Source organism: Rudaeicoccus suwonensis, assembly GCF_007829035.1.
Classification (GTDB): domain Bacteria; phylum Actinomycetota; class Actinomycetes; order Actinomycetales; family Dermatophilaceae; genus Rudaeicoccus; species Rudaeicoccus suwonensis.
In genome coordinates, this window is sequence record NZ_VIVQ01000001.1 from 2,234,079 (window position 1) to 2,349,421 (window position 115,343).

The 115,343-nt window shown below is 66.5% G+C and carries 104 protein-coding genes and 2 riboswitches (2 of these 106 cut by a window edge); of the genes, 41 read left to right on the plus strand and 63 right to left on the minus strand.

Annotation, left to right across the window (positions count from 1 at the left end; genetic code table 11):
* The 5 genes from BKA23_RS10210 to mraZ all read right to left on the minus strand — a co-directional run.
* Nucleotides 1-364: the start of a UDP-N-acetylmuramoyl-tripeptide--D-alanyl-D-alanine ligase gene (locus BKA23_RS10210; protein ID WP_145227680.1), read on the minus strand. It extends 1,028 nt beyond the left edge of the window; only the first 364 of its 1,392 coding nucleotides appear in the window; the start codon lies at nt 362-364; its stop codon lies beyond the left edge, outside the window.
* Nucleotides 361-2,103, minus strand: a complete 1,743-nt coding sequence (locus tag BKA23_RS10215; protein WP_246104565.1) for a peptidoglycan D,D-transpeptidase FtsI family protein — start codon at nt 2,101-2,103, stop codon at nt 361-363. Before BKA23_RS10215 ends, BKA23_RS10210 begins: the two co-directional genes overlap by 4 nt.
* Nucleotides 2,104-2,226: 123 nt before the next feature.
* Nucleotides 2,227-2,886: a cell division protein FtsL gene (gene ftsL / locus BKA23_RS10220; protein WP_145227682.1), complete on the minus strand. Its 660-nt coding sequence runs from the start codon at nt 2,884-2,886 to the stop codon at nt 2,227-2,229.
* Nucleotides 2,883-3,866 carry a 16S rRNA (cytosine(1402)-N(4))-methyltransferase RsmH gene (gene rsmH, locus BKA23_RS10225; RefSeq protein ID WP_145227684.1) on the minus strand — a complete coding sequence of 328 codons (984 nt, stop codon included), beginning with the start codon at nt 3,864-3,866 and terminating at the stop codon, nt 2,883-2,885. The genes ftsL and rsmH overlap by 4 nt, the downstream gene beginning before the upstream one ends.
* Nucleotides 3,867-4,027: 161 nt before the next feature.
* Entirely contained in the window at nt 4,028-4,462 is a 435-nt protein-coding gene (gene mraZ, locus BKA23_RS10230; RefSeq protein ID WP_145227686.1) for a division/cell wall cluster transcriptional repressor MraZ, read from the minus strand.
* 448 nt (nt 4,463-4,910) lie between these two features.
* Between mraZ and BKA23_RS10235 the strand changes: the two genes are divergently transcribed.
* The 7 genes from BKA23_RS10235 (at nt 4,911) to BKA23_RS10265 (ending at nt 12,284) form a co-directional block, all read left to right on the plus strand.
* Nucleotides 4,911-5,921 (plus strand): AAA family ATPase, encoded by a 1,011-nt coding sequence (locus BKA23_RS10235; protein WP_145227688.1) that lies wholly within the window; start codon nt 4,911-4,913, stop codon nt 5,919-5,921.
* A gap of 61 nt (nt 5,922-5,982) precedes the next feature.
* On the plus strand, nt 5,983-7,191 hold the full coding sequence (locus BKA23_RS10240; protein ID WP_170226456.1) for a DUF58 domain-containing protein: 1,209 nt from the start codon (nt 5,983-5,985) through the stop codon (nt 7,189-7,191).
* A complete protein-coding gene (locus BKA23_RS10245; protein ID WP_145227692.1) occupies nt 7,191-9,485 on the plus strand; it encodes a transglutaminase-like domain-containing protein in 2,295 nt (764 codons plus the stop codon). Before BKA23_RS10240 ends, BKA23_RS10245 begins: the two co-directional genes overlap by 1 nt.
* 465 nt (nt 9,486-9,950) lie before the next feature.
* Nucleotides 9,951-10,421 carry a hypothetical protein gene (locus BKA23_RS10250; RefSeq protein ID WP_145227694.1) on the plus strand — a complete coding sequence of 157 codons (471 nt, stop codon included), beginning with the start codon at nt 9,951-9,953 and terminating at the stop codon, nt 10,419-10,421.
* 67 nt (nt 10,422-10,488) lie between these two features.
* On the plus strand, nt 10,489-10,755 hold the full coding sequence (locus tag BKA23_RS10255; RefSeq protein ID WP_145227696.1) for a hypothetical protein: 267 nt from the start codon (nt 10,489-10,491) through the stop codon (nt 10,753-10,755).
* A 903-nt stretch (nt 10,756-11,658) separates the two neighbouring features.
* Nucleotides 11,659-11,826, plus strand: coding sequence for a DUF4236 domain-containing protein (locus BKA23_RS10260; RefSeq protein WP_145227698.1), 168 nt, complete (start codon nt 11,659-11,661; stop codon nt 11,824-11,826).
* Nucleotides 11,823-12,284 carry a hypothetical protein gene (locus tag BKA23_RS10265; RefSeq protein ID WP_145227700.1) on the plus strand — a complete coding sequence of 154 codons (462 nt, stop codon included), beginning with the start codon at nt 11,823-11,825 and terminating at the stop codon, nt 12,282-12,284. The genes BKA23_RS10260 and BKA23_RS10265 overlap by 4 nt, the downstream gene beginning before the upstream one ends.
* Nucleotides 12,285-12,494: 210 nt before the next feature.
* Here BKA23_RS10265 and BKA23_RS10270 read toward each other — a convergent pair whose 3' ends face one another.
* The 13 genes from BKA23_RS10270 to BKA23_RS10330 all read right to left on the minus strand — a co-directional run bounded on the left by BKA23_RS10270 (nt 12,495) and on the right by BKA23_RS10330 (nt 23,396).
* The gene (locus BKA23_RS10270) at nt 12,495-13,724 is read right to left on the minus strand and encodes a phage major capsid protein (RefSeq protein WP_145227702.1); all 1,230 of its coding nucleotides are present in this window, start codon (nt 13,722-13,724) and stop codon (nt 12,495-12,497) included.
* Nucleotides 13,725-13,866: 142 nt separating this feature from the next.
* The gene (locus tag BKA23_RS10275) at nt 13,867-14,127 is read right to left on the minus strand and encodes a hypothetical protein (RefSeq protein WP_145227704.1); all 261 of its coding nucleotides are present in this window, start codon (nt 14,125-14,127) and stop codon (nt 13,867-13,869) included.
* Between the two features lie 585 nt (nt 14,128-14,712).
* Nucleotides 14,713-14,931, minus strand: a complete 219-nt coding sequence (locus BKA23_RS10280; RefSeq protein WP_145227706.1) for a hypothetical protein — start codon at nt 14,929-14,931, stop codon at nt 14,713-14,715.
* On the minus strand, nt 14,928-15,248 hold the full coding sequence (locus BKA23_RS10285) for a hypothetical protein (protein ID WP_145227708.1): 321 nt from the start codon (nt 15,246-15,248) through the stop codon (nt 14,928-14,930). The genes BKA23_RS10280 and BKA23_RS10285 overlap by 4 nt, the downstream gene beginning before the upstream one ends.
* Nucleotides 15,232-15,591: a hypothetical protein gene (locus BKA23_RS10290; protein WP_145227710.1), complete on the minus strand. Its 360-nt coding sequence runs from the start codon at nt 15,589-15,591 to the stop codon at nt 15,232-15,234. Before BKA23_RS10290 ends, BKA23_RS10285 begins: the two co-directional genes overlap by 17 nt.
* Nucleotides 15,584-15,916: a hypothetical protein gene (locus tag BKA23_RS10295; protein ID WP_145227712.1), complete on the minus strand. Its 333-nt coding sequence runs from the start codon at nt 15,914-15,916 to the stop codon at nt 15,584-15,586. Before BKA23_RS10295 ends, BKA23_RS10290 begins: the two co-directional genes overlap by 8 nt.
* A complete protein-coding gene (locus tag BKA23_RS10300) occupies nt 15,916-16,209 on the minus strand; it encodes a hypothetical protein (RefSeq protein ID WP_246104566.1) in 294 nt (97 codons plus the stop codon). Before BKA23_RS10300 ends, BKA23_RS10295 begins: the two co-directional genes overlap by 1 nt.
* Before the next feature lie 471 nt (nt 16,210-16,680).
* Nucleotides 16,681-17,613: a tyrosine-type recombinase/integrase gene (locus BKA23_RS10305; protein ID WP_145227714.1), complete on the minus strand. Its 933-nt coding sequence runs from the start codon at nt 17,611-17,613 to the stop codon at nt 16,681-16,683.
* Between the two features lie 112 nt (nt 17,614-17,725).
* Nucleotides 17,726-19,288 (minus strand): RNA polymerase sigma factor, encoded by a 1,563-nt coding sequence (locus tag BKA23_RS10310; RefSeq protein ID WP_145227717.1) that lies wholly within the window; start codon nt 19,286-19,288, stop codon nt 17,726-17,728.
* Between the two features lie 288 nt (nt 19,289-19,576).
* The gene (locus tag BKA23_RS10315; RefSeq protein WP_145227720.1) at nt 19,577-19,975 is read right to left on the minus strand and encodes a universal stress protein; all 399 of its coding nucleotides are present in this window, start codon (nt 19,973-19,975) and stop codon (nt 19,577-19,579) included.
* Nucleotides 19,976-20,029: 54 nt separating this feature from the next.
* Nucleotides 20,030-21,193 carry a homoserine O-acetyltransferase MetX gene (gene metX / locus BKA23_RS10320; RefSeq protein WP_145227722.1) on the minus strand — a complete coding sequence of 388 codons (1,164 nt, stop codon included), beginning with the start codon at nt 21,191-21,193 and terminating at the stop codon, nt 20,030-20,032.
* Between the two features lie 28 nt (nt 21,194-21,221).
* A riboswitch (SAM riboswitch) is annotated at nt 21,222-21,356 on the minus strand.
* A gap of 32 nt (nt 21,357-21,388) precedes the next feature.
* Nucleotides 21,389-22,444, minus strand: coding sequence for a DUF4192 domain-containing protein (locus tag BKA23_RS10325; RefSeq protein ID WP_145227724.1), 1,056 nt, complete (start codon nt 22,442-22,444; stop codon nt 21,389-21,391).
* 154 nt (nt 22,445-22,598) lie between these two features.
* The gene (locus BKA23_RS10330) at nt 22,599-23,396 is read right to left on the minus strand and encodes an EcsC family protein (RefSeq protein WP_246104567.1); all 798 of its coding nucleotides are present in this window, start codon (nt 23,394-23,396) and stop codon (nt 22,599-22,601) included.
* Between BKA23_RS10330 and BKA23_RS10335 the strand changes: the two genes are divergently transcribed.
* Genes BKA23_RS10335 through BKA23_RS17650 form a run of 4 tightly spaced genes read left to right on the plus strand, consistent with a single transcriptional unit; the run spans nt 23,395 to nt 28,110 of the window.
* Nucleotides 23,395-24,285 carry a sulfurtransferase gene (locus BKA23_RS10335; protein WP_145227726.1) on the plus strand — a complete coding sequence of 297 codons (891 nt, stop codon included), beginning with the start codon at nt 23,395-23,397 and terminating at the stop codon, nt 24,283-24,285. The two genes, BKA23_RS10330 and BKA23_RS10335, sit on opposite strands and share 2 nt — an antisense overlap.
* Entirely contained in the window at nt 24,285-24,716 is a 432-nt protein-coding gene (locus tag BKA23_RS10340; protein ID WP_145227728.1) for a SufE family protein, read from the plus strand. The genes BKA23_RS10335 and BKA23_RS10340 overlap by 1 nt, the downstream gene beginning before the upstream one ends.
* A gap of 26 nt (nt 24,717-24,742) precedes the next feature.
* Complete coding sequence (locus BKA23_RS10345; RefSeq protein ID WP_145227729.1) at nt 24,743-26,401, plus strand: hypothetical protein; 1,659 nt, start codon at nt 24,743-24,745, stop codon at nt 26,399-26,401.
* Between the two features lie 41 nt (nt 26,402-26,442).
* The gene (locus BKA23_RS17650) at nt 26,443-28,110 is read left to right on the plus strand and encodes a DNA polymerase (protein ID WP_170226457.1); all 1,668 of its coding nucleotides are present in this window, start codon (nt 26,443-26,445) and stop codon (nt 28,108-28,110) included.
* A gap of 36 nt (nt 28,111-28,146) precedes the next feature.
* Here the strand turns inward: BKA23_RS17650 and BKA23_RS10355 are convergent, their stop codons facing one another.
* From BKA23_RS10355 to BKA23_RS10395, 9 genes are all read right to left on the minus strand, one after another.
* The gene (locus BKA23_RS10355; RefSeq protein WP_145227732.1) at nt 28,147-29,100 is read right to left on the minus strand and encodes a PAC2 family protein; all 954 of its coding nucleotides are present in this window, start codon (nt 29,098-29,100) and stop codon (nt 28,147-28,149) included.
* A gap of 114 nt (nt 29,101-29,214) precedes the next feature.
* A complete protein-coding gene (gene hrpA, locus BKA23_RS10360) occupies nt 29,215-33,150 on the minus strand; it encodes an ATP-dependent RNA helicase HrpA (RefSeq protein WP_145227734.1) in 3,936 nt (1,311 codons plus the stop codon).
* Nucleotides 33,151-33,310: 160 nt separating this feature from the next.
* A complete protein-coding gene (locus tag BKA23_RS10365) occupies nt 33,311-34,189 on the minus strand; it encodes a serine protein kinase RIO (RefSeq protein WP_145227736.1) in 879 nt (292 codons plus the stop codon).
* A gap of 249 nt (nt 34,190-34,438) precedes the next feature.
* Complete coding sequence (locus tag BKA23_RS10370) at nt 34,439-35,761, minus strand: bifunctional o-acetylhomoserine/o-acetylserine sulfhydrylase (RefSeq protein WP_145227738.1); 1,323 nt, start codon at nt 35,759-35,761, stop codon at nt 34,439-34,441.
* Between the two features lie 69 nt (nt 35,762-35,830).
* Nucleotides 35,831-35,950, minus strand: a riboswitch (SAM riboswitch).
* Between the two features lie 106 nt (nt 35,951-36,056).
* The gene (locus tag BKA23_RS10375; RefSeq protein ID WP_246104568.1) at nt 36,057-37,319 is read right to left on the minus strand and encodes a DUF445 domain-containing protein; all 1,263 of its coding nucleotides are present in this window, start codon (nt 37,317-37,319) and stop codon (nt 36,057-36,059) included.
* Between the two features lie 10 nt (nt 37,320-37,329).
* On the minus strand, nt 37,330-38,043 hold the full coding sequence (locus tag BKA23_RS10380) for a DUF4352 domain-containing protein (protein ID WP_145227740.1): 714 nt from the start codon (nt 38,041-38,043) through the stop codon (nt 37,330-37,332).
* Between the two features lie 46 nt (nt 38,044-38,089).
* Nucleotides 38,090-38,623, minus strand: a complete 534-nt coding sequence (locus tag BKA23_RS10385) for a hypothetical protein (protein WP_145227742.1) — start codon at nt 38,621-38,623, stop codon at nt 38,090-38,092.
* Nucleotides 38,624-38,689: 66 nt separating this feature from the next.
* Nucleotides 38,690-39,889 carry an McrC family protein gene (locus tag BKA23_RS10390; protein ID WP_170226458.1) on the minus strand — a complete coding sequence of 400 codons (1,200 nt, stop codon included), beginning with the start codon at nt 39,887-39,889 and terminating at the stop codon, nt 38,690-38,692.
* A gap of 14 nt (nt 39,890-39,903) precedes the next feature.
* Nucleotides 39,904-42,987 carry an AAA family ATPase gene (locus BKA23_RS10395; protein WP_145227746.1) on the minus strand — a complete coding sequence of 1,028 codons (3,084 nt, stop codon included), beginning with the start codon at nt 42,985-42,987 and terminating at the stop codon, nt 39,904-39,906.
* Nucleotides 42,988-43,101: 114 nt separating this feature from the next.
* Here BKA23_RS10395 and BKA23_RS10400 point away from each other — a divergent pair, with 114 nt between their 5' ends.
* The 3 genes from BKA23_RS10400 to BKA23_RS10410 all read left to right on the plus strand — a co-directional run bounded on the left by BKA23_RS10400 (nt 43,102) and on the right by BKA23_RS10410 (nt 46,422).
* Complete coding sequence (locus BKA23_RS10400; protein ID WP_145227748.1) at nt 43,102-43,734, plus strand: DUF6891 domain-containing protein; 633 nt, start codon at nt 43,102-43,104, stop codon at nt 43,732-43,734.
* Nucleotides 43,735-43,835: 101 nt separating this feature from the next.
* Nucleotides 43,836-45,260: a cytochrome P450 gene (locus tag BKA23_RS10405; protein WP_145227750.1), complete on the plus strand. Its 1,425-nt coding sequence runs from the start codon at nt 43,836-43,838 to the stop codon at nt 45,258-45,260.
* Between the two features lie 10 nt (nt 45,261-45,270).
* Nucleotides 45,271-46,422: a MalY/PatB family protein gene (locus BKA23_RS10410; protein WP_145227752.1), complete on the plus strand. Its 1,152-nt coding sequence runs from the start codon at nt 45,271-45,273 to the stop codon at nt 46,420-46,422.
* Here BKA23_RS10410 and serA read toward each other — a convergent pair.
* Complete coding sequence (serA, locus tag BKA23_RS10415) at nt 46,412-47,605, minus strand: phosphoglycerate dehydrogenase (RefSeq protein ID WP_145227754.1); 1,194 nt, start codon at nt 47,603-47,605, stop codon at nt 46,412-46,414. The two genes, BKA23_RS10410 and serA, sit on opposite strands and share 11 nt — an antisense overlap.
* A 76-nt stretch (nt 47,606-47,681) precedes the next feature.
* Between serA and BKA23_RS10420 the strand changes: the two genes are divergently transcribed.
* Complete coding sequence (locus tag BKA23_RS10420; RefSeq protein WP_170226459.1) at nt 47,682-48,341, plus strand: histidine phosphatase family protein; 660 nt, start codon at nt 47,682-47,684, stop codon at nt 48,339-48,341.
* 32 nt (nt 48,342-48,373) lie between these two features.
* Nucleotides 48,374-49,474, plus strand: coding sequence for a serine hydrolase (locus BKA23_RS10425; RefSeq protein WP_145227758.1), 1,101 nt, complete (start codon nt 48,374-48,376; stop codon nt 49,472-49,474).
* A 241-nt stretch (nt 49,475-49,715) separates the two neighbouring features.
* On the opposite strand, the gene BKA23_RS10430 is transcribed toward BKA23_RS10425, so the two are convergent.
* The 3 genes from BKA23_RS10430 to BKA23_RS10440 form a co-directional block, all read right to left on the minus strand.
* A complete protein-coding gene (locus BKA23_RS10430) occupies nt 49,716-52,631 on the minus strand; it encodes a vitamin B12-dependent ribonucleotide reductase (RefSeq protein WP_145227760.1) in 2,916 nt (971 codons plus the stop codon).
* Between the two features lie 96 nt (nt 52,632-52,727).
* A complete protein-coding gene (gene nrdR, locus BKA23_RS10435) occupies nt 52,728-53,228 on the minus strand; it encodes a transcriptional regulator NrdR (RefSeq protein ID WP_145228456.1) in 501 nt (166 codons plus the stop codon).
* Nucleotides 53,229-53,792: 564 nt separating this feature from the next.
* Nucleotides 53,793-54,200: a hypothetical protein gene (locus BKA23_RS10440; protein WP_145227762.1), complete on the minus strand. Its 408-nt coding sequence runs from the start codon at nt 54,198-54,200 to the stop codon at nt 53,793-53,795.
* 310 nt (nt 54,201-54,510) lie between these two features.
* Here BKA23_RS10440 and lexA point away from each other — a divergent pair, with 310 nt between their 5' ends.
* Nucleotides 54,511-55,230, plus strand: a complete 720-nt coding sequence (gene lexA, locus BKA23_RS10445; RefSeq protein ID WP_145227764.1) for a transcriptional repressor LexA — start codon at nt 54,511-54,513, stop codon at nt 55,228-55,230.
* A 15-nt stretch (nt 55,231-55,245) separates the two neighbouring features.
* Here lexA and BKA23_RS10450 read toward each other — a convergent pair whose 3' ends face one another.
* Nucleotides 55,246-56,079, minus strand: a complete 834-nt coding sequence (locus BKA23_RS10450; RefSeq protein ID WP_145227766.1) for an NAD-dependent protein deacetylase — start codon at nt 56,077-56,079, stop codon at nt 55,246-55,248.
* 148 nt (nt 56,080-56,227) lie between these two features.
* On the opposite strand from BKA23_RS10450, the gene BKA23_RS10455 reads away from it, so the two are divergent.
* A complete protein-coding gene (locus BKA23_RS10455; protein WP_145227768.1) occupies nt 56,228-57,148 on the plus strand; it encodes a LysR family transcriptional regulator in 921 nt (306 codons plus the stop codon).
* Nucleotides 57,149-57,278: 130 nt separating this feature from the next.
* Here BKA23_RS10455 and BKA23_RS10460 read toward each other — a convergent pair whose 3' ends face one another.
* From BKA23_RS10460 to holA, 6 genes are all read right to left on the minus strand, one after another.
* Entirely contained in the window at nt 57,279-59,762 is a 2,484-nt protein-coding gene (locus BKA23_RS10460) for a DNA internalization-related competence protein ComEC/Rec2 (protein WP_145227770.1), read from the minus strand.
* 29 nt (nt 59,763-59,791) lie between these two features.
* A complete protein-coding gene (locus tag BKA23_RS18000; RefSeq protein WP_145227772.1) occupies nt 59,792-60,832 on the minus strand; it encodes a ComEA family DNA-binding protein in 1,041 nt (346 codons plus the stop codon).
* Between the two features lie 133 nt (nt 60,833-60,965).
* On the minus strand, nt 60,966-61,865 hold the full coding sequence (locus tag BKA23_RS10470) for a DegV family protein (protein ID WP_145227774.1): 900 nt from the start codon (nt 61,863-61,865) through the stop codon (nt 60,966-60,968).
* Between the two features lie 7 nt (nt 61,866-61,872).
* Nucleotides 61,873-64,731, minus strand: coding sequence for a leucine--tRNA ligase (leuS, locus tag BKA23_RS10475; RefSeq protein ID WP_145227776.1), 2,859 nt, complete (start codon nt 64,729-64,731; stop codon nt 61,873-61,875).
* A gap of 232 nt (nt 64,732-64,963) precedes the next feature.
* Nucleotides 64,964-65,230: a 30S ribosomal protein S20 gene (gene rpsT, locus BKA23_RS10480; RefSeq protein WP_145227778.1), complete on the minus strand. Its 267-nt coding sequence runs from the start codon at nt 65,228-65,230 to the stop codon at nt 64,964-64,966.
* 228 nt (nt 65,231-65,458) lie between these two features.
* Nucleotides 65,459-66,415: a DNA polymerase III subunit delta gene (holA, locus tag BKA23_RS10485; RefSeq protein ID WP_145227780.1), complete on the minus strand. Its 957-nt coding sequence runs from the start codon at nt 66,413-66,415 to the stop codon at nt 65,459-65,461.
* A 52-nt stretch (nt 66,416-66,467) separates the two neighbouring features.
* On the opposite strand from holA, the gene purU reads away from it, so the two are divergent.
* Nucleotides 66,468-67,319, plus strand: coding sequence for a formyltetrahydrofolate deformylase (gene purU / locus BKA23_RS10490; RefSeq protein WP_425473773.1), 852 nt, complete (start codon nt 66,468-66,470; stop codon nt 67,317-67,319).
* 12 nt (nt 67,320-67,331) lie between these two features.
* On the opposite strand, the gene BKA23_RS10495 is transcribed toward purU, so the two are convergent.
* The 3 genes from BKA23_RS10495 to hflX all read right to left on the minus strand — a co-directional run bounded on the left by BKA23_RS10495 (nt 67,332) and on the right by hflX (nt 74,086).
* Complete coding sequence (locus tag BKA23_RS10495) at nt 67,332-69,731, minus strand: ATP-dependent DNA helicase (RefSeq protein WP_145227784.1); 2,400 nt, start codon at nt 69,729-69,731, stop codon at nt 67,332-67,334.
* A gap of 66 nt (nt 69,732-69,797) precedes the next feature.
* Entirely contained in the window at nt 69,798-72,482 is a 2,685-nt protein-coding gene (locus BKA23_RS10500; RefSeq protein WP_145227786.1) for an MGH1-like glycoside hydrolase domain-containing protein, read from the minus strand.
* Nucleotides 72,483-72,583: 101 nt separating this feature from the next.
* The gene (gene hflX, locus BKA23_RS10505) at nt 72,584-74,086 is read right to left on the minus strand and encodes a GTPase HflX (protein ID WP_246104570.1); all 1,503 of its coding nucleotides are present in this window, start codon (nt 74,084-74,086) and stop codon (nt 72,584-72,586) included.
* A gap of 266 nt (nt 74,087-74,352) precedes the next feature.
* On the opposite strand from hflX, the gene BKA23_RS10510 reads away from it, so the two are divergent.
* From BKA23_RS10510 to BKA23_RS10520, 3 genes are read left to right on the plus strand one after another with little or no spacing between them, the layout of a single operon-like run.
* A complete protein-coding gene (locus tag BKA23_RS10510; protein WP_145227788.1) occupies nt 74,353-75,330 on the plus strand; it encodes an ATP-binding cassette domain-containing protein in 978 nt (325 codons plus the stop codon).
* A complete protein-coding gene (locus BKA23_RS10515) occupies nt 75,327-76,202 on the plus strand; it encodes an ABC transporter permease (RefSeq protein WP_145227790.1) in 876 nt (291 codons plus the stop codon). The genes BKA23_RS10510 and BKA23_RS10515 overlap by 4 nt, the downstream gene beginning before the upstream one ends.
* Nucleotides 76,203-76,257: 55 nt before the next feature.
* Nucleotides 76,258-76,857: a class I SAM-dependent methyltransferase gene (locus BKA23_RS10520; protein WP_145227792.1), complete on the plus strand. Its 600-nt coding sequence runs from the start codon at nt 76,258-76,260 to the stop codon at nt 76,855-76,857.
* On the opposite strand, the gene dapF is transcribed toward BKA23_RS10520, so the two are convergent.
* Both dapF and miaA read right to left on the minus strand, forming a co-directional pair.
* Nucleotides 76,835-77,704 carry a diaminopimelate epimerase gene (gene dapF / locus BKA23_RS10525; RefSeq protein ID WP_246104571.1) on the minus strand — a complete coding sequence of 290 codons (870 nt, stop codon included), beginning with the start codon at nt 77,702-77,704 and terminating at the stop codon, nt 76,835-76,837. The two genes, BKA23_RS10520 and dapF, sit on opposite strands and share 23 nt — an antisense overlap.
* Nucleotides 77,705-77,708: 4 nt before the next feature.
* Entirely contained in the window at nt 77,709-78,641 is a 933-nt protein-coding gene (gene miaA, locus BKA23_RS10530) for a tRNA (adenosine(37)-N6)-dimethylallyltransferase MiaA (RefSeq protein WP_425473774.1), read from the minus strand.
* A gap of 126 nt (nt 78,642-78,767) precedes the next feature.
* Between miaA and BKA23_RS10535 the strand changes: the two genes are divergently transcribed.
* The 4 genes from BKA23_RS10535 (at nt 78,768) to BKA23_RS10550 (ending at nt 82,201) form a co-directional block, all read left to right on the plus strand.
* Nucleotides 78,768-79,778 (plus strand): DNA polymerase III subunit beta family protein, encoded by a 1,011-nt coding sequence (locus BKA23_RS10535; protein WP_145227796.1) that lies wholly within the window; start codon nt 78,768-78,770, stop codon nt 79,776-79,778.
* Nucleotides 79,775-80,062: a hypothetical protein gene (locus tag BKA23_RS10540; RefSeq protein WP_145227798.1), complete on the plus strand. Its 288-nt coding sequence runs from the start codon at nt 79,775-79,777 to the stop codon at nt 80,060-80,062. Before BKA23_RS10535 ends, BKA23_RS10540 begins: the two co-directional genes overlap by 4 nt.
* Before the next feature lie 74 nt (nt 80,063-80,136).
* Complete coding sequence (locus tag BKA23_RS10545) at nt 80,137-80,955, plus strand: class I SAM-dependent methyltransferase (RefSeq protein WP_145227800.1); 819 nt, start codon at nt 80,137-80,139, stop codon at nt 80,953-80,955.
* Nucleotides 80,956-81,031: 76 nt separating this feature from the next.
* Entirely contained in the window at nt 81,032-82,201 is a 1,170-nt protein-coding gene (locus BKA23_RS10550) for an RtcB family protein (protein ID WP_145227802.1), read from the plus strand.
* 22 nt (nt 82,202-82,223) lie between these two features.
* Here the strand turns inward: BKA23_RS10550 and trpS are convergent, their stop codons facing one another.
* Entirely contained in the window at nt 82,224-83,324 is a 1,101-nt protein-coding gene (gene trpS / locus BKA23_RS10555; protein ID WP_145227804.1) for a tryptophan--tRNA ligase, read from the minus strand.
* Nucleotides 83,325-83,495: 171 nt separating this feature from the next.
* The gene (locus BKA23_RS10560) at nt 83,496-84,728 is read right to left on the minus strand and encodes an MFS transporter (protein ID WP_145227806.1); all 1,233 of its coding nucleotides are present in this window, start codon (nt 84,726-84,728) and stop codon (nt 83,496-83,498) included.
* A gap of 81 nt (nt 84,729-84,809) precedes the next feature.
* Between BKA23_RS10560 and BKA23_RS10565 the strand changes: the two genes are divergently transcribed.
* Nucleotides 84,810-85,697, plus strand: coding sequence for a LysR family transcriptional regulator (locus BKA23_RS10565; protein ID WP_145227808.1), 888 nt, complete (start codon nt 84,810-84,812; stop codon nt 85,695-85,697).
* Nucleotides 85,698-85,838: 141 nt separating this feature from the next.
* Nucleotides 85,839-86,843 carry an enoyl-CoA hydratase/isomerase family protein gene (locus BKA23_RS10570; protein WP_145227810.1) on the plus strand — a complete coding sequence of 335 codons (1,005 nt, stop codon included), beginning with the start codon at nt 85,839-85,841 and terminating at the stop codon, nt 86,841-86,843.
* 94 nt (nt 86,844-86,937) lie between these two features.
* Here the strand turns inward: BKA23_RS10570 and miaB are convergent, their stop codons facing one another.
* The 5 genes from miaB to recA form a co-directional block, all read right to left on the minus strand.
* On the minus strand, nt 86,938-88,479 hold the full coding sequence (gene miaB / locus BKA23_RS10575; RefSeq protein ID WP_145227812.1) for a tRNA (N6-isopentenyl adenosine(37)-C2)-methylthiotransferase MiaB: 1,542 nt from the start codon (nt 88,477-88,479) through the stop codon (nt 86,938-86,940).
* A gap of 176 nt (nt 88,480-88,655) precedes the next feature.
* On the minus strand, nt 88,656-90,017 hold the full coding sequence (locus tag BKA23_RS10580) for an FAD-binding oxidoreductase (protein ID WP_145227814.1): 1,362 nt from the start codon (nt 90,015-90,017) through the stop codon (nt 88,656-88,658).
* Between the two features lie 59 nt (nt 90,018-90,076).
* Nucleotides 90,077-90,712, minus strand: coding sequence for a LysE family translocator (locus BKA23_RS10585; RefSeq protein ID WP_145227816.1), 636 nt, complete (start codon nt 90,710-90,712; stop codon nt 90,077-90,079).
* A gap of 165 nt (nt 90,713-90,877) precedes the next feature.
* Nucleotides 90,878-91,588 carry a regulatory protein RecX gene (locus tag BKA23_RS10590; protein ID WP_145227818.1) on the minus strand — a complete coding sequence of 237 codons (711 nt, stop codon included), beginning with the start codon at nt 91,586-91,588 and terminating at the stop codon, nt 90,878-90,880.
* 83 nt (nt 91,589-91,671) lie between these two features.
* Nucleotides 91,672-92,736 (minus strand): recombinase RecA, encoded by a 1,065-nt coding sequence (gene recA, locus BKA23_RS10595; protein WP_145227820.1) that lies wholly within the window; start codon nt 92,734-92,736, stop codon nt 91,672-91,674.
* 381 nt (nt 92,737-93,117) lie between these two features.
* Between recA and BKA23_RS10600 the strand changes: the two genes are divergently transcribed.
* On the plus strand, nt 93,118-93,669 hold the full coding sequence (locus tag BKA23_RS10600) for a cysteine hydrolase family protein (protein WP_211841646.1): 552 nt from the start codon (nt 93,118-93,120) through the stop codon (nt 93,667-93,669).
* Nucleotides 93,670-93,841: 172 nt separating this feature from the next.
* Nucleotides 93,842-94,123: a hypothetical protein gene (locus tag BKA23_RS10605; protein WP_145227822.1), complete on the plus strand. Its 282-nt coding sequence runs from the start codon at nt 93,842-93,844 to the stop codon at nt 94,121-94,123.
* 118 nt (nt 94,124-94,241) lie between these two features.
* Here the strand turns inward: BKA23_RS10605 and BKA23_RS10610 are convergent, their stop codons facing one another.
* A complete protein-coding gene (locus BKA23_RS10610; protein WP_145227824.1) occupies nt 94,242-94,583 on the minus strand; it encodes a GNAT family N-acetyltransferase in 342 nt (113 codons plus the stop codon).
* Nucleotides 94,584-94,709: 126 nt separating this feature from the next.
* Between BKA23_RS10610 and BKA23_RS10615 the strand changes: the two genes are divergently transcribed.
* On the plus strand, nt 94,710-95,435 hold the full coding sequence (locus BKA23_RS10615) for a class I SAM-dependent methyltransferase (RefSeq protein ID WP_145227826.1): 726 nt from the start codon (nt 94,710-94,712) through the stop codon (nt 95,433-95,435).
* A gap of 24 nt (nt 95,436-95,459) precedes the next feature.
* Here the strand turns inward: BKA23_RS10615 and BKA23_RS10620 are convergent, their stop codons facing one another.
* Nucleotides 95,460-96,158 carry a class I SAM-dependent methyltransferase gene (locus tag BKA23_RS10620; RefSeq protein WP_211841647.1) on the minus strand — a complete coding sequence of 233 codons (699 nt, stop codon included), beginning with the start codon at nt 96,156-96,158 and terminating at the stop codon, nt 95,460-95,462.
* Between the two features lie 114 nt (nt 96,159-96,272).
* Between BKA23_RS10620 and BKA23_RS10625 the strand changes: the two genes are divergently transcribed.
* Nucleotides 96,273-97,040 (plus strand): class I SAM-dependent methyltransferase, encoded by a 768-nt coding sequence (locus BKA23_RS10625; RefSeq protein WP_145227830.1) that lies wholly within the window; start codon nt 96,273-96,275, stop codon nt 97,038-97,040.
* A 50-nt stretch (nt 97,041-97,090) separates the two neighbouring features.
* Here the strand turns inward: BKA23_RS10625 and BKA23_RS10630 are convergent, their stop codons facing one another.
* A complete protein-coding gene (locus BKA23_RS10630; protein WP_145227832.1) occupies nt 97,091-97,633 on the minus strand; it encodes a hypothetical protein in 543 nt (180 codons plus the stop codon).
* Nucleotides 97,634-97,961: 328 nt separating this feature from the next.
* On the opposite strand from BKA23_RS10630, the gene BKA23_RS10635 reads away from it, so the two are divergent.
* From BKA23_RS10635 to BKA23_RS10645, 3 genes are all read left to right on the plus strand, one after another.
* A complete protein-coding gene (locus tag BKA23_RS10635) occupies nt 97,962-98,291 on the plus strand; it encodes a hypothetical protein (RefSeq protein ID WP_211841648.1) in 330 nt (109 codons plus the stop codon).
* Nucleotides 98,292-98,433: 142 nt separating this feature from the next.
* Nucleotides 98,434-98,946 (plus strand): hypothetical protein, encoded by a 513-nt coding sequence (locus tag BKA23_RS10640; RefSeq protein WP_145227834.1) that lies wholly within the window; start codon nt 98,434-98,436, stop codon nt 98,944-98,946.
* A 110-nt stretch (nt 98,947-99,056) separates the two neighbouring features.
* A complete protein-coding gene (locus tag BKA23_RS10645) occupies nt 99,057-99,551 on the plus strand; it encodes a protein-tyrosine phosphatase family protein (RefSeq protein ID WP_145227836.1) in 495 nt (164 codons plus the stop codon).
* A gap of 93 nt (nt 99,552-99,644) precedes the next feature.
* On the opposite strand, the gene BKA23_RS17655 is transcribed toward BKA23_RS10645, so the two are convergent.
* Nucleotides 99,645-100,094 (minus strand): hypothetical protein, encoded by a 450-nt coding sequence (locus BKA23_RS17655; RefSeq protein WP_170226460.1) that lies wholly within the window; start codon nt 100,092-100,094, stop codon nt 99,645-99,647.
* 108 nt (nt 100,095-100,202) lie between these two features.
* Between BKA23_RS17655 and BKA23_RS10655 the strand changes: the two genes are divergently transcribed.
* On the plus strand, nt 100,203-100,667 hold the full coding sequence (locus tag BKA23_RS10655; protein WP_170226461.1) for a DUF4262 domain-containing protein: 465 nt from the start codon (nt 100,203-100,205) through the stop codon (nt 100,665-100,667).
* 187 nt (nt 100,668-100,854) lie between these two features.
* On the opposite strand, the gene BKA23_RS10660 is transcribed toward BKA23_RS10655, so the two are convergent.
* The 4 genes from BKA23_RS10660 to BKA23_RS10675 all read right to left on the minus strand — a co-directional run bounded on the left by BKA23_RS10660 (nt 100,855) and on the right by BKA23_RS10675 (nt 104,295).
* Entirely contained in the window at nt 100,855-101,202 is a 348-nt protein-coding gene (locus BKA23_RS10660; RefSeq protein ID WP_145227842.1) for a hypothetical protein, read from the minus strand.
* A gap of 259 nt (nt 101,203-101,461) precedes the next feature.
* On the minus strand, nt 101,462-102,472 hold the full coding sequence (locus tag BKA23_RS10665; protein ID WP_145227844.1) for a DUF4034 domain-containing protein: 1,011 nt from the start codon (nt 102,470-102,472) through the stop codon (nt 101,462-101,464).
* Between the two features lie 787 nt (nt 102,473-103,259).
* Entirely contained in the window at nt 103,260-104,066 is an 807-nt protein-coding gene (locus BKA23_RS10670) for a transglutaminase-like domain-containing protein (RefSeq protein WP_145227846.1), read from the minus strand.
* A 1-nt stretch (nt 104,067) separates the two neighbouring features.
* The gene (locus BKA23_RS10675; RefSeq protein ID WP_342783611.1) at nt 104,068-104,295 is read right to left on the minus strand and encodes a DUF3046 domain-containing protein; all 228 of its coding nucleotides are present in this window, start codon (nt 104,293-104,295) and stop codon (nt 104,068-104,070) included.
* A gap of 58 nt (nt 104,296-104,353) precedes the next feature.
* Between BKA23_RS10675 and BKA23_RS10680 the strand changes: the two genes are divergently transcribed.
* The 3 genes from BKA23_RS10680 (at nt 104,354) to BKA23_RS10690 (ending at nt 111,041) form a co-directional block, all read left to right on the plus strand.
* Nucleotides 104,354-105,310, plus strand: a complete 957-nt coding sequence (locus tag BKA23_RS10680; protein ID WP_145227851.1) for a nitrilase-related carbon-nitrogen hydrolase — start codon at nt 104,354-104,356, stop codon at nt 105,308-105,310.
* A gap of 100 nt (nt 105,311-105,410) precedes the next feature.
* Nucleotides 105,411-110,177 carry an ATP-dependent helicase gene (locus tag BKA23_RS10685; protein WP_145227853.1) on the plus strand — a complete coding sequence of 1,589 codons (4,767 nt, stop codon included), beginning with the start codon at nt 105,411-105,413 and terminating at the stop codon, nt 110,175-110,177.
* Nucleotides 110,178-110,195: 18 nt separating this feature from the next.
* Entirely contained in the window at nt 110,196-111,041 is an 846-nt protein-coding gene (locus tag BKA23_RS10690; RefSeq protein WP_145227855.1) for an Fpg/Nei family DNA glycosylase, read from the plus strand.
* Nucleotides 111,042-111,080: 39 nt separating this feature from the next.
* Here BKA23_RS10690 and BKA23_RS10695 read toward each other — a convergent pair whose 3' ends face one another.
* A complete protein-coding gene (locus tag BKA23_RS10695) occupies nt 111,081-112,016 on the minus strand; it encodes an aldo/keto reductase (RefSeq protein ID WP_145227857.1) in 936 nt (311 codons plus the stop codon).
* A 97-nt stretch (nt 112,017-112,113) separates the two neighbouring features.
* On the opposite strand from BKA23_RS10695, the gene BKA23_RS10700 reads away from it, so the two are divergent.
* Together BKA23_RS10700 and BKA23_RS10705 are read left to right on the plus strand one after the other, a co-directional pair.
* The gene (locus BKA23_RS10700) at nt 112,114-112,689 is read left to right on the plus strand and encodes a TetR/AcrR family transcriptional regulator (RefSeq protein ID WP_145227859.1); all 576 of its coding nucleotides are present in this window, start codon (nt 112,114-112,116) and stop codon (nt 112,687-112,689) included.
* A gap of 149 nt (nt 112,690-112,838) precedes the next feature.
* On the plus strand, nt 112,839-113,207 hold the full coding sequence (locus tag BKA23_RS10705) for a hypothetical protein (RefSeq protein ID WP_145227861.1): 369 nt from the start codon (nt 112,839-112,841) through the stop codon (nt 113,205-113,207).
* 45 nt (nt 113,208-113,252) lie between these two features.
* Here the strand turns inward: BKA23_RS10705 and BKA23_RS10710 are convergent, their stop codons facing one another.
* From BKA23_RS10710 to pgsA, 4 genes are all read right to left on the minus strand, one after another.
* Complete coding sequence (locus BKA23_RS10710) at nt 113,253-113,816, minus strand: GNAT family N-acetyltransferase (RefSeq protein WP_246104573.1); 564 nt, start codon at nt 113,814-113,816, stop codon at nt 113,253-113,255.
* A 176-nt stretch (nt 113,817-113,992) separates the two neighbouring features.
* Entirely contained in the window at nt 113,993-114,289 is a 297-nt protein-coding gene (locus tag BKA23_RS10715; protein WP_145227865.1) for a helix-turn-helix domain-containing protein, read from the minus strand.
* 140 nt (nt 114,290-114,429) lie between these two features.
* A complete protein-coding gene (locus tag BKA23_RS10720; protein WP_145227867.1) occupies nt 114,430-114,957 on the minus strand; it encodes a CinA family protein in 528 nt (175 codons plus the stop codon).
* 27 nt (nt 114,958-114,984) lie between these two features.
* A protein-coding gene (pgsA, locus tag BKA23_RS10725; RefSeq protein WP_145227869.1) for a CDP-diacylglycerol--glycerol-3-phosphate 3-phosphatidyltransferase crosses the window boundary here: on the minus strand, nt 114,985-115,343 show its 3' portion. It continues 373 nt past the right edge of the window; 359 of the gene's 732 nt are visible here — the last part of the coding sequence; its start codon lies off the right edge, out of view — the gene reads right to left on this strand; it ends in the stop codon at nt 114,985-114,987.

The window sequence follows — 115,343 nt, forward strand, 5'->3', positions numbered from 1 at the left end:
CCTGCGCGAGCAGGTCCTTGGTCGTCGTCTTGCCGGAGCTGCCGGTGATGCCGATGACACGCAGCCGGTCGGCGCGCTCGATCACCTCCCGCGCCAGCTTGGCGAAGGCCTCTTGGACGTCGTCGGCGACGAGCGTGGACATCCCGTCCACCGGCCGCGAACCGAGCGTCGCCACAGCTCCCGCAGCCGCAGCGGCCGGAGCGTAGTCGTGCCCGTCGGCGACCTCGCCGATGCGGGCGACATACAGGCTGCCGGCAGCAGCCTCTCGCGAGTCGGTGACGACAGGGCCGTCGATGAGTTGGTCGGGGCCGTGCAACTGCGCGCCGGTGACGGCGGCGATCTCGGAAAGTCTCAGCGGGATCATTTCTTGCTTGTGATCGAGGGGTCGAAGGTCAGCGGGTAGGGCGCCGCCTGCGAGCCCGTTGGCGGAACCTTTCCCTGTTGCAGCGCGTAGGTCATGATCTGCGAGAACGTCGGCGCGGCAACCGTCCCACCGTAGAAGCTGCCCTTGGTCGGCCGCTGCAGGGTCACCGACACGATGTACTGGGGGTCGTTCGCCGGTGCAAAACCGATGAACGATCCCGTGTAACCGTTGTACCGGCCCAGCTGCTGGTCATACCGGTTGGCGGTTCCGGTCTTGCCGGCGACCGAGAAGCCGGCCACGTCGGCCGCCTCTGCGGTGCCGGTCTTGCTGACGACACCCTCAAGCATCTTGGTGAGCTCGGTCGCGACCGATTGTGAGATGACGCGCTCGCTGCTGCCGGTGGCAGCCGGCTGGAAGCCCTTGGCCGTCTGCACGCCCTTGACCAGCTTGACCGGCTCCTTCACCCCGCCATTGGCGATCGTCGCGAAGATCGAAGCCTCCTGGACCGCCGTGATCGCCAAGCCCTGGCCGAACAACACGGTGTACCGCTGGGTGCCGCTCCAGTCCTGGTATGGGTCGAGTTGACCCGCGGACTCGCCGGGGTATCCGGATGCGGTCGGGGCGCCGAGCCCGAACTTCTTCATATAGCTGTAGATGGTCGAGGCCGGTAGCTTGCCGCCCTCCTCCATGGTGCCGATGTTGGAGGACTGCGCAAGGACCCCGGACAGGGTGAGGTACTCAGTGGGGTGCGGCTCCGCGTCGTGGAAGATGGTGCCCGCGCGGGCCAGCGTGTTGGGCACAACCACCGGTGTCGTCGGAGTTGCAACACCCTGCGACAGCAGCGCGGCCATCGTGATCACCTTGCTGGTCGAGCCGGGCTCGTAGGACTCGGTGAACGGACGCGAGGTGAAGGTCGTGCCGGTCGCCTCGGCCATGTCGTTGTTGTCGAAACTCGGGTAGGACGCGACCGCCAAGAGGTTCTGGTTCTTGTCCATGACCACGACATCTCCCGACAGCGCGCCATACTTGTTGACCGCTGCGGCGAGGGCGTTCTGGGCGTACCACTGGAGATTGTTGTTGATCGTCAGCTCGACGGTGCCGCCGTTGACCGCGGGGGTGTCCTTGTTGTCGCCGGTTGCGATCTGGGCTCCGCTGGGGGATTGCTCGTAGAGGTGCACGCCGGGCTTGCCATTGAGCGCCGCCTGTTCCTGCAGTTCCACGCCGCCGCCGGGCTGGCCGCTGGCGTCGACCCAGCCGAGCAGCGGCGCGAGCGCGGTGCCTTGGGGGTAATCGCGCTGCTGGGTGCTCTGGCTGTAGATGCCCGGTATGCCGAGCGCGTTCACAGCAGCCCATTGCTGCGGTGTGACGTTCTTGGCCAGATAGGTGAAGCGGGACTTCACCGCGTAGGCCGACTGCATGGCCGCCAGAATCGGCGCGGACTGCCCGTTGATCGCGGTGGCGATGTCCTGCGCTGCCCCGGCCAGGCCGACGTTTTGCAACGATCCGTTGACCGTTTTGGTGTAGGTCACGGTGGCCGTCGGATCGTCGGTGATGTCGTATCGGGTGACGCTGCTGGCCAGAACCGTGCCGTCGCTGCTGACGATCTCACCGCGCAGTGCGGGAATCGTCTGCTCGTGCAGCCGGGAGTCGAGGGCCTGCGCGGAGACGCTGGCCGCGTCGAAACCTTGAATGCGCAGCAACTGGGCGGCGAAGAGGCTGAAGACCATGAGCGTGCCCACGAGGAGGACCCGGGCACGTCGTCGTGGGTGCCCCACTTTCGGGTCTGCCCCTACCGGTCGCCCGCGCACAGGCTCATTCTTGGGTCGAGTCGGTCGCGTGCCCGGACGGGACGTGCTCACGTGTCACCTCGTGCTGGTCGTCTTCGGAGTGGGCTTCGCGGAGTGTTTCGGCGACGTCTTCGCGGTGCTTCCCGGCGTGGTTGTCGGGGAGGGCGAGGACTTTGCCGGCGTCTTGGTGGTCGTCTTTGCAGCAGCCTTCGGCGGGTTCGGGGTCACCAGGACTCCGAGGCCACCAGCGAAGACAGCGCCGTTTGCGGTCTGTGACGCCGGTGTCGAAGGCAGCGTGTCCACCGTAAACGGCGAGCCGGTTCCGGCGTTGTTCGCCACGCCGAGCACCTTGCCGGTTGCGCGGTCGACGTAGCGCACCTGCTTGGCCGGGCCGAGCCCCATTGCGGTGGCTCGGCGGGCGAGGTTCTCCGGTGAACCGAGCAGGTCGACGTTGGAGGAGAGTTCCTGCTGGACGTCCGCCAGCGATGCGGACCGGGCCTGCAGGTTGGCGATGACGAACGACTGCTGGGCTCGGTCGGTGTTCAGCACCAGCAGGCTGATCAGGCCGCCGGCGAGCAGCACGACGCACAGCAACACGAAACCCACACCGCGATGCTCCGGCGCTTCCGCCGTCGGCACGGCGTGCAGCCGGGGTCGGGTTGCGGCGACGGGTGCCGGGCGTGCCGGCAGTCGGACCGGGCGGGCGGTGCGCGCGGAGGCCGTCATCTGGCTCATCGGTTCGATCCCTTCGTGGAACGGATACGTTCGGCAACACGCAGCCGCGCTGAGGCTGCGCGCGGATTGGTCTCGATCTCGTCGTCATCGGGTTGTTCGGCGCCGCGGGTGATCAACCGCAGGTATGGCGCGTGCTCCGGCAGTTCCACCGGCAGTCCGGGAGGCGCGGTGCTGGTGGCGCCGGCGTGCAGCGTCTGCTTGGTGATGCGGTCCTCCAGTGAGTGGTACGACAACACCGCAACGCGTCCACCGACCGCGAGCGCGTCGATCGCACGCGGGAGGGCCTCGCGCCATACCTGCAGTTCGGCGTTGACCTCGATCCGCAGGGCCTGGAAGGTGCGCTTGCCCGGGTGGCCGCCGGTGCGTTGTGAGGCCGCTGGAATCGCCTCACGCAGGAGTTCGACCAGCCGCCCGGAGTTGGTGAACGGCTCGGCCCAGCGCTCACTGACGATCGCACCGGCGATCCGCCGGGCGAAGCGCTCCTCACCGAACTCGCGCAGGATGCGTTCGAGCTGGTCCTGCGGATAGGTGTTGAGGACGTCCGCTGCCGTCCGTCCGGCGCTCTGGTCCATGCGCATGTCCAGGGGCGCGTCGACGCTGTAGGCGAAGCCGCGGTCGGTTTCGTCCAGTTGCAGCGAGGAGACACCGAGGTCGAACAACACCCCGTCGACCTGGCCCACCCCGAGTGCGGCCAGGTCGTCGAAGGCTTCGTCATACACGGCGTGCACCGGACGAAACCGGTCGCCGTATGACGACAGCCGCTCCCCCGCCAGCGCCAAGGCTTCGGTGTCGCGGTCGACGCCGTAGACGGTCACGCCGCCGAATGCCGCCAGGATCGCCTCGGTGTGTCCGCCCATGCCGAGGGTTCCGTCGACGAAGACGGCGCCGTCACGCTGGAGCGCGGGAGTGAGAAGTTCGGTGATGCGGTCGCGCAGCACCGGTGCGTGCCGGTCGGCGGCGGCCCCGCGGTCGGGGCTCATCGGCCGGGACGGATCTGCGGGGTGGCCATGGTGGGTCCGGTGATTCCTGGTGGAGTTCTGGTCCTTGGTCCCCAGCCGCTCCGCCCGCCTGAGGAACTCGCTCCGACACCGGGGAAGGTGTGTCGGCGTGAGCTCGCTGGAGAGCGGTTGGAGGCCGAAGATCAGAACAAACCGCCAGGAATCACCTCCTCGCCCTGCTCGGCGAACTCGTCTTCTGTCGCAGCAAGGAAGTCGTTCCATGCCTGGGAGTCCCAGACCTCGACCCGGTTGCCGGTGCCGATGACCGTGCAGTCCTTCTCGAGCCCGGCGTACTCGCGCAGCACCGAGGGGATCGTGACCCGGCCCTGCTTGTCCGGGAAGTCGTCGGTCGCGCCGGACATCATCACGCGCTGAAAGTTGCGCGCAGCCCGGTTGGTGACCGGCGTTTCGTTCATCTGCGCGGTCATCCGCTCGAAGTCGGCCAATGCGAAGACGTACAGGCAGTGCTCCTGCCCACGAGTGATGACCAAGCCGGCGGCGAACTTGTCGCGGAACTTCGCCGGAAGGAAGAGCCGGCCCTTTTCGTCCAGACGCGGGTTGTAGGTACCCAGAAACATGCACGGCACCTCCCTCCTCGCGCTCCGCCGCTCACCAACAGACACCACTTTACTCCACTTTCCCCCACCTGTCTGCATCAGGATCGGTCAAATCCTCCTTTGTTCCGGTGTTTTCGCAGGTCAGAGGCGGTGGGGTGAAGTGGGGTGTTTCGACCGGCCGATCGAGCTGTATGCCGGTGGCCGGATCAGCGCGCGCTTCTCTGAGGGGCCCGCAACCCCCGGATTGCGCGGAATGCCGCTGTCGTGGCCAGGCCCCGCAGGTCGCCGCCCGGATCAGGGGAGCGAAGTGGAGCGTGTGGACGCCGGTGGCGATCGACCGCATCAGGCGTGACCCCGCCCGGTTGATGCGAGCGCCGCTCGGGTGAAGGCGCCATTCCGGCCGTCGTCGTCACCGGGACGAACTAGCCTGCTCAGTGACCACGACGACGTCATCAGGCAGGATCGACCCATGTCTTCCACCCTCGACACCAACTCGGCTCCCGTTCCGGACACCGGCGACGAGACCGGCGGCGACATCGCCGAGGTGCAACGCGTCGGCAGCGCCATCGCCCGTGCCGTGTCCTCGGTCATCGAAGGCAAGGACGACGTCATCCGGACCGCCGTCATCGTGCTGCTGGCACAGGGTCACCTGCTCATCGAAGACGTGCCCGGCGTGGGCAAGACGATGCTGGCCAAGGCTCTCGCCCGGGCCATCGATGCGCCGATGCGCCGCATCCAGTTCACCCCCGACCTGCTGCCGAGTGACATCACCGGCGTGAGCGTGTTCAACCAGGACACCCGCACCTTCGAGTTCCGGCCAGGCGCCATCTTCGCCAACATCGTCGTGGGCGACGAGATCAACCGTGCCTCCCCCAAGACACAGTCGGCGTTGCTGGAGTGCATGGAGGAGGACCAGGTCACCGTCGACGGCAGGACCTACCGGCTGCGCGCTCCGTTCATGGTGATGGCCACGCAGAACCCCATCGAGATGGAGGGCACCTACCCGTTGCCCGAAGCGCAGCGGGATCGTTTCATGGCGCGCATCTCGATGGGTTATCCGACGGCGACCGCCGAATTGCAGATGCTCGAGGTGCACGGCGGAGGCTCGCCGCTCGATGCGATGGCACCGGTGACCGACGAGGCCACTGTCCGACGCTGCGCGGCACGCGTCGGTCAGGTGCACGCCAGCCCTGCGCTGCGTCAGTACATCGTCGACCTGGTCGGCGCGACACGCAACGCGTCCGCCTTCCGGCTCGGTGCGTCACCCCGGGCCTCGCTGCAGTTGCTGCGCGCCGCACGTGCGCTGGCCGCGCTCGCAGGACGCGACCACGTCATACCCGAGGACGTCCAGGCACTCATCGGACCGGTGCTCGCGCACCGCGTGATCCTGTCCAGCGAGAACCAGCACCTGCACAAGGGCGCCGGGCGGCTCCTGCTCGAACTGGCGCAGGGCGTGCCGGTGCCGGCTTCGCGTCGCTGACATGGCACGGCGACGGCATTCCGTACTCACCCCGCGAGGCCGTGGATTCGTCTCCGCCGGCGTGACCTTGATCATCAGCGGTCTCGTGCTCGGCTACGAGGACATCACCCGGGTGGGAGTGCTGCTGGTGTCGCTGACCATTCTGACCTGGGCGATCTCCCGCCGCTCGCAGCCGAGGGTGACAGTGCGCCGCACCACGACGCCGACGACACTGGTGCCTGATCAACGGGCGGAGGTCCTGCTGTCGATCACCAATCTCGACCGACGCGCCTGCCCGCTCTACCTTGCCGAGGAGCAACTCGACTACTCCCTGGGCGACCGGCCGCGATTCGTCCTGCCGCGCCTTGGCACCACGGAGACCCGCCAGGTGACGTATGTCGCCGGCAGCGACCGGCGCGGCCACCACAGACTGGGTCCATTGGCGCTACAGCACCGCGATCCCTTCGGCCTCACCTCCTCCACGAGAGTGATCGACAGCACCGACGAGATCCTGGTCCTGCCGCGCGTCATACCACTCGGTTCGAGTCACCCACCAGGCGCCGGATACGGCAGCGAGGGCGAGACTCCGCAGATGGTCGCGCTGCACGGCGAGGAGGACGTCAGCATCCGCGGCTATCGCGACGGCGACGACCTGCGCAAGGTGCACTGGCCGGCGACCGCCCACCGTGGGGAGCTCATGGTCCGCCAAGAGGATCGGCCCGCACGACGTTCAGCGACGGTGCTGCTCGATTCCCGCGCAGCGGGGCACACCGGCACGGGCGCCCATTCATCGTTCGAATGGGCGGTGAGCGCGGTTGCGTCGATCGTGGTGCGGTTGGACGAACTCGATTACCAGACACACCTGCTCACCCGCGAGACCCGGACGGACGGGTTTTTCGATGATCACGCGGCAGCCACGACCGAGGACATGGTGCGTGCTCTCGCCGACGCCGGCTTCGGAGACGAGCAGGAGTTCGAGCTCCTTGCGTCGGATACCCGTGACCTGACCACGTCCGGTGGCATCGTCGTGGCAGTAGTGACCGACCTCGACGACGGCCGCGCCGACGAACTCGCCGCGCTGCGGCAACCTGGCTCGGCGGCCCTCGGGTTCGTGCTCGACACAACGACGTTCGCGCACCCCGGTGCCGAACCAGGTCAGGACGCCGTCCGGCTGCGCAACAACCTTGCCGGCGCAGGGTGGCGGATCGTCGTCGTGGATGCAGGTATGCCGATCGAACGCGCCTGGGCGATCGTCACCAACAAGGCTCTCGTCCAGGTCGGTGCGCTGTGATGATCCGGGCGCGCATCACCGAGGGGTTGCTGTGCGTGCTCGCGGTCATGGTCGCCAGCTGGCCGCTGACGACCTTGCTGCGGGGCGTGTGGGTCGGCCCGGTCTTCGGCTGTGTGCTCGTGGTCTGCGTCGCCGGGGTCCTGTTGCGGATCGCGCGTCTGCCCGGGGGCGTCGTGATCGCTGGGCAGGTCGTGGCGCTGGCCGTCGTCGTCTCCTTCGCCAATCTGCACGCGCACCTTGACGCGACTTTCGGCGCCTCGGCCGTGGACCTGTTGCGCCAGGCCAATGACACCATTCGCGACTCGCCGGCGCCCGCGCCCGTGACACCTGGCCTGTTGGCCGCGATGGAGCTTCTGCTCGGACTGCTGGCCGTGGCCACCGACTACCTGTTCGCGACCAGCCGGCAGGCGGGGCTGGCGGGCGTGCCCTTGTTCGCCGTCTTCCTGTTGTCGACCTCCAACAACGGCACTGCCCTCAACCCGATCTACTTCTGTTCGCTCGCGGCGGTGTGGCTGGCGATGATCGCGCAGAACGGCAGCACCGTGCTGAAGAGGTGGTCCTCGACACGCGCGACGTCGACCCGCCCGTCCCTGCTGGACGACCAGTACGGCGTCGCCGGATTTGCCTCCGTCGCGCGAACACTCGGCATCGCGACCGTCCTCGCCGCGGTGATCGTGCCGGCCTTCCTGCCACACACCGCTCCCCGGTTTTTCGCCAAGGGATTGGCCGAAGGCGGCTCGGGGGGTGCCGGTCAGGTCAGTCTGAGCAGCACGCTGAATGTGGCTGCAGACCTGTCGAGCCGCAGTCAGTCGGTGGTGCTCACCTTCCACACGTCCGATCCTGATCCGCCGCCCCTGCAAGTGACGGCCGGAGGCACCTACACCAACGGCGAGTGGACCGGCTTCCCGACCGCAACCGACCTGACACCAGGGCGCAACAACACGGCCCTGCCCTCCCCCAGCGGGCGCAACACGACACTGCCGAGTTCGCGCTACACGATGCAGATCACCGACAACACCGTCAACGCACCGCAGCTGGCGGTGCCGTATCCCGCGGTGTCGGCCGACCTGAACTCGACCAAGTGGGGATTCTCCCTCGACACCTCGCAGCTGTATGTCGACCGTGCGCCTGCGTCATACAGCGTGACGTACTCCGTGCTGGCCGCCTCGGACCGGCCGATGCTCGGTGGTGCCGATCCGAACACCTTCCGCTCGGATCTGGTGGTCGACCCGGCATCAGCCGCGCGGGTGGACTCGCTGGACAATCAGGTCGCGATCGGCGACACACCGTTCGACAAGGCGGTCGCCATCCAGGACTATCTGCGCAGTTCGTTGTTCACCTATTCGCTCACGCTCGCGCCGACGCGGAGTGTGAACGGCAAGAAGCTGGACCCGATCTCGAACTTCCTGGTCACCAAGAAGGGCTACTGCGTGCAGTTCGCCACTGCCATGGTGATGATGGCGCGAGCCGAGGGGATCCCGGCACGTTTGGCGCTGGGGTTCCTGCCGGGCAGCGTCAACGCGAGCGGCAACTACACCATCCTGGAATCCAGTGCGCACGCCTGGCCGCAACTGTGGCTGCCGGGTATGGGCTGGACGCGGTTCGAGCCGACGCCCGGATATCGCAGCGGCGACGCCCCGGCATACACCCAACCGACCGCACCCACCACCGGACGGAACCGCGAACCCACACCGACAGCGTCCAGTCGGCCCCGGCCGTCCGTGAGCACGACGCCACACCACGCCGTGCCGGCGCCGACGCAACAGCCCGCCGGCCCCACGAAGGCCACGTCACTGGCCGGTCTGGCCACGTCCGCGTGGATCGCGGCGGTCGTACTCGTCGCCCTTCTTGGCGGCCTCGTGCTGCCGACACTCGCCCGTCGTCGGCGGGTCGCCATCGCCCGGGCCACCGATCACGACGGCGGACCGGTCGAGGGAGAGTGGCGGGTCATGCAGGCCCGCCTGACCGACCTGGGTATCCCTGCACCGGGCGAGCGGTCGCCGCGCGCCGCGGAACGGTACTACCGGAAGAAGACCGTGCTCGACGACGACGGCCGGGCGGCGCTGCATCGTGCCGTCCAGGTCCTCGAGATGACCCGGTATGCCGCAACGCCAGACCCGGCGGGGTCGATCAGACCCGACACCGACCTCGTCGTCGCGGGAGTACGACACTCGCAGTCGCGAACGGCTCGACTGACGGCCGCACTGTTCCCGCGGTCGGGGCGTGAGGTCATAGCTCAGGCATGGCACACGGCGGTGTCCTGGCGACCGTTGCCTCGGCGTCAGCGCAGCTGAGACAGCAGACGCCCCGCGGCACGTATGCCGGGGGCGTCTGCTGTCTGGGCGCTTGCCGAAGGCCGCGCCGCTCGATGTCAGTCCAGATAGTCGCGCACTAGGAACGCCCTAGCGCTGTGCGGACTTCCCGCTGTTGGCGGGGACTCTCGCACTCATTCGGAGCGCTGTAGTGCGAAATATCCTCGACTAGAGGATGACCCCCGCAACGCGCGAACGTTCGGGGGTCTGACGACAGACATGGAGGTCTGGTCGTGGGTTCGATCTTATCCGTGTGGTGCTCGATCGCCACTCATCTTCAAGGGGTGGCTGTGGTCGCGCTGCTGCTGGCCCTGGTCGCTGGCGTGCTCCGACTGCACTGGCTCAGCTGTGCAACGTTGCACACCTCGCAGGCTGTAAAGGGCTTTACACCTGATTCGACTGGCTCGACGCCGATGGAGTCAGCACTACTGACGCCAGGCGGTGACCGTGATGCTGCCTGAGTCGAATAGCTCCGAGCGGGTCTGGCGTGGTTCCTGCACCACGTGCGGATGGTTCGTCGACGGCACATGGAAGACCGCAGGTGACGCCACGCAGGCGCACAGCGACGTGTGCGAGGACGCGGCAACGGAGATGAGGGAAGCGCCGTCGCAGGCCCTGCCAGCGCCCGCGGTCGAGGACTCTGCACCGGCCGTGCCGTGTCCGACGTGGTGTGAGCAGATCCACGTCAACAAGGAGCATTTCCGGTTCCTCGACGAGACGCGCACGCTCGACGACGACCTGCTGAATCCGTGGATTCGCGTCCCGTTCGACGGCAGCGAGGCCCCGCACCTGGTGCTGAACATGTACGGCGAGCACGTCGATCACGACGTCACGCTGACGTTGCCGCAACTGCGGCACTTCATCTCGACGTTGACCAACGCCGCGGACATGCTCGAAAGGACCAACGACGATGCCTGACCAGCCCTGCCCTGAGTGGTGCGCGGACCGTACGTGCGGAGGTGAGCACGGCAGCGATTTATCGAGTGTGGCTGCCACCGGTGGATCCGAGCTACAGCGTGCCGTCGAGGAAAAATGGAACCTCGCGCGTGTCCCGATGGTGTCGGTCCGCACGGTGTTCAGCCAGCACCCGGCAGGCCCCGACGACGCGCCCTCTGTGGCGTTGTTCATCTGCGACAGCACCGGTGAATGCGAGGTGTTGCTACGCGCGCACGAGGCACGTGCACTGATCGACGCGATCGGCGTGCAACTACAGCGCATCTCCTCGATCACTTTGTCGACACCGACAAATTGACCCATGCCAGGGGTACCCGCTTAGTGGGTACCCCGCAGGTGTCGCACGTGCGACACCTGCGCCTAAGGGTCGGATTTCAAATCGGAGCACCGAGGAGGTGTCACCTCCTCGGTGCTGACAAGGTCCGAATCTGACTTTGTCACTCGCTGTCCAGCCTCGGACCTTCCCAGGTCGGATTTCGGATCGGACCTCAGGTCGCGTTTCAAACGCGACATGAGCCAGAGGGTCGGATTTCGGATCCGACCCTTCACTAGGGGTCACGTCTCAAACGCGACCCTTCGCAACCACGGTGCTCAGCACCGCAACTCACAAAGGGTGGGCACGAGACGCACACCCTCGCAGCGCCGATAGGTCACCAGCTGCGACACCAACACGGACGGCCCCGGTCATAGGACCCAGCCCGCCGAACCGGCGACGGGCGCTCACCCTTCAGCAGTGCACGGCCGCGGGTGAGTAGACGATCTAGCTCGCTGTCACAACGACAGCGAGCCATTGGTCGTGCGTGGGCGCGAAAAACGTGGTCCGGCATTTGGGAGGGTTCGCCACCACTATGCCCACCGTGAGGTGGTCCGAGCCTTTGACGTTGCCGCCCGCGCAAGGGTCTAAGGACTGTTGAGACCCCAGCTGTTGCGATGAGCACAACGGCTGGTTCGGGAATGATTCAGATTCGCCGCGGTTTCGGAAAGTCGGAGGGAATGTCGCATTTCACTTCAACCTTCGGATTCGAACAGTCGTAGCGGATGATCGGCGGAACACCGCTACGGGTTGGAGTCTCGATCTTGGTGAGCGTGTGCTCTCCGCAGATCGGGCAAGCTCGTCCTTCCGCTGATACCACGTCGGCCATTTCAAAGTCTCCCGTGTCTCGTGCTGTAGGTGTCACCGGCAAGGCCCATCATGTGCCTCATGGGCTTCTTCTTCCAGCGTCGACGTCGAGTCGCTCGCAACACGCACCTGAACGAATCCAAGTCCGGCGTCAGCGTCTCTCGCAGCGCCGGCAGAGTCACGGTTAACTCGCGAGGACGAGTCACAGTCAACCTCGGCCGCGGGATCAAGTGGCGAGGCAAGCTGTGAACGTCGCCGCGATCATCGCCGCAGTCGTCGCTGTCATCGCAGCGTTTGGCAGCGCGGGCGCCGCACTGCTCTCGTACCGGTCACAGAACGATGCACGTAGATCGGCGGAGAAGGTCAACTCGATCAATCACCAGATAGCGGCACTAGATCGTCGGATCGAAGGATTTCGTAACGACTACCGCGACTATGCACACTCGCTGGCGATCACGAAATTCTCCGATATGGGGAAAGTCATCAGCAGCTGCGAAGTTCTGCGGGCGAACGCTCTGGCAACTACTCACATGTCTGCGGCGCTTGGCACTCTCACGATCGCTGTGACCGATTTCAGCAAACGCCGCAATCCTGATGAGGAACCAGCCTTTGACGGTTACTTGGAGGACATCCGCGAGGAGTATGTCAAAGCCATGACCCGGGCCGAAGCGCGGCGTGAGGAATTGACTCGACAAGTCAGTGCCTAGGGGGTGGTGGGAAATCTCTAGAGCTGACCTACCAATCGACCTCCGGCAGAAGACGAAGTCCCTCCCCCGAGGCGTAGGGGGGTCGCGCACGCGCGCGTGATTATACGTCAAAATGGAACACCCTCCCGGCTTTCCACGGTCCGGGAGGGTGTTTCGTTTGCGGTGACGACCTCGCAATGAGATTCGAAGGAATCCGATTACGAGTATATCTCAGGTCAGGCCAGTGATCGCGACCATCGCGGCAGGTCGCTGCACAGTCACGGTGAATCTTTCCTCGCACCGGAACGTGTGCTGGTTGAATTCGAACCCGTGCTGACCGTAGTCGGTTTCCACGGTAATTCCCTGCCGGATGTAGGCCATTGCTGCGGCCTGACCGTTGAACATCAGGGCTTCACCGACCGGCATCGTGGTGGTGGCGAGCACCTGGATGCCCCACAGCGAATTGAGCGTGTTCAGTGCCGGGTCGGCGTTCAGCAAATACCGGCCCATGGAGTCCTTTTCCCGGCGCGTGCTGCTCCAGGTGTTGGGGTGGACCACGATCGCGGTCGGCTCGGTGTATGCCGGCCCGGTGCGCAGGTCGGCTATCGCCTGCTCGATCGTGTCAATGTTCGTCTCGTCGGTCGCGGCCGCCCGCGTCAGGATCCCCGGCGTGGTCAGCAGACCGGTCAGGTCAGCGTTCTCGCCGTCGCCGTTGAGGACCTGGGAGTTCTCCGCGTCGATCACCATCCGCGACAGCTCCAGGCCGACGTACTGCGAGAACTGCTCGAAATCGAGGATGTCCTCATCGTTCAAGGTGGCGGTCACGGCCAGCTTGGTCATCGTCGCGGTGTTGCGGGTGACATTCAGCGCCACAGACGGCTTCACCGTGCCGGGAGCCACCACACCAGCGGTGCCGGTGGTGGACTGGTGCGTCAGATACTCGATGACAGCGGCGTCCGTCGCGGTCGCCGGGATCAGATCCAGCACACGCGTCGGCTCGTGCAGCATCGGCACCAGGCCGGTGTACTGCGGCGGCAGCATCCCACCCACACCGGGAGCAGACGGGGTCGGGGCCACACCATCCTTGGTCGTGACCGACCCATCGAAGCCGACACCCTTACCGGTGATCCGGAACCGGGTGTGATGCACCATCGCGTCATGCAGTGCCCGCAGCTGCGTCTCATCGAACGCCAGCGGCGACACCGAGGAGATGCCCTTCACACCCGCGGTCGTACCGAACGACGGCCCCGTGGTCTGCTCGAGGCTGCTGAACATGCTGCCGGCCAACTTGCTGGCCGACTTGTACTGCTCGATCGCGTCCTTGGCCTTGGTCATGCTGACCTCAAGCTCGTCGAACTTGGCCTTCTTCTGAGCTTTCGTAAGCTGAGGGTTGTCCATGACGGACTTCACTTCACTGCCGATCCGGCGCAGTGTCGCCTGCGCCTCCACAATGCTTGGCATGGGATTCCTTCTTTCAATGAACGGTTACCACCAGACCCGGTCCATCCGGGTCGGCAAAGTCAGGGATTTCCTCTGCGAGGGTCGTAGTACACCGAGCGAATATTCATTTATCGCGTCAGGTGTACCGCTGTCTGTAATTCTATCAATAGTCGGGTGAAACGATCGCGGCCACGCGAACAACACTCGCCATTCTCCGCAGCGTTTCCCACCGTGCCCGACTATCTGAATCGATCACGTCCTCGGCGGCGTCAGCGAACGCCAGCAACGCTTTCCCGAGCACGGTGATGTGCCGGTCCCGTTCCCGTGCCCGCATCCGATCAACCACCGCTCGAATCGCCGGCCCGTTCTGGTCGTGCCGTAACAAATCCGCGATCAACTCCGCATCAGCCATTGCCGGATTCATCGGGCACCACCCTGGGCGCAGATCAAGACCCCAACGGACAGCCCGACGGGCAGACGCGTACTTGAGCGCATAGAGATAGATAGAGAGGGGCGAACCCGCGACCTGCGCAAACGCGCCAAACGTCCGTACTGAGTACTCACACCCGTCCGTACTGAGTACGGACGTTTTCTCTCAAACGTCCGTATCTGAACATGACGTTTTGCCATTACGCGACCTGCTTCCGGGTCGATTTTGACTCATGCCAGGTGCACACCGCGTTACGAGCCTTCGCCGTCCCCACATCGAATGCCACCGCGTGCGGAGGGACGATTAAGCACCGTGCGCAGGACTGCTGGGCAAGCCACCCGTTATCGACCGCGACACGGATCGCGTCATACACCGTGCGCCTATCCGGCACGATCAATTCGCCCGTGACCGGATCGTGCGTAGCCAGCGCTAACGCAACCAGGCCACGCGGGAACGGCGTGTGCCCATTTGGCTGACAACGCGCATATGCCAGGCACGCAGCACGTAACCAGCGTGGAGCTGACTCATTGGCTGCGTGGCCTTCCCAGACGCCTCGATAATGCTTGTTGAAGAGGTCAGTCATCGAGGATCACCCGCGATCAGCCGCACCTTGTAACCGCTGGTCTCGAGCACACCGAGCAACTCATCCAGCCGCTCTCGACGGACCCAACTGCACTGGTTCGCCCGGTCCCGCATCGCCGGGATCCGCTGCACCGCCAACAACTGACCGACATAGCCACGGACCGCAACGTTCCGAGCATCCTCGCCAGGGTCATAGATCGCCACATGCCCCTTCACAGCGCACCACCGCCCGCCGACGCACGACGGCGCGCATGATCGGCCCGGAACGCCACACGCGCCCGCTCACGACGCTGCAGCGCCCGCTGCGCCAGATCATCGCTGCTGCCGGACATGTCGGTCAGCACTGGCAGCCCCGCCAACTGGCGGACTGTCTCCACCGCGGCACGCTGCAGGGAAGCAACTTCCTCACGCTCAATCAGTCGGCCGGCCTCGATCCCGGCCACGTAGCCGCTGTCATAGCCGGCCGTGAACGTCTCCCACTGCTCCCGCGGCATCGCCGCCAGGTCGATCACGTTGTCACGCAATGTGATCACCGCCGATCGTCGCGGTGGCGTTGTCGTAGGCGTCGGCCAAACCGGCCCGCAGATCAGCGCGCAGATAACCCGCCTCGGTCAATCTGTCGGTGACCTCGAGCACGGGATCCAGCACGCTCGTCACGACCATCCGCAACGCGCTAGCAGCGACGAACCCGAACATCTCCGAACCGACCTGACCAAGCTCGGCAGCAAGTGCGTCGTCGACCTGGTCGTGATCGTTGCTGCAGGTCGCCAACCGGTATGCCAGCAGCGTTGCCCGACGATCAATCTCGGCAACGTCGATCGTGCCCAGCGGTGCGCCCTCATCATCGGTGAGGATCCGAATGTCGTTGTCACGCAACGCAATCACCACCGTCGACCAGCGCCAACAGATCCGCTGTGACGTGGTGCACCGGCACCAACCGCACCAGCGTCAGCGTCGCCTGCAGACCGCGCTCGTGGCACCGCACCTGCTTACGCTCCGCGGCGCTCAGGTCGGCATACATCTGCGAGCACACCCGACCATCAGCACGCTCGAAAACGACCCTGATCGCGTAGTCATGGCGTTTCGCCCGAGCGATCAGATCAGCCTCGGCTATAGTTGAACTGAGCTTGAAATCGCCCGACGAAACGCTCTGCAGTGCCTCGGTTTCCCTGCCGGGGCACTGTTCCCTTTCCCGGCACATCAGGCAGCACCGCCGGCGAGTTCGGACATCTCGGCGTCAGCTGCATCGGCGATCGCTGTGGCTTCCTTCGCACGGCGACGCGACTGCGCAGACTTCAATGCCAACCGCGCGTAGTGCGCTTTGCGCAGGTGCTCGGCGCGAACGGGGTCACCGTCTGCTTGCTCAAGGAACTTGGCCTCAAGCGCACGTCGAGCAGGCGCCGTGCGAGCCGAGCGGTCGTGAGTGTTCGCCCAAGATTCATGGGCGGCAATGGACGAGCGCATCTTGCGCTCAGAAGTAGGTGAATGGGACACGGCAGAGCTCTCCTGTAATCAGGAGGGCTTGCTCAAGGCACTCATCTAGGGCTGCGGCCCCAGTTCCGCGGAGAGCCGCGGAGCACTGTGGTAGTTAGTTAATCACATCGTTGGGATTTTGAGCAGGTCCGCGAATGACTCTCTGCGGATCGACCCAGTCCGCGAGCGTCGCGTCCAGCGTCAAGGTCCTGCCGCCGGACTTCAGCACAACCATTGCCGCGGTGAAGCTCAGCGGGTAGGAGTTCCCACACTGGCAAGTGACGGACCCGCTCCAGCAGTCCTCGTTGACGTACGTCGAACGAACCGAGCGAGCCGGGGGCCGAGCCAGGATGCGACCACTGGGAACGCCGGTATGCACTGTCTCCGTCACATGTAGCTCGTAATGGTCATCGACGACCTCCAGCGTCGCCACTGTGTGCGCTCCCGCGCTGCAGACAACACGAACGCGGACATCGCGTCGACGGTTCTTGCTCATAGCTCCCCCAGCCCTAGTCGTTTGGCTTCCTCAGCGGCGCGTGATGCGGCCTGAGCCTTGGTGTAGCGCATCAGCATGTCGGGGCGGGTCCAGCCGGCGACGGCCATCAGACCGCCCTCTGATCCACCAGCAGCGAGCCAGCGATGGGCGGCGGTATGGCGCATCCGGTGCGGGTGGAATCCGACGATGCCAGCCGCTTCCGCACGAATCCCCAGCGTCTTGTGCAGCGCGTCGTAACTGAATCGCTTGCCACGATCGCCCAGCCATAGATCCGCGCTGGTCGCTGCCAGGAGGTGCCCTCGGCGCGTCCGCAGGTAACGGTCGATCGCCTGCCCGGTGTTCGGCCCGAATGGGACTACGCGCCCCTTGCCGCCCTTGCCTCGACGCACGGTTGCCATACCTGCGGCAAGATCTACGTCGTTAACTTCCAGCGCGACGACCTCCCCGGCTCGCATCCCGGTCTCAAGCATCAACCGCAGGATCGCCTCGTCCCGCTGGTGTCGCAACTTGATCGACCGGTCGGCACCGGGAGGCGACTGGCACGCCTTCAGCAGCGCCTTCAACTGCTCGTCGGTCAGCGGCTCGATCACCTTCGTATCGAGCTTGGGTGCCTTGACGCTGACGAACGGGTCCGGTTGTCCGCCTAGTTCGTCCTCGTCGTCCAGCCACGCCGTGAACCGGCGCACCGCCAATTGCCGAGCACGTGCCGTGGACGCCTCGCGACCCGAGTCGAGGATCGACGTCACGAAACCGCGCAACGTGTCCCTGGCCAGCGGGTCGCGCGAGCCGGCCTCGGCATACGCGAGGTACTGAGTGACGCCCTCGGCGTAGCTCTTGACCGTCTGCGGCGACTTGCGATCCGCCCGCAAGGACAGCTGCCATGACAGCAGCAGCGATCGCAATTCCTCGACCGTGAGAGCATCCGACACGCTCACAGTGTATCGATATCTGGACTAGATACGCTGTGCTCGGCTAGTGTGTCGCATGTCAGGCACGAAACGCCCGGAATGGCGGGGGTTCTTGCCGACAGCGGATCAGTTCTCAGTCCAGATAGTCGCGCAAGACCTGCGAGCGCGAGGGGTGTCGCAGCTTGCTCATGGTCTTGGATTCGATCTGACGGATCCGCTCGCGGGTGACGCCATAGACCTTGCCGATTTCGTCTAAAGTCTTCGGCTGGCCATCGGTCAGGCCGAATCGCATCGACACCACGCCGGCCTCACGCTCGGAGAGGGTGTCCAGCACGGAGTGCAGCTGCTCCTGCAGGAGCGTGAAGCTGACCGCGTCCGCCGGGACGACCGCCTCGGAGTCCTCGATGAGGTCACCGAACTCGCTGTCGCCGTCCTCGCCGAGGGGGGTGTGCAGCGAGATGGGCTCACGGCCGTACTTCTGGACCTCGACGACTTTCTCAGGCGTCATGTCGAGTTCCTTGGCCAGTTCCTCCGGCGTGGGCTCACGACCCAGGTCCTGCAGCATCTGCCGCTGTACGCGGGCGAGCTTGTTGATGACCTCGACCATGTGCACCGGAATGCGGATGGTGCGTGCCTGGTCGGCCATGGCACGGGTGATCGCCTGCCGGATCCACCACGTGGCGTAGGTGGAGAACTTGTAACCCTTGGTGTAGTCGAACTTCTCGACCGCACGGATCAGACCCAGGTTGCCCTCCTGGATCAGGTCCAGGAACAACATCCCGCGACCGGTGTACCTCTTGGCCAGCGACACCACCAGACGCAGGTTGGCCTCCAACAGGTGGTTCTTGGCCTTCTTGCCGTCTTGCGCGATCCACCACAGCTCGCGCTTGAGCTTCATCTCGATCTTGTCGCCGGAGTTGAGTTTCTCCTCGGCGAACAGGCCGGCCTCGATGCGCTTGGCGAGTTCGACCTCCTGCTCGGCGTTCAGCAGCGCGACCTTGCCGATCTGCTTCAGGTAGTCCTTGACCGGGTCCGCAGTAGCACCGGCGGTCACGACCTGCTGAGCAGGCGCGTCGTCCTCGTCGTCCTGACGCAGCACGAAACCACCGGTCTCGGACTCCTCCTCAACAGCAGGACCGCCGGCCGCCTCGTCACCCTTGGCGCCCTCGGCGACGATCGCCTCGTCGGTCAACTCGACGTCGATCTCGACTTCTTCGGTCGACTCGACGGCCTCGTGGGAGTCGGCCTTGGCCGCAACCTTCTTGGCGGCAGACTTCTTCGCCGGTGCAGCCTTGGCGGCCTTCTTCGCTGTCGGAGCAGCGGCTTTCTTGGCCGCCGCAGGCTCAGTGGCCTTCTTGGCCGCAGCCTTCTTGGCGGGAGCGGCCTTGGTGGCCGCTGCCTTTGCGGGGCTGGTCTTGGCGGGTGTCGCCTTCGCCGTCTTGGTGGTGCGGCGGGTCGTGGTCGTCGCGACAGCACGCTGGGCTGTCTCGGCATCCAGCGTCACGGCGATGCCGTGCTCGTCCAGCGCCCGCAGCACTGTCTTCATCCGCTGAGGCGCGATCTGCGCAGCCTCAAGTGCGACCTTCAACTCGGAGCTGCACACCGCACCGTTGGTCTGACCGCTCGCCATGAGCTGTTGCAGAGCCGGGTGAGCGAACTCGGCGGGCAACGCTGGTGCGGAGGGGGTATTCGACACTGGGTCCACCAACTACCTTCCAAAAGCTATCGGGCCGGGGCGCGCAGACACCACGACATTGCCGTCGGGGGCGACGGCGACCGAGGTTGGGGGTTTTACCGCAACACCGCGGCCGGGAGGTCGTCCGCGAAGTGCTTCGACACCATTATAAAACGAGCCAGCCACCAGTTCATTCCATCCGGGGATTCCAGACGGACGCCGATGCGGCCACATCTTCGTCCTGTATGCCGAAATCTGTTGCACCACAATCGCTTTCAATTCATCAGCGATACCCGACAGAGGTACAGATCAGTCGGCATCGGGCTTGACCGCGAGCACCGGACATGCCGCGTCGAGCAGGATCCGCTGCGCGTGCGCTCCCAGTATCAGCTTGCCGACGGCGGTACGGCGACGGAGACCGATCACCAGCAGGTCAGCGGTTTCCTCCTCGGCTATGCGTAGCAGTTCGTCGCTGGACTCGACGCCCGGCGGCACCGACCGCACTTCATAGCTGACGTCGAGCCCACCGAGCGCTTCGAGTTGGGTTCGAGCCTCCCCCGCCGAAGCGCCGTCGGCCGCGGCATCGTCCGCCGGTCGGGTGGAGTCGAGAACGATCAGGGGTGTGCCTCGCACAGAAGCCTCCGTCGCGGCCCGCAGCAACGCGGCCTGGCCCTCTCTGGTGGGCACATAACCCACGACGACCGCCATGGTGTCTTCCCTTTCGCGCCGGAGCCGACGACGTGAGGCCGCCGGCCGCCGACGCTACCCGACGCAACGCGTTCGTGCGGGACGGGTGTCGGCGACCACCTCGCTGACGACTCCGGCGATCTGGTCGGTCTCGATCAGGAAGCCGTCGTGCCCGTGGCGCGACCGGATGACTCGCACCGGGTCGTCGCCGTGCGCCCTGGCCATGAGTTCGGACAGTTCGACCGGGAACAGCCGGTCGGAGTCGACCGCCGCCACCCGCAGGATGCCGCCGAATCCGCCGAGTACGTCGGTCAGGTCTCCGCGGTCGCGGGTGATGTCATGAGTCGCCATCGCCGCAGTGAGGTGCAGGTATGCGCCGGCATCGAACCGGGCGACCAGCTTGTCCGCTTGATGGTCCAGATAGCTCTCGACGGCGAACCGGCCACCGGCGAGCGGATTCTCGGAGTCCTGCGCGGCGCGGCCGAACCGATCCTCGAACTCGTCGGCACTGCGATAGGTGGTGTGGGCGATCTGCCTGGCCAGACCCAGCCCGGCACGGGGCGAACGACCGGTGCCGTAGTAGTCACCACCCTGGAAATCCGGATCGCTCACGATCGCCTGCATCTGCGCGCGCCCCCACGCGATCTGATCGGCGGTGGCCCAGGGAGCGCTCGCGATGACCAGCGCCGATCGAGTTCGATCCGGGTGACCCGCTGCCCACTCCACGGCCCGCATCCCGCCCATGGAGCCCCCGAGGACCAGCCGCCACACGTCCACGCCGAGATGGTCAGCGAGCAGCGCCTCTACACGTACCTGGTCGCGGATCGTCACTCTGGGGAAGCGCGCGCCCCATGGCGCGCCGTCCGGTGCTGCGGAAGCGGGCCCAGTTGTGCCGCGGCATCCGCCCAGCACGTTGGCAGCCACGACATACAACTCGCGGGTGTCCAGTGGTTGGCCCGGCCCGATGAGGTCAGGCCACCACCCCGCGCTGGGTTGTCCCGGACCGGCGGCACCGACGACATGGGAGTCACCGGTCAGCGCATGCTCGACCAGCACCGCGTTGTCACGACGCGCGTTGAGTCGCCCCCATGTCTGGAAGGTCACGACGACCTCGGGCAGACTCGCCCCCACATCCAGCGGCACGTTGGCCAACCGGATGGCGCGGGCTGCCGGATTGCTGCCCTTCGGCGGCGAGCACCACCCATCGAGCGTGTGCGGTCGGTGTTCGGTGACGGTCATCGGCAGCTCCTGGACTCTGGGGCCGTCCGGCCCGCGCTTGTCGGCACCGACGAGCGGGGCCGACCTTGTCCTCACCCGGGGCACCCCACCGCGGAAGGAGGGTTGCCGCTCAGCCAGCCGGGGCTTTGTTCACGCCAAGCGCGAACAGCTGAGACTCGTGACCGTTCGAAAGTACCAGCGCACGCCCCGCACCAGCTAGGCAGATCGGGGTTCCTCTCGCACGGTGGGACGCAGGCCGCGCGCCAGGGCATGCGACATCAGCCCCGCCAGCCGGTTGTCCGGCTCGATCTCAAGCGCGCGTTCCACGGCGACATTGGCCAATGCGCCTCCTCCACCGGCCCACTCGAGCCCGACCAGAAGCAACAGGATCGGCACCGACCGCCCGGCGGGCGCGCACTGCAGCCATTCGATGAGCCGGCCCCGGATGCACGCAGCGCGATCCGCCCGACGAGTCGCTTCGTCGTCGTCGACGCGAGCCAGATCACCCGACCTTGGTGGCGGGCCGAGCACCTCTCTGAGCTGGGGCCACTGGGCCAGCCACTCCGATGGCGGCATGAAGTCCGGCATCAACCAGGACAACAGGTGGTCGCGCACGTCGATGGTGGCGACAGCAGCGGTCACGTCCGCCAGCACCGTGATCGGCAGACGCGCGACCGGCTGCCGGTCGTCCAACAGCACGCGCGCGAATGCCGCGGCCAACTCCACCGGGTCATTGCAACGACGCCCCGATGCAATCGTCGAGGCGATTGCGCCGGCTACGACCGGGCGGTGCACCTGCAGTTGCCGGACCAGATCCGCCCGGCGGCTCGCGGGAGCGACCCCACGCATGACCTGCTCGGCGACAGGGGCAAGTTCGGACGCCTCCGGAATCGGTTGCCAGGAGCGCGAGCAACCGCCACACGAGCAGGCGGTGGCGCGCCACCGACCGTCACGCACCTCAAGGACATGGCTGACCGGCACTCCCGCCTGCGGCAGCAGCACGAGCAACCGGTCGGTCAACGGTTGCGGTGAACAATCGTCGCTGGAGTACCCGATGAGCATCGAGTCGTCCATCGGCCGCTGCCAGAGCGGCTCGACAAGCTGACGGGCGGCGTCCTCGACGTCTTCCGGATCGGGGATGTCAAGTCGTGCGGTGACCTGCACCCGTTTGCTGTGCAGGCCCACAAGGACGACGGACTCGGCCGGGACGAAACCGAAGCTGTACGGCAGGTAGGCGATCGTTTCTCCGACGCCGTGCAAGGTGGATGTCATGCCGGACAGCGTTGTGCGTGCTGACGCTCCGCAGCCGATGTTGTCGCCCTGCCTGTGGACAACGCGATCGACATACGTGCTCTGTGGGCAAGACCCACCGACTGTCCGCCTGGCCCACGGGTGTCCCTTCGGCCCGCGACTCAGGAATGCTGCGTCAACGCGCTGCGCCGATCCGGGTTCCGGCGGCGGGGAATTCGTGCAGGGCCGATGCGGCGATCCGGTTGAGCAGCAGGACGTCCAAGCCCGCTCCGAGCACCCCTCCTGCGAACGGAATCCCCTTGCCGAGCTTGGTGAACACCTTGTCGCCGAGCTGGCTGACCAGCCGGAAACCGACGGCTTTGTTGACGACCATGAGCGCGGGAGCGGGCAGTTGCCGGGTCGCCAGGCCTGCCAGCCGGCCGGAACTCACGACGCCGGCACGTTTCAGCAGATCGTCGGCGTCGGTGCCCACGAGCGTGAGCAGTATGGCGGTGCGCACCCGCTCGTCGCGCACGTCATACCCGCGGACCATCGCGATGGCGGCAACCATCCGTGTCGTCAGGATGTAGAAACCGAGGATGTTGGTCGGCATCGCCACCACCATCGTCACGAAGCCACCCAGACCGGTCACAAATCCTGCTTTGGCGGCCAGCTTGCGATGCTGGCTCACGATGCCCTGAACGGCACGATCCGGATGCCGGTGGTCCCGCAATGCAGCATCCGCGACCTGTTGGGCGCTGTCGAATCCCGCGGCGCCGTCGATGCCGATGGCGAGGACCCGTCGCGACAGTGCCAGTGCGCTGCTCGCCATCGGACCTTGGTCGAGGGCGACGGGTGTCTGTTTCCCGGACTTCCTGGAGCCGAACATGCCCGTCATACTGCCAGCCGGTCGCGGTCCGAACCCACGACCGGACGGGTGAGTCGAACCGGCCACGGCAGCGATCGTCATACGTGCGGCGTAGGTTGAGGTCATGCCTGCACCCGTGGATCCCAGCGCCAAACTCGCGGACTACGCCCACCCCGAGCGCCTCGTGACGACGCAATGGTTGGCCGACCGACTCGACGAATCGAGGGACGATCTCGTCGTTCTGGAGTCCGACGAGGACGTCTTGCTGTACGACACGGGGCACATCCCCGGCAGCTTCAAGCTCGACTGGCACACAGACCTCAACGACCCGGTCAACCGCGACTTCGTGGATGCCGGGCGTTTCGCCGAGTTGATGGCGCAACGCGGCATCAACCGTGACACGACAGTGGTCATCTACGGCGACAAATCCAACTGGTGGGCCGCCTACGCGTTGTGGGTGCTGACCCTGTTCGGACACCCCGACGCGCGCTTGTTGGACGGCGGACGGATGGCATGGGTCTCCGAGGGGCGCCCCATGACCAAGGACGTGCCGCAACCGGCGCCCGCGGACTACCCGGTGGTGGCTCGCGACGACAGCGCCGTCCGCGCCTTCCGGGACGACGTGCTCGCGCATCTGGGCGGACGCATGGTGGACGTTCGATCGCCCGGTGAGTTCTCCGGCGAACTGCTGCACATGCCGGACTACCCCCAGGAGGGTGCGATGCGCGGCGGCCACATCCCGGGGGCATCCTCGGTGCCGTGGGCTCGCGCCACCGCCGAGGACGGCCGATTCAAGTCACACGCGCAGCTTCAGGAGATCTACGCAGGCGAGCAGGGCCTGCGCACCGATGATGACGTCATCGTCTACTGCCGGATCGGTGAGCGTTCCTCGCACACATGGTTCGTGCTGACACATCTGCTCGGATTCGATCATGTGCGTAACTACGACGGGTCGTGGACCGAGTGGGGCAATTCCGTGCGCGTGCCGGTCGAGACGGGCGCGCCCCGGTTGTGATGGACTTGCCCGAGCCGTTGGCCGAGCTGATCACCGATTTCACCACCGTCGGCCCCAAAGATCGCCTGCAACTGCTCCTTGAGTTGAGCGAGGAATTGCCGGAGCTTCCGCCGCGGTATGCCGATCACGCCGATCAACTCGAGCAGGTGCACGAGTGTCAGTCCCCGCTGTTCCTGGCTGCCGAGGTGCAGGACGGCCGGGTTCAGCTGTTCTTCAAGGCGCCGCCCGAAGCGCCGACCACGCGCGGTTTCGCCGGCATCCTGCATGCCGGGCTGAATGGTCAACCCGTCGACCAAGTGCTCGACGTTCCCGACGACATCCCGTTCCGCTTCGCTCTGGCCGAAGCCGTGTCTCCGTTGCGCATGCGAGGAATGGTCGCGATGCTGGCGCGGATCAAACGACAGGTTCGGGCCAAGTCCCTGCCTGAGTGAGCGCTGGACTGCGTATGGTTGCGTCCATGTCGACATCTCCTGCTGGCAAGAAGCTGGTTGCGATCCCTGCGGTCGTGGCGGTCATCGGCCTGATCCTGCTCGTCATCGGCGTCGCCTCAAGCCCGAGCCCCAAGCTCACGCCATTCACCAATGGCAGCACGATCACGTTCAAGGGCGGCTTCTCGGTGTACAGCACCGCCAAGACCGACCGGACGACGACCATCTGCACGGCCTCCGGCACCGTCATGGATCGCCCGACGGCCAACTTCGCCGTCAGCAGCAACGGCAGCAAGTACGAGGTCGCACGTTCCACGAGCGCCATCACAGCCAATTCGGTGCAGGTGCAGTGCACCGGCAACACCGGCACGCTGTATGCCGGTCAGCGCGCCGACAAGATCAGCTCCACAAGCAAGTCGGTCGAGATCATCCTGGGCACCATCCTGCTGCTGCTCGGCATCATCGGTGTCGTCGCGCTGCTGCTCGGTGGGCGTAAGAACTCCGGCAGTGGTCAGCCCTCGGGACTCAACGCACCCGGTCAGCAGCCTGGTCAGGGTGGCTACGGTCAGCCGTACGGCAACCAGCAGGGGTATGCCGGCGGGTATGCCGCGCAGCCCTACGGCCAGCAGCAGGGCCAGGGCGGCTACGGTCAGGGCGGCTACGGTCAGGGTGGACACGGCCAGCCCGGTGCACAGCAGGGTCAAGGCGGCTACGGCCAGCCCGGCGCGCAGCAGGGTCAAGGCGGCTACGGCCAGCCCGGTGCACAGCAGGGTCAGGGCGGCTACGGCCAGCCCGGCGCGCAGCAGGGCCAGGGCGGGTACGGCCAGCCCGGCGCGCAGCAGGGTCAAGGCGGCTACGGCCAGCCCGGCGCGCAGCAGGGCCAGGGCGGCTACGGCCAGGGCAGTTACGGCCAGCCCGGCGCGCAGCAGAGTCAAGGCGGCTACGGCCAGCAGTCCGGTCAGGCCGGCTACGGCCAGCAGTCCGGTGCACAGCAGGGTCAGGGCGGCTACGGCCAGCAGTCCGGTCAGGGCGGCTACGGCCAGCCCGGCGCGCAGCAGGGTCAGGGCGGCTACGGCCAGCCCGGCCCGCAGCAGAGTCAAGGCAGCTACGGTCAGGGCAGTTACGGCCAGCCCGGTGCACAGCAGGGTCAAGGCGGGTACGGCCAGCCCGGCGCGCAGCAGGGTCAAGGCGGCTACGGCCAGCAGTCCGGTCAGGGTGGCTACGGCCAGCAGCCCGGTGCACAGCAGGGTCAAGGCAGCTACGGAGCGACAGCATCACAACCACCACAGGGGTCCGGCACCTATGGCAGCCCCGTTGGACCTGCCGGTGACAACGAGTCCGGTGGACGGCACTCCGCCCCGAGCGGCGACGACTCGGACGCGCCGACGCGACCGGTGTCTGCAGACGACATCAACCGTGCGATGCAGGGGAATTCAGCGCCGCATGCCGGCCCCACCGGCGGCTACGGTGCGTCGGCGGACAGTGCAGAGGCACCGACCCAGGCAATCTCGGGGCTGCCTTTCTCCGCCGGGCAGGGCGCTGCAGGATCCGCCGGGACAGAGCCCGAAAAGCAGGACGATGTGCATGAGCAGGCAACAACGGCGACGCCCGTCGTGAAGCCCGAGCAGCCCGACGACTCCTGGGGCGCATCGCACGACGGCAACAACAACGGCGGCGGCGGCAACTGACGCCTACACCCGTCCCGCAGCGAGCCCCGCACCGCACGACGGTGCGGGGCTCGCTGCATGCTGTCGTCTTCGACCGGTCCGGTCGTACCGGCGCCATCGCAACCGATGGATCGCCGACGCGGACCGGCCCGACATCGTTGATCCTGGATGCCGTTCGGCAGTTGGAAGCGGAGTCGGAGCCTCCGCGCTGGGTCATCTGGAACGGCGCGGCACTCACCACCTTGGTCACAGCCGGCATCCGTCCGCGCCGGGTGTGGGATCTGTCGCAAGCACACCTGTTGTGGGTCGGTGGAAGCACCGCTTCGACGCAGGTCGTCTGGGCGGTCGCTCGCGGTCTCGACACCGCAACGATTCCCGCACCACGACGCGGGGACCTGTTCGACCTGTCTGCGCCGGGCTCCGACGGCGACGACGATCTGCTCGACGCCGCTGGTCACCTGAACCCAGCCGCCATCGACGACGGCTGGCCGACCACCGCACATCTGGGCGGCTTCGCCGAACTGGCAGTTGTCGCGGCCCGCGCGCAGCAAGATCTGCTGGCCGAGCGACCACACGCCGTGTCGACGGCTGCCAGCGAGAGTGGCGCCGCGTTGTTGTGTGCCGAACTCGGCCACGACGGTCTCCCGGTGGACCGAACCGTCATGGAAGGTCTCATCACCGAAGCCGTCGGACCCCGTCCGACGAACGAGGCCGACGCGGCCAGAATGCGCCGCGAACGCGATGCGCAGGTGCTCGACCTGGCGCCGGGTCGGCCCGGGGTCGATCTGCGCAATCCCGCGCACGTGCGCGAGTTCCTGCGATCGCTGGGAGTCCAGGTCGACGACACCCGTGCGTGGAATCTTGAGCCCTATCGGGGCGCCCATCCAGCAGTGGCCGCTCTCCTGGAGTGGCGCAAGGCCGAACGGATCGCCACGACATACGGCTGGAACTGGCTCGACGCGCACGTGGGCAAGGACGGGCGGCTGCGCGGGCCATGGACACCGTGCGACGGCGGCGCCGGCCGGATGACCGCCGGAGCCGGCCTGCACAGTCTGCCGATTGCGTTGCGACCGGGAATCGCCGCCGACACCGGCCACGTGCTGGTGCGCGCCGACCTCGGACAGGTCGAACCTCGAGTGCTCGCAGTCGTTTCCGGCGACAGTGCCCTGGCAGCGGCCACCGCCGCCGACGACCTCTACGCCACGGTCGCCGCTCAGCTGCACGTCGACCGGCAGGCCGCCAAGATCGCAGTGCTGGCGGCGATGTACGGCCAGACATCTGGCACCGCCGCCGATGCACTACGCCGGATGGACCGTGCGTACCCCCAGGCGATGGCCTATCTGCGCGCGGCCGCCGAGCGCGGACAGACCGGTCAGTCCGTCATCACGTATGGCGGGCGGCTGGTGCGGGTGGCGACCGCCGACGACCCGGCGCGGCAACGTGCGCTGGGCAGATTCACCCGTAACGCGGTGGTGCAGGGAGCCGCCGCGGAGTTCTTCAAGGCGTGGGCGCTGACCGTGCGTGATGCACTGCGGCCGTTGGACGCGCACATCGTGCTGTGCCTGCACGACGAACTGCTCGTCCATGCACCCCAGCAGCACGCGGAGGCGACGGCACGTGTGGTGACCGACGCCCTTGCCGCGGCTGCGCATCACTGGTCCGGCGGTGCGCCGGTGCGTTTCGTCGCCGACACTCGCGTCATACATCGCTGGTCAGAGGCGAAGGACTGACGCAGTCGCACAGCAACCGGCATACGAAAATGCCTGTCAGCGAAGGAAGTCCGGCCCCTCGTCGCTGCCCGCTGAATCGGACCCGCCCGGCTCCTCCGACTTGAGGAACTGCTCGAGCTCCGCGCCGATCTCCTCCGCGCTGGGAAGTTGCTCCAGCTCCGTGGCGAGCAAATTTTGCCGCTTCAGACCCTCGGTGAAGGCGTCGTACTGCTGCTCGAGGCCCTCGACGACCTCGCCGACCTCGGAGTTCTCGCTGACCTGACGCTCGACCTCGGCGCGATGCAGCCCGGCGATGGCGGACAGTTCGTTCATCGGGATGTCGAGACCGCCCACCTGCGCCATCGCGCGCATCGCGGCCACAGCCGCATCGCCGAAGTCCATCTGCGTCAGGTAGTGCGGCACGTGCACAGCGAAACCGACGGCGTCGATACCGGATTCGCCGAAGCGCAGGTGCATCAGCGACTCCAGGGAGCCCGGGACCTGCACCGTGCCGAAGACCGGATTGTTCTCGGTGAGCAGCGACCGGTTGGTGGCGTGCCGCGTCATACCAACCGGACGGGTGTGCGGCACGCCCATCGGTATGCCTTGCGCGGAGACCACCAGGCGAATGCCGAGCCGGCGCACCAACTGCCGCACGGCTTCGATCACGCGCTCCCACTGGTAGTCCGGCTCAGGCCCGGCGAGCAGGTAGAACGGCGTACCCTGCGCATCGACCAGGCGGTAGAGCAGCATCGACGGGTCTGCGTAGTCGCTGAAGTGGTCACGGTCGAAGGTCATCGCCGGGCGACGGCCGCGGTAGTCGAGCAGCTGGTCGACGTCGAACGACGCGACCACCGTGTGCTCGAGCGTGCCGAGCAGGTGGGCGGTGAGCAGCTTCTGGGTGTTTCCGGCGTCGATGAGACCGCCCAGCGACACGATCATCGTGTGCGCGCCGAGGTCACTGGCGTGGGTGTCGGTCTCGAGCCGGTAGAGCTCTCGAGGGTCTTGCACTGTTGTCTCCTGCCGTCGAAATCTATTCAGCGCAACGCTGCGCCGTCGGCGGGGATTCCCGGGCACGTATGACGAAGCCTGGTCCGCCGCCCGGGATGTGCGCAGAGTCACGCCTCAGGTCGTGGCGTCCTCCACCGCATCCATCGCCGCGAAGATCCGCTTCGGTGACACCGGGACAGGAGTCCCGAGTCGCTGTGCGAACAGACTGACCCGCAATTCCTCTGTCAGCCAACGCAACTGGACCACGTCGGGGTCGGTGCGTCGCGCGGTGGGCAAGGCCGCCATCAGCTTCTGACGCTCCGCCTCGACGGCGTCGACATCCTGTGCGCGCTGCTGGTCTCGGGCGAGATCCGACGGTGCCTTGTCGATCCGCTCGAGCATGGCGCGCAGATAGCGATCCAGATCGCGCAATCGCCTCGCGCCGGCCGCGGCCACGAAACCGGGGTGCACCAGCCCGGTCAGCTGGGCTTCCAGTTGCGAGCGCAGCTGCGTCAAGGACGGCTGCGCCATGCCGTCGAGCGCGAGACGCACCTGCCGAGCATGGTCGAGAACGGGCGTCAGCGCCTCGACGACCTCGATCACGCGTGGAGTCAGCTGCTGACGCACCACTCGCAGCGCCTCGTCGAAGTCGGCCTCGCTGCGCACGGTGCCGCCCGGCAGGTCGCGCGCGACGATGTCGTCGACCGCTGTTGCAAGCACGTCGTCCATCAGCGCGGTCATCGAGCCGTGCGGGTTGTTGCCGAGCGCGAGCCGCTGAGCGTTGGTGAACAGGGCGAGAATGCGCTTCCACGGCACCGTCACATTGAGCAGGATCAACCGGCGGATGCCGAGGCGGGTGGCGAAGTCGCGCTCGGATGCCGTCGGCAGCACCTCCAGTGCCACGGACTCACCGTGATCGACCAGAGCCGGAAATCCTTGCACGGTGCGGCGCCCGCTGCGCTGCTCGAAGGTGGCAGGCAGGTCCCCGATCTGCCACGATGTCAAGCCTTTTCGCTCGATCGACGAACCGGCGCGCGACATCGCGCCCCGCACCCGGCCGGCCAATTGCTCCTGCAGCACGCTCAGGTCCTTGCCCTCGGCCAGGCGACCACCGCGGGCGTCCTCGACACGGAAGGTCATCCGCAGGTGGTCGGGCACGCGGTCCCAGTCCCACTCCTCCCGCGGGACGCTCACACCGGTGGACTCGCGCAGTGCCGCCGCGAGCGCGTCGGTCAGCGAGCCGCGTTCGGGGGTGATGCGCTCCAACGCACGACGGGCATGGTCGGGCGTCGGCACGAAGTTGCGTCGCGTCGCTTTCGGCAGTGACTTCAGCAGGGCGACGGCTAGTTCCTCCCGCACACCGGGCACCAGCCAGTCGAAGCCGTCGTCGGTCACCTGGTTGAGCTGGTCGACCGGCAGGTGCACGGTGACACCGTCGGCGTCGGCGCCTGGCTCGAACTGGTAGGTCAGCCGCAGCTTGAGGTCGCCCTGCCGCCAGGTCTTGGGATAGTCGCGGGCGTCGACGGCCGTGACGTCCTCGCGCAACAGGATGTCCTCGGTGAGCGCCAGCAGGTCAGGTGTATGCCGGTGGGCGGTCTTCCACCACGAGTCGAAATGCGCTGCGGACACGACGGATTCGGGGATCCGGGCGTCGTAGAAGTCGAACAGTGCCTCGTCGTCGACGAGCAGGTCACGACGTCGCGCGCGGGCCTCGAGGTCGGCGAGCCGGGCCACCAGCTGTCGGTTCTCGCGGTAGAAGTCGTGGCGCGTCTCCCAGTCGCCCTCGACCAACGCATGCCGGATGAACAGCTCCCGGGCGGCTCCGGGATCGACCTTCGCATACGACACCTGCCGGCCGGCGACCAGCGGAACGCCATACAGCGTGACCCGCTCGGCGGCCATCACCGAGCCCGCCTTGCGCGACCAGTGCGGCTCGGCATACTGCCGCTTCACCAGGTGAGCACCGATCGCCTCAGCCCAGGCAGGGTCGATGGCGGCATTGGTGCGCGCCCACAGGCGGGTGGTCTCGACGAGTTCTGCGGACATCACGTAGTCAGGCTGCCGGCGGAACAGCGTCGACCCGGGCTGTAGGCCGAAGCGGGCACCTCGCGCGCCCTGGTAGTCGCGTTTGTCGGCGTCACGCAGACCTATGTGCGACAGCAGACCTGAGAGCATCGCCTGGTGGATCGTGGCTTCAGCGGCGGGATTCTCGCTCATCCGCAGGTCCTGCTGCTTGCACGCCTGCTTCAGTTGGGAGTGCAGATCCTGCCACTCGCGGATCCGCAGATAATGGAGATACTCGCGCTTGCACATGCGCCGGAAAGCGCTGCTGGACAGGGCTTTCCGTTGCTCCCCGAGATAGCGCCAGAGGTTGAGCAGGCTGAGGAAGTCGCTGGTCTCGTGCTTGAACCGGGCGTGGGACTGGTCGGCCTGCGCCTGAGCATCGGCCGGGCGCTCGCGCGGATCCTGAATCGACAGCGCTGCCACGATGACCAGCACCTCGCGCAGCGCCCCGCTCTCGGCCGCGGCGATGAGCATCCTGGCCAGCCGCGGGTCCACCGGCAGCGCCGCGATGGCGCGACCGTATGCCGTCAGCGTGCGACGCTCGCTGGTGCCACGCGCCTCGTGCACGGCGCCGAGTTCTTCGAGCAGACGGACGCCGTCGGTGATCTGACGGGGGTCCGGCGGCTCGACGAACGGGAACCTCGACACGTCGCCCAAGCCGAGTGAGGTCATCTGCAGGATCACCGACGCCAGGTTGGTCCGCAGGATCTCGGGGTCGGTGAACTCCGGGCGCGCGTCGAAGTCGTCCTGCGAGTACAGCCGTATGGCGATCCCGTCGGCCAGGCGGCCGCAGCGGCCCGAGCGCTGCCGGGCGGACGCCTGTGAAATCGGCTCGATGGGAAGCCGTTGGACCTTGGTGCGCTGGCTGTAGCGGGAGATGCGCGCGGTGCCGGTGTCGACGACATACCGGATACCCGGGACGGTGAGCGATGTCTCGGCGACATTGGTCGCGATCACGATGCGGCGCCGGCCGGAGGGCGCAAAGACTCGATGCTGCTCGGCCGCCGACAGCCGGGCGTACAACGGCAGGATGTCGGTGGCGGGAAGGTTCAGACCCGCCAAACCGTCTGCGGCGTCACGGATTTCGCGCTCGCCGGAGCAGAAGACCAGGACGTCCTGCGGACCGCCGTCGGGTCGAGCCTCCGTCCAGAGGTCGGTGACGGCGTCGACGATGCCGGTGACCTGATCGACGTCGACCTCCTGGTCGCCGTCGGTGCGGACCAGCGGCGCGTAGCGCACCTCGACCGGGAAGGTGCGGCCGGACACTTCGATGATCGGCGCCGGAACGCCATCCACTGCGAAGTGATCCGCGAATCGCTCGGGGTCGATCGTGGCCGAGGTGATGATGACCTTCAAATCAGGTCGGCGCGGCAGTAGCTGGCGCAGGTAGCCCAGGATGAAGTCGATGTTGAGCGACCGCTCGTGCGCCTCGTCGATGATCAACGTGTCGTAGCGCCGCAACTCGCGGTCGCGTTGCAACTCGGCAAGCAGGATGCCGTCGGTCATCACCTTGACCAGGCTGTCCTTGCTGGCCTGTTCCATGAAGCGCACCTGGTAACCCACCGCCGCGCCGATCGGCACGTCGAGTTCTTCGGCGATGCGCTCGGCCACCGACCGTGCTGCGATGCGCCGCGGCTGGGTGTGCCCGATCATCCCCTCGATGCCGCGGCCGAGTTCGAGGCAGATCTTGGGCAACTGGGTGGTCTTGCCCGACCCAGTCTCGCCAGCCACGATCACGACTTGGTGGTCGCGAATCGCCGCTACTATCTCGTCGCGAGCGGCGACGACCGGCAGGTCCTTGGGATACGTGATCGGCGGGACGGTGTCGCGCCGACGCTGCAGACGCGCCGCCCGCTGCTGCTCGTTCTCGCGTGGCCGCCCCTGACCGCTGCGGCGGCCACGCGGCTGCTGCCGGGACTTCTCGCCCTGGGATAGTTCCGGCCGGGCGCGGGATCCGCGACGGCGGGGCCGGCGCTGCGGCGGCTCGGTGGCATCAGATGAGGGCATGGTGATCGGCTCCAGTGTCCCAAACCGGGTGTTGGGACGCGAAATCAATTGTCGGGAGCGGGCATCAGAGTGGTCTCCGAACGGCGCCCGGAACCGCGCGGCGCACACACACCGACCGGGGCTTTCGCCATGCCTCGGGCGGCCGCGGCCGGTGAGCATCTCAGAAAGCGGCCGCCACCGCGTGCGCGAACAATTCCTCGGCATCACCGCGGTGGCCGCGGGCGGCGAACCATCCTGCAACATTGCGGCAGTCGCGATGCAGGAACTCCATGCCGCGCGGATTGGCGACCAGGTCGACGGCTTGCGGCAGGTCGATGATGACCAGGCGCTCCCCCGCGACCAGCAGGTTGTATGCCGACAGGTCCCCGTGCGCGTAACCGCATGCCGCCAGCCCGGTGAGCGTGTCGGTCAGCTGCTGCCACAAGGAGTCCAGCAGGTCCGGACCGGGCCTGGTCGCCGACAGGCGCGGCGCCGGCTGCCCGTCGGGGTCGCAGACCAACTCCATCAGGATCTCGGTGCCGTCGATCTGCACCGGATACGGCACTGGCAGACCGGCGCGATGCAGTTGCACCAGTCGCTCCCATTCCGCCCAGGCCCACATGCCCGCGGCAACGGCCCGGCCGTGACTGCTGCCTTTGGCGAGAGCGCGTGCCTCGCGGCCGCCCTTCCTCGGCATTCTGCGCCCCTCGAGGTACGCCGCGTTGTGGTGGAAGGTGCGGTGATCGCTGTCTCGGTAGCGCTTCGCCGCCATACGGGCCGTTCGATCGTCGAACGGCGCCGCGCGCTCGACGATGAAGACATCGGCTTCCTTGCCGGTCTTGAGGACTCCGAGCTCGGTGTCGACGGCGGCGTCGTCGGTGACCACCCAGTCCGGCCACGGCTGCGGTCCACGGCTCAGTGGTTGGCACTGACCCCAGGTGGACCAACGCTGGCCCGCGGCCAGTTCGTCGACGGGGGTGTAGTCGAAAACGTAATGCTGATCGAAGGATTCGGCTTCGCCGCGGTCAGGTGAGGCGGACGCCTCCGGATCGTGCTGCACGCGTGGTGCTCCTGTCGGAAGAAGTGTGATGGGCGCGCAGGGCACCCGGGACGCTCATGTGCATGACACGCTCCTTCCGTTGACATCGCCGCAGGTGAGGGCGGCCGATGCGGCATACGTATGCCGAGGGCCACGATCGCTGATGCGACCGTGGCCCGGCAACTGGTTTTTCTCCTTCGCCGGCTCCCCCGAGACCGGCGATCACGCCGGGCATGCCGGAGGCGTCTGCGGCATACCCGAGGTGAAGCGTCAGACCTTCGCGGCGCGCAAGCCCTGCTCGAGGTCGGCCAGGATGTCGTCGATGTGCTCCAGACCCACCGACAGGCGCACCAGACCTGGGGTCACTCCGGCTGCGAGGCGATCCTCGTCCGGGCCCTGGGAGTGGGTGGTCGAAGCGGGGTGGATCACCAGCGAGCGCACGTCGCCGATGTTGGCCACGTGGGAGTGCAGGGTGAGTGCCTCGACGAACTTCTTGCCCGCTTCGACACCGCCGTCGATCTCGAACGCCAGCACGGCACCGGAGCCCAACGGCGTGTATTTCTGGGCGAGTTCGTAGTCGCTGTTGCCCGGCAGCGATGCCCATCGGACGCCGAGCACCTGCTCCTGCTGGTTCAACCACTCGGCGACCTGACGCGCGTTGGCGATGTGGCGCTCGATGCGCAGGCTCAATGTCTCGATGCCCTGGGCAAGCAGGAAGGCGTTGAACGGGGAGATCGACGAACCGAGGTCACGCAGCAACTGCACGCGAGCCTTGAGGATGAAGGCAAGGTTCGCGCCAAGAGCGCTGCCGACGCCGAGGTCACGTGCGTAGACCAGCCCGTGGTAGGACTCGTCCGGCGTGTTGAAGCCGGGGAACTTCTCCGGGTCCTTGGCGAAGTCGAAGTTGCCGCTGTCGACCAGGACGCCGCCGATCGACGTGCCGTGCCCGCCGAGGTACTTCGTGGCCGAGTGCAGCACGATGTCGGCGCCGTGCTCGATGGGGCGGAGCACGTATGGCGTGGCCACCGTGTTGTCGACGACCAACGGGACGCCGTGGTCGTGGGCGATCTTCGCGACCGCCTCGATGTCGAGGATCTCCTGCTTGGGGTTGGCGATGGTCTCACCGAAGACCAGCTTGGTGTTGGGCTGGAAGGCAGCCTCCCAGCTGGTCAGATCCTTGGTGTCCTCGACGAAGGTCACCGAGATGCCCAGCTTGGGCAGGGTGTGCTTCAGCAGGTTGAAGGTGCCGCCGTACAGACTCGGGCTGGCCACGATGTGATCGCCGGCCTGAGCGATGTTGAGGAACGCCAGCGTCTCCGCCGCCTGCCCCGAGGACACCAGCAGGGCGCCGACGCCACCTTCCAGGCTGGCGATGCGCTGCTCGACCACGTCGGTCGTGGGGTTCATCAGCCGGGTGTAGATGTTGCCGAATTCCTTCAGCCCGAACAGATTCGCCGCGTGGTCGGTGTCGTTGAAGACGTAGGACGTCGTCTGATAGATCGGCAGGGCCCGCGCACCCGTGGTGCTGTCCACGGTCTGACCGGCGTGGATCTGGCGGGTCTCGAAGGACCAGTTGGGGGTGCTGTCGCTCATGGGAGCGCCTCTCGTGCTCGTTCGCCGAGCACTCGCATGAGACGCCCGGCAGCGGACCCACGCTCGTGATGCCCGCGCTTGCGTGGCGATGATCGGCATCACCACGCCTGGTCTTCACCCGGGGCACCCCACCGCGTCAGGAGGGTTGCCGGTCAGCAAGCCGGGGCTTACGCGCTGACACTCATGACCTAGTCAGAGATTAGCGCACGTTATGGGTTGCATACCGCTCCTTTCTCACCATGCGAACCCGCGCGGGCGTCGGCGCGCTCAGGACGGCTGGACGTCTTCGCAGGAGTTAGAGCAGTTGGGCGACGGCGTAGATGAGCAGTCCGACGAGACCACCGACCACAGTGCCGTTGATGCGGATGAACTGCAGGTCACGGCCGACGTGCAACTCGATCCGGCGGGCGGCCTCGTCGCCGTCCCAGCGGTCGATGGTCTGCGAGATGACGGTCGAGATCTCCCGGCCGTATGTCGTCACGACGTGACCGGCCATGTCGCCGAGCCGTCGGTCCAGCGACCCGCGCAACTCGTCATCGGTGGTGATACGACCCCCCAGGTCGCGCAGGGCCTGCGTCATACGTACACGCAGGTGGCCCTGCTCGTCGGCGAGCGCGTCGACGACCGCCTGCTGCAGCGACCCCCAGATCGACAGCATCGAGCGCGACACCGACGGATGCGTCAGGAAGTGCTCTTTCAGCGACTCCGCCTGCGCCATCGTGGCCGGGTCGTGCTGCAGGTCGTTCGCCAGTTGCCGCAACAGATTGTCGACCGCGGCGCGCATCTGGTGGTCGGGGTTGTCGCGTACATCGGCCAGCCAGCGCAGGATCTCGACGTGGATGCGTGCGGTCACCGTGTCGTCCAACCAGCGCGGTGACCACCACGGCGCGCGTTGACCCAGGATCTGTATGACGGTGGCCTCGTTGTCACGGACCCAGTCGTGCAACTCGCGCACGACCAGATCGACCAGCGGCCGGTGCGACTGATCGCGAATGACGTTGTCCAGCAAGGATCCCAGCAATTCGGCCACGGGCTCTTTGGTGAACCTGGGCAGCACCACCCCGTCCAGAAAGCGCGCGACCTCCTCGTCGCTCACCGATTGCAGGGCACGCGCGAGCGCCGGAGCGGACTCACGCACGACCCGGTCGGCATTGCCCTCCTGCTGCAGCCACCGACCAACGCGCATCGGCACCTGCGCAGATGCCAACCGCTGCTGCACATTGTCGGCGGTCAGGAAGTTGTCGGTGACGAAGTCCTCCAGGCTGCGGCCGATGGAGTCCTTGCGCTCGGGAATGATCGCGGTGTGCGGCACCTTCAGGCCCAACGGATGCCGGAAGAGCGCGGTCACCGCGAACCAGTCGGCGACCGCACCCACCATCGCGGCTTCGGAGGCGGCGTTGACGTATCCCCACACCCCGTGACGGCCATGTGTGACGACGAAGATGACAGCGGCCAGCACCAGCAACGACAGCGCGATCAACCGCATTTGGCGCAGGCCACGACGTCGCTGCTCGTCAGCCTCGCCGAGCACAGGTCCGCTCAGCGGGCTCTCGGTCATAGCCGGACGGTCAGTTCGTCCAGGCGATCTGGGCTTGGGCGCTGGAGCTCATGTCATCGAGGTACAGCAGCGTGTACTTGGAGTAGTCCTGGCCGATCGGCACGTCGAACACGAGCGTGCCGGTGTAGGTCCTCGACGAACTGTCGAGGTTTGCGATGTCGAACTGCTGCTGCGACGGAACTGCGCTGCTGAACGAGTCCGACGAGCAGACGTTGTTGCTCGTGTCGCGGAGGGTGAAATCGGTCGAGCCCACCACGACGCTGTAGCCCGACTTGTACGTGATCGTGACCTTGACCAAGAGGTACTGCTGGCCGGCCGGCGGCCCGAGGAGGTCGCTGGAGGACGCCTTCTTGGCCACCGGCAACGACGGGGTGACAGAGGCCGTGCCGCCATACGTCTGCGACAAGGTCAACGGCTTGCCCCAGGCAGCCTTCTTGGTGCTGGGCGCAAGCACTCCCGGCGTGATGATGGAGCTTCCGTCGTCGGTCGTGCACGTGGCTCCGGCGTTGGCACTCGAGGTAGTGGGAGCAGACGACACGGTCGGCACACCGGTCGAGGTGGACGGTGCCGCGGCGGGCGACGTCCCTGTCGCGGCCGGAGTCGCCCCGGACGGCGGAGCAGCGGATGGAGCGCTCGCACCGCAGCCCGCCAGCGCAACAGCGACCGCAGCGAGCGGGACGACGACGCGCGCCTTGGTCATGAACCGGCTGGATGCGCTTCTCATCTGACTATTTCTCCTCAGGATGGTGACACTGATGTGACATCGCGGGTCAGGCTACTTGCACTGTCCAGACTTCGGGGTCGTTGCCGGCGGCGGGATCGCGCACGAAATGCCGCGCTCCCTCCCCCACCGGAATGCCTTGGTGGCCAGCGGCAGTGGTGATCGCCGTGGCGATGCGGTCCCAGACCGCGGCACCCTGCGGGAAACCCATCTCCCAGGTCATCGCCTCGATGCCGATCACCGTGCGATCGGCCAGCAGGTGCGCCCGTGCTCGTGGGTAGGAACCATCGATGGTGATGACCACGGTCCCGGCATCGGCCCGCACATCGGTGACGCGGGCATCAGCCGTCGCCACATGGGTGACGAGTTCACCGGCGCGCTGCGGATCGGCTCCAAGGGTCAGTGTGCGCCCCATCATCGCCAGGTGCTTGGTGGCAGGGCCGGCGGTGAGCGCCCGGCCGATGTTGCCCTCGATCGCCCGATCACGCACCTGGCCGTGCACACGGCTCACCTTGGACTTGGCGAAATACCAGACGAACGACGCCAGCACGATCAGCACCAGCACGATCACCAGTTTGCCCACGGGTGAGCCCCCTCCCTTGCGTCTGAACCTCAAGTATGACGGTGCTCGGCGTCTTCCGGTTGCACCTCAGTTGCGAACCGACGCACGTCGCGGGTACGACACCACGCGTACCAGCTCGGCGAGGGTGTCCAACGACCCGGCCAGCCGCGCCGCCGGCACGTTGAGCCGCAGCGGCACACACAGCAGTCGGGTGCCGATATTACGGACGACGACCTCGGGCGCCGGCGGCTCTTCCGCCTGCGCATAGATCAGCAGACCGGCCTCCAGGCCCAGCGCCGAGGCGTACGCCAACAACGGGTAGAAGTCGGAGCCACCGTGGCCCACGGTGTCGAGGCAGTAGCTGACGTCACCGACCAGCACCGGGTCACGGTCACGGCGCAGCAGCAGGTCGGGCGTGAAGTGCAACTGCTCCTGCACGTCGAGCGCATGCTGCGGACGCTCGTCGAGACTGATCTGCGGCCAGAGCCGGTTGCTCAGCTCGACCGTGATCCACCGCCGGAACAGGTCGTCCATGTCGACCATGAACGAGTGGGCGGTGTGTTCGCCGTCGAGGTGACGAATCGTGATGCCTTCCAGGGCCTTTCGTGCCAGGTCGAGGGCAGGCGCATAGTGCTCGTTGAGCCGCGTGATCGGTATGTCGACCGGCAGAGCCGACGGGTCGACCTGGCTGACTCCCTCGAATCGCTGCACCAGCCGCAGGCCGTCGCGGCGCACGAGCGGCGGCAGGTCCGGCCAGGTGAGGACCTGCCGCACTGCACACAGCAACAGCTGGTTTGCGGCGATGTCCGCAGTGAACTCGTCGTACCGGCACGGCGGGGAGGCCGCCGACCACGGCCTGGTCGCGAGCTGCTCGACCAGCAGCCGGCCGCGCAGCACGCTGAGATCCTCCTCGATCGTCACGTAGCCATGCAGCAGCCCACGCCGTGTTGCTGCGTCGATCGAGCGCAACAGGAAGGCGGCAACGCCGTCGACGACTTCGGTGTCCGCTGCCCAACCGACCGAGGCACTGGACCAGTCGTCGCCAGCGAGACCGGCGGAGAACATCGTGAAGAGGTTCTCCATCGGCGCACGCGGCTGCACCCGGATGGTCAGTCCCGGAACGGTGACCGCGCCGACCCAGGCACCGGTCCGCAACGTGACCCGCTCGGGGTCGGCTGTCGCCTGGATGGCGATCTTGCCGCCGGCGGTCGCCAGCAGTGCCTCCCGGGCAGCCCGGTCCAAGCGCACCGGTGCGCTGTCGCTGTGTTCGACCAGGCGCAACTCCACGAAGCGGCCCGGTCTCAGTTCGATGCCGGCGGCGGCAGCTCACCGGCCGCCGCGCGAGCCCGAGGACCGTGCCGCTCGACGACGCTGTGCCAGGTGAAGGTGCGCAGCACGTCCTCGCGGCCGTAGAACTGATCCTCGATGAACGGGTAGATGCTGTAGGTCCAGATGCGTTGCAGCGCAGCGTCATCCAGCCCTTCGACCATGAAGTGGCTGTGCCCGATCTGCAGATGCGGACCGCGCAGCGCACGCCGCAACTCGTCGTTGACCAAGTCGACCACGCCGGCGACCCAGACGGGGCCCTCGTGGGTGATCAGCCAGCGTCGCAGCAAGCCCTCCATCGGACCTTCGTGCGGCATGAACGGCACGAAGTGGAACCGGCGGCGCAGGGCGGCGTCGACCAGGGCGATCGAGCGGTCGGCGGTGTTCATGGTGCCGATGAAGTACAGATTCGGCGGGAGTTCGAAGCCCTCGTCCGGGCGGTATGACGTCATCACCGACTGCGAGCGGTACTCGAGCAGATACAGCAGTTCACCGAAGACACGCGGCAGGTTCGCCCGGTTGATCTCGTCGATCAGCATGATGTGCGGGGTGGTCGGGTCGGCCTCGGCGGCCTCGGCCAGCATGGCAAGCGGCCCGCGCCGCAGCTCGTAGACCATCTGCCCGTCGGCATCCAGCCGCGGGCGGAAGCCCTCGAAGAAGTCCTCGTACGAGGTCGAGGGGTGGAACTGCACGACCTGGCGTTTGCTGGAGTCCGGCTGCAAGGCGGCCGCGAGGCGCTGCGCCAGATAGGTCTTGCCGGTGCCGGGCGGGCCGTAGAAGATGACCTGCTTCTTGTCCTCCAGCAGACCGTGCACCTCGCGCAGGAAGTCTTCGTCGACGAGTAGTTCGCCGGCTGCCTCGGCGATGAGGTCGCGCTCCGGGTCGGCGACCGACTCACCCTTGCGCAGCAGCCACAGGGCGAACTGCACCTGTCCCCACGGGTCCGCGGGCAGCAGCGGCTCCAGGCGAGCGCGCAGCCGGTCGTTGGCGACCACGTGCAAGCGCGCGCGGTTGGGGTTGTCGATCGGGGGCAGCTCGACGCCGATGGCGCGCGCGACTGCGACCTTGCCGTCGGCACCGCCGAGGGAGTAGAGCGGCAGATACCGCCCGGGGTGCGCGATGGCCATGAGCTTCATGACGACCGCCTCACCAAGGCCTGCAGCCGGGGAGCCGTCACCGAGGATGTGCTCGATGCGGGCGACGTCGTCGCCCTCGCCCCACAACAACTGCTTCAGCGAGCGCGCGAAGGCGTCGAGGCCTGCGGCATCCATGCTGGCCAGGCTCGCCTGCAGCACCGAGTGTGTGCCGGGGTGTCCGTAGGACCGGCCACCGAGGACGCGCCGGAAGGCGGCCAGGTCGAAGGCGTCGAGGCCCGCGGGTTCCAAACTCTGGGCGAGCGCACGGCGCTGCTCCAGATGCCAGCGGTCGCGGTCGTTGGGGTACGGCCGCTCGGCCACGAATCGCTCGAGTTGCGAGAGCAATTCGACGTCGACCGGGCCGGTCGGGGTGGGCTCCTTGCCGGCCATCACCTCAACCAGCGGCGACAGCGCGCGGACGGTCTCGATGACGTCGGCGGCGAAATCCGCCCGTCCCAGCGCCTGCGGATGCGGCCACCACCGACCGACATACACCTCGCCGCCGGGGAACTCGCGACCGACCGGCTCGACGCGGTCGGCGCTTTCGAGCGCACGCAGGTGGAAGAAGCGCAAATCCTCGGGCAGGGTCTGCTCGACGGCACGGCCGATCTGCTCGTGCCGCTCCCCCGACCCCGGACCGTCCCAGCCGGAGTGCAGGCCGACGGCGACACCCGTGCGGGTCACCCACAGCCGGAATCCGGGGGCACCGATGCCGCCGGGCAGGGTCCACGTGGCATGGGCGTCCACCCGGTATGGCGCATCCTTGGACTGGCCTACGCGGGTCTGCAGGTTGGTCTCGTGCAGCCGCAGGCCGGTAGCGTGCTGCAGCGGTGCGTGCAGCGAGCGGACGGTCAAGGTCGCGACACCGCGCAACTGCAGCGCCAGCGCGGCTGCCAGCGCCTCGGCCTCGGCGTCGGTGTAACCGGAGGCGGGACGGTAGCCCTCGATGAGTTCGGCGGCCTCCTCGCAGACGTCCGGCAGCGCAGTGCCGAGCCCCACGAAGCTGCCCTTGCTGCCGAGATAGCCCACTGTTCGTTCGGCGGTGCGCGGGTCGTCCGGCTCGAAGCTGCGGCACAGCTCCGCGAACGCCAGATAGCGCTCGGCATGGCCCAGGTGACGGCCCATCCAGCCGAGCTGCTGGAACGGATCGGATCCGGCGGGCCACAGGGTCGGCCAGTCGCCACGCTCGTCGGTCGACCAGAAAAGCGACAGCAGCGTCACCACGCGGGAAGCGTCGAGATCACGGCCGACGAACTCCTCGAGCGCCCGGATGCGGCCGGCAGCCTCGTCGTCGTTGTTGGGGGTGCGGGTCGTCTCGACCAGCAGGTCGGCGGCGTCACGCTCATAGCCTCCGGCGTTGCCGCGCAACTGACCCAGCCAGGTCGGCAGCGACACAGCCTGCGCCGCGAACGGGCCGGGGCGCCGGGACCACACGGCGAAGGCCTCGACAAATGCCTGCAGGTCGCGCCCGAGCGCCAGGTCGCCCAGCAACTCACGCGCCTCGGCGACGCGATCGGCGCGCAGCGAGTCGACCTGGGCCCAGATGCCCTGGGTCGCCGGGTCATTGTTGGCGGCGACCTTGATGAGCTCGTATGTCGACCGCCACCGGCGCAGATCGCGCTGGCGGCTGGGGCTGGGCGGCTGGACCCGGTGCGCACGTTTGGTGTCGAAACCCAGATCCGCCAGATGCGCGGTCACCTCGTCTGGCGACGGGAGTGAGACCGGCGTCAGAGCTCCGAACTCGGGCCGGGCGAAGCCGTGGGCGGCCGCCGCGAGGGCTGCGGCGTCATACAGCTCACCCTCGTGCAGGAGCACGTGTTCGGGGTCGGCCTGGAAGCCGTAGGACGACAGGAACGAGTCGCGCCCTTGGGCCTTCCACTCGCTGACCGCGGCTAGGACGTCATCGCGGGTTATGTCGGACAAGGCCACAGTGCAACAGCTCCGAGGGGTCGGGGATTTGCGCAAAAGGTTACGGCACCACTCGGAGGCAGCCGGACGCCGATCACCCCATCGGGTGGCTTTGACACGATGGGGTGCGTGACGGTGAGCGGCGGCGGCAGGAGACGCAACTTCATCGGTGCCTTCAAACCCGATCCAGGCACCGCGGTGGGTCGGGTCATGACGCGGGTCTGCATCGGCACCGACAGTCGGCAGCAGCTCATCGACCTGCTGCGATGGGAGATCTCCCAGGACACCGCGCTGCAGGATGCCGGGATGCGCCCGGATCTTGCGGCGGGCGTGGTCGCGAAGCTGATCGAACACCACAACGAGGCAGTCCCCGACGCCTCACCGATGGCGTACGGCCTGATCACCGCACTGGAGGAACTGGCCGCCGACGGCATCGTGTTCGGATTCGGCGAGGGCATCGGGGTGCACGACTCGCTCGACGGTGTCGTGCGGGCGGCTGAGATCACGCTGAATGAGGGCGGCCGGGTCGACGGCTACTGCTTCAGCACGGTCGCGGACGTGGAGCGGATGATCTTCGAGGACCGGCTGTTCATCGGCTTCGGGGTCTTCAACGAGGACGGCAGCGGGTCGCTCGAGATCGGCGAGCGCGTCGCCAGGGCACTGCGGCAGCGGCAGGTCGCCGTCGAATGGCCCGGGGATGTCGACCACCGCATCCAGGTCGTCGGGCAGTACGAGATTCCGTACGTGGATCTGCCCGACTGACGGAAACGGCGGTTACTACAGGTGTCGTGAAGATTTACTACAGCTGTTGTGATCTGGACTACAGTGAGGTCCGTCCGACCCCGATGTGATGTGGAGATCTGATGCCCACCGCGACCCGTCGCCCACCGGCCAACTGGCCGCATCACGACTTCCCCCATCCGAAGGGGCGCCGGCCGTTCGTCAACGATGCTCCGACGATGCTGCGTGGCAACGACCGCCGCCCCCTTCAACGGGCGGTTGCCGTCACCGCGGGCCTCGGCCCGATCTTCGAGATCAAGCTTTTCGGGCAGAAGCTCGTCTTCGTGCGGGACGCCGCGCTGGCGGCTGAACTCTGCGACGAGTCGCGATTCGAGAAGAAGCTCGCGCCGGGAGTCGCGGCGCTGCGGGAGGTCGCCGGCGACGGACTGTTCACCGCGTATTCGGACGAGCCCAACTGGCAGCTGGCGCACGACCTGCTGCGCCCGGCCTTCACCAGAGCGGCGATGCAGGGCTATCACTCCACGATGTTGCAGGTGGCTGGCGAACTCATCGACCATCTCGACCGGGCGACGGAGCCGGTCGACGTCTCCCCGGCACTGACGAAACTGACTCTGGAGACCATCGGCCGCACGTCGTTCAGCAAGGACTTCGGATCCTTCACCAAGACAGAACTCGATCCGTTCGTCGCGGCCATGGTGCGCTCGCTCAAACGCGGTCAGCAACGCGGGGCGTTGGCCGCGCTGCCGTTCGCCTCGCTGTTGCTGCGTCGCGGGAAGGAGGAGTATGCCGCAGGACGCGCGTACATCGACTCCATGATCGACGACATCATCGATCAGCGATTGGCGGGCAACGACGCCGGTGGTCAGGACCTGCTGGGCCTGATGCTGCACTCCGCCGACGAGGCCAGTGGCGCCAAACTGGACCGGCTGAACATCCGCTACCAGATCCTGACCTTCCTGGTGGCTGGCCACGAAACCACTTCTGGCGCCTTGTCATTCGCGATGTACTATCTCGCGACGCAGCCGGCTGTGCGGGCTGCTGCTGCGGCCGAGACCGACGCCATACTCGGCGACGATCCGGATGCCGAGCCCAGCTTCGAGCAGGTCGCCAAGTTCCGCTACCTGCGCAGAGTGCTGGACGAATCTCTGCGACTGTGGCCGACCGCTCCGGGGTTCGCTCGCGGCCCTCGGCAGGAGACGGTCATCGGCGGGAAGTACCGCATGACACCGTCCGACTGGTGTATCGTGATGGCCTCGGAGGTGCATCGCGACCCGAAGGTGTGGGGTGACGACGCGCTCGAGTTCGATCCCGACCGGTTCCTGCCGGCTGCCATCAAGGCGCGACCGGCACACACCTATCTGCCCTTCGGCACCGGCGAACGTGCTTGCATCGGAAGGCAATTCGCCCTGCACGAGGCGGTGCTGGTGTTGGCGCGGCTGTGTCATCGGTACGACTTCGAGGCTGATCCGGACTACGAGCTGACGATCTCGGAGCGGCTGACCCTGATGCCGGAAGGTTTCCGGCTCTCGTTCACCCCGCGCCGGTAACCTGTCGAGGGTGGATTTCGTTGCAGCTCTGCAGGATCTGACCACCGACCGACTCCGCGAACGCGGCTCGCTGAAATGGACCGTGCCAGGTCCGGACCAGTTGGGTGCCTTCGTGGCGGAGTCCGACCTGCCGATGGCTCCCGTCATCCGTGCAGCACTCGACGATGCACTGGATCGCGGGCTGACCGGGTATCTGCCACCAGCCACGTCGGAAGTGGCCGAGGCAGCGTGCGCCGATTTCCAGAGGTCGCGGTTCGGTTGGCAGGTCGGGGCTGAGCAGGTGCACCTGTTGCCGGATGTGCTTGCGGCACTGAGCTTTTCGGCGTCGTTCATCTTCGACACGCGATTGCCGATCGTGCTGCCGACGCCGGCGTACATGCCGTTCCTGGATCTGCCGGGTGTGCTCGGCCGACCACTGCGAACAGTGCCCATGGAGCGGGTGTCCGGGCGGTATTCGCTGGACCCGGAGCGACTCGGACAGGCTCTCGCAGGCGGCGGACTGCTCGTGTTGGTGAACCCGCACAACCCGACCGGCCAGGTCGCGACCCGTGCCGAGTTGCTACAGATCGCCGACGTCGTCGAACGGACCGGCTCGGTCGTCTTCTGCGACGAAATCCACTCTCCCCTGGTGTATTACGGCTCGCGGCACATCCCGTATGCCTCGCTGGACGATCGCACCGCGGCGCACAGCGTGACTGCGGTGTCGGCGTCGAAGGGCTGGAATCTGCCGGGGTTGGCGTGCGCGCAGCTGATCCTGGGCAGCCGTGAACAGCGGCGCCGGTGGGACGAAGCACCGATGGTGGCTCGGCACGGCACTTCTCCGCTGGGAGCCGTGGCGGCAGCTGCGGCATACAGCCCGTCAGGGGTCGATCACCTGGATCAGGCGATCGCGTATCTGCAAAGTGGGCGCGACCTGTTCGCGCAGGCCGTGGCGACCCGGATGCCGCACGTGGGCTACACGCCACCGGCGGCGACCTACATCCACTGGCTCGATCTGGGCGGCACCGACATGTCGGCTGCGGAGTTGACCGAGCGCAGCGGCGTGCTCGGCACCGACGGAACCGACTGTGGCGCCACGGGATTCATGCGTCTGACGCTTGCCACGACGCACGCTGTGATCGCCGACGCTGCGGACCGGTTGGCGGTCGCGCTCAGTCGATGACGCGCAGCCGAATCGTCTCGGGCATCGACTTCAACTGCGCCAGCGCCTCGTGCGGCAGATCCGCCACATCTGTCACCACGTAGCCGACCTCGCCCTTGGTGTTGAGCAACTGGCCTTCGATGTTGACGCCGTGATCGGCGAGGATGCCGTTGACCTTGGCCAGCACGCCGGGGGTGTTGAGGTGCAGGTGGGAGATCCGACGACCACCGGGACGAGCCTCCATCGTCAACGACGGCAGGTTCACGCTGAGGGTGGTCGTGCCGCGGTGCACGAAGTCACGCAGCTTCGTGGCGACGAACCGGCCGATGTCCTCCTGGGCTTCCTCGGTCGATCCGCCGATGTGTGGGGTGAGGATCACGTTGGGGATGCCCTGCAAGGGTGACTCGAAGGCGTCACCGCGACGCTTCGGCTCGGTCGGGAAGACGTCGACCGATGCGCCCGCGATGTGCCCTGATTCGAGGTTCTCGCGCAGCGAGTCATAGTCGACGACGAAGCCGCGGGAGAGGTTCAGGAACAGCGAGCGCGGCCGCATCATCGCGAACTGCTCGGCTCCGAAGAATCCGGCGTTGCCCGAGCGGCCGTCGACGTGCAGCGTGATGACCTCGGCGGTCTGCAGCAACTCCTCCAACGAGTCGCAGCGGTGCGCATTGCCCAGCGCCAGCTTGTCGTCGGTGTCGTAGAAGAAGACCTGCAGGCCGAGCATCTCGGCGACCACCGACAGTTGTGAGCCAATGTTGCCGTAGCCGACGATGCCGAGCTTGCGACCGCGGATCTCGTGCGCGCCGGTGGCGTTCTTGTCCCAGACACCCTGGTGCAGGGCGCCGTCCTTTTCGGTCAGGCGACGCGCCATGACGATGATCTCGGCGATCACCAACTCGACCACGCTGCGGGTGTTCGAGAAGGGCGCGTTGAACGCGACGATGCCCTTGGCCGCCGCGTCGGACAACGCGATCTGGTTGGTGCCGATGCAGAAGGCGCCGATCGCCTGCACGGACGGCGCTTGGGCCAACACCTCTGCGGTGATCTCGGTCTTGGACCGGATGCCGACCAGGTCGACGCCCTGCAGAGCGTCGACCAACTCGGCCTCGTCGAGCGCGCCGGAGCGCGTCTCGACCTCGATACCCGCCTCGCGCAGGATCGACTCGGCCAGCGGATGGATGTTCTCAAGGAGCAGCGCCTTCACGCGGTGATCCTCCCATCGCGAGCGCCACGATCGGTCGGTGCGTCCGCTATCCGGCCGTCGCCACCAGCTACCGTGCGTGTCTGTGGGGTTGATCTATCTGGTGCGACACGGTCAGGCGTCCTTCGGCGCCGACGACTACGACGTGCTCTCGCCGCTCGGGCACGAGCAGGCGCGCGTGACCGGAGCGGCGTTGGCGGCGCGCGGCATACAGCCCGATCGGGTCGTGAGCGGAAGCCTGCGCCGCCAGCAGGCGAGCCTCGCCGCGCTGGCCGATGCGGCCGGCTGGTCGCCGGACACAGTCATCGACTCCGACTGGAACGAGTTCGACCATCGCGCGGTCGTCGCGAGCCATCTGAGGGGCGGCAAGATTTCCGTCACCGAGTCGGTGACGCCGCGGGAGTATCAACAGACCTTCGTGCGCGCCGTCGACGCTTGGACGGCCGGTGAGCTGATCGATGTCGAGCCGTTCTCGGTGTTTGCAGACCGTTGCCGTCAGGCGTTGCTGCGCGTGGCGGACGACGACGGCACGACCGTGGTCGTGACGTCGGGTGGGGTGATCGGCGTGCTGGCCGCGCGCTCGCTCGCCGGCGACGTGACACGCTGGTCGCAGCTGAACGGCGTCGTGATCAACGCCGCCGTCAGCAAGCTGCTGGTCAGCCCGCGCGGCTGCACGATGCTCTCGTTCAACGAACAAGGCCACCTGGAGCATGATCGCCGGCTGGTGACCTACCGGTGAAAAGGCGTCCACCGCAACGAATCCCGTGCCGTATGACGGCCGCCGTCGTCGTGCTGAGCTGTGGCGTTCTGACCGGTTGTGGTGGCCGCAGTTCCGCAGAACCGCCGAGCAGCCCGGTCAGTTTGCTGCCCTCCGCCAGCGCGTCGAGGTCGTCCAGTTCGGCGGCAACAGGCGGCCCGGTGGCGGTGTTGCCGGCGACCGGTGCCACGCCGGCGGCGTGGTCGCGGGTCGACCGGCAGGCATCGTCGGTGGCGCCGCACGTGGCAGTGGTGGCGGCGAAGATGACGGCGAGTGGTCAGTTGCAGATCGTGCACCAGTCCGGTCCGACGGACGCGCGGCCGCTGGCGTCGATGGTGAAGCTCTATGTGCTCATCGCGGTGGCTCAGGCAGTGCAGTCAGGGACACTACGGTGGGATCAGCGGCTCACGCTGCAGAGCACCGACAAGGCAGCCGGCAGCGGAGCGCTGATCGGAGCGGCGAGCGGCTCGACGGTGACCGTGCAGCAAGCGGCGACGCTGATGATCCAGATCTCCGACAACACCGCCACTGATCTGCTGATCCGTGCTGTCGGTCAGAGCGCCTTGGCGAAGGCCGTCGCGAGCACCGGCTCGTCCAACGCGGCGAAGCTGGTGCCGTTCACGACGATCCGGCAGGACATCTGGCTGGAGTGGTCGACGTCTGCGGCTGCGGTTCAGGCACGTGCCCGATGGGCGGGTGCCTCGACACAGACGCGCATGAGTCTGATGGCCCCGGCGACGGCACCGGGCTCACCAGTGCCCGATGCGACCGGCGCCGGAACGACCGCGCGATGGCAGGACGGCCTGGGGTACTTCGCGTCAGCGCTGGATATCGCGAAAGCGCAGGTGGTGCTGGCGCGGTTGGTGCGACAGAAGGGTCTGGAGCCGTTGCAGTCGATTCTCGACGTCACTCGGACCGGGATAACGACTCCGACGTCGTGGCGGCAGGTGTCGTTCAAGGGCGGCACAGTGATGGGTGTGCAGACCGGGTCCTGGTATGCGCGGACGACCTCAGGTGACGAGGTGCTGGTGGTGATGGCGTCTTCGCCGGGCGGCGTCAACACCGCATCGTTCAACGCACTGGCCAGCAAAGCGGCCGCTGCTCTGGCCGGCTGAACCGCCCGCGGATCAGCCCCCTCCGCTCGTCCCCCGCTCGCCCGAACTTGCGCTCCTCTCGTTGACCTGGCACCAGCTGTTGTTATCCAGTCCTCGCAACGACACCTACTGCCACCTCAACCCCTGGCTCCTCGCGTCACCGACACCGAGCGCAAACGGCCCCACACGACTTGTCGTGTGGGGCCGTTCGGCTGTCGGAGGGCTCAGCCGCTGACAGTGATGGCGGTGGTCGCCGCTGAGATCAGCTGCAACCGGAGGTGCTGCCGCATCCTTCGCAGACGTAGCACGAACCGGCGGGGCGCATCTTGGTGCCGCAGGTCATGCACATCGGGGCGTCGGCGGCCTTGCCCTGGAACTTCTCCAGCAGTTCGGCCGACGAGTGGACCTCGCTGGACACCGTGCGCGCGCTGGCTGCGCCGGAGCCGGATTCGACGTCGGCGCCTGCTGCAGTGGACGCTTCGGCCGCCACTGGGCTCGCCTGCGACGTGGCCTCGTCGGTCACGACCGCGTCGGTGGGTGTGCCCAACTCGGAGCCATCCGGCTCGGATGCTGCTGCGTCGTCGGTGGCTTCGGCATACGACCCGGTCTCGAGCTGACGAGCCCGCTCGGCCGAGGTGTGGATGCCCATGAACGAGCGCGTCTCGAAGTCCAGGTGGTCCAGCGCCAGACGACGGAAGACGTAGTCCATGATCGACTGCGCCATTCGCACGTCCGGGTCGTCGGTCATGCCGGCCGGCTCGAAGCGCATGTTCGTGAACTTCTCGACGTAGGTCTCCAACGGGACGCCGTATTGCAGGGCCACCGAGATCGACAGGGCGAAGGCCTCCATCATGCCGCCGAGCGTCGACCCCTGCTTGCCCAGTCGCAGGAAGATCTCGCCGAGCTGACCATCGTCATACGTGCCGGCGGTGAGATATCCCTCGGCGCCGCCGACGGCGAACGACGTGGTCTGCGAGGTGCGGCGCTTGGGCAGGCGACGACGCACCGGGCGGTACTCGACGACCTTTTCCACGACCTTCTCGGCAGCTTCTGCTTTGTCCTTGGCAGTGGACCCACCGTCGGACAACGGCTGACCCACCTTGCAGTTGTCGCGATAGACCGCGAGCGCCTTCAGGCCCAGCTTCCAGCCCTCGAGGTGCACCTCGGCGATCTCCTCGACCGTCGCCGACTCCGGCAGGTTGACCGTCTTGGAGATGGCACCCGACAGGAACGGCTGCGTCGCGGCCATCATCCGCACATGGCCCATGGGGGCAATCGCCCGCTGGCCCATCGCGCAGTCGAAGACCTCGTAGTGCTCGGGCTTCAAGCCGGGCGCATCGATGACGTGGCCCTTGTCGGCGATGTGCTCGACGATGGCCTCGATCTGCTCACCCTGGTAGCCGAGCTTCTTCAACGCCCGCGGGATCGTCTGGTTGACGATCTGCATCGAACCGCCACCGACAAGCTTCTTGAACTTCACCAGCGAGAAGTCGGGCTCGATGCCGGTGGTGTCGCAGTCCATCATGAAGCCGATGGTGCCGGTCGGTGCGAGCACCGACGCCTGCGCGTTACGGAAGCCGTTCTTGGCGCCGAGTTCGACGACGTCGGCCCACGCCTTGGTGGCGTAGCGGTGGATTTCGGAATCCATCGCGTCCAGCGTCCGGACCTGGTCGTTGGCAGCCTGGTGCTTGCGCATGACCCGCTGGTGCGGCTCGGCGTTGCGGGCGTAGCCGGCATACGGGCCGACGACCGCGGCAAGCTCGGCGGACCGCTTGTATGCCGCACCGGTCAGCAGCGAGGTGATCGCCGCAGCCAGCGAACGACCACCCTCGGAGTCGTAACCGTGGCCGGTCGCCATCAGCAGCGCGCCCAGGTTGGCGTAACCGATGCCCAGCTGACGGTAGTCGCGTGTGGTCACACCGATCGACTCGGTCGGGAAGTCGGCGAAGCAGATCGAGATGTCCATCGCCGTGATGACCAGCTCGACGACCTTCTGGAAGGCCGCGACGTCGAAGGTGTCGTCATCGCGCAGGAACTTCAACAGGTTCAGTGACGCCAGGTTGCAGGAGCTGTTGTCCAGCGACATGTACTCCGAGCACGGATTCGAGGCGGTGATGCGGCCGGTTTCGGGGTTGGTGTGCCAGGCGTTGATCGTGTCGTCGTACTGGATGCCGGGGTCGGCACACTCCCACGCGGCCTTGTTGATCTTGTCGAAGAGGCCACGGGCGTCGACGTGTTCGATGACCTCACCGGTGCCGCGGGCGCGCAGACCGAAGGAGGTGCCCTCCTCCACCGCGCGCATGAACTCGTCACTGACACGGACGGAGTTGTTGGCGTTCTGATACTGCACCGAGGTGATGTCTCGGCCGCCGAGATCCATGTCGAAACCGGCGTCGCGCAGCGCGCGAATCTTGTCTTCCTCACGCGCCTTGGTCTCGATGAACTCCTCGATGTCGGGGTGGTCGACGTCGAGGACAACCATCTTGGCCGCACGACGGGTGGCACCACCGGACTTGATGGTGCCCGCAGACGCGTCGGCACCACGCATGAACGACACCGGACCGCTGGCGGTGCCGCCGGAGGACAGCAGCTCCTTGGACGAGCGGATGCGTGACAGGTTGAGGCCGGCGCCGGAGCCGCCCTTGAAGATGAAGCCCTCTTCCTTGTACCAGTTGAGGATCGAGTCCATCGAGTCCTCGACGCTGAGGATGAAGCACGCCGACACCTGCTGCGGGGACTTGGTGCCCACGTTGAACCACACCGGCGAGTTAAAACTGAACACCTGGTGCAGCAGTGACCAGGTCAGCTCGTGCTCGAAGATCTCGGCATCGTCGTCGGAGGCGAAATAACCGTTGTCCTTGCCGGCCTTGACGTAGGTCAGCACGACGCGGTCGATCAGCTGCTTGAGGCTGGTCTCACGAGCGGGTGTGCCGAGCGCGCCACGGAAGTACTTCGTCGTGACGATGGTCGAGGCGTTCAATGACCACGTCTCGGGGAACTCCACACCGCGCTGTTCGAAGATGGTCTCGCCGGTCTTCCAGTTCTGCTGCACGACATCGCGCGACTCCCAGGTGACCTCGTCATACGGATGCACACCAGGGGTGGTGAAGATGCGTTCGACGTGCACGCCCGCACCTGCGCGGCGAGTCTTCGGACGGGTGTCGGCCGTGTCTGTCATGCGTGTCCTCCAAGAGATGTATGGCGATGTGGTGCGGATGACGAAGGTGGAACTGCAGGTATGTCGGGCGGTGCTGAGATCGGGTGCTGTCGTCTGTCAATCAGTGTCGCTGGGACCACCGACAGCGGTGGCGGGCTCGACACCGCTCGCTGCGCGTTCGGCGCGCAACAGCGTGATCGCGGCCTCGAAGTCCTCCAGGTTGTCGAATGCCTGGTAGACGCTGGCGAACCGCAGATAGGCGACCTCGTCCAGGCTGCGCAGCGGTGCAAGCACTGCCAGACCCACGTCGTGGGCGTCGATCTCGGCGGCGCCTAGCATGCGGATCGACTCCTCGACCTGCTGGGCGAGCAGGGCCAGGTCGTCCTCGCTGACCGGGCGCCCCTGGCAGGCTTTGCGGACGCCGACCAGCACCTTGCCGCGACTGAACGGCTCGCTGGCACCGGATCGCTTCACGACAGTGAGGCTGGCAGTTTCGAGCGTGGAAAAGCGTTTGCCGCACGTCGGGCACTGGCGGCGCCGCTTGATGCATGTGCCGTCGTCACTGGTGCGGCTGTCGACGACGCGGCTGTCGTCGTGGCGGCAGAACGGGCAGTGCATCGCGGCTCCCTCCGAGTCGATGACCTGTGACCTATGACGGTCGGGCTGTATGACGGCAACAGCACTCCCGCACCCATGCCCGACCGCCTCACCGGTGCGGGAGAAAGCGGGCATGACAGAACCACCGCACTCGGGCTCTGTGGATGCCGTTGTGGGTAACCGGTGGATATATTGGGGACTACATGTGGACGACTTACATCCATGTAACTACTAGATGTAGGGATATTAGGCCGAGTCCACACAAGTCGCAAGACCCCTGGCGCGCCGCTCACAAAAGCGCAGGTCATGGCGTCGGAAACGACTGCGTAACGGCGTGTCGCCACCCCCGTGCGGCTCCCGACAGTGTCCCGCTACGCGCACAGACCGTGCCCTCCATGCGCTACGCACAGTGAGCCCCGTGCGGAATGTCCGACCGCACGGGGGCCATAGGAGCCCCACCGTCGAACATCGACGCTGGCACGCCTCACCTCTCACCCGGCGTGTGACGCCGGGGCCGCAGTTGCCGCCCCGGCGTCACATGGTGCGTGGTAGGCCGACATGGCGCTCTCCCCCAACACGCGACATTCAGCGCGTGATGATCAGGCGCTCGCCCGCGCCCACTTGACTGGAGTTCAGTTGGTTGACGATCTGCATACGCGCCACCGCGTCGTCGATCGAGAGCTTCGGATACGCCTCGTGCGCGATCTGCGACAACGTCTGGCCCGGCTGCACCGTGACCGTCTGCTGCGGCGCCGGCACTCCGGGCGATGCCAACGAGGCCCAGGAGCCGCCGACGACCGTGCACACCACAGCAGCACCGACGACGCCGAGCAGCAGGCGAGCGCGCCGCGTGAGGCGGATCGGCCTGGCGGTCGTCGCCGGCCGAGCGACGGAACTGCGACCGGCTGCAGCAGGACCGGTCGGGACCGACTGCAGATGACGGCGTCGCGCCGGCTCGGTGGTCGGGCAAGCCCACTGGGTGACTGCGCTCATGTCTTCCTCCCATGAATCTGCGTGCGGTGACGCGACGTCTGCGGATGACACCCGACTCACCGTGAGCCGGTGCGTCGATGTGTCGGTCGAACACCCGTGCGATCGCACGTCTGTACGATTTATAGCACGCTTGTTCGGATTCGTGGAGACACGCGTCGTACAAATGTTTGGCACTTGTGTCCGAACCGCATACGCTTGTCTCACGTGAAGAACTCAACCAGCGACCACCGACAGCCCCTCGGTGCAACCTGGAAAATGTGCGACATTGCAGGCATTTCATCGATCAGGGGCGGGATGAGGAGACGCGTCGATGGCTGAAGTTCACCGGCTGCCCGATCGGTCAGGCGAACGCCTGACGACCCGACAGACGAAGGTGCTGCAGGTGATCCGCAATTCGGTCGATCGACGTGGCTACCCGCCGAGTTTGCGTGAGATCGGCGACGCAGTCGGGCTCACCAGCCCCAGTTCGGTGGCACATCAATTGACCATGCTGGAACGCAAGGGGTACCTGCGACGCGATCCCAATCGCCCACGCGCCATCGAGGTCATCGATCCCGAGGCGACCAAGGACACCCGCGGTTACCGCGGCGGGTCGAGCGTCACGACGGTCGACGAATCCAGCTTCGACGAGACCGACCTCGGCAACCAGCAGCCGGCAGCGGCATACATCCCGGTGGTCGGTCGTATCGCCGCGGGCGGGCCCATCCTTGCCGACGAAGTCGTCGAGGACGTCTTCCCGCTGCCCAAGCAGATCGTCGGCGAAGGCGACCTGTTCCTGCTCAAGGTTGTCGGCAACTCCATGATCGACGCTGCGATCTGCGACGGCGACTGGGTCGTCGTGCGGCAGCAGCCGACGGCCACCAACGGAGACATCGTCGCGGCGATGATCGATGGCGAGGCCACGGTCAAGACCTTCCGCCGGACCGACGGAAAGGTGTGGCTCATCCCGCACAACGACGCGTTCGAGCCCATCGACGGCGACGAGGCGACTGTCCTGGGCAAGGTGACAGCCGTCCTGCGCAGTATCTGAGAAGGACCTGACGGGTCAGGACGTCTGAAGTTCCTCCACCAGACGGGTCAGGCTGGCGCCCAACGGCGCATCGATGTGCACCGACAACTCATCCTCGCGCGCCCGCGTCCAGCCATGCGTGATCAGGAGCACCGGGAGACCGGATCGGGCCGCCCGTCGCACGAACCGGTAGCCCGACATGACCGCAAGAGATGATCCGAGCACCAGCAATCCGCTCGCGGCGTCAACCGCGTCGAAACACGATTGAACAACGTCCTTGGGTACCGACTCGCCGAACATCACGACATCCGGTTTCAACAGGTCAGATCCACACACCAGACAGTGACCCACTCGGAACCCCGCGATCGCCGTCTCCGCCAACGCGACGTCGCCATCCGGGCGTAGGGGCCCGTCGAAGGACCGATCGAAATCCGGGTTGGCCTCGGTGAGCCATTGGTCGACGATGGCGCGGGCGTAACGCTCCCCGCAGTTCATGCACACCACCTGCGCCAGGCTGCCGTGCAGTTCGACCACGTCGTGCGCACCGGCTCGTTGGTGCAGCCCGTCGACGTTCTGGGTGATGATCGACCCGACGTATGCCGCGGACTGTAGCGCCGCCACGGCCCGATGGCCCGCATTGGGCGTGGCTGCGGCAAAGCGGGGCCACCCGACATACGAACGCGCCCAGTAGCGTTGCCGCGCAACGGGACTCGCCAAAAGCTCCTGCGCGGTCATCGGCTGGATCCGGCGCTCACCATCGGCGCCGCGGTAGTCGGGGATGCCTGATTCGGTGGACAGGCCGGCGCCGGTGAGCGCGACGAGCCCGCCGGCAGCAACCAACTCGCGCAGGCGTTGCCAGTCGTTCGTCACATCGCCAACCTCTCACACCGGGATCTGTGGTTCGGGGTGGTGGGCCAGGAAGGACCACTGGCTGCGGCACACCTGCTGACGTCGGACCGTCGATCACCCGAGCATCGACATCTCCCGATTCCGATAACAACGGGTTATTCTCGATTGCATGATCGATGCAGCGGGGCTTCGGGTGATCAAAGCCATCAGCGATGAGGGCAGTTTCACCGCCGCAGCGGCCTCCCTGGGATACTCCCAGCCGGCGATCTCGCAGATGGTGCGGCGATTGGAGGAACGCACCGGCACTGTGCTGGTCGAGCGCCTCGGGCGAAACGTCCGGTTGACCGAAGCGGGACTGGTGCTCGCTCGTCACGCGGTCGCTGTGCTGGCGGCACTTCAGGCAGCAGAGTCCGAGGTCGCCGCCATCGCAGGTTTGCGTGCGGGGCGTGTTCGCCTGATGGCTTTCCCATCATCGTCGTCCACGCTGGTTCCCAGAGCGCTCGCCTTGGTCAAGCAACGATTCCCTGACGTTCAGGTCAGCTTCACCGAGGCCGAACCGCCGGAGTCGTTGGCAGCGCTGCGGTCGGGTGAGTGCGATGTGGCCGTCGCCTTCGCCTACGAAGGCACGGACCTGGCGCGTGGCGAAGAGGATCTGGACGCGTTCGTCACCCGCAAACTGCTGGACGACGAGGTGCGCCTGGCCGTGCCGACGGATCATCCGCTGGCCGCCACCGAGCGGGTCAATCTTGCCGCGCTGGCCACCGAGCCGTGGATTGCTGGATGCCCCCGCTGTCGCGGACACCTGTTGTCGCTGGCGTCCCGCGCCGGTTTCACGCCCGACGTCGCGTTCGAGACCGAGGATTACGTTGCGGTGATGGGTTTGGTCGCCGAGGGGCTGGGCGTGGCACTCATCCCGGATCTCATCCGCCGGTCCGCCAGCCACCCCGGGATTGTCACCCTGCCGATCGAGCCGGCGTCCCGACGCGCCGTGTATGCCGTGACCACTCCTGATCTGCAACGGGTGCCCGCCGTCGCGGCGACGCTGGACGCGCTGTGCGAGGCGGCGCAGGTCAAGAGCCTGTGTCACTGACGCCGCAGAAAGCGCTGACGCGGGACCGTGCTGACGACGATCGCGGCCGCCCTACAGAAACAAGCACATCGGCCAGCTGAGCTGACCCGCCGGATCAGATCCGGGGGCTGTGCGGGTTGTTGCTGTCGGTTCACGGTCGCGCGATCAGGGCGTGGCCGTCGCGCGAGACCACCGCGATGTCGCCGCCACGATCGGTCCGGACGACCGCGGTGCCGCTGTCGCGCAAGAGATCCAGTGTCTTGGCGGTGGGGTGCCCGTAGTCGTTGTCGGCGCCGACACTGATCACTCCTATGGTCGCCTGCAACTCGTGTTCGAAGTCGGGATCCTGGTTGGCGGAACCGTGATGCGGCACCTTCAGCACGTCGACGTGAGTGCCATCGGGTGCCTTGCGAAGCTCGCGCAACGCTGCGGCGGCGGCCTCCTTCTCGATGTCGCCGGTCAGCACGATCCGTAGGCCGCGGGAGTGCACGTCGAGCACGATGCTGGCGTTGTTTTGTTCTGATCCGGCGTGCAGCACGCGGCTTGGCCAGACCACCGTGGCCTGCAGACCGGTGAACGTCAGTGTGTCGCCTGTCTTCAACGGCTGCGGGGTGAGCCGATGCGCGGCAGATACCTGATGCACCAGCGGCTCGTCGCTGGGCTCATCCCCGCCGGATTGCTGTCCGCCCGGCTCCACGGGGGTCACATACACCGCGCGAACCGTGCGTCCGGCGAAGACGCCGTCGATGCCGCCCACGTGGTCGGCGTGGAAGTGGGTGAGCACCAGCGCGTCGACGACCTGTATGCCGAGCCGGTCGAGGCAGGCAGCCATCGGACCTGGCTCAGGCCCCGCGTCGACGACCACTGCATGACCCGACGACGTCGCAAGTGCACCGCCGTCGCCCTGACCCACGTCGCAGGCGACATACACCCATCCAGGCGGCGGCCAGCCGAGGCTGGGCATCGGAGTCCACACGGCTGCGATGACGAGCGCGAGTCCCCCTGCCAGCCAAGGTCGTCGCAGAGCAGCACGGGCAAGCCACGGGCCACTCAGCAACAGCAGCAACACCAAGGCTGCCAACAGCAACGCACCCACGGTGCCGGGCACCCACGGCAGGCTGCCCATCGGCACCCTCGCGGCTGCGTGCGCCACCCACGCGATGCCCCACGCGGGCAAGCCCGCCAACCAGGCCGGCACCGCCGCCACAGACGTGCTGAAGCCCGCGACCACGACCGTGATGACACCGGCGAGAGTCGCCGGAGCAACCAGCGGCGCGGCGAGCACGTTCGCAGGCAGCCCGATCAGGCTGACCGATCCCTGCAGCAGCACGATCACCGGAGCGCAGAACGCCTGCGCCGCCACCGGGATCGCGACGGCATCTGCTAACCGGCGAAGTCGGGAGGGCAGGAACCGGGCGAACCAGTCGGCCCAGGGCCGGGCGAAGAACAACAGCCCAGCCGTGGCGAGCGTCGACAGGGCAAAACCGTATGACGCAGCCAGCCACGGGTCGTAGATCAGCAGGACCACCACCGCGGCGGCGAGCGCCGGCGGGCCCGCCGCCCGCCTGGCAACCGAGACTCCCAGCAGACCGACTGCTCCCATCGCAGCAGCCCGTATGACGCTCGGCTGCGGGCGACACAGCAACACGAACAGCACCAGCGCTGCGCCGGCGAAGATCAACCGCCAGCGCCCGCGGATTCGCAGCCACCCGGACAGCCAGATCACCGACATGAGCACGAGCGTGACGTTCGAGCCGGAGACAGCATTCAGGTGCGACATCCCGGTGGCTCGCATGTCGTCGTTGAGCTCCTGGGGCATGGCCGAGGTGTCACCGATGACCAGTGCAGGCACGAGGCCCCGTGGATCGGCAGGCAGCGAGGATGTCGCCTGGCGTGTGTCAGCCCTCAGACCCTCGATGGCGCCGAGCAACGGGCCGGCACCGGCGAGGACCGTCGGCGCACCGCGCGCGGTCAATATGGCCGCCACGTCGTCACCTGCCTCCGCCGGCTTCAGCCGTCCTGTGAACGAAATGCGTTGGTGCCAATGGACTTCAAGCCATCGCTCATCACCGAGCACGAGCACGGGAGTGGTCGTCGTGCTCACAGCTCCTCGTGCCACCACCTGACGGACCGACACCGTTGTGATCACCAGTCGCTGCGCCCCGCCCACGCCGGCAGCCACCGCTCGGGGATCCGAGGTGACCACAGCCTCGACCCGCACGATGGCCGACGTCTGCGAGAGTTCGCCGATAGGCCCGGCTGAGCGGACAGCAAGGTGTCCTGCGGTGGCACACAGACATAGCGCGGACACCGCTCCCCCAAGCGCTCCGACGGCGACCAACCGTGGGTAGATCGCGTCGCGCCGGTAGGTGCGCGTACGCCAAGTCCACTTCAACGGTCGTGGTGTCGCAGTGAAGTGGTCGAAACCCGTTGCCAGTGACCGTCTCTCACCCCAGACACAGATGCCGGTGACGCACAGGCAGCCGACCGCCATCACGGCCACCCACAGCGCAGGCATCCGCAAACCGGCGAGCACAAGGCCCCACGCAACTCCCGCAGCGACCAGCAGCCGCAGATCGAGCCGGCGTGGCTCATCGTCCTCCGGTTCATCCTTCGAAAGCAGACGATCAAGCACGGCGTCGGTCACCTGCCGGCGCCACACGATCAGCCCACCCGCACCAACGGGCGCAGCCGCTCGAGCATCTTCTCGCCGATGCCACTGACCTCCCCGAGATCGTCGACGGAGGTGAATCGCCCGTTCTCCTGGCGCCACTGGATGATGCGCTCTGCCAGCACCGGGCCCACTCCCGGCAAGCTGTCGAGACCTGCGGCATCGGCGGTGTTGATGTCGACGACTGCGCCGGCCGCTCCCGACCCGGTGGCGGATCCACCTCCCGCACCACCCGAGCCGGTGGCACCGGCCGGCGGCGCGATCGACTCACCCGGCTTCGGCACCTGGATCTGTTCACCGTCGGTGACGACACGAGCCAAGTTGACTGCAGCGAGATCGGCAGTCGGAAGTGCGCCACCGGCAGCCTCGACCGCATCGCGCACGCGCGACCCGGTACGGATCTCGACCACACCGGGCTTGCGCACCTGACCCACGACCTGCACCACGACGATCGACTGTCCGGACGACGACGGGGATCCCGACGCCACCTGATCCGCATCTGCGCCGGAGCCGAATCCCGAGCGGGACGAAGGCGATCCGCTGGACGACGCGCTCGCCAACGCGCTGGCTGCGGCCAGCGGACGAGGAGTCGAGCTGGCGCGTGCGAGCACCGCACGACCACCGAAGACCACCGCTGCCACAAGCACGAGCACCACCGCCCCGATCACCGCCAGCCGACTCGGCGCGAGCAGCGGATCACGCAGAGACGACGGCGTACGCACAAGTGGCTCGTGCGGCCGCACGATCTCGGAGTCCCCGGTAGCGCGGTGACGCGCGGCTCGCCCACCGAGGTCGCGCCGCGTTCGAGACGATGTGTCCAGCTCTTCGGTCTCGCCATCGCCGAGCTCGTCTGCGGCGCCACGCCCGCCGAACTCAGCGATCCTTCGAGGCAACTCACTCAGAGTCGAGCGTGGCTGATCCAGCAGCGTCTGCGAAGTGGGCACCCAGCCAGGCGCACGTCGGACAGCCTCGAGTTCCTCCAGCACCGCCGCAAGGCGGTCCGGCACCGGCGCATCAGAACGTGAACGTGGCATGCCGAAAAGCTAGGCGCCACAGCCCAAACCGTCGCCCACAGACTCCCCACCTTGTGGACAACAGCCACGGCACACCTTCGCTGTGGACGCACGGCCCCACCATGCCGCACACCTCCCGCGATGTACCGCCGGCTCAGCTGAGGTCGTCGCTGATGCTGCTCCTGTGCGCGCTCGGACGTGGCGCCACGACCACGGCGAGGGTGCCCGGCCCGACGTGCGCACCCACGACAGCGCCCACCTCGACCATGAGCACGCGCCCGACCTCCGGAATCTCTCGCGCCAGCCGCTCCGCCAGCACTTCCGCACGATCGCGCGAATCCAGTTGGTGCACAGCAACATCCACGCCGTCGACGTCATCACGCCGCCCCAGCTCAGTGGCCGCGGCCTGCGCATGCGCCTCGAGCCGCGCCAACGCCTTGCTGGCCGTTCTGACCCGCTCCAACGGCTCGATGTGGCCGTCGCGCACGGTGAGCAGTGGCTTGATCGCGAGGGCCGAGCCCACCATGGCCGATGCGCGTCCGATGCGTCCTCCCCGTCTCAGGTGCTCGAGTGTGTCGACGTAGAACACGGTGGTCGATGCTTGCGCATGCCGGCGCGCCGCCTCCGCGACGGCCCCCGCATCTCCTCCGGCCGCCGCCAGATCGGCAGCAGCGAGAACAGCGAAACCCATCGCCATACCTATGGTTTCGCTGTCGACGACGGTCACCGGCACAGGTGCACTTGCCGACGCAAGTTCGGCCGCTGACAGCGTCGCGGACATCTGCGCGGACAGGTGGATCGAGACGATCGCCTCGGCGCCGGCATCAGACAGCTCGGCGTACATTCGGGAGAACGCCGCCGGCGCCGGCCGCGACGTCGACACCGGCACGAACTCCCGCAGCGCGGTCGCGATCTGCTCGGAGGTGACATCGCGCCCCTCCTCGTGGGAGACACCACCGACGGCGACCTGCAGCGGTATGACGTGGATGCCGTGGCGAGCGGCGAGATCGACCGGCAGGTATGCCGTCGAGTCCGTCACCACCGCCACGGTCATCGCAACGTCATCCCGCCACGATGTTGACCAGCTTGGGCGCGCGCACGATCACCTTGCGAATCTGCTTGCCGTCCAACGCTGCCTGGACCTTGGCGCTCTCGCGGGCCAACGACTCGAGGTCGGCTTCGCTGATGTCGGCAGGGACCTCGAGGCGGTCACGCACCTTGCCCTGCACCTGCACCACGCAGGTGACGGTGTCGTCGACCAGCAGCGCCGGGTCGGCCACCGGGAACGGCTCGTAGCTGAGCGTCTGTTCGTGCCCGAGGCGATGCCACAGCTCCTCGGCGATGTGCGGCGCAACAGGTGCGGTCATCAGGATCAGCGGCTCGACGACGGAGCGTGGCGCGGCGCCGGCCTTGGTGACGGCGTTGTTCAGCTCGATCAGTTTGGCGATCGCGGTGTTGAACTGCAACGCCTCGTAGTCGCGTGCTACACCGTCAATCGTCTTGTGCAGCAACCGATTCAGCTGATCCGAGGGAGCATGGTCGGACACGCACAGCTCGCCGGACTCCTCGTCCACGACGACGCGCCACAGCCGCTGCAGGAAGCGCTGCGAACCGACGACTGCGCGGGTCTCCCACGGGCGCGACTGGTCCAGCGGTCCCATCGACATCTCGTAGAGGCGGAAGGTGTCAGCGCCATACTGCTCGCACATCTCGTCCGGGGTCACGACGTTCTTGAGCGACTTGCCCATCTTGCCGTACTCGCGGGTGACGGCCTGCCCATTCCAGGTGTACGTCGTGGCGTCACCTTCGCCGTGCTCCTCCACCTCGGCGGCCGGCACCGGCGCAAGGCGGTGATCGCGATACGTGTACGCCTGCACATAGCCCTGGTTGAACAGCCGACGGAAGGGCTCCCGCGAGCTGACCTCGCCCAGGTCGAAGAGCACTTTGTGCCAGAAGCGCGAGTAAAGCAGGTGCAGGACAGCGTGCTCGACACCGCCGACATACAGATCGACACCGCCAGGGTCACCCGCGACACCGGCACCGGACCCACGGCCCGGGCCCATCCAGTACTCCTCGCAGCCGCGGTCGACGAATCGGTCGGCGTTGTCCGGATCGGTGTAACGCATTTCGTACCAACAGGATCCAGCCCACTGCGGCATCACGTTGGTCTCGCGCGTGTAGGTCTGCACGCCGTCACCCAGGTCGAGTTCGACCTCGACCCAGTCGGTCGCGCGGGACAACGGCGACTCGGGCATCGACTCGGCGTCGTCCGGCTCGTAGGTCTTGGGTGAGTAGTCGGCCACCTCGGGCAGTTGCACCGGCAGCATCGACTCCGGCAGCGCGTGCGCGACGCCATCCTTGTCGTAGACGATCGGGAACGGCTCTCCCCAGTACCGCTGGCGGCTGAACAACCAGTCACGCAGCTTGTAGGTGATGGTGCCGTGACCGGCGCCGACCGACTCCAGGTGCGCGATCACTGCGGCCTTCGCCTCGGCGATTCCCTTGCCGTTCAACGAGATCGATTCGGACTCGGAGTTGATGGCCGGGCCCTCGCCCAGGAACGGCTCGTCGTCGGGGTGACCCTCGCTCGGCTGCACGGTGCGCACGATCGGCAGGTCGTACTTTTTCGCGAAGGCCCAGTCACGTGCGTCCTGCGCCGGCACCGCCATGATCGCGCCGGTGCCGTAACCCATCAGCACGTAGTCGGCGATGAAGACCGGAACCTGTTCTCCCGAAACCGGATTCGTCGCGAAGGCGCCGGTGAAGACACCGGTCTTGGCTTTGTCTTCGTCAGCCTGACGATCCAGATCCGACTTGCGCGAGGTGCTCAACCGGTATGCCGCAACCGCCTCCTTCGGCGTCGCTGCTCCTTCGGTCCACGCCTGCCGGGTCTGCGCAGGCCATGCCACCGGGACGAGTTCGTCGACCAGTGGGTGCTCCGGCGCCAGCACCATGAAGGTCGCACCGAAAATCGTGTCCGGTCGTGTTGTGAAGACCTCGATCGTCGCGTCGCCGGCGGTGAACTCGATCGCGGCGCCGTGCGAGCGGCCGATCCAGTTGCGCTGCATCGCCTTGATCGACTCGGGCCAGTCCAGCAGGTCCAGGTCGTCGATCAGCCGATCGGCATACGCGGTGATCCGCATCATCCACTGCGGCAGGTTGCGCCGGAAGACAGGGAAGTCGCCGACCTCAGTGAGGCCTTCGCCGGTGACCTCCTCGTTCGCGACGACGGTGCCCAGGCCCGGGGCCCAGTTGACCGCTGCGGACGACTTGTAGGCCAGCCGGCGACCGTCGACCTCGGCACGCTGCTCCACCGCGGACAACTGCGCCCACTCGCGGCCGTCGGCGGTCGGGAGTGCTCCGGCCTCGAAGGCGGACACCAGTTCCTCGATCGGGCGTGCCTTGCCGACGCGCTCGTCATACCAGGCGTTGTAGATCCGGGTGAAGATCCACTGCGTCCACTTGTAGAAGCCGGGGTCGATGGTTTGTATGGCGCGGCGGGTGTCATGGGACAGGCCCAACTGGCGCAGCTGCCGGATGTAGTTGGCGATGTTGTCGTCGGTCGTCTTGCGCGGGTGCTGACCGGTGCGGACGGCATACTGCTCGGCCGGCAGCCCGAAGGCGTCGAACCCCATCGTGTAGAGCACATTGCGGCCCATGGCGCGCTGGTGACGGGCGATGACGTCGGTGCCGATGAAGCCCAGCGGGTGTCCGACGTGCAGCCCGACGCCGGAGGGGTAGGGAAACATGTCCTGAACCATGAATTTCGGCTTGTCACCGATCGCCTGAGGATCGGCCCAGGGGCCGCTGGGGTTGGGCGCGTTGAAGGTGCCCTCCTCCTCCCAACGGTCCTGCCATCGGCGCTCGATCTGGTTGGCCAGGGCGGGGGTGTAACGGTGGGCTGGCTGCTGATCGTTCATCGCAAAACTTTCGTCGTCACTGGTGGCTGGCGAAGCGTCGGACCCGCTACATGAAGAAACCCCTCCACGCATGGAAGGGTCAGCCGCGTCGAAGTCCGCTTGGCGTCAACGCGGCCAGCTAAGAAGAAGCAACCGCCGCACGATGCCAGGCTATCGCACGGCCCCTGGGGTATGACGAAGGTCCGGCCCCCAGCCGGGGAACCGGACCTTGCGTGCGTGGTGAGCGCCAGGCTCAGGCGTCGATCGAGTTGACCGACTTCGCCAGTGCCGACTTCTTGTTGGCTGCCTGGTTCTTGTGGATGACGCCCTTGGAGACGGCCTTGTCGAGCTTCTTGGATGCCGTCGCCAGCACCTCGGACGCCTTGGCCTTGTCGCCGGACTCCACAGCCTCGCGGGTCTTGCGGATCCAGGTCCGCAGCTCCGACTTGTAAGCCTTGTTGCGCTCAGTGCGGATCTGGTTGGTCTTGATCCGCTTCATCTGCGACTTGATGTTTGCCACGTAAGAACTTCCTTGGTCGAGAAATGGTGAAGAACTCTGTCATTGAGGGTGACAGACGCGGCAACGGATGGGGCGTGGGGACACCCGGGCGATGCTGCCGCGCTGATTGGTGCTGTCGTGCGCGCACGACCAGAGCGCGCACGCAAGGCACAAAGCTACCAAAAGCGCGCCATCCCGCCCAAATCGAGGCGTGCCCGGCAGGGATCCGATGACGCCGGACTTCGGCGGTCAGCCCTGGCGCTCCCCTGCGATCGTCAGGATGGCGCGCTCCACTGCATACACCGGGTCGCGGCCGCCACCCTTGACGTCGAAGTCGGCAGCAGCGACGGCCTGTATGGCGCGGCCGAGCCGGTCGCCGTCCCAGCCCTGCGCATCGCGCCGCGCGCGGTCGACCTGCCAGGGTGCCATCCCGAGCTCCTTGGCCAGTGCCGCCGACGAACCGCGACCCGCCGTCGCCACCCGCGCGACCTGCCGCAACTGACTGGCCAGCACCGCCACGATCGGCACCGGGTCCACCCCTGACGCGAGCGCGTGGCGGAGCAGTCGCAAAGCCTCAGGAGCATTGCCACCCACCGCGGCGTCGGCGACGCGGAAGCCGGTCGCGTCGACCTTGCCACCGTGATAACGCTCGACATACTCGGCGGTGACAGTGCCTGTGGTGTCGTCGATGAGTTGCTGGCAGGCCGAGGCGAGCTCGCGCAGATCCTTGCCGACCGCCTCGAGCAACGCGCGCACGGCATCGGGCGCCACCGATCGCCCCTGCCGCCGGAACTCGTTGGTGACGAAGGCGGATTTGTCGCGGTCGGACTTGAGCGCGGGAGCATCGATGACGCGCGCGCCCGCCTTCTTCAGCGCATCGAGCGCCTTCTTGCCGCGAACACCACCCTTGTGCTGCACGATGAGCGTGCCGCCGTCGAGACCACCGGACACAACCGTCACGACGTCACTGACGAGATCCTCGCGGGCTTCGTCCAGGTCACGCACGAGCAGCACTTTGGTGCCGCCGAACAGGCTGGGGCTGGCGTGCAGTTGCAGCTCCCCCGACTCGTAGGTCGCTGCGTCGATCCGCACCACCTCGGCACCGGGATCGCCCGCGAGCAACATGTCGATCGTGCTGGCTGCCGCCCGCTCCGCCAGCAGTTGTTCGGGTCCGGCGATGAGCACCAGAGGCGGCAGGTCCGTCATACTCACACTCTGCCATTCGGCACCGACACCGCAGCCACCAACCGAAGGACCGCTGTTGAGCGACCCGTCATACGTCATCACCGCGCAGTGCGAGGACCGCCCGGGCATCGTGCACGCCCTCAGCAGCGTGCTGGTCGACCGCGACATGAACATCGACGAATGCCAGCAGTTCGGCGACCCGCTCACCGGGCGGTTCTTCATTCGCGCCCGCGTGCACGGACCCGCCGACCAGGACGCGCTCAGCGAATGCCTCGAGCCGGTCGCCGAGCGGTTCGGTATGACGTGGGGTCTGTGGCCGGCTGCTCAGCCGATGCGCGCACTGGTCATGGTGTCCGGTCTCGGCCACTGCCTCAGCGACCTGCTCTACCGTCAACAGGCCGGCTCACTGCCAATCGACATCGTCGGCGTCGGCTCGAACCACCTGACCTTCGCCGCGATGGCCGCCGCGCACGACGTGCCGTTCCACCACATCCCGGTCACGGTCGAGACCAAGGCCAGCGCCGAAGCCAGGCTGCTCGAACTCGTCGACGAGTATGACGTCGAACTCGTCGTGCTCGCGCGCTACATGCAGGTGCTGTCGGACGATCTGTGCCGGGCGCTCGCCGGGCGCGCCATCAACATCCACCACTCGTTCCTGCCCAGTTTCAAGGGCGCCCGGCCCTATCACCAGGCGCACGCGCGTGGCGTGAAGCTCATCGGCGCGACCGCGCACTACGTCACGCCGGATCTGGACGAAGGCCCGATCATCGAGCAGGACACCGCACGCATCGACCACGGCTATCGCGCCGAAGCGATGGTCGTGGCGGGCCGCGACGTCGAGACGCAGGTGCTTGCCCGGGCGATCACCTGGCACGCCGAGCACCGCGTGTTCATCAACGGCAGCAGCACCGTCGTACTGCGCTGAGCGCCGCCCTGATCAGGCGATGTCGAGACCGAGGGCCTCCGCGCGGGCCGCGACCGCGTCCACCGGCCGATCGAGATGGTCGGCGAGTTCGGCGAGCCCGAGCCCGAGGTCGGCGCCGTCGCGCAGCTCCTCGTCGTCCTCTGCGCTCCACCCGTCGGCGGGCACGTATGCCGCAGGCGCCTGCGGCACCTCGGATTCGTCCACAGGTGCAGCGACCTGCGGCTCACTGACCCGGGCGGTCTCGGGGTCGGGTGCTTCGGGCGTGATCGCCGCTGGCTCCTCCGCCACAGGACCGGCGCCGTCGGTCATCAGCAGCGTGTCACCCAGAGCGTCGTAGGCGGCGGACTGCTCCAAGCGGTCCGCAGCGGCGGCCGAGCCGAGTGCCGACTCCGCTGTCGCAGATGTATTCCGTTGCCTTGCAGCAGTTTTGGGCTTCACCGACTGATGCAGTCGCGCCGGTTCGTGAACCGGCAGCACGGGCGCGGCGACCTCGTCGAGGCGCTTGAGCGCCTTCAGCACCAGAGCGCGGTCGCTGGTCGGCCAGAACGGTGGCAGCGACTTCTGCAGGAATCCGGCATACCGGGCGGTGACCATCCGGGTGTCCAGGAAGGCGACGACGCCGCGATCGTCGCCGCGACGGATCAACCGGCCCGCACCCTGCGCCAGTCGCAGGGCGGCGTGTGTCGCCGAAACGGCCATGAAGCCGTTGCCGCCACGGCGGGCGATCTCTTGCGAGCGCGCAGACGCCAGCGGGTCGTCGGGGCGCGGGAACGGGATGCGGTCGATGATCACCAACTGGCAGGCTGATCCAGGCACATCGACGCCCTGCCACAGCGTCATGGTGCCGAACAGGCAGGTGCGCCCGTCAGCCGCGAATTGCCGCACCAGCGTGGTGATCTGGTCGTCGCCCTGGCACAGCACTGGGATGTCGTCGCCGAGGCGGGTGCGCATCTCCTCCGCTGCCGCCTTGGCGGCGCGCGTCGAGGAGAACAACCCGAGAGTGCGGCCGCCGGCAGCGCGGACCAGCACCTCGATCTCGTCCAGCGCCGCCGGCGAGAGCCCGTCACGACCGGGAGCGGGCAACTGGGAGGCGACATACGCAATGGCCTGTCGCGGGTAGTCGAACGGCGAACCGACGTCGAGACCGGTCCACTGCGGGCCACCCTCACCGCGCAGGCCGAGCGTGCCCGCCACCGAGTCGAAGGTGCCGCCGAGCTCGAGTGTGGCGGAGGTCATCACGACCGTCCGATCGCCAAAAACCTTGTCGCGCAACAACATTGCGACACTCATGGGTGCGACGCGCAGCACCGCTCCACGCCGCGGGTCCTGGGAGATCCAAACGACGTCGAGTTCACGTCCCTCCAACACGCGGTCGGCGTTGTCGAAGATCTCGTCGACGGCGGCTCGTGCCACCTGTCGCGCGCCGTCGTTGTCGGCCGGCGTCGCGGGCTTCAACTCCGACTGCACCGACCGCGCGGCGTCGCGGACCCGCGCGAGCGCCAATGCCAGCGAGTCGGGCACACCCATGAGTCGGCCTTCGGGAAATCCGCCGAGTAACTCCTGCAGAAGTTCGCCGGCCTCTCGCATCGCCGAGGCATCCGCCATACGACCGCAGCGTCGGGCAGCAGTGGCCACCATCGGACCGGTGAGTTCGTCGGTGATCGTCGAGGTGACCCGGTCGACGAGTTCGTGTGCCTCGTCGACGACGAGCACGTCGTGTTCGGGCAGCATCTGACGCCCTTCGAAGGCGTCGATGGCCATGAAGCTGTGGTTGGTGACGATGACGTCGACGTTCTTGGCGCGTGCTCGCGAGCGTTCGACGAAGCACTCCTGCACCATCGGACACTTCGAGCCGAGGCACTCCTCCGCCGACACCGACACCTGCCGCCAGGCACGCTCACTGACGCCCGGGACGAGTTCGTCGCGCTCACCGGTCTCGGTCTCCTGCGCCCACTCGCGCAGTCGCACGACCTCCTCGCCGATGCGACCCGCGGCGCGATCGACCTCGCCCACCTCGAACAGGCCCTCCTCGTCCTCGGGGTAGCCGCCTTCGATCTTGTGCAGACACAGGTAGTTTCGTCGTCCCTTGACCAAGCCGTAAGTCGGCCGGCGGCCCAGCTCCGGCGCGAGCGCGTCGGCGATGCGCGGCAGATCACGGTCGACGATCTGGGCCTGCAGCGCGAGGGTGGCCGTCGCAACGACGGCAGGCTGCCCGGCGGCCACCGCGTGCTTGATGGCCGGCACGAGATATGCCAGTGACTTGCCGGTGCCGGTGCCTGCCTGCACGAGCAGGTGCGAGCCGCTGGCGATCGCCTGATCGACCGCGCGGGCCATCTTGGCCTGACCGGGCCGGTCGGAGCCGCCCACTCCCCCGATTGCGGCGTGCATGAGCGAATCAAGATCGGCGGGCATCGCACCAGGGTATGCCGTGCCGACGTCACCGCCGGGCGACCATCCACAGAGCCGTGGCGCCTGGTGTCAGCGGCCCGGCATACCGCCCGGAGCGACGATGAGGTGTGCCACCAGCGCGGTCCAGCCGGTCTGGTGGGTGGCACCGAGCCCCGCACCGGTGTCACCGTCGAAATATTCGCTGAAGGTCACGTGCTCATCCCACAGCGGCCCGCTCGGATACCAGCGCGGCGTGCCCGGGCGACGACCGTTCGCGCCGACGCGGAACAGGCTGACCAGGCGCTCGGACAGATCCGCCGCCGCTGCACCGATGGAGCGTTTGTCACCCGACCCGGAGGGATCCTCGACCAGTTCGTCCGGGTAGGCCGCCGCATACGACCACATCGCGTCGAGCAGCAGATAGTTCACCGGAAACCACACCGGGCCACGCCAATTGGAGTTGCCACCGAACAGGCCCGTGTCGGACTCGGCCGGGTTGTAGCGGATGGAGAAGTCGCCACCGTCGATGTCCATGCTGAACTGCTCACGGTACTGCGCCGACAGAGATCTGATGCCGTGCGGCGACAGGAACTCCGACTCGTCGAACATCCGCTTCACCAAGCGGACCCGGCGACTCCGCCCGACCAGTGTCAGCGTCATACGTGCGTCGTCGTGCAGCTCGTGGTGGATCAGCACGTCGGCCAGTCCGGGGTCGCGCCGTTCGACCCAGTCGACCTCCTTGATCAGCGAGGGCAACTCGACCATCAGCGCCGGGTGCACCGACTCGACAGCGATCAGCGGCAGCAGGCCGACCAGCGAGCGCACCGGCAGCTGTTCGGAGGATCCATCGGTATGCACGATCGAGTCGTAGAAGAAGCCGTCGTCCTCGTTCCACAGCGAGATGCCACGGCTGCCGAAGTTCTCCAGTGCACCGGTCAGCCGCAGGAAATACTCGAAGAAGGTGCGCGTGGTGGAGTCCCATCCGTCGGTGTGACGGGTCAGCTCCACCGCGATGCGCAGCATGGACAGGGCGTAGAACGCCATCCAGCTCGTGGCATCCGACTGCTCCAACCGCATCCCGTCCGGCAGCGGCTGCGAGCGGTCGAACAGGCCAACGTTGTCCATGCCGAGGAAGCCGCCCTCGAACAGGTAAGTCCCTTCAGAATCCTTGCGATTGACCCACCAGGAGAAGTTGAAGAGCAGCTTGGTGAACACTCGCACCAGGAAGCCGCGGTCGGTGCCGCCATCGACGGTGAACACCTGCCACGCAGCCCAGGCGTGCACCGGTGGGTTGACGTCGTTGAAGTTCCACTCATATGCCGGCAGCTGACCGTTCGGGTGCTGTGCCCACTCGCGCACCATGAGTTCGACCTGCGACTTGGCGAAGTCAGGGTCGATCTGTGCGAGGGGAACCGTGTGGAAGGCGAGATCCCACGAGGCGAACCACGGGTACTCCCACTCGTCGGGCATCGAGATGACGTCGGCGAGGTCGAAATGGGTCCAACTGCTGTTACGACCTGTCTTGGGGTCGCGGCGGGCAGCCGGAGGCGTCGGCTGCGCCGGGTCACCCTCCAGCCACTCGTGCACCGAATACCTGAAAAGCTGCTTCCCCCAGAGCAATCCGGCGAAAGCGCGACGTGCGATATGAGCATCCTCGGCCGTCGTCGTCGCTGGAATCACCGCAGCGTAGAACTCATCTGCCTCGGCGCGACGTTCGGCGATCACCTCGTCGAAACCGGCTCCGAAAGCAGTGCCGACCGCGGGCGCCTCGAAGGGCGCACTGTCGGCCTCGCTTCCTGCTGCGACCGCGCGCATCCGCAGCCGGACGGTCTGACTGGCGCCGGGCGCAATGGCGTCGAAGTGCCACCAGAAGCCGACCTTGGTGCCGTGGTCGTCGCGGGTACGTGATGGATCGCCGTGCACGATCGCAGTGTCGATGCCATTCTTCGGACAGTCGCTGGCGTTAGCCGAACCCCACAGCGACTCAGCATCGGTCTCGTTGTCACAGAAGAGAATTCGCGGGTCGCCATCTGCTTCGATCTCGTAGGTGCCGAGCCAGGCATGCTCGGCTCGGACCACCGGCCCGTCGAGAGCCAGGGAGGGCGCGCGATCGTCGCGGCCCCAGGCCCACGTGTTGCGGAACCACGCCTGGGGTACGACGTCGACCGGTGCTGCGTCAGGCCCATGGTTGGTGACCGTGACCTCCATCAGCACATCGGTCGGACTCGCCTTTGCATAGGTGACGGTCACGTCGAAAAACCTGTTGTCGGCGAGGACCCCGGTGTCGGTGAGCTCGTACTCCGGGTCGAGCTTGCCACGAGAAGCGTTGCCGGCCAACAGATCCGCATAGGGGAAGGCGGCTTGCGGGTAGCGGTAGAGCCAGGACGCGAACGAGTGCGTCGGCGTCGCATCGGTCGGCCACCAGATCTCTTTGACGTCTTCGCCGTGGTTGCCCTGGGCGTTGGTCAGCCCGAAGTAGCGCTCCTTGAGCCGGTCGTCGTGGCCGTTCCACAGCGCGATACCGAGGTTGAGGAATCCGAAGCGGTCACAGAGCCCCGCCATACCGTCCTCGCCCCATCGATAGGCGCGTCGGTGCGCATGGTCGAACGGCAAGTAGTCCCAGGCGTTTCCGTCCTCCGAGTAGTCCTCACGGACGGTGCCCCACTGGCGACCGGACACGTAGGGCCCCCACAGACGCCACGCTGCGTCGGGTCCGGAGGATGCCGCGAGTCGGTCGTGCTCGGCGGAGGTCGCGGGTGCGGGTGTGGTCGTCACGGAATCGAGACTGCCACGGTCACACCCACCGTGGCCGTCCGGCACCTGCGAATCCGTCGAGAAGGCTCGCGGTCGTCAGGACGTGGGAGTCGCCGACCCGGTCAGAGCACGTATGCCGCAAGCTCGGCCTGCAGGGTCGGCGTCACTTTGGCGTGCACATGGGTGCCCTCGGCCGTGTGCTCGGTGTCGAGCACCTCACCTTCCTCGTGCAGGCTGCTCAGCAGGTCGCCGCGGTCGTAGGGCAGCAGCACCTCGATGCGGATCTGCGGTCGCGGAAGTTCGGCCGCGATCAACTCGAGAAGTTCGGCGAATCCACTTCCGGTGCGGGCAGATACAGCGATCGCATGCTTCTCGCCACGCAACAGCCGGTCGAGCACCTCGGGGTCGGCGACGTCGGCCTTGTTGACGACGATGACCTCTTTCACGTCGTGTGCACCGACGTCGGCGAGCACTTCGCGCACCGCGCTGATCTGTGACTCGGGGTCGGGGTGCGAGCCGTCGACCACGTGCAGCAGCAGGTCGGAGTCGGCGACTTCCTCCAGCGTCGAACGGAAGGCCTCGACGAGTTGATGTGGCAATTCGCGGACGAAGCCCACTGTGTCGGCGAGGGTGTAATGCCGCCCGTCGGCGGTCTCGGCCCGTCGCACGGTCGGATCGAGGGTGGCGAACAGCTGGTTCTGCACGAGCACGCCGGCACCGGTGAGTCTGTTGAGGATCGAGGACTTGCCGGCGTTGGTGTAGCCGGCGATCGCGACCGACGGCACGGAGTTCGCGCGACGCGAGTGGCGCTTGGTGTCGCGCATGGTCTTCATCCCGGTCAGCTCGTGCTTGAGCTTGCTGATGCGGGTGTTGATGCGTCGCCGGTCGAGCTCGATCTTGGTCTCACCGGGGCCACGGGAGCCCATGCCCTGGCCACCAGCGGCCTGGCCACCGGCCTGCCGGGACATCGACTCACCCCAGCCGCGTAGGCGCGGGAGCAGGTACTGCAGTTGCGCGAGTTCGACCTGTGCCTTGCCCTCTTTGGACTTGGCATGCTGGGCGAAGATGTCGAGGATCAGCGCGGTGCGGTCGATGACCTTGACCTTGACGACGTCCTCCAGGCCGCGCCGCTGGCTCGGTGTGAGTTCGGCGTCGGCGACGACGGTGTCGGCGCCCTCGGCGATGACGATGTCGCGCAACTCCTGCGCCTTGCCCGAGCCCATCCAGGTGCCCGGGTCCGGCTTCTGCCGCCGCTGCAGCACCCCGGCCAGCACGGTGGACCCGGCTGTCTCGGCGAGCGCGGACAGTTCACGCAGTGAGTTCTCGGCGTCGAGCGCCGTGCCGTCGCCCCACACGCCGGCCAGCACGACCCGCTCAAGACGCAGCTGGCGGTACTCGACCTCGGTGACGTCCTGCAGTTCGGTGGACAGTCCCGCGACACGTCGCAGGGCGGCGCGCTCCTGACGGTCGAACTGGTCTCCATCGGCGCCGGAGTCCTCGATCAGAAAACCGTCGGAGTCGTAGCGGGGGTCGTGGTCGGCCTCGGCAGCCAGAGCGGCGGCGCGACCATCGAGCAGATCGGGGCGGGCGGCCATCGCGCCTCCAGGGGTGTGTGTTTCGGTCATGTTCTCCTCAGGTTCGCAAAGGTGAACGCCATACGCGAATTCTTTATGCCGATCAGCGGGCGCGTCGAACCATTCGTGCCGCACCGCACTGCTCGTACCCGCTCGGACCCGCACGCACCCGCGCGTGTCGCGTCATGCGGACTCGCACCGCTCACGAGATGTCGCTGCTGGTCGTCACCGGTGCAGAGAACCGGCACATGCCGACATCTCGCGACCACAAATCTGGCAGGAGCGCGCCAGACTGCGCCCCTACACTCGGCGTCCTGATGACAGACGACAACGGCCAGGATGCGCGGGCGGCATACACGATCCACACGCAGGGCCTCGCCAAAACCTATCCGGGCTCGGACACCCCGGCCGTCGCGGGGATCGACCTCGACGTGCGCAGCGGGGAGATCTTCGGCCTGCTCGGCCCCAACGGAGCCGGGAAGACGACCACTGCGGGGATGCTGACCACCCGCGTCGTGCCGACCGCCGGCCATGCCTATGTCGGCGGTGTCGACGTCGCCCGGCATCCGTCGCTGGTCAAGCAGATCACCGGCATCGTGTCCCAGCAGAACACCCTCGACCGGCAGCTGACCGTGCGCGAGAACCTCTACTTCCACGGCCGGCTGTTCGGCATCTCCGCAAAGCAGTCACGCGCCACCGCCGACGAATTGCTCGAGCAGTTCCACCTGGCCAAGTGGGCGGACCGTTCGGTCTTCACCCTGTCGGGCGGTATGGCGCAGCGCCTCATGGTCGCGCGGGCGATCTTCCACCGACCGGCCGTGCTGTTCCTGGACGAGCCCACCGCCGGCCTGGATCCGCAGAGCAGGCTGGCACTGTGGGAGAAGCTGCAGGAGCTCAACGCCGCCGGCCAGACCATCCTGCTGACGACGCACTACATGGAGGAAGCCGACCAGTTGTGCGACCGGGTGGCGATCATGGATCACGGCAGCATCCTGGCACTGGGCACACCCGCCGAACTCAAGCAGCGCGTCGCCGCGGACACCGTCGTGACGATTCGTTCCGACGCCGATCCACAGACCTTGCAGCAACTGCTCACCGACGAGTTGCCCGAGCTGTCCGCGGCGCGAGTGCGTGAGGATGCGCTTGAGTTGCACGTGCGCAACACCGAACGACTGGTCCCGCGCATCGTGCTGGCAGCGGAGGCAGTCGGCGTCGGCATACAGGATCTGTCGGTCGCCGAACCGAGCCTGGAGACGGTGTTCATCGACCTGACCGGAAAGGACCTGCGCGAATGAGCTCACCCGCCACCTCCTCCGCGGCCATCACCGACCGGCCCACCCGATCGGTGACGCGTTCGAGCTGGACAGCTCTCGGTGCACTCATGCTGCGCGATGTCGTCGTCTTGCGAAAACACTGGTGGGAGTTCGTGATTCGCACACTCATCCAGCCGTTCCTGCTGTGCTTCGTGTTCCTCTATGTCTTCCCCAAGATCGGCCAGGGCGTCGGCGGAGGCCATGGCGCGAAGGCCGAATCCGGCTTCGCGACCGTGCTCGTTCCCGGCGTCGTCGGCATCTCGATCATGTTTCAGGGTGTCCAGTCGATCGCGCTGGCGATGGCGCAGGAGTTCGGCTACACACGCGAGATCGAGGACCGTGTCCAGGCGCCCTGCCCGATCTGGCTGGTCGCGATCGCGAAGGTGCTCTCGGGTGCGGTGCAGGGGCTGATCTCGGCGATCATCGTGCTGCCCATCGCCTCGGTGGTGCACGCACCCGGCGTCCGCGCCAACCTCGATCTGCACTGGCTGGTGATCCTGACCCTGGTGCCGCTGTGCTGCGTGGCGATGTCCGGTCTCGGACTCCTGCTCGGCACCACCTTCGAACCACGCAACATCGGTCTGATGTTCGGCTTCATCATCCTGCCGATCACCTTCCTCGGCGGCACGTACTACTCGTGGACAAAGCTATCACCGGTGACGATCGGCGGCTTTCACTGGCTGCAGACGCTCGTGCTGATCAACCCGCTGATCTACGTCAACGAGGGCATGCGCGCGGCCTTCACCGCAGGCCCGCACATGCATCTGTGGGCGGTCTATCCGGTGATCGTCGCGTTCGGGGCCGGCTTCCTGACGTTGGGGCTGCGCAACTTCCGGCGCCGGGTGCTGTCCTGAACAATCACCGCGCACGTATGACGATCCGCGTCCCGCCGGTAGCCTCATCGACGCCATGAGCGACCACTACTTCTCCGCCCAACCGGCCAGTCCCGACGAACGCCGCACGATCAACGTGCCGCTCGCCGGTCGAACCCGCGCGGTGCAGGTGGCGCCGGGCGTCTTCTCCGCCGAGCGTATCGACCAGGGCACCTCGGTGCTGCTGCAGCATGCGCCGTTGCCGCCCAGCGACGGGACCTTCCTGGACATCGGGTGCGGCTGGGGACCGATCGCGCTGTCGCTGGCGCTGCACTCCCCCGATGCGGCTGTGTGGGCGGTCGACGTCAACGAGCGCGCCCGCGATCTCACGCACATGAACGCCATCTCGTTGGGCTGCAACCATATTCACGTTGCTGCACCGGACGACGTGCCCGGCGACGTCCGGTTCGACGTGATCTGGTCGAACCCGCCGATCCGCGTCGGCAAGGACGTGCTGCACGACCTGATGTCGACCTGGCTGCCGCGTCTGGCCCGGGGCGGCAGCGCGTATCTCGTGGTGCAGCGCAACCTCGGTTCCGACTCGCTGCAGCGGTGGCTGGTCGACCAGGGTCATGCCACCGAGCGATTCACCAGTGTGCGCGGCTTCCGGATCCTCAGGGTCGCGGCGGCAGCGTGACAGTGCCTTCGGCGACCAGCGCCGCCGGGCCCGACAGCCAGACGCGATCGCCGTCGATGCGCACCCCGAGACGTCCGCCCGGCACATCGACATTCCACGCGAGCTGATCCAGCGGCTGCCCCGCCCACCACCAGGTCGCGATGGCCGCGGCTGCAGCGCCGGTGCCGCAACTGCGGGTCTCGCCCGCGCCGCGCTCGTGCACACGCATGCTCACCTGGCCCGGCTCGACCGCTCGCACGAACTCCACATTCGAGCCGTGCTCGGGATGCGGGTCGATGTGGGGCGCAGCGCTCAGATCCAGACCACCGAGGTCGACGTCCTGCGGCAACGCCACGACGGTGTGCGGGTTGCCGAGGTCGAGGCTCAACGCGGGCAAGGGCACCGGCGCGCCGACGACTTGCACGACACTGTCCATGCCCCGCTCGGCGGCCTCGGCCGGACGCGTCAGCCGCCACGGCCCCAGGTCGGTGCTGAACCCGTCACCCACCGTCAGCACCCGCTTGACCCCGGCACGGGTGGCGATGTCGAACTCGCTGCCGCTGACCAGATGGTGATCGACCAGGTATTTGGCGAAGACCCGCGTGCCGTTGCCGCACATCTCGGCGATCGAACCGTCGTGATTGCGGTAGTCCATGAACCACTGCGCCTCGCCGGAGTCATCGCGAATCTCCTCTGGCGCCAACGCAATCGGCACGACGCGGATGAGTCCGTCCGCGCCGATTCCGCTACGCCTGTCGCACAGGAAGGTCACCTCCCGCGCGTCAAGATCGGGGGCGTCGTCATCGGGGGGCAGCAGCACGAAGTCGTTGAGAGTGCCGTGGCCTTTGGCGAATCGCAGCGTCGTCACCACGTCATTGTGTCCGACCGCCACTGTCGACGATGTCGAGAGCCCGTTGCAGCAGATGCGGATCGTCATACGGCAGCCAGTTGATGCGTGGATCGGCACCGAACCACGAGTCCTGACGCTTGGCGAACTTCCTTGTCAATGCTGCTGTTTCGGCCTGTGCTTCATCTTGGTTCAGCCGACCGTCGAGCTGGGCCAGTGCTTGCGCATAGCCGATGGCGCGGCTTGCGGTGCGTCCCTCACGTATGCCGGCGGTGTCGAGACCGCGCACCTCCTCGAGGAGGCCATCGGCCCACATGCGGGCCACCCGTCGCTCGATGCGGTCGTGCAACGTGGGTCGGTCGATCCGCAGGCCGATCATCACCGCGGGCCGCAGGAACTGCCGCCGCGGCATGGTCGCGCTGAAGCGCCGGCCGGTGAGTTGGATGACCTCGAGGGCACGCACGATGCGACGACCGTTCGTGGGCAGGATCTGGGCTGCGGCCTGCGGATCCCGTTGCGCAAGTTCGGCATACAGCTCGGCGACGCCACGGGCGGCAAGCGCGGCCTCCCACGCGGCGCGCACCTGCGGTTCCGTCGGTGGGATCTGCAGGTCGTCGAGGGCGGCGCGACCGTAAAGACCCGAGCCTCCCACCAGCACCGGACGACGGCCACGGCTCTCGATCTGCTGCATCACCGACCGCGAATCACGTTGGTATGCCGCAACACTCGCCTCATCGCGCACGTCGAGGACGTCTAGCAGATGGTGCGGCACGCCACCACGCTGCGCGATCGGTAGCTTGGCCGTGCCGATGTCCATGCCGCGGTAGAACTGCGAGGCGTCGGCGTTGACCACCTCACCCCGGAGGGCCTGCGCCAACGCGACTCCCAGGTCGGACTTACCCGTTGCTGTCGCACCGACGACGGCGACGATGGGGGCTGGAGCACTCACGCCTGCCAGTGTGGCAAACCGCGCGCCGACCGAACCGCACCGCGCCGCATCGGCGACCGCTCGCGCCTTTGCGAACATCAGCCGGAGCCGCGCGAGGTTGACCCTGCACCTGGTCGAGAGTGTTGGATCTGGCACATGGACGACCTGCTCTCGATCGGAGAATTCGCGCGGCGCAGCGGCCTCAGCGTGAGCGCGTTGCGCTTCTACGACCGTGAGCGCGTGCTGGTGCCGACGGTCGTCGACCCGGCAACGGGCTACCGCCGGTACACCATTGACCAGGTCCGGACCGGGGTGGTGATCGCTTCGCTGCGGAGGGTGCAGATGTCGGTGGATGACATCCGCACGATCGTGGAACTCGGCGACGACACGGGCAGCGTCGTCGATCTGCTCGACCTGCATCTGGGCCGGCTCGAGGACGGCTTTGCGCAGGCACGACGTGAGATCGCCGCGGTCAAGGCACGGCTTGCAGACGATGCGGCTGCGATCGAGGTGGTCGTCAGTGCACCCGGTCTGCTGCGGGCGCTGGATGCGGTGCGTTTCGCGGCCGGCGACGACCCCGCCTATTCGATGCTGCACGCCATCCAGTTGCGTCTGACCCCGCAGGAGTGCCGCGTTGTCGCCACGGATCGTTACCGCCTCGCCATGCATCGCACCGCATGTCTGACCGCGAATGTGCCGGAGGCGGGCGCTGCGTCATACGTGCGCGATCTGGTCGTGCCCCTCGCGTGGATTGACGAGGTGATGGAAGTGCTTGAAACACAGGATGATTCGCGTGTCACGCTTCACGCGAGCGGTGGTCGGGTGCGCGTGGATTGCGGGCCGGTCGGCCTCGAAACCCGCACGCTCGACGTCGTCTTCCCGGACGTCGACACCGTGCTGGGCGCCGCTCCGACCGGCACCGCCACCACCATCGACCTCGGTCAGCTGCGGAAGACCGAAGATGCGCGGACCCTGCTCGTCGATGACGACACCCACGTCAACCGGGCGTTCCTGCTCGAGGCTGTGACCGCCGCCGGAGGGCAGGCGACGCTGCGACTCGACGGACCGATCGCACCGTTGGCGATCCACGGGATCGACGGGGCGATGTCGCTGCTGATGCCGATCCGCCCCGAGGACGAGGACGCGAACGAGGTCGGTCGAGCGTGAGCGTGCTGGTGCACCTGTGTCGTGGGTGCGGTCACCATGGCGACTGGCATCTGCCGCGCAACGCGGGATACACCGGATGCCAGTGCTGCCGAGCCGGCGCCGTCGAGCTCGATCCAATGCCCGTGCTGCAGGAGACGTTCGCGATGCCTGGGTGGAGTCCTGAACCGCTGTGGGCGCCCGGCACTGCGCGCAACCCCGGCACCATGCATGCCAGCACGACCTGCTCCTGCGATGCATGCACGGCCGCCTTCGAGGCACTGACCGGACGCGCCGAGGCCGGCTGACTGTCCACTACTGAGACGGCAACCAGCGCTAAATCCGTTGCGCCACAGTCGGTTTCTGGACGACGATGGCCTGCATGACCGACTACCTGTCGCTGAACCGCGCCAACTGGGACGACCGCGCCGCAGCACACGCTGCGAGCGTGGACTATGACGTTGCCCGCTTGGTGTCCGGCGAGCGCCGGCTCAGCGACGTCGTCGAATTCGACGTGCCGCGCCTGGGTGACATCGACGGGCTGGACGTCGTCCACCTGCAGTGCCACATCGGCACCGACACGCTCTCACTCGCCCGACTGGGCGCGACCGTCGTCGGTCTCGACCTGTCGCCAGAGTCGCTCGCGCAGGCTCGCCGCATCGCCGACGAGGCGGGGCTGACCGTCGACTTCGTCGAATCCGAGGTGTATGCCGCGCCGACGGCTCTTGGCGGACGCACCTTCGATCTGGTCTACACCGGCATCGGCGCGCTCTGCTGGTTGCCTTCGATCGAGCGGTGGGCCGCAACGGTTGCGGCTCTGCTGCGTCCAGGCGGGCGGCTGTTCATCCGTGAAGGGCACCCGATGCTGTGGTCGATGGGCGAATCCGAAACCGCCGTCCAGGTCGAATACCCCTACTTCGAGCAATCCGAACCGCTCGTCTTCACCGACGGCGGCACCTATGTCGAGACCGACCACCAGTTCACCGCCAACACCACGGTGGAGTGGAATCACGGCCTCGGTGAGATCGTCACGGCTCTGCTCGACCACGGATTTGCCATCACCGCGCTCGTCGAGCACGACAGCGCGCCGTGGTGCGCCCTGCCCGGCCAGATGGTCGCGGACGACCGCGGCGAATGGCGCCTGAGCGATCGACCGCAACGTCTCGCCGCCACCTACACCCTGCAGGCTCGCAAAACCTGACCCGATCTTGTTCTTCGATCGGGCACCCAGCCATCGGCTGGGTGCCCGATCGCGTTGCACGAAAAGGAGATGCACCATGCAAGAGCTGACGCCGAAGCTGCTCAGCTGGGCTTCGATCATCGAGGATTCCACGCGCGACCAGGCGGTGACGACAGCGAGTATGCCGTTCATCCATCCTCACGTCGCGCTGATGCCGGACGCACACCTCGGACTCGGGGCGACCGTGGGCTCGGTCATCCCGACGCTGGGAGCGGTGATGCCGGCAGCCGTCGGAGTCGACATCGGCTGCGGCATGATCGCCGTGCGCACCCAGTTCACCGCATCCGACCTGCCGCAGGATCGGGCAGTGATCCGTCACTCGATCGAGCGGTCCATTCCGCTGAGCGCAGGCGGTTTCAACCGGACGATTCGGCAGGAGCACACGCAGCGTCGGATCGAAGAGCTGACCATGCTCGCCTCCGACGCGGGTGTCGAGCCCGACTCGCACGCGTCCAAGTGGCGGATGCAGTTGGGCACGCTGGGTTCGGGCAACCACTTCATCGAGGTGAGCCTGGACGAGACAGACCAGGTGTGGTTGTTCCTGCACTCGGGATCGCGCGGTGTCGGCAACCGGATCGCCCAGCACCACATCAAGATCGCACAGAAGCTGTGCGATCAGTGGTGGATCCCGTTGCCGCACAAGGATCTTGCGTACCTCGTCGAGGGCACGGCCGAGTTCGACGCGTACATCCGTGACCTTCGCTGGGCGCAGCACTTCGCGCTGCTCAACCGCGAGGAGATGATGGACCGGGTGATCCACGACGTGGGGCACTGGGTCGGCGAGCCGGTCCGCGAGAGCGAGCGCATCAACTGCCATCACAACTACACCGAGCAGGCCAAGCACTTCGGCCGCACGGTATGGCTGTCGCGCAAGGGAGCGATCGACGCGTCCACCGGTCGCGCCGGATTGATCCCGGGCTCGATGGGCACTGCGTCATACGTCGTGGCCGGCAAGGGCAACCCGCTGTCGCTCAACTCGGCCCCGCACGGTGCCGGACGCACGTACTCCCGCTCGCGCGCCCGGCGCACCTTCACCCAGGAGCAGCTCCGGACGGCGATGCAGGGCATCGAGTACCGCGATACCGACGCCTTCATCGACGAGATCCCGCAGGCCTACAAGGACATCGACGTGGTGATGCAGGACGCGACCGACCTGGTCGAGGTGCGGCACACCCTGCGGCAGATCGTCAACGTCAAGGGCGACTGATCGGCAGACCGGTCGCTCGCTCTCAGTAGGTCATGCCCATCGCCTCGCGGACGTCACGCAATGTGGCGTCCGCGATGGCGTTGGCGCGCGAGTTTCCGTCTTGCAGAACGGATCGCAGGTGACCGGGCTCGGCGATGAGGGCTGCGCGACGACGCCGGTGAGCGGCGAGACCATCGTTGACCACATCGGTCAGCAGTCGCTTCAACGAGGCGGCGCCACCGTCACCGATCTCGTCGGCGATCTGCCCGGGCTCGCGATCGGTGAACAGGCCGATCATGGTCAGCATGCTCGCGATCTCCGGTCGGCCGACCGGATCGAAGGTGATGCGTCGTTGCGCATCGGTGCGTGCGCGTCGGATCCGGGCGGCCGTCTCGTCGGCGGTCATCGACAAGGCGATTCCGTTGCCGCGGCTGGTCGACATCTTGGTGCCGTCGAGTCCCGGCAGCATTGCCGCGTCGGTCATCAGCGCGTCGGGCTCGGTGAAGACCTCGGCATACCTGGCGTTGAACCGGCGAGCGATGACGCGTGTCTGCTCGATGTGCGGCAGTTGGTCGCGGCCCACGGGCACGATGGTGCCGTGGCAGAACAGGATGTCGGCCGCCTGGTGTACCGGATAGGTCAGCAGCAGTCCGCTGAGCGCGCGGTCACCGGTGGCGGCGAGTTCGGCCTTCACCGTCGGATTGCGGTGCAGCTCGGCCTCGGTCACCAGCGACAGGAAGGGCAGCATCAGCTGGTTGAGGGCGGGCACGGCGGAGTGCGCGAAGATCGTCGAGCGCTGCGGGTCGATGCCGGTGGCGAGGTAGTCCGCGACCTGCCCCAGGACATGGTCCTCGATGTCGCCGACATCGTCGCGGTCGGTGATCACCTGATAGTCGGCAACGAGCACGAAGGTGTCGATGCCCTTGTCCTGGAACGCAACCCGCGACTTCAGCGTCGCGAACAGATGGCCGATGTGCAGCGGGCCGGTCGGACGATCGCCGGTCAGCACCCGCAGTCGGTCACGGCCGGGCGCGGCCGGATCGTCGATCATCGCCTGCAGCCGGGCGCTCCTGGCTCGTGCCGTGCTGTATGACGCATCAGCGCCGGCGTCGTGCAGCTCGTCCTGCTCGTGAATGGTGGTCATGGTGATTCCTCCGCATGGTCTTGCCCACGCGTGGAGTCATCGTCATACGACAAACGCCGCCCGTGGGCGGCGTTGATGGATAACAGAATTCGTCAGCGGCCGCCGGTCAGGGCAGCCACCAGTTGGTGCGCGTGACGAGATCCATGCCTCGAAGTGTATGCCGCAGAACGGTCATGCCGTGACCGCGGTCGCGCGTCGAGTCAGCGACGGGATCGCCACTCCGATCGCCAGCGCGCAGACGACAAGCGCTGCGACATACCCGGTCGTGCCGTTCCAGTGCGCCGCGCTGTAGGCGACACCCACCACGGCGCCGAGCACGGAACTGCCGACGTAGTAGGCGAACAGGTAGAGCGAACTCGCCTCGGCGCGGTGCTCGACCGCGATCAGCCCGACCCAGCCGCTGGCGATGGCATGCGCGGCGAAGAAGCCCGCGGTGAACAGCAGCATCCCGAGCAGCACCCACACCAGTTGTCCCGGCAGGGTCAGCAGGAGCCCTGCGAGGGTCATTGCTTCGGCGGCGAGCAGCGTACGCTGGCGGCCCCAGCGGTCGGCGACACGACCAGCGACCGACGACGACACCGTGCCCGACAAATACATCAGGAAGACCAGCCCGACGATCGACTCCGGAAGACTGAACGGCGCTGCCAGCAAACGGTATCCGAGCATGTTGTAGACCGAGACGAAACCACCCATGAGCAGGAATCCGGTCGCGAACAGCGCCACCAGCGCGGGGTTTCGCAGATGTCCCAGCACCGCGCGCGAGGTGTCGCGCAGACCCACCGGCTGCGGCCGGAAGTACACCGATGACGGTGCCAACCGGATGAAGACCGCAGTGAACGCCAGCGCGACCAGTGCTGCGGCGGCCATCGCCCACCGCCAGTTGGAGACATCGAGGGTGAACGATGCGATCAGCCGGCCGGCGAGACCACCGACCGTCGTTCCGGCGATATACCGCCCCATCGCCGCGCCCAAGTGATCTCGATGCACCTCCTCGGCCAGGTAGGCCATCGCCGTGGCGGGAACACCTGCCAGCGCCACGCCCTGGATTCCCCGAAGCACCACCAGCACCGACATCGAGGGAGCCAGCGGCGCGATGAGACCGATGATGGCCGATGCAATTGCCGAACCGGCCATGATGCGGGTGCGCCCGAAACGTTCTGACAACGCGCTCACCGGGATGATCGCCAGCGCCAACAGCCCCGTGGTTGCGGACACCGACAGCGCGGCGCCTGCCGGTGACACGTGAAAGGACGTCGACAACGCGGGCAGCACCGCTTGAGCGCAGTACATCGCCACAAAGGTGGTCATGCCTGCGGCAAAGAGCGCGATCGTGATGCGCCGGTAGCCCGCTTCGCCTCGCCGGTATCCGGCCGGGTCGAGTGCTGCCATCGGTGTCGTCGCCATACGTCGATTGTGTGACGTCTTCACTTCATCCGGAAATGAGTTAACAACTGATCTTTCATGCGTTTTTGACATAATAGGCGTATGCGAGATCTGGTGCACTGGTTTGTCGTGCTGGCCGAGGAGGAGAACGTCACGGCCGCCGCGGCACGCCTGCAGGTGCCGCAACCGACCCTGTCCCGTCGGCTGGCCGGCCTCGAACACCGCTTGGGCACAACGTTGTTCGACCGGGTCGGGCGGCGGTTACGGCTCAACGAGGCCGGGCGGGTGTATGCCGAGCACGTCCGCCGCGCCGACGATCAGCTGGCCGCCGGGGAACTCGCGATCCAAGACCTCCGCAGCGGCGAGTCACTGATGATCCGGCTCGGTTTCCTGCACTCCTTCGGCAGCTGGCTGGTGCCTGAGGTGATCCTGCGCAGCCGCACGACCTTGCCCGGCATCCGGTTCGAACTGACGCAGGGCGCGGCTGATGTCATCACCACAGCAGTCGCTGACAGTGAGATCGACCTCGGCATCGTGTCACCGCGACCGACCGACTCACGGGTGCAGTGGCGTCGCCTGGTCACCCAGGGGGTGCTGCTTGCCCTGCCGGCCGGGCATCGGCTCGCCGGGCGGTCCAGCGTCGACTTTGCCGAACTGGCAGACGACGAATTCGTTGCCATGGAACCAGGATTCGGCATGCGGCAGGTTCTCGACGAGATGTGCGAGCAGGCCGGATTCAGCCCTGACATCAGCGTCGAGTGCCAGGAATTGGACACCGTCTCCGGCCTCGTGTCGGCGGGTATCGGTGTGGCATTGCTGCCCTCGGAAAGGGTCCGGCGGGTGTCGCCCGGCGTGGTCCTCATCGAGGTCACCGGCGCGGACGCGGCCCGCGAGATCGGCCTGATCTGGCCGCGCGGATCGGCCCTGTCCACGCAGTCACGCGCGGTGCGGGCGGCTGCGGTCGAGGCCGTGCGCGCCAAGCCGGCCTGAGATGGCACCGCGGTCCGACTTGTATGCCGCAGCCGGCGCGCCGCCACCTCCGTGATCCACTGGACGCCGATGGCGCCACAGCTTCACGCTGGCGACCGTGACCTGTCACCGAACACGTCCTGGAAGGATCCCGACAATCCAATGAACGACTTCGTCCGTGCCACAGTGACCGGCCGCACCGGTCACCTCAGTCTCGACCGGCCGAAGGCGATGAACGCCCTTGTGCCGCAGATGATCTCGGCTATGGCTGAGTCATTGACGTCGTGGGCTGACGACGACTCCGTCGACCGGGTGGTGATCTCGTCGACCTCGCCTCGCGCGTTCTGTGCCGGCGCGGACATCCGTGCCATTCGCGCGGGTGTGCTGGCACACGAACCTTGGGTGTCGTCCTTCTTCGAGGACGAATACGCCCTCAACCTTCAACTCGCGCACTACCCGAAGCCGCTCATCTCGCTGATGGACGGCGTTGCGATGGGCGGCGGGCTGGGCATCTCCGTGCACGGCTCCCACCGCATCGTCACCGAACGCTCCGTGCTCGCCATGCCGGAGACGGCGATCGGCTTCATCCCCGATGTCGGCGCGTCTCACTTCCTGCCACGGCTGCCGCGACACGTCGGTCGCTACCTCGGACTGACCTCAGCTCGCATCGGCGGACCGGATGCCGTCGCCCTCGGGCTGGCCACCCACCTGTGCCCTGCTGACCGGCTCCCCGAACTGCAGGATGCCTTGCTCACCGGCGTCGACCTTGACTCTGCATTGGCTGCGGTATGCGTCCCGGTCGCGGACGACGACGTCTCGCTGCCGCTGACGCAGATCGAGGCGACGTTCGGTATGCCGAGCGTGGACGACATCGTGACGGCCTTGCGTCGCGGCGACTCGGAGTGGTGCCGCAGCACGCTCGCTGCCATCGAATCGGTCTGTCCCACAACGGTGTACGTCACCGATGCACTGCTGCAGAGCGGCGCACGCAGCACGCTGAGCGAGTGCTTGAAGCGCGAGGCAGCAGTCGGTGCCCGCGTGATTGCACGCGGTGACTTCGCCGAGGGCGTCCGCGCCCAGCTCGTAGACAAGGATCACCGCCCACAGTTTGAGCCCGCGACACTTGCGGAGGTTGATTCGGCCGACGTGCAGAGCCTGCTGAGCTAGCGCCCGGCACGGCCGCACCACAGTCGTCGACGAAACGCTGTGCTACGCCTAGCGGGGTGGTGCCACGCCGAAAGTCGTTACTGCTGAGAGCGATTCAGTCCTGGCAGCAGGCGCCCGCACTCGACGGCATCGCGACGGGCGCGCCCACCGACGGCATACCGAGCGAGACCGCGGGCTTGCGCCCGGCACCCTCGGGCGTGCCCGAATTCTCGCCCTGCAGAGCCGCCCACGCGTCACCGCCGGCAGTGCGGCGCACCGACCACGTGCCACCATCGCGACCAGAGTCGGCGACGAGGTGGTGCGGAGCGCCATACGTGACGTCGACCGTCACCAGGTCACCAGGACGCGGGCGCTCGACACCCTCCGGCACCGCGAAGTGCACGAGACGGTTGTCGCGAGCGCGCCCCGACATACGGTGCGTCTGTGCGTCCTTGCGGCCCTCACCCGGTGCGACCAGCACCTCGACGGTGCGGCCTTCGATGGCACGGTTACCCGCCCACGAGACTTCTTCCTGCACCGCGATGAGCCGGTCGAAGCGTTGCTGCACAACAGCTTTCGGCAACTGGTCGGGCAACTCGGCTGCAGGTGTGCCGGGCCGGATGGAGTACTGGAAAGTGAAGGCCGAGGAAAATCGAGCCTCGCGCACCACGCGCAGCGTCTCCTCGAAATCGGCCTCGGTCTCACCGGGAAATCCCACGATGATGTCGGTGGTGATCGCCGCATCCGGCATACGTTCGCGGACCCGGTCGATGATGCCGAGGAACTTCGCCGACCGGTAGGAGCGCCGCATGTCGCGCAGCACCTTGTCCGAGCCGGATTGCAGCGGCATGTGCAGCGACGGCATGACGTTGGGCGTCTCGGCCATCGCATCGATCACGTCGTCGGTGAAGGCGGCCGGGTGCGGAGAGGTGAAGCGCACGCGCTCCAGGCCCTCGATCTCTCCGCAGGCGCGCAGCAGCTTGCCGAACGCCAACCGGTCGCCGAACTCGACGCCGTAGGTGTTGACGTTCTGTCCCAGCAGGGTCACCTCGACGACGCCCTGCTCGACGAGCGCGCGCACCTCGGCGAGCACTTCGCCCGGACGGCGGTCCTTCTCCTTGCCGCGCAGCGACGGCACGATGCAGAAGGTGCAGGTGTTGTTGCAGCCGACCGAGATCGAGACCCAGCCGCTGTATGCCGAGTCACGCCGCGTCGGCAGCGTGGACGGAAAGGTCTCCAGCGATTCGAGGATCTCGACCTGCGCCTCGCGGTTGTGGCGGGCGCGTTCGAGCAGCACCGGCAGCGAGCCGACGTTGTGGGTTCCGAAGACGACATCGACCCACGGCGCCCGCGAGACGATGTCGCCCTGGTCCTTTTGCGCCAGGCAGCCGCCGACGGCGATCTGCATGTCCGGATGAGCGCTCTTGGCCGGGCGCAACTGACCGAGTTGGCCGTAGAGCTTGCCGGCGGCGTTCTCGCGCACCGCGCAGGTGTTGAAGACGACGACATCCGGGTTGTCCGGGCGTTGCGAGGTCGCCAGCCCGGCGACATCGACATACCCGGCGGTCTCCAGCAGACCCGCGATCCGCTCGGAGTCGTGGACATTCATCTGGCACCCGTGGGTGCGCACCTCGTAGGTCCTGATCGCCTCGCTCATAACCGGTCCAGGGTACGGCCCGGGCGCCACCGGCCACGAATCGCGCAGCCGCAGTGCGCAGCTGGTTTGTGCTGCAGTGGCCAGCGGTCACTGCGCCCGGGCGAGCGTTCGCACCTTGGCGTCCGATCGGCGGAACCTCGCTCAGCTCGAGGACGAATCCGCGGAGCGGCCGTGACTCAGAAGACCTTGCCGGGGTTGAGGATTCCGTGCGGATCGAGTGCCGCTTTGACCGCGCGCTGCATGGCGAGCACCTCGGGACCGAGTTCCTTGGCGACGCCGGGCATTTTCAGCAGGCCGACTCCGTGCTCGCCGGTGACGGTGCCGCCGAGGTCGAGGCACTCGTCGACGATGCGGTGAAAGGCGCGTTGTGCTCGCTCGCGCGCCGCGTCGTCGCCACGCTCGGTGATCATCAAGGGGTGCAGGTTGCCGTCGCCGGCATGCGCGACGCTGGCGATGGTGGTGTCGGTCTCGGCGGCGATGACGTCGATGCGCCGCAGCATCTCCGGCACGTGCTCCTTGGGTACGCAGACATCCTCGGTCAGCAGGTCACCGAGCCGCTCCAGCGCGGGGTACGCCAGCCGTCGGGCGGCCATCATCGCGTCGGCTTCCTCCGGGTCGTCGGTCTCGGCGACATAGGTCGCACCACCGACGGTGAACGCCTCCTGCAGTTGCCGCGCAGCCGCAGCGCCCGCCTCCCCCGCTTCGTCGACCACACCGAGCAGCACGACATTCGCTTCCGCGGACAGGCCCATGTGGGTCAGATCGTCGACGGCCTTGAGGCAGGTCTGGTCGACGAGTTCGAGCGCCGACGGCGTCAGCCCGCGACGGGCGACCTCGCGGACCGCGACTCCGCCGTCGACCATGGAGTCGAAGTATCCGATGACGGTGCGGCCGCGATCCGGCAGTGGCCGCAGCTTGACGGTGATCTCGGTGACGATGCCGAGCGTCCCCTCCGACCCGACGAACAGGCCCACCAGGTCGAGCCCGGCGACTCCCTTGGCGGTGCGGCGGCCGAGGCGCACGATCTCACCGGTGCCGGTCACGACCTCAAGAGCGATGACGTAGTCACGCGTCACGCCATACTTCACGCAGCACACGCCGCCGGCGTTCGTGCCGACATTGCCGCCGATGGTCGACCACGGCGAACTGGCCGGGTCGGGCGGATACCAGAGTCCCTCGGTCGCGACGGCAGCACGCAGGTCGTCGTTGACGACGCCTGGTTCGACGACGGCGATGCGTTCCAACGGGTTGATCTCGCGGATTGCGTTCATCTTTGCCAGGGAGATGACGATGCAGCCGTCAAGTGCGTTCGCCCCACCGGACAGTCCTGTGCCCGCTCCGCGCGCGACCACCGGCACGTCGTGCTTGATCGCCCACCGCACGGTCGCCTGCACGTCGGCAGCATTCCTCGCGCGCACCACTGCCCGGGCCGTGCCGTATGGCGCCCACTCGGCCTCGTCGTGCAGGTACGACTTCGTCACATCCGGATCGGTCAGCACCTGTGCAGGCCCGAGTTGGGTGACCAGTTCGTCGATCATGACGCTCCTTGTCGGTCGGCAGTCTCCTGCCACCGTATGCCGCACCTCGGGCGCGCGACTCAGCGCGGCAGCAGGGTCAAGCCGATGGCGGCAAAGAGACCACCAGCCACTCGGTCGATCGTGCGCTGCAAGCGGTTGTATGCCGACACCACTGGTCGCGAAGCGGCGCACACGGTGACAACGGCGAACCAGGTCAGCGCCATGGTCAGCATCACCACGAGGAGCCCGAGGCGACCGGCGACGCCGAGGCCGTGGGGCAGCAACGCTGCGAAAAGGGCGCCGAAGAAGATCAACGCCTTGGGGTTGGCCAGATTGGTGAACAGGCCGAGTCGCCAGTGCTGCACCGTGCGCATTCCTCGCGGCCGCGATTCTGCTTCGGTGTCGCGAATCTCGTCGCCGGCCCGGCGGCGGGTCGACCACAACACGCGGAGGCCGTATGCAACGAGCAGCACTGCGCCGACCGTACGGATCACGAGATACAGGTGTTCGTATCGCGCGAGCAGCGTGCTCAGACCCACCAGGGCGAGCGTCGCCCAGCAGGCGATGCCGCTGACGACGCCTGCGCCGACCTGCAGACCGGCTCGGCGGCCGTGTGCAGCGGAGGTCCGCAAGACAGCGAGGAAGTCCGGGCCGGGCGCGATGACGGCGATCACCCAGGCGCCGAGCAGCGGCAGCAGCGACACCATGACGCTCATCCAAGCACCGCCGTGCCGACATGCGCTCGGATTCAACCGATCAGAGGTTCAGGTCTCATCGTCCGGATAGCCAGGCTGAGCAACCCGGATCGCTCAACACATTCACTCGTTCGTGCCGGAGGCTTTGCTGTTCCGTTCGCAGGCTCGATCGACTCACGCCCCGCACTAGTCGCGTTGGTGTTCGGGCGCATCGGCGATGGCCTCACGGATCACCGACCATGACACTGACGACGAATAGCCTTTACGGGCAAGCATTCCCGCCAATCGCCGGGTTTGCACAGTCGCGTCGAGACCGTGCATCGAGCGCAACTTCTTGGCAACCAGGGCGGCGGCGCGTTCGCGTTCGCCGTCCTCGTTGATCGTGTCCAACTGCTCGCGTGCGATGTCGTCGCTGATGCCCTTGCGCCGTAACTCCTGCGCCAGCGCTCGACGTGCCAGACCGCGCTTCATCTGCTCGGAGCGGACGAGCGTCCCGGCATACGCCTCGTCATCGATGAGGCCGACGTCTTCCATGCGATCGAGCACCACCTGTGCGACGTCGTCGTCGCAGCCGCGCTCTCGGAGCTTGTCGGCCAACTGTTTGCGACTGCGCGGAGCTGCGGCGAGTTGGCGCAGGACGATGCCGCGGGCGACCTCATGCGGGTCCGCATCATTGTCGGTCCGGTCCAGTGGCGGCTCGCGACGATGGCGTGGCGTGCGGTCCGGTTGCACCGGGCGGCGGCTACTCCGCGCCCGCGCCGGACGACTCCCGGCATCGTTGATGGCGATGTCGTCGGTGTCGCCACCAGCGCCTGAACCTGCCCAGGGACCGATGACCACTTCTGCTGGATCGATGAAATCCGGCAGCGAATCTGTTTGTCTGTCAAAGGGATTCATGATGGTGCGATGACACCGCCTTATCCATCGGGAACCACAAGCTCGACCGTCGGACGCGAGCGACCGACGGTCGAGCTTGTTGATCAGAAGTCGACTGCGGCGTCGGCGACGGCCTCAAGTGCGGGCTTGTCCGCCTGCGGGCCGATGCCGAGCTTTTCCTTGATCTTCTTCTCCAGCTCATCGGCCAGGTCGGGGTTGTCGCGCAGGAAGTTACGCGCGTTCTCCTTGCCCTGACCCAGCTGGTCGCCCTCGTAGGTGTACCAGGCGCCGGACTTGCGCACGAAGCCCTGCTCCACACCCATGTCGATCAGGCCGCCCTCGCGGGAGATGCCCTGGCCGTAGAGGATGTCGAACTCGGCCTGCTTGAACGGCGGGGAGACCTTGTTCTTGACGACCTTGACGCGGGTGCGGTTGCCGACCGCATCGGTGCCGTCCTTCAGCGTCTCGATCCGTCGCACGTCCAGGCGGACCGACGCGTAGAACTTCAGCGCCTTACCACCGGTGGTCGTCTCGGGCGAGCCGAACATGACACCGATCTTCTCGCGGAGCTGGTTGATGAAGATCGCCGTCGTGCCAGTGTTGTTGAGGGCACCGGTGATCTTGCGCAACGCCTGCGACATCAACCGGGCCTGCAGACCGACGTGACTGTCACCCATCTCGCCCTCGATTTCAGCGCGCGGCACGAGTGCGGCGACCGAGTCGATCACGATGATGTCCAGTGAGCCGGAGCGGATCAGCATGTCGGCAATCTCGAGTGCCTGCTCACCGGTGTCGGGCTGGCTGACCAGCAGCGAGTCGGTGTCGACGCCGAGCTTCTTGGCGTATTCGGGGTCGAGCGCGTGCTCGGCGTCGATGAACGCCGCGATACCGCCAGCCCGCTGGGCGTTGGCGACCGCGTGCAGCGCGACCGTGGTCTTACCGGAGGACTCGGGACCGTAGACCTCGACCACGCGACCGCGCGGCAGGCCGCCGATGCCGAGTGCGACGTCGAGTGCGATCGCACCAGTCGGAATAACGTCGATCGGCGGACGGACGTCATCGCCAAGACGCATGATGGCGCCCTTACCGTGCTGCTTTTCGATCTGTGCCATCACGGTGTCGAGCGACTTCAGTTTGTCGTTGCCACCGGATTTGGGTGCTGCTGCCATCGGAAGGCTCCTTGCGTGTCTCGTGGGTTGGGTCGCGTCTACCTGCGACCGTCCGCCGCCCCACGTGCAAGCCGGGCTTTGGAACGAGTCAGACGCTAGGTGCCAGCACCGACATACCACCGGGGTCGATCCAGCACGTGTGGATAAGTGGCAGGTCTCACGAGCACCTGTGCATGAGCGTAGACCACGAACCCGAACACCCGTACGAAGACGCGCCGGTGGCGTGTCGCGTTGTAAGGACGGCGCCTGGGCATCTCGGTGAGCGCTCTGCACTAGGACATCGGCGACGGAATTACTGCGCTTACTGAGGATCCCAATTGCAACAGCGAGAGAACACGGCGGCGCATCTGTGGTAGTTCTCTGAATGTGGCTCAACCCGTTGTGACTGCGCTGATCGTGGTCGATATGCAGGTGGCATTCGTTCAGGGCGAGGGCGCTTCCCCGCAGATGCCCACTGTGCTTCCGGCCGTGGAGACGCAGCTTCGATCCGCTCGAGCCGCCGGCGCCTTGGTCGTGTTCTTGCAGAACGATGGATCCCGTGGCGCGGACGACGAGCCACACACGCCGGGTTGGCGACTGGCACTGGAGCCATCGAAGGGCGAAGTAGTGATCCGCAAACCGGAAGACAGTGGCTTCGTCGGCACCGACCTCTCACCTTTGTTGGCACGTCACCAAGTCAACGCCGTGTCCGTCTGCGGGGTCATGTCCGAGATGTGCGTCGCCGCTACCGTCCGCGACGCGGAACGCGAGGGTCTAACCGTGGTTCTTGCGCATGACAGTCATGGCACACACCCGGTGCCCGCCTACGCCGACGGCGACATTGAAGTCACTGCTGAGCAGGCAGCACGGGCTGCGGAATGGTCTCTCGGTGACTCGATCTGGATCCCCCCGACAGGCGCTGAAATCGCGTTCGCTCGACCTTCATCCCAGTAGCAGATCCACCGCTCGTCGGATCTTGCGCCGGTGGATCTGATGCGCCTGCAATGATCCATGCATGGATGTTGCTGACGAGGTCTGGAACCGAGCGACTTTGGCTGGCGGCAGCGCATCTCAACGCCCAGGCGATTTGGCTTTGACATCGGTGTTCGGCGTTCACAACCTCGCAATGAGCGGTGGCCTCTTGGACGCAGTAGAGCGAGCGGCTCCGATTCAGCTGGATGCCGCTGAGGCGGGCTACCGCTGGCTCGGACTCGATGCCGCTGCAGATGTCATAGCGATGCTGCGACGCGAGATCGAGAATGCCACTCTCGACGATGACCACCTCGCGAACGCCTTGGAGTTGCGCGCAGACGAGGAGTACAACCGTGCCGTGCCCACGGATCAGACGATCTTCAGCGCCTTTCACGCCAAGTTTGTCGCTGACCCTGGGGCCTTCGCGCCTGTGTGAGCAGTTCGCGCACGCATCACCGGTGTGCCTGTCGGCGATCGCCAAAAGAGACGCAGCATCAGCGCAGATGGATGAGGCCCGCCCGGGTGGGCGCAAATCCACAGGCGTCTTCGTAGAACTAGGCCAGATCAGCGACGTAGTCGACGAAGAGCCACTCGCATCCCGCAGAACGCGTTTCGGAGATCGCAAGCTTGACAACCGTGGTTCCGAGGCCCTGATGCTGATGACTGGGGTGAGTCTTCGTGTCGATCAGGAAGGCATGATCGCAACCATCCCAGGCGACATTGACGAATCCGACAAGCTTGTCGTCGGACGTTCTCGCAGCGACCCAACCGAGAGAGTGCGGTCGGATTCGATCCCACCATCCGGGTTCGGCGACTCCGCCACGTGCAATCGTGAGGTCGACAAGCTCCGCGTCCTCGACCGGTGTCCGCCAACCGAGTGTCACGTTGTGCATCATGCACTCAAGTGTGGAGCAGACGCGCAGCTATCGCGGTAGTTGCAGTAGCGGTCCCGTATGACGATTCTCTATCGGGCCCTCAAGAAGTCACCTGCCCGAACGACTCAGAACATCTAGCGTGTATCCATGGCGGAGCAGATGTCGCAATCGTTCGGAGCTGAGGTCGACGCGTATGACCGCGCCCGTCCCGACTACCCGCGCGATGCGGTGCACTGGCTGCTCGGCGACGCGCACCGTGTAGCCGATGTCGGCGCCGGAACGGGAAAGTTGAGCGCAGTCATCGCAGAACTTGGCCGCGAGGTGATCGCGATTGAGCCTGACGACGCCATGCGATCGATGTGCCGGCGTCGGCTGCCTGATATCGAAGTATTCGACGGTTCTGGTGAGCACCTTCCACTACCCGACAGCTCAGTCGACGCCGTGACGTTTGGGCAGGCGTGGCACTGGGTCGACCCACAACTGGCCTGTGCTGAGGCTGCGCGCGTTCTGCGCCCCGACGGGGTGCTCGCCCTGATGTGGAACGTGCGCGATCAAACAGTGGATTGGGTTGATCAGCTCACGACCGTCGCGAACGCACAGAACGGTGAAGGATTGGCTTTAGTCAATCCTCCGGCGTTTACGGCACCTTTTCAGCGAGCGGAGAACCAGCGCTGGTCCTGGACCCGGGACATAACGCCGCAGGAACTCGTCGATCTGATGGTGTCCCGCACTTCCGTGATCACCGCCGACAGCCAAACACGCGCCGAGATCATCAACGGTGTACGACACCTTCTAGCAACGCACCCCGGCACTGCCGATCGCCAGGTGCTTCAGCTCCCCTACGTCACCACTGCGTGGAAGCTCCAACCATGAACGATCACAGGCACTGATCGCCAGTTAAACGGCCTCTAGCACGAAGAAGAGGAAGCACAGGAATGACTTGCCTTCAGCTAGGCCATCGGGAAGAAGTTCGCTGGGAGTCTCGGGGGCCGGCGGCGGCTCGCTGACGGTGATGATGCGGAATCCTGCGGACGTGAAGGAGTCCGTCATAGTGTGCAGTGGGCGGTGGAAGAAGGTCAGCCACACCGTGTGGCCGGAGAAATCGTAGTCCTCGGTGTACTTCGTCACGGCGAAATAGTCGGCGTCGGGGTAGACCACCGGGAAGATGACCGGGTGGTTCACTGAGACCAACAGCCGCCCGCCCACTTTGAGCACACGTCGGATCTCGGCGAGCGGTTCAGACCAGTCCTCCAGGTAATGCAATACAAGCGACGCGACGACATCATCGAATTCTGCATCGCCATACGGCAACGGGTCCTGAAGGTCGGCTACACGCAGATCGACATCTTCTCCGAGGCGTTCACGGGCTAGGTCGACCATCGCGAGACTCCGGTCGAAGCCGACAACCTCGGCGCCGGCCTCACGAAGCTTCGCGGTCGTCGGCCCTGACCCACAGCCCACATCGAGGATGCGCCGCCCAGACACGTCCCCGGCAAGTCGCAGCATCGCAGGCTGCTCGTAGTAGGCGTTGAACAGACCCGTCTCGTTCTGTTTCGCGTAGGCCGCCGCGAAACAGTCGTAGTCACTCTCGGTCACACGTCGCTCCTCGAGCAGGGATGGCTCGCCGAGGCTACTCGCGCCTGCAGCTTCAGCGGCCCGCACACGCCGCAACCCAAAAACAGTGCGCTGTTCGTATGGCAGCATCGGCGCATGGCGACGCGAAATTCCGAGGCAGGAGACGACGCAAATCGTTCGTGGCAATCGTTGTCGGCGGGTTTCGAGCAGGCCCGGGCGCGTGAGGATTCTCTCGACCGACTGGTTGAGTGGCCGGCCGAGCGCGCGCTATTGGGTGACGTGGCTGGGCTTGCGGTACTTGATGCTGGGTGCGGGAACGGTTCCAAGGTTGCGCAACTGGCTGAGGAAGGCGCCGCCCAGGCGGTTGGTGTCGATATCAGCGGCAACTTCATCGACCGGCCGGGGATCGAGTTCATTCAAGCGGACCTGTCCGATCTATCCCGCGCCCCTGGCCTGACCGGCCGCCGATTCGACCGCATCCTGTTCTTGCAGTCTTTCGGCTACGCCAAGGACGGTGTACGAGCGTTGCAGGTCGCGCGAAGCATGCTCACCGAGGATGGATTCATCCTGCTCACCCGCACTCAGCCGATCCGTTATGCCCTTCAACGGGCCGAGCAGAATGGCACGAGCATCGGCGAGGAGTATTTCTCGACCACACAGTTCTCCTACCAGCACCGCAACTGGCACGAACACGTCACGCTCACGAAACGCCCCTACACCATGTCGGATTTACTGAACACGTTCAGCGCCGCGGGCCTTTGGGTCCAAGAGGCCGTCGAACCACACATGTCAGCAGAGGCAGCCGCCCGATTCCCAGAGAAATTTGCCGCAGCCAGCGAGGGCTTCGTCGGCATCATCATGTTCAAGCTCAGACCCCTGCGATTCCAGAGGATCGAGTCTTAGAAGCGAGGACCAGGCGCGCCCAACTCACGTGACATTCTGATAGCCGATCCTTAAATGGCACGCCAGTTGTGGGTGGTATCGCGCACTGGTCGTTGGGTTGTCATTCCGTTCTCGTCCAGTGCGTTGAAGACGTGTAGGTCACCGCGATCTGTTGCCAGCCACACACCGCCGGTCAACCATCTTCCTCGTTTATTATTCGGAACGCTGAGGCTCCCCGTTTCGAACAAGAAAGACGTCGCGTTGATCTTCGCAACTCTCCCGCCGAGGATCGGCCAGAGATTTGGATCGGCGGCTCGTTGCCATTGGAGCGGCCATGTCACCCACGCTTGCGGGACGATGCCGACGTCGATGGTGTCCCATGTGATTGAGAGGTCATCGAACTTTTCCCAGCAGATCTCCAACTGTGGACCGCTATCAAAGCGGAGCACAACCGGCAGATCTCCAAACCACTCCCCGCCCTCAACGACGACGGTCCAGATCTCGGTCAATCGCCTGCCCACCACTCCGCGCAACGCCACCGCGGCGCGCTCCAGCTGTGCATCGGCAGCGGCGAAATCGGGTAGCCAACCTGATATTTCTGGATCTGGTTTCACGCCGTAACGCTTGCACATCTGTGCACCGCTCGACACTTGGTTTTGCTCGACATGATCCCTCGGTCACAGCGACGCTTGTGGCGTCCCACACCAGACCGGCAATCACGTCGGAACCGACAACACGCGACGGCCGCATGAAAAATCGAGGCTTAGAAGCGCTCCTGATGTGCTGCTAACAAGGCGACGGCGCTCTTGGATGCCGTTGAAGCGGCCGGGACCGCCATACGGAACAACCACACCCTGACAGTTCACGTCGGCACGACGCCAACCTGACGTTCGTCTCGACGACCGGATAGATCGCGTTTGCCATCTGCGCAAGACTGGGAACGTGGAAAACGACCACGATGTGGCCCGAGACCGCGAAGTTATGGAGTCGATCACCGGCCTGTCCTTCGAGATGATGCGGTGGCCATCGGGAGCGATGCAACCTGGCACACGAGTTCGGGTTGTTCAGGATCGGTCATGGGATGGGCGGTGGGCGAGCGAATTCGATGGCACCATCGACGCGACAATCGTTCCGCTCCTGGTGCGGAACCCCTTGGCCCAGCCCGATGAACGGGAGTACTCAGTGGTCTTCGACACCCCGCAACGGGATGCAGGCGGACACGGGCCGTACCGCAAGGCCGTGATCTGGGAACGTTACTTGGAAGAATTCTGAACACGCCGAGTGTCTTACTGCTGCATTGAGCATTCTTGCCATGCATCGGCGACTGGCGGTGGCCGGCACATCACGTATCAGTTGCTACCGACCACGAACTGCCCGGTCCCGGCGGTCTATTCAATCGCGCTAACCTCCGAAGGTGAATGAGGCGGAACGAGCCAGAATGTCGTTCGCAGATTTCCTTGCTGTCTACGATCTAAGCTTTCACGGTGCGCAAGTCCTGGTATCCGCCGCGACGGATCTGCTCGTCCTGGGAATCGATTGCCCTGTCGTGGTGGCGGTAGCAAGCGCGATCATTACCCCCGAGACGAACCGCTTCGTGATAGACGATCTTGTCCGTGATGCCAGGGCAGAGTTGGGTCTCGCTCAACTCGACGATGATGCGCTCATCATCCGGGTCGCTCAGTCTCAGCTTCGCCGGTGGGCTGCGGGTGTAATGTCCGATCGTGAGCTTGCGGCGTGGGCGCACAAGGTGATTGGTCACGACGGTCCGTTCGTTCTACAGGCGCTTGTGAACGCGGACGATGAATTTGATGACGTCGATAACAGCTGGACTACCCTCGCCGACGCGTACGTGCATTCAGGCCTGCTCGACACAGCGAGCAACATCTTCGCGCTCGCCGATCCATGGGAAATGAACCGTGTGAGGTAAACCGGCAACGACACGAATCGGGGAGCTTCCGTCTCGCAAGCAATCGTTGCACGCATCGTGGCGGACAAAGCCCTAAACTCTAAGGTTGCGACGAACCCGAAGGACATTAATTGATTCCGACGATTTTCAGGATCCCGATATCAACGCCAGGAACTTTGTCAATCATTTCACGTCCACGAGGCGGAGACTGGCTCGCGGATGAAATCCATGGGCTCAAACTCCTTGGAATCCATGTAGTCGTCAGCCTGCTGACCGTTGAAGAGGAGATCGAACTCGATCTTCGTGACGAGAAACGCGTTGTCGAGGCCGCCGGGATCCTGTTTCGACGACTACGCACTCCAGACCGCGGCATTCCAGACCGTCACCGAACTCAAGATCTTGCCGATCAGCTCGGGGCTCAGCTTGCCGCGGGATCCAACATTGCCATTCATTGCCGATACAGCATTGGCAGAGCATCCCTGTTTTCTGCGGCGGTGATGGTTCGGGCTGGAACGCGGGCCGCGACCGCCTGGTCGTGCATCGAGCACGCTCGCGGTCTGTCCGTGCCAGACACCGACGAGCAGCGACAATTCATCGATTCTCTTGGTCGGGCCAGAAGACCGTGAGCTCATTTCCAGTGGAACGAAGAAGCTCAATACTCCTAGCCAGCTTCGAGGGGCGCCCTTCTCCTGTCCATTTAATAGCAGATGGTCGGCTTATCAGTGCGAGATGAGAACCTCGCGCAGGGATCCGGCATACACCGGATTGTCGATGCCGCGGTCGAGCTTCGGGATGAAGATGAGGAGTCGAGCGTCGGTGCGGGGATGGTCAGGAAGCACGAACCGCCACCACGCTTGCCATGGTGGATCGATCCCGGCGATCTGAGCAACATTCTCCTTCAGGATGGGCAGTTGCTTGTCGTCCACCACGACGCTCGGAACGAGTGGAAAGAGAACGCGGTCCCCGGGATGTTCTGGGAACTCGGTGAAGTTACCGGGACCTAGTGCTTTGGCAAGAGCGTGCGAGGATTCGACCGCCGTATGCCAAGCTGCACCTTGTTCAGCGACCAACGGTCCATCGGCCACCATGACCACGTTCATGGCGTCCTCGGCGACCGATACGCCACGGAGATGGATAGGGATATCTTCGACCGAGCCCACACGGATCATTCGCCGAGACTACAAACGACCAAGACCGAGCGTCGCTGCATTCCCGGTGCAGCGCCCAAACGAGGCAGTTTGGTGCCAACTTCGCTGTTGAGGCGCCATACTCGCGATATGCCCGATCATCCCAACCGATTGCTCCGAGACCTACTTGACCTCATCGATCGGTATGGCTGGGCGGTGCGACACGTCGCCGCCGGTGATGGCCGACCGCCGTTCTCGTACACAATCGGACTCACCGCACTGGATCACCCTGAGATGGTCATGGTCGGGATGCCGCGCGAGCCCGCCCATGCCTTCCTGAATCTCGCCGGCGACGCAATTAAGGCTGGTCGTACATTCCAGCACGGTGAAATTACTGACGCGCTAACAGATGGTGCCGGAATCGGCATCATCACCGTTGTCGCCGCCGAAGAGCTAACCGCCGTTGCCCAGGTTTACGGAGTGCCTGTCCAGGCACTACAGCTCATCTGGCCCGATTCGAAGGGCTGGCTTCCCTGGGAACCTGGATACAACAACGCTGCCGAAACTCAGCCCTTTCTTGGGCCTCTGCCGACAGCTTGGCGTCGGACTCACTGATGGGTCGGGCACTCCGCTAACCGATCACTCACCCGGGATGCGTTGGATCATCTCGGTGATGGCGAATCGACGGACTCAACGGTGAGCTGCCGGGGTCAGCGCGCGGGATCGGCGCCGGTGGTCCATTCCTGCAGTGCGGTGCGCGTCGTGGTTTCCAGGGTCAGTGGGAGCTGCAGGAGGGCCGTTGCTACAGCTGGGAAGAAGGGCGATTTTGTTGCCCATTGGGCACCCGTCTTGGCATCAAAGATTTTTCGGTCCCCGACATTACTCGTAGGTAAGGCAGGTTTCGTCCGATGGTGACGACCGACACATTGGTGATGTCAGACAAAGCGACCCATTGTCCTGGGCGATATACCGTGCGGCGCACGTAGATCCAGTCGGTGCCGATCGCCCAGAACATCCGTCGCATAGCGAGCGCCGTTGGGTAGATAAACACAGCAACGGCTATCGCGACGCTGACAACGCCGAAGGGAACCGTGACCACTAATGCGCTACCCAAGGCCACTGTTGTGACCAGCGCAATGGCGAGATACACGACAGACTCCGTCGTGCTTGCTTCCACACTGCCACGACGGGTCCCAGGCCGGGAGCGGGCGGCATGCTAGGCGCGGACGCGAGAAGGCGAAAGATCACACCCGAAGACTAGGGGTCGCTGCACCATCCGCGAGTCCTCTCGCTCACTCACCGCTGCTGGCGACAAGCGCTGCTGCTACGACGCCGGGACTTCCACCCCAAGGCCCGCACTTCTGGGCTGCGTCGACCGTCGACGGTTACGTAGACGCTGCTTGCTGAGTTCAGGGGTGGGGATCACTCGTCGTCGGCTCGTCTGTAGTGCCGGCGGCCGTGCAGCAGATTCTTCGGATACGAGCGAACTGCTCGCCACCTTTTCGCCCGTACCTGTTTGCCCAAGGCTGATCGGGAATGCCGACACGTTCGAGCTCGAGAAACAATCCTGCGGCGCGAACACGCTCAGCGCGAACACCGTCGCCGACCATGGCGAGAGCGTAAGCAAACCAACTCTGCGCAAGTGGAGTGGATCCGCCAGGCTCGTGATGTGCGGAGAACACGCTCGCGGAAGCCGCTGCACCGATCTCCGCTGCAACTTCAGGTTTGCGGAAATGTGCTTTCGCCGCAACTGGGTCGTTGTCCCAGTGTGCTAGGTACATACGAAACTCTTCGTGTGCTCGGACGAGCCCGACCCGGCCGAGATTGCCGTCAGGCAACGTTCGGTCCCCTTCGCGCGCAACATCGAACATCAATGTGTGGCTTCCTGACCATTTCTGCGCCACGGCGGATGTGATCGCAAGCCATCCCGGAACGAAACCATCGTCACGCCGTCGCATCGATTCGAAGCGTCCTAGGACGTCGTCCTTTGGAATTTGGAGGCCGGTGCCCGTCCAGATCAGCTGTGACCACGGGTACGGGTCACGCGGTTCAAGGTCAACAGCCTTACCGAACGATTCCTCAGCGGCTCGCAACAGACTGAAGAAGTCGCCCCAGGCACTCCGGTCGACCGTGTTTGCTTTGCCGTTGCCGCGAACATCCCACGCAAGCCGGCACAGCTGCGAACCACGCACCGCGTGCGCTAAGCCGCTGCGAGGGCAACTGAGCACCCAATCATCGATTGGATCCAGCCGTCTCAAGGCTGCCGCAACACTGCCTCGCGTGTCCCAGTCCTCGCTGTTGCCGTGAGCATCCTCGACCGAACGCCAGTCGCCCTTTTCGAGTGCCGTCATTGACAACTTCGCAGCCGGCACACCGCCAGCGGGATCAAAGACGACCGACGGTAACGGCGACGGGCTCACAGGTTCATTTTTCTGACGCCTAAAGAAAGGTGGCACCCGCCGAACATAGTTGAAAGCGCAGCATCCGTGTTGTGCGCACGTTCCGACTTTTCGCGAGAGGATGCACTCGTGCACATTGTCATGAACGAGTCGATGCGAGTTATCTACGCGTCGGCGGTCGCAGGAGCCGAACCATTCGACCTTCCAGCTCACCTTCGCGCGATAGCTGAGGCAGGCGTCATCCTCGCCAACGATCGTCTCCAGCTCGCGAGTCGCGAGTGCATCTCACCACCGCCGACCAGTTTTGATGATTGGGATGCCGAACGGTGGACAAACAAGGTTCATCTGGACACACCAAGGTCAGTCGGTGATTCACGATGGCGAGGGGAACTTCTTCGAAACGGGCTTGAGTTGGCGCAACGGCTCCTAGCCATGGCTCTCGAGCTACCCACGTTGCCCACGCTGCCCGTTCAGGCAGTGATCAGCCTTCAGTCCGCGGAAGGTGAAGTCGACTCGGAAGTAGACCTTGCCACTGGAGTTCTTCACCTGTATCTGGTTCGCGCACCAGATGAGGACCTTTCGCTCACGGTGCACAAGTTCGCACAGCCTGTCGCCGTACTGACCGCCAATGCATCGGCCACGAACTCCCCCACCGAGGGTCACTGAGAGCTTGTGAAGCCCTCATCTGTTACGCCGCCGACCGCCGCGAGGCACATCACCCGCATCTGTTCCAGAAGAGTCGCCTCGACGACCGCGTCAATGCGCCGATGCTGTCGGACCTGACAGCGGCGCGTCATACAGCTCGTCGTCAGCGACCGAGCAGCACCAGACCGGTGTGGTTGTCGCCGGGCAGGGCGGCGTCCGACAGCACCGCCGAGACGGAGATGCCGGTGAGCGTCACCGCTGCGCCATAGGACGACAGGAACGACGTGTCTGCGGCATCCCGGCCGGTTGCGATCCGCAGCAACGACTGCCGAGGCGCCAAGCCGGTCGCGTCCAGCGCCTGCCACGCGCCGTCGACATACGCCTCAACGACGGCGTGGAAGTCCATCGGATCGAGGCCGGGCGCATACGCCGAGACCAGTCGCGCCGGCACGTCGCGGGCGCGCAGCAATGCGATGACCAGGTGCGTGAAGTCGCGGCATACACCTTGACCCTCCAGCAGCGTGTCGAGCGCGCCGTCGGTGGGCTTGGACGCCCCCGGCACATAGGCCGTGCGCTCGTGCACGAAGTCGCGCACCGCCAGCACCAACTCGGCACCGGTCAACCCGTCGAAGCGCTCCGCCGCGATGCCGGCGAGGCGATCGGACTCGGCGTAGCGGCTCGGCACCAGGTTGCTCAACTGTTCGCGCACCGGCTCGTCGAGCGTTTCCTCGTAGCCGGAAACCGTTGCGGCGTAATCGATCTCGACATCACCCGCGGTGACGTCGACGACATGGAAGACGGCATGACGCTCCGCGGTCACGACCTCCGGACTTAACTCGACCCCGCCGGCGACGATCGTCAGCCGGTCGTCCACGGTCAGACCGGGGCACCGCGCCGCGGCAACGGAGATCACCAGGCGAGCGTCCCCCGCCACCTGCAACTGCATGTTCGATGTCACCGAACGTTTCATCTCAGTCCTTTCCCGTATCGCGCACGGGCACGTCGCGGCCGAGGCGACGTTCCGGCGGAATCTGCAGGTCCTCGCACAGCGCGAACCACACTTCGCGCGGCTTCATTCCCGCTTCGAGCGCGTCGTCGGGGGTCCGGTTCGCGAGCGCCTCCAACACGTGACTGCTGGTGAGCATGCGCCCGTATGCCGAGCCGAACTCGTCGTCCACCAACTGCCAGAACTGAGACATCTTCACGATCAGCAAGGGTAGGCGCGTCTGACGGCCTCGGGTGTGTCAGGCTTCGCTCATGGAGTTGATCGTCGCCCCGGAAGTCCCCACGTCATACGCCCGCGTCCGCGAGCCGCAGCAGCCGCCCATCCGCGTGGGTGTCGTTCAGCACCAATGGGATTCGGACGCTGATGCGTTGCAGGAGTCGCTGCGAGACGGCATCCGCCAGGCCGCTGAGGCGGGTGCGCAGATCGTCTTCCTGCCCGAGCTGACCCTGTCGCGATATCCCGCGGACACGCTACCGACGGGTACCGCCAGCGACATCGCCGAGAGCCTGGATGACGGCCCGACGGTCACCTTCGCCCGCGCGGCCGCTCGCGACTTCGGCGTCCACGTGCACGCCTCGCTCTACGAGCGCAATGACGCCGGCGACGGTCTCGGCCTCAACACCGCGATTCTCGTGTCGCCGACCGGCGAGTTGGTCGGACGCACCCGCAAGACGCACATCCCGGTGACGGCCGGTTACTACGAGGACAAATACTTCCGGCCCGGCCCGTCGGACAACGCCTACCCGATCGTCGAACTCGCCGAGCCCGCAGTGAAACTCGGCCTGCCGACGTGCTGGGACGAGTGGTTCCCCGAGGTCGCCCGCTCGTACGCCCTCGGCGGCGCCGACCTGCTGGCCTATCCGACGGCCATCGGCTCCGAGCCCGACCACCCCGACTTCGACACCGAGCCGCTGTGGCAGGCCACGATCACCGGGCACGCCATCGCCAACGGCCTGTTCATCGTGGTGCCCAACCGCTTCGGCAGCGAAGGCCTGATCACGTTCTACGGATCCAGCTTCATCGTCGACCCATACGGCCGGGTGCTCGTGCAGGCGCCCCGCGACCGGGCCGCGGTGCTCGTGGCCGATCTCGACCTGGCCCAGCGCGGTGACTGGCTCGATCTGTTCCCGTTCCTCGCGACCCGCCGCCCCGACACGTATGCCGGACTCGCTGCGCCTGTGCAGCCGCAGCATCGCCGCGACGTCTGACCGGGCAGACCTCACCGAGCACGTATGCCGCACAGCTCTCGTCGCCCACGCCCCTGCGAGCGATAGCCGCTGTCGGTGCCGGATGGCAGGCTGACCCCTGATGGCCGATCCGGTGCTCGAGCGCTTCTCCCCCGCCACTCGCGCGTGGTTCGAGGGATCCTTCAGCGAGCCCACCGCTGCCCAGTCCGGTGCATGGTCGGCGATCAGCTCCGGCGACCACACGCTGGTCGTCGCACCGACCGGCTCGGGCAAGACGTTGTCCGCCTTTCTGTGGGCGATCGACGCAATGGCCCGCGAACCGGTGCCGGACGATCCCCTCGCCCGCTGCCGCGTCGTCTACATCTCGCCGATGAAGGCGCTGGCCGTCGACGTCGAACGCAACCTGCGATCTCCGCTGATCGGCATCGGCCACGCCGCCACCCGGCTCGGGGCTCCGGGCCCAGATGTCACCGTCTCGGTGCGCTCAGGCGACACATCAGCGGCCGAGCGGCGCACATTCGCGCGCCGGCCGTCCGACGTGCTGATCACGACCCCCGAGTCGTTATTCCTCATGCTCACCTCGGCTGCCCGCGAATCACTGGTCGGGGTGCAGACCGTCATCATCGACGAGGTCCACGCGGTCGCGGGCACCAAGCGTGGCGCCCACCTCGCGGTGTCCCTCGACCGTCTCGACGCGCTCCTGCCCACGCCCGCCCAGCGCATCGGTCTGTCCGCGACCGTGCGGCCGGTCGACGAGGTCGCCCGCTTTGTCGCCGGCGGCCGACCGGTCACGGTCGTGCAACCGCCCGCGCACAAGTCCTGGGAGCTCGACGTCGTCGTGCCGGTCCCCGACATGGCCGACCTCGGCCAGCAAACCGACGACCTGACCGGCCCCGCGGCCGGACCGGTCGAGCGCACCTCCATCTGGCCGCATGTCGAAGAACGCGTGGTCGACCTGATTGCCTCGCACACGTCCACGATCGTGTTCGCCAACTCGCGCCGACTGGCCGAGCGCCTCACGACGCGCCTCAACGAGATCTGGCAGGACCGGCAGGCCGAGACCGACGAGAGCGATGTGACCGGGGCCGACACCGGCGACGGCGGCAGCACGCGCGACGGCGCGGCGCACGACACGCACCGGCATACAGCCGCTCAGGTCATGGCACAGGCCGGCACGACACGCGGTGCCCCTGCGGTCCTGGCGCGGGCGCACCACGGCTCGGTGAGCAAAGAACAACGCGCCGAGATCGAGACCGCCCTCAAGACCGGCGCCCTGCCAGCGGTGGTCGCCACGAGCTCGCTCGAGCTGGGCATCGACATGGGCGCGGTCGACCTGGTGATCCAGATCGAGTCGCCACCGAGCGTGGCGAGCGGTCTGCAGCGCGTCGGGCGCGCGGGCCATCAGGTCGGTGCGGTGTCCAAGGGCGTGCTCTTCCCCAAGTATCGCGGCGACCTGGTGCAGACCGCCGTCGTCGTCGAGCAGATGCGCGCCGGTGGTATCGAATCCCTTGCGGTTCCATCGAATCCGGTCGATGTGCTGGCTCAGCACGTCGTGGCGATGTGCTCGATGGACGACTGGAAGGTCGAGGATCTCGAGCAGTTGGTGCGCCGCTCGGCGCCTTTCGCGAGCCTGCCGCGCAGCATCACCGAGTCGGTGCTGGACATGCTGTCCGGACGCTATCCCTCCGACGAGTTCGCCGAGCTGCGGCCGCGTATCGTGTGGGACCGCGTCACCGGCACCCTCACGGGTCGGCGCGGTTCGCAACGCCTCGCCGTCACCAGCGGCGGGACGATCCCCGACCGCGGGCTGTATGGCGTCTTCCTCGCCGGCGGCGATGGTCCTGGGCGCCGCGTCGGCGAGCTGGACGAGGAGATGGTCTACGAGTCGCGCGTCGGTGACGTTTTCACCCTCGGCACCTCCAGCTGGCGTATCGAGGACATCACCCGCGATCAGGTGCTGGTCACTCCGGCTCCTGGTGAGCCCGGCAAGCTGCCGTTCTGGAAGGGCGACACCCTCGGCCGACCCGCCGAATTAGGCCGCGCCGTAGGCAGATTCGTGCGCGAGGTCGCAGCGCTGGATGCCGATGCCGCCCGCGACCGGGTGCGCGCGTCCGGGCTCGACGACTGGGCGACCGACAATCTGCTGGCCTACCTGCGCGAGCAACGCGAGGCGACCGGCCAGCTGCCGCACGACCGGTTGATCCTGATCGAACGCTTCCGCGACGAGCTCGGCGACTGGCGCATCGTGGTGCATTCGCCGTTCGGCGCCCAGGTGCACGCGCCGTGGGCGTTGGCGATCTCGGCTCGCATGCGCGAGCGCTTCGGCGTCGAGGTGCAGGCGATGCACGGCAACGACGGCATCGTGCTGCGCCTGCTCGACTTCGACGGCACCACCGACGAGCGCTCGATCTCGCAGCAGGTGACCGAGCTGATCACCGTCGACGCCGACGAGGTCGCCGATCTGGTGACCGCTGAGATCGGCGGATCCGCTTTGTTTGCAGCGCGATTCCGTGAGTGTGCGGCACGGGCGCTGCTGTTGCCCAGGCGTAATCCGGGGCGTCGGCAGGCCCTGTGGCAGCAGCGCCAGCGCTCTGCCCAGCTGCTCGAAGTGGCCTCCCGCTATCCGTCGTTCCCGATCGTGCTTGAGGCCGTGCGCGAGTGTGTGCAGGATGTCTTCGACGTGCCGAGCCTGACCACGCTGATGCGCGACATCGCCGCCCGATCGATCCGTGTCGTCGAGGTCGAGACCAGGACTCCGTCGCCGTTCGCAGCGAGTCTGCTGTTCGGCTACGTCGCCCAGTTCCTGTATGACGGTGACTCCCCCCTCGCCGAGCGTCGCGCCGCCGCGCTGGCCCTCGATCCGTCACTGTTGGCCGATCTGCTCGGCACCGGCGAGGGCGCTGCACTGCGCGATCTGCTTGACGCTCAAGTGGTTTCGGACACCGAGGCACAACTGCAACGCCTCACCCCCGAGCGCCAGGCCCGCGATGCCGAAGACGTCGCCGACCTGGTCCGCGTGCTGGGAGCGCTCACCCCCGAGCAGGTCGCTGCACGCACCCGCGAGGACGTCCGCGACGAGGTGCCCGCCTGGCTTGTCGCGCTGACCGACGCCCGGCGCCTGATCGAGGTGCGCTGGTCCGGCGAGGTCAGGTATGCCGCCGTCGAAGACTCCTCGCGACTGCGCGACGCACTCGGCGTCGCGATCCCGCCCGGCGTCGCTGCGACCTTCACCGAGCCGGTCACCGATCCCCTCGGCGACCTGGTCGCGAGATACGCCCGCACCCACGGGCCGTTCACCGATGTCGCCTGCGCCACCGCCCTCGGTCTGGGCCGCGCCGTGGTGCACGACGCGCTGCGCCGGTTGGTCGGCTCAGGTCGCATCGTCGAGGGCGAGTTGCTGCCGACCGAGCTCGGCGGCGGCCAGCACGGCGCTGATTTCTGCGACGCAGAGGTGTTGCGCACCATCAAGCGACGTTCCCTCGCAGCGTTGCGCGCCGAGGTCGAGCCGGTCCCCGTCACCGATCTGGCCAGATTCCTGCCTGCATGGCAGAACGTCGGTGGCTCGTTGCGCGGCATCGACGGACTGCTGCGCGTCATCGAGCAGTTGTCCGGCGCGCGGGTCCCCGCCAGCTCGTTGGAGACATTGGTGCTGCCAGGACGCCTTGCGTCATACAGCCCGGGGATGCTCGACGAACTCACGGCGGCGGGTGAGGTGAGCTGGCAGGGGCACGCGGCGCTGCCGGGAGACGACGGATGGGTCTCGCTGCATGTCGCGAGCAGTGCCGGTCTGACCCTCGCGCCGCCGGACGAGACCTTCGAACTGACCGAGGTGCATCGGGCGCTGCTCGCGGCGCTGGACGGCGGGGGTGCGTTCTTCTTCCGGACCCTGCTGGACGCCACCGTCGCGCAGTTGCGCGCCAGCGGCTCCGACACCACCGTCGGTGACGCCGAAATGACCTCTGCTCTCTGGGATCTCGTGTGGTCCGGCCGAGTGAGTGGTGACACGTTGGCTCCGTTGCGGGCGCTGCTCGCGGGCGGCCGCACCGCGCACAAGGCACGCAGCACCGGGCCTCGGCAGTCCCGCTATGGGCGACCCGGTGCCGGGCTGGGCGGCCTCGGCCGGCCGTCGCGGGCATCGCTGCCGTCGCGCACCGGCCCCGCGACTGCTGCGGGCCGGTGGGCGCTGCTGCCGCCCGCTGACACCGACGTGACCGCGCGGGCACTGGCCACCGCCGAGGTGCTGCTCGACCGGCACGGTGTCGTGACGCGTGGCGCGGTGCAGGCCGAGGGTGTGTCGGGTGGTTTCGCTGGTGTCTACCGCGTGCTCGCCGCCGCCGAAGAAGCCGGCCGCGTGCGCCGGGGTTACTTCGTGGAGAGCCTGGGCGCAGCGCAGTTCGGCACGACCGGAGCGGTCGACAGACTTCGTGCGAGCGCGAAACCTGTGACCGCACAACGCAATCCGTGGGACACACCACCGCCCGAGACCACAAGTGCGATCGTGCTGGCTGCAGCAGACCCGGCGAATCCGTTCGGCGCGGCGCTGCCCTGGCCGACGCGGGTGCAGGACGACGAGGCGGGTGCGAAAGGCACGGGCAGTGGACATCGACCTGGGCGCAAAGCGGGCTCGATGGTCGTGCTCGTCGAAGGGCACCTCGTGCTGTATGTCGAGCGCGGTGGCAAGACGCTGCTGTCGTTCGGTGACGACGAGACGGCCTTCAAGGCGGCGGCCGGCGCACTCGCTGCCAGTGTCACCGGAGGCAGGCTGCGCGGCCTGACGATCGAAAGCATCGACGGATCGTCGATCCTCGGAAGCGTCCATCCGGTGGCAACAGCATTGTCCGACAACGGTTTTCACACCACACCGCGCGGACTGCGGCTACGCCGTTGATAGCCCCTGGAGTCACCGATGCCTGAAGGTGACGTTGTCCGCAAGACGGCGCAACGACTGGACCAAGCGCTTGCGGGCCGGCCACTCGTGGGCGCCGAGCTGCGGTGGCCGAGCCTGGGCGACCGGAGCCTGCACGGGATGACCACGACCGAGGTGGTCAGCCGAGGCAAGCACCTGCTGCACCGGCTCGACAGCGGTCTGACCCTGCACTCGCATCTGCGCATGGAGGGGTCGTGGCGGGTCCGCCCGACGTCGGCGGTGACACCAAAGGTGGCGGCACGCAGCGACATACGTGCGCTCTTGGCCACCGACACCTGGGCTGCGATCGGCTACCGGTTGGGGCTGCTGGAGTTGTTCGCGACGCGTGAAGAGGACCGCGTCGTCGGCCACCTCGGCCCCGACATCCTCTCGCCCGAGTGGGACGCCGACGAGGCCGTTCGACGTTTGCGGAGGCAGCCGGCGGAGACGATCGGTGCGGCGCTGCTGGATCAACGCAACCTGGCCGGCATCGGCACGATGTTCGCCGCGGAGGCACTGTTCGAGCAGCAGGTCCCGCCCTGGCAACCGGTCGCCCAGACCACCGACGAGCAGGTGCACGGCACGCTCGCCGCAGCGCATCGGCTGATGACCCGCTCGATGGACCAACCGCTGCGCATCGTCACCGAGCGCACGTCCACCACCGAGGACACCCGGGTCCACGCCCGCAGCGGCCGGCCATGCCTGCGCTGCGGCGGCACCGTGCGCGTGGCGATGATCGGCACAGCGCCGCAGGAGCGGACGATGTTCTATTGCCCGACCTGCCAGGGCGGCCTCGGCCCGACCGACGACGGCCGCACGCAACGCCCGCTCAACAGCCAGCGCTGACACCGCGACTTTGTGGGCGAGGGGCCGCTGGCCGATGTCTCAGGCTCGGCTACCAACGCCGCCAGCAGGCGCGATCGCGGCGATGGCCGCCAGATCCGCGACAGTGAGAGTGATGTCGACGGCGGCGATGTTCTCCGCAACCCGACCGGCGTTGCGTGAGCCGGGGATCGGCACGATGTAGTCGCGTTGGGCCAGGAGCCACGCGATTGCCAACTGGGACAGGCTCGCGCCCTTCCTGCTGGCGAACTGGGTCAGCTGGCCGACGATCTCGACGTTTTCGTCGTAGTTCTCTGGTTCCCACCACCCGATGCGCTGGCGGAAGTCGTCGGCGGCATAGGCGCTGCGCGGCTGTACTGCCCCGGACAGGAAGCCTCGCGCCAGCGGCGAGTAGGCGACCATGCCGATGCCGAGTTCTTCGATGACGGGCAACAGTGACTCGGACTCGCGGGCGAAGATCGAGTACTCGCTTTGCAGCACCGAGATCGGATGGACAGCGTGCGCCTTGCGGATGCTCTCGGCGTTCGTGTTGGACAGCCCGAGGTACTTCACCTTGCCGGCCTCGACGTACTGCTTCATCACTCCGACGACTTCCTCGACGGGAACGGCCGGGTCGTGGACGTGCTGGTAGAGCAGATCGATCGAGTCGACCCGCAGGTTCTGCAGGCTGGCGTCGACAACCGTGCGGATGTGCTCGGGGCGCGAGTTGGGTGCGAACGACGGGGTGAAGCCGAACTTCGTGGCGATCGTGACCTGGTCACGGATAGGTGCCAACGCCGTACCGAGCAGCTTCTCGCCAACGCCCCACCCATACATCTCGGCGGTGTCGAAGTGAGTCACGCCGAGTTCGTGTGCCCGACGGATCGCGCTGATCGACCCGGCGTCATCCGTGGGACCGTAGCCGATCGCGGTGCCCATCGCGCCGTATCCGATGGCGCTGACGGTTAGACCCTGCTGCCCGAGGTTGCGCTGCTGCATGTTCATCTCCTCAAAATCCAAACCGAACGGTTCGGTTTGAGGATACGCTCTCGGACCAGATTTCCAAACCAGACGGTTTGGTTCGTATCCTTCAGTCATGTCAGGAGCAGATTCGACCCGTGACCGGATCGTCGCGGCCGCGACGGCCGAGTTCGCGCAGCACGGCATTGCTGGAGCCAGGGTCGAACGGATCGCCAAGGCAGCTCGCACCAGCAAGGAGCGCGTCTATGCGCACTTCGGTAGCAAGGACAAGCTCTACCGGTTCATCGCCGGGCGGGAGCTCATTGCCATGTCCGAGGCCGTGCCGCTGGACCCAGCAGACCTGCCGGGCTACGCCGTCCGCGTCCACGATCACATCACAGAACACCCAGAACGACTTCGGCTGATGAAGTGGGGTCAGCTGGAACTTCCCTCAGGCCCTGCCAGCGTCGATGACGCCGTCGACGTTGTCGTTGTCAACAAGATCGAGCAACTACGCCGGGCCCAGACCGATGGCGTCCTTGATGCCAGTTGGGATCCGATCGACATCCTCGTCTTCGTCAGTCAGCTCGCGACGTCGCCCATCGACCCCGGCAGTTCGATCAACGATCAGCAGCGCACCGCGTTCAGGGCTGCGCGTCGCGACGCGATCAAGAAAGCTGTTCAGCGGCTCTTCCCGGCGATCAACGCCTGAGATCGGAGAAGCGATCGCCGCACCGGTCACGTGGCGAAGAACCACAAATCGATCACGATCGTGTCGCCTCTGACGCACGCGACCGCGCAGCCCGTTTGGATGCAGGCATGGGGCGGAGGAAACGGACAGCAATCGCAACGGCCGTCATCGTGGCCGCTTGCTACGTCTTCTGGTGCTTCCAGGGCGGCCGCCTCCAAGCCGGGCCAGAAGGGCTGCTTCATCCCGTGGGGGCGTACTGGGTCACGAAGACACTCCAGTTGAGATGCATCGACGCCCAGACATCCGCGAGTGCGCTGAGTATTCAGGCGTATATCGGAGACGACGACAGAAATCCGCAGATCGCGGTGACGCTGGCCGATCGATCTCGCATCGTCCTCAAGGGAAAGCTGCAGGAGAACATCGCCTACGGCGCCATGCCGACGCAACTTGATACCACCACGATTCTCGTTCCCTTGACGATTTCTTACACGGGACAAAACATCTACAGCGGAAGGAAATTGCTGCAGTATTGCCCGTGATTCAGCAACCACGTTGCAGCTGATGACACCGAAGAAACGGATGTCTCAACAGTCGGCGATGAAGCGGGTGCGGTCGCTGGCGATCAGTCCGTAGATCCAGGAGTCCGACACGTCTCCGTCGACGATGCAGTCCTGCCGCAGACGACCTTCTCGGACAAAACCTGACTTTTCGAGGACCCGGGCGCACGCGAGGTTGCGGGTGTCGAGCTCGGCTTGAACTCTGTTGAGGTCGAGGGCGTCGAAGGCCCAGTCCAGCATCGCCAGAACGACCTCCGTCGCGTATCCGTGGCCCCACGACGGCTTCGCGAAGCAGAAACCGACGGCAGCGCTGCGGAAGTCGGGATTCCAGCGACTCACACTGCACCACCCGAGAAAGGCACCGTCATCGAGTCGCTCGACGACCACCCGAACGCCGACGTCGTCGGCGCTCATCGCATGGCACTTGTCGATGAAACGCGTAGCCCGCTCCTGATTGCTCCACGCCGGCTCGTCCCAGTACCGCAAGACATCACGGTCGGTCATCAACGAGAACAGCTCTTCTCCGTCGGATTCGCGGAAGGGCCGAAGATGCAGTCGTTCGGTGCGAAGGTCGGGCGTTTTCAAACTCACGGACGTGATCATGCCAGCGCTACTCGCCAGGTTCACGGGCTTTTACGATTCGCCAGGTCCATGGAACCTAGGACGTTCGCGTGGCCTGCAACGGGCGACACAGTCTCATCGCGCAGCCGAAATCACCTGATAGATATCAGGATTCGCGACGCCTCGGCACATTGCCGAGAATGAACTCAGGCTGCGGAAACGACCGGCGCAACGGGACCGACAGGCAGCGGCACGGGTGCGGTGACCGCCTCGGCCACGGCGATCCGCTCGGACACCTGCAGCATGGTCTCCGACAGCGGCAACCCGAGCGCGCTGCACACCGAGGCGAGCAACTCCGAGGAGGCTTCCTTCTCACCGCGCTCGATCTCGGACAAGTAGCCCAACGACACCTGGGCGCTGGACGCGACATCGCGCAGCGTCCGACCCTGCACCTGGCGCGCCTCGCGCAGCACGTCGCCCAACTCACGGCGGAGCAGGATCATGGGCGCCTCCTTGTGCTGAGCTGGCGGACAGGTCTTCGATCTGGTGGGCACCACCTTAGCCGGATGCCCTGACGCAGCCCGGGCGGGCGACGCCGATGCACCATCGACAACTCGCGCGAGGCGTCCGTTAATCCCAGCGCTCATCGGCGTTCGACGCACTGTCTGAGCAGTTCGAGCACCGCCCGCACCGTGGCTGCGCGAATCTGATCGCGGTCGCCGCTCAAAGAGAGGATGCGCACCTCGTCGACCGGTACGCCTGGCGCGTCATCCCACCCGGTCGCGATGAAGACCCGTCCCACCGGCGCGCCGTCCTGCTCGGCCGGTCCGGCCACACCCGTCGTCGCGATTCCATGCGTCGCACCCATCAGCCGGCGCACGCCGTGCGCCATCTGCCGGGCCACCTCCGCCTGCACCGGTCCCCCACTGCGCAACAGCAGATCATCCACACCCAGCACCCTCGCCTTGGTGTCCGTCGCGTATGTCGCAACGCCCCCACGCACCACCGCGCTCGCGCCGGGGACAGCGGTCAGGGCAGCGGTCACCAGACCGCCGGTCAGCGACTCGGCGGCAGCGATCGTGCACCCGTGCCGCGCCAGCAGTGCGATGAGTTCGCGGTCGTCGTCGTGTGCAACGGGGGCGGTGGTGTCGTGATCCGGTCGCTGCGTCATACCGCTGTCATACTCCCGCCGCGAACGTCACCGTCCGGCGGCGCGCCGCTCGCGCCGCAACCGGGAGCGCTCGCTGTTGCGCCGCAGCGACATCGCGCGGAAGACGTAGTCGACGCCGGTCACCACTGTGACCACCACCGCGGCCGCCATCACGATCCACGCGATGACATCCCACACGCCGCTCATCGGCAGCAGGAAGAAGCCGATCGCGATGGCCTGCAGCAGAGTCTTGAGTTTGCCGCCGCGACTGGCGGGCAGCACACCGTGCCGGATCACCGACAGGCGCAGCAGGGTGATGCCGACCTCGCGCACGAGGATCACGACCGTCACCCACCACGGCAGCCGGCCGATCACCGAGAGCCCGACCAGCGCCATGCCCATGAGCG

What these genes read in the sequence shown, in the direction of transcription:
- BKA23_RS10520 (WP_145227792.1), top strand. Translation starts at nt 76,258, where the DNA reads ATGAGCGACCACTACTTCTCCGCCCAACCGGCCAGTCCCGACGAACGC.
- BKA23_RS10295 (WP_145227712.1), bottom strand. Translation starts at nt 15,916, where the DNA reads ATGTGCCGGGAAAGGGAACAGTGCCCCGGCAGGGAAACCGAGGCACTG.
- BKA23_RS10610 (WP_145227824.1), bottom strand. Translation starts at nt 94,583, where the DNA reads ATGATGCACAACGTGACACTCGGTTGGCGGACACCGGTCGAGGACGCG.
- BKA23_RS10425 (WP_145227758.1), top strand. Translation starts at nt 48,374, where the DNA reads ATGACGGCCGCCGTCGTCGTGCTGAGCTGTGGCGTTCTGACCGGTTGT.
- BKA23_RS10510 (WP_145227788.1), top strand. Translation starts at nt 74,353, where the DNA reads ATGACAGACGACAACGGCCAGGATGCGCGGGCGGCATACACGATCCAC.
- BKA23_RS10545 (WP_145227800.1), top strand. Translation starts at nt 80,137, where the DNA reads ATGACCGACTACCTGTCGCTGAACCGCGCCAACTGGGACGACCGCGCC.
- BKA23_RS10405 (WP_145227750.1), top strand. Translation starts at nt 43,836, where the DNA reads ATGCCCACCGCGACCCGTCGCCCACCGGCCAACTGGCCGCATCACGAC.
- metX (WP_145227722.1), bottom strand. Translation starts at nt 21,193, where the DNA reads ATGACCGTCACCGAACACCGACCGCACACGCTCGATGGGTGGTGCTCG.
- BKA23_RS10380 (WP_145227740.1), bottom strand. Translation starts at nt 38,043, where the DNA reads ATGAGAAGCGCATCCAGCCGGTTCATGACCAAGGCGCGCGTCGTCGTC.
- BKA23_RS10700 (WP_145227859.1), top strand. Translation starts at nt 112,114, where the DNA reads ATGTCAGGAGCAGATTCGACCCGTGACCGGATCGTCGCGGCCGCGACG.
- BKA23_RS10535 (WP_145227796.1), top strand. Translation starts at nt 78,768, where the DNA reads ATGGACGACCTGCTCTCGATCGGAGAATTCGCGCGGCGCAGCGGCCTC.
- hflX (WP_246104570.1), bottom strand. Translation starts at nt 74,086, where the DNA reads ATGACCGAAACACACACCCCTGGAGGCGCGATGGCCGCCCGCCCCGAT.
- BKA23_RS10375 (WP_246104568.1), bottom strand. Translation starts at nt 37,319, where the DNA reads ATGACCGAGAGCCCGCTGAGCGGACCTGTGCTCGGCGAGGCTGACGAG.
- BKA23_RS10275 (WP_145227704.1), bottom strand. Translation starts at nt 14,127, where the DNA reads ATGAATCCGGCAATGGCTGATGCGGAGTTGATCGCGGATTTGTTACGG.
- BKA23_RS10260 (WP_145227698.1), top strand. Translation starts at nt 11,659, where the DNA reads ATGGGCTTCTTCTTCCAGCGTCGACGTCGAGTCGCTCGCAACACGCAC.
- BKA23_RS10550 (WP_145227802.1), top strand. Translation starts at nt 81,032, where the DNA reads ATGCAAGAGCTGACGCCGAAGCTGCTCAGCTGGGCTTCGATCATCGAG.
- BKA23_RS10245 (WP_145227692.1), top strand. Translation starts at nt 7,191, where the DNA reads ATGATCCGGGCGCGCATCACCGAGGGGTTGCTGTGCGTGCTCGCGGTC.
- BKA23_RS10270 (WP_145227702.1), bottom strand. Translation starts at nt 13,724, where the DNA reads ATGCCAAGCATTGTGGAGGCGCAGGCGACACTGCGCCGGATCGGCAGT.
- lexA (WP_145227764.1), top strand. Translation starts at nt 54,511, where the DNA reads ATGGCTGAAGTTCACCGGCTGCCCGATCGGTCAGGCGAACGCCTGACG.
- BKA23_RS10565 (WP_145227808.1), top strand. Translation starts at nt 84,810, where the DNA reads ATGCGAGATCTGGTGCACTGGTTTGTCGTGCTGGCCGAGGAGGAGAAC.
- BKA23_RS10685 (WP_145227853.1), top strand. Translation starts at nt 105,411, where the DNA reads ATGGCCGATCCGGTGCTCGAGCGCTTCTCCCCCGCCACTCGCGCGTGG.
- nrdR (WP_145228456.1), bottom strand. Translation starts at nt 53,228, where the DNA reads ATGCACTGCCCGTTCTGCCGCCACGACGACAGCCGCGTCGTCGACAGC.
- holA (WP_145227780.1), bottom strand. Translation starts at nt 66,415, where the DNA reads ATGACGGACCTGCCGCCTCTGGTGCTCATCGCCGGACCCGAACAACTG.
- BKA23_RS10720 (WP_145227867.1), bottom strand. Translation starts at nt 114,957, where the DNA reads ATGACGCAGCGACCGGATCACGACACCACCGCCCCCGTTGCACACGAC.
- BKA23_RS10440 (WP_145227762.1), bottom strand. Translation starts at nt 54,200, where the DNA reads ATGAGCGCAGTCACCCAGTGGGCTTGCCCGACCACCGAGCCGGCGCGA.
- ftsL (WP_145227682.1), bottom strand. Translation starts at nt 2,886, where the DNA reads ATGAGCCAGATGACGGCCTCCGCGCGCACCGCCCGCCCGGTCCGACTG.
- BKA23_RS10340 (WP_145227728.1), top strand. Translation starts at nt 24,285, where the DNA reads ATGGACTTGCCCGAGCCGTTGGCCGAGCTGATCACCGATTTCACCACC.
- BKA23_RS17655 (WP_170226460.1), bottom strand. Translation starts at nt 100,094, where the DNA reads ATGATCCGTGTGGGCTCGGTCGAAGATATCCCTATCCATCTCCGTGGC.
- BKA23_RS10235 (WP_145227688.1), top strand. Translation starts at nt 4,911, where the DNA reads ATGTCTTCCACCCTCGACACCAACTCGGCTCCCGTTCCGGACACCGGC.
- BKA23_RS10515 (WP_145227790.1), top strand. Translation starts at nt 75,327, where the DNA reads ATGAGCTCACCCGCCACCTCCTCCGCGGCCATCACCGACCGGCCCACC.
- hrpA (WP_145227734.1), bottom strand. Translation starts at nt 33,150, where the DNA reads ATGCCCTCATCTGATGCCACCGAGCCGCCGCAGCGCCGGCCCCGCCGT.
- miaB (WP_145227812.1), bottom strand. Translation starts at nt 88,479, where the DNA reads ATGAGCGAGGCGATCAGGACCTACGAGGTGCGCACCCACGGGTGCCAG.
- leuS (WP_145227776.1), bottom strand. Translation starts at nt 64,731, where the DNA reads ATGAACGATCAGCAGCCAGCCCACCGTTACACCCCCGCCCTGGCCAAC.
- BKA23_RS10580 (WP_145227814.1), bottom strand. Translation starts at nt 90,017, where the DNA reads ATGATCGACGAACTGGTCACCCAACTCGGGCCTGCACAGGTGCTGACC.
- BKA23_RS10455 (WP_145227768.1), top strand. Translation starts at nt 56,228, where the DNA reads ATGATCGATGCAGCGGGGCTTCGGGTGATCAAAGCCATCAGCGATGAG.
- BKA23_RS18000 (WP_145227772.1), bottom strand. Translation starts at nt 60,832, where the DNA reads ATGCCACGTTCACGTTCTGATGCGCCGGTGCCGGACCGCCTTGCGGCG.
- BKA23_RS10560 (WP_145227806.1), bottom strand. Translation starts at nt 84,728, where the DNA reads ATGGCGACGACACCGATGGCAGCACTCGACCCGGCCGGATACCGGCGA.
- BKA23_RS10655 (WP_170226461.1), top strand. Translation starts at nt 100,203, where the DNA reads ATGCCCGATCATCCCAACCGATTGCTCCGAGACCTACTTGACCTCATC.
- BKA23_RS10330 (WP_246104567.1), bottom strand. Translation starts at nt 23,396, where the DNA reads ATGACCTCAACCTACGCCGCACGTATGACGATCGCTGCCGTGGCCGGT.
- BKA23_RS10680 (WP_145227851.1), top strand. Translation starts at nt 104,354, where the DNA reads ATGGAGTTGATCGTCGCCCCGGAAGTCCCCACGTCATACGCCCGCGTC.
- BKA23_RS10315 (WP_145227720.1), bottom strand. Translation starts at nt 19,975, where the DNA reads ATGGCGGTCGTCGTGGGTTATGTGCCCACCAGAGAGGGCCAGGCCGCG.
- trpS (WP_145227804.1), bottom strand. Translation starts at nt 83,324, where the DNA reads ATGACCACCATTCACGAGCAGGACGAGCTGCACGACGCCGGCGCTGAT.
- rsmH (WP_145227684.1), bottom strand. Translation starts at nt 3,866, where the DNA reads ATGAGCCCCGACCGCGGGGCCGCCGCCGACCGGCACGCACCGGTGCTG.
- BKA23_RS10590 (WP_145227818.1), bottom strand. Translation starts at nt 91,588, where the DNA reads ATGAATCCCTTTGACAGACAAACAGATTCGCTGCCGGATTTCATCGAT.
- recA (WP_145227820.1), bottom strand. Translation starts at nt 92,736, where the DNA reads ATGGCAGCAGCACCCAAATCCGGTGGCAACGACAAACTGAAGTCGCTC.
- BKA23_RS10715 (WP_145227865.1), bottom strand. Translation starts at nt 114,289, where the DNA reads ATGATCCTGCTCCGCCGTGAGTTGGGCGACGTGCTGCGCGAGGCGCGC.
- BKA23_RS10625 (WP_145227830.1), top strand. Translation starts at nt 96,273, where the DNA reads ATGGCGACGCGAAATTCCGAGGCAGGAGACGACGCAAATCGTTCGTGG.
- BKA23_RS10695 (WP_145227857.1), bottom strand. Translation starts at nt 112,016, where the DNA reads ATGCAGCAGCGCAACCTCGGGCAGCAGGGTCTAACCGTCAGCGCCATC.
- BKA23_RS10325 (WP_145227724.1), bottom strand. Translation starts at nt 22,444, where the DNA reads ATGACATCCACCTTGCACGGCGTCGGAGAAACGATCGCCTACCTGCCG.
- BKA23_RS10585 (WP_145227816.1), bottom strand. Translation starts at nt 90,712, where the DNA reads ATGAGCGTCATGGTGTCGCTGCTGCCGCTGCTCGGCGCCTGGGTGATC.
- BKA23_RS10345 (WP_145227729.1), top strand. Translation starts at nt 24,743, where the DNA reads ATGTCGACATCTCCTGCTGGCAAGAAGCTGGTTGCGATCCCTGCGGTC.
- BKA23_RS10615 (WP_145227826.1), top strand. Translation starts at nt 94,710, where the DNA reads ATGGCGGAGCAGATGTCGCAATCGTTCGGAGCTGAGGTCGACGCGTAT.
- BKA23_RS10570 (WP_145227810.1), top strand. Translation starts at nt 85,839, where the DNA reads ATGAACGACTTCGTCCGTGCCACAGTGACCGGCCGCACCGGTCACCTC.
- BKA23_RS10605 (WP_145227822.1), top strand. Translation starts at nt 93,842, where the DNA reads ATGAGCGGTGGCCTCTTGGACGCAGTAGAGCGAGCGGCTCCGATTCAG.
- BKA23_RS10470 (WP_145227774.1), bottom strand. Translation starts at nt 61,865, where the DNA reads ATGACCGTGGCGGTGGTGACGGACTCGACGGCATACCTGCCGGTCGAT.
- BKA23_RS10690 (WP_145227855.1), top strand. Translation starts at nt 110,196, where the DNA reads ATGCCTGAAGGTGACGTTGTCCGCAAGACGGCGCAACGACTGGACCAA.
- mraZ (WP_145227686.1), bottom strand. Translation starts at nt 4,462, where the DNA reads ATGTTTCTGGGTACCTACAACCCGCGTCTGGACGAAAAGGGCCGGCTC.
- BKA23_RS10675 (WP_342783611.1), bottom strand. Translation starts at nt 104,295, where the DNA reads ATGTCTCAGTTCTGGCAGTTGGTGGACGACGAGTTCGGCTCGGCATAC.
- BKA23_RS10335 (WP_145227726.1), top strand. Translation starts at nt 23,395, where the DNA reads ATGCCTGCACCCGTGGATCCCAGCGCCAAACTCGCGGACTACGCCCAC.
- BKA23_RS10670 (WP_145227846.1), bottom strand. Translation starts at nt 104,066, where the DNA reads ATGAAACGTTCGGTGACATCGAACATGCAGTTGCAGGTGGCGGGGGAC.
- BKA23_RS10370 (WP_145227738.1), bottom strand. Translation starts at nt 35,761, where the DNA reads ATGAGCGACAGCACCCCCAACTGGTCCTTCGAGACCCGCCAGATCCAC.
- BKA23_RS10495 (WP_145227784.1), bottom strand. Translation starts at nt 69,731, where the DNA reads ATGCCCGCCGATCTTGATTCGCTCATGCACGCCGCAATCGGGGGAGTG.
- BKA23_RS10430 (WP_145227760.1), bottom strand. Translation starts at nt 52,631, where the DNA reads ATGACAGACACGGCCGACACCCGTCCGAAGACTCGCCGCGCAGGTGCG.